Origin of the sequence: Streptomyces sp. WAC 06738 (assembly GCF_003945505.1) — a bacterium.
Taxonomy (GTDB): Bacteria; Actinomycetota; Actinomycetes; order Streptomycetales; family Streptomycetaceae; genus Streptomyces.
Genome location: NZ_CP029618.1, coordinates 4355001 through 4467494, shown reverse-complemented (window position 1 = coordinate 4467494; position 112494 = coordinate 4355001). Strand labels below are relative to the sequence as shown.

The 112494-nt window shown below is 70.8% G+C and carries 107 protein-coding genes, 4 tRNA genes, 2 rRNA genes and 2 pseudogenes (2 of these 115 running past the window's edge); 51 read left to right on the top strand and 64 right to left on the bottom strand.

Annotated elements, in window-relative coordinates; genetic code table 11:
• The 4 genes from DMB38_RS19465 to DMB38_RS19450 all read right to left on the bottom strand — a co-directional run.
• On the bottom strand, positions 1–1490 hold the 5' portion of the coding sequence (locus DMB38_RS19465; protein WP_125936250.1) for a cell division protein FtsK. It extends 595 nt beyond the left edge of the window; 1490 of the gene's 2085 nt are visible here — the first part of the coding sequence; its start codon is at positions 1488–1490; its stop codon lies beyond the left edge, outside the window.
• 93 nt (positions 1491–1583) lie between these two features.
• On the bottom strand, positions 1584–2753 hold the full coding sequence (locus DMB38_RS19460; RefSeq protein WP_240662373.1) for a hypothetical protein: 1170 nt from the start codon (positions 2751–2753) through the stop codon (positions 1584–1586).
• Entirely contained in the window at positions 2750–3067 is a 318-nt protein-coding gene (locus DMB38_RS19455; protein ID WP_125936249.1) for a hypothetical protein, read from the bottom strand. The genes DMB38_RS19460 and DMB38_RS19455 overlap by 4 nt, the downstream gene beginning before the upstream one ends.
• An 83-nt stretch (positions 3068–3150) precedes the next feature.
• A complete protein-coding gene (locus DMB38_RS19450) occupies positions 3151–3528 on the bottom strand; it encodes a hypothetical protein (protein WP_125936248.1) in 378 nt (125 codons plus the stop codon).
• Between the two features lie 317 nt (positions 3529–3845).
• Between DMB38_RS19450 and DMB38_RS19445 the strand changes: the two genes are divergently transcribed.
• The 4 genes from DMB38_RS19445 (at position 3846) to DMB38_RS36175 (ending at position 6699) form a co-directional block, all read left to right on the top strand.
• A complete protein-coding gene (locus DMB38_RS19445) occupies positions 3846–4634 on the top strand; it encodes a GntR family transcriptional regulator (RefSeq protein WP_125936247.1) in 789 nt (262 codons plus the stop codon).
• 5 nt (positions 4635–4639) lie between these two features.
• On the top strand, positions 4640–5398 hold the full coding sequence (locus DMB38_RS19440) for a glycosyltransferase (RefSeq protein ID WP_125939140.1): 759 nt from the start codon (positions 4640–4642) through the stop codon (positions 5396–5398).
• A gap of 322 nt (positions 5399–5720) precedes the next feature.
• Positions 5721–6530, top strand: coding sequence for a GntR family transcriptional regulator (locus tag DMB38_RS19435; RefSeq protein ID WP_164716041.1), 810 nt, complete (start codon positions 5721–5723; stop codon positions 6528–6530).
• On the top strand, positions 6523–6699 hold the full coding sequence (locus DMB38_RS36175) for a hypothetical protein (RefSeq protein WP_164716040.1): 177 nt from the start codon (positions 6523–6525) through the stop codon (positions 6697–6699). The genes DMB38_RS19435 and DMB38_RS36175 overlap by 8 nt, the downstream gene beginning before the upstream one ends.
• Positions 6700–7137: 438 nt before the next feature.
• On the opposite strand, the gene DMB38_RS19425 is transcribed toward DMB38_RS36175, so the two are convergent.
• Entirely contained in the window at positions 7138–8061 is a 924-nt protein-coding gene (locus DMB38_RS19425) for an FkbM family methyltransferase (protein WP_125936244.1), read from the bottom strand.
• Positions 8062–8214: 153 nt separating this feature from the next.
• Here DMB38_RS19425 and DMB38_RS19420 point away from each other — a divergent pair, with 153 nt between their 5' ends.
• Positions 8215–8784, top strand: a complete 570-nt coding sequence (locus DMB38_RS19420) for a hypothetical protein (RefSeq protein WP_125936243.1) — start codon at positions 8215–8217, stop codon at positions 8782–8784.
• 211 nt (positions 8785–8995) lie between these two features.
• Here DMB38_RS19420 and DMB38_RS19415 read toward each other — a convergent pair whose 3' ends face one another.
• The 3 genes from DMB38_RS19415 to DMB38_RS19405 all read right to left on the bottom strand — a co-directional run bounded on the left by DMB38_RS19415 (position 8996) and on the right by DMB38_RS19405 (position 13030).
• On the bottom strand, positions 8996–9511 hold the full coding sequence (locus DMB38_RS19415) for a phosphoribosyltransferase family protein (protein ID WP_240662372.1): 516 nt from the start codon (positions 9509–9511) through the stop codon (positions 8996–8998).
• 239 nt (positions 9512–9750) lie between these two features.
• The gene (locus DMB38_RS19410) at positions 9751–10710 is read right to left on the bottom strand and encodes a DNA-processing protein DprA (protein ID WP_125936242.1); all 960 of its coding nucleotides are present in this window, start codon (positions 10708–10710) and stop codon (positions 9751–9753) included.
• Positions 10711–11305: 595 nt separating this feature from the next.
• A complete protein-coding gene (locus tag DMB38_RS19405; protein WP_125936241.1) occupies positions 11306–13030 on the bottom strand; it encodes a DUF262 domain-containing protein in 1725 nt (574 codons plus the stop codon).
• Positions 13031–13096: 66 nt separating this feature from the next.
• On the opposite strand from DMB38_RS19405, the gene DMB38_RS37495 reads away from it, so the two are divergent.
• The 4 genes from DMB38_RS37495 (at position 13097) to DMB38_RS19390 (ending at position 16107) form a co-directional block, all read left to right on the top strand.
• A complete protein-coding gene (locus DMB38_RS37495; RefSeq protein WP_276314961.1) occupies positions 13097–13228 on the top strand; it encodes a hypothetical protein in 132 nt (43 codons plus the stop codon).
• Positions 13229–13956: 728 nt separating this feature from the next.
• Positions 13957–14790, top strand: a complete 834-nt coding sequence (locus tag DMB38_RS19400; protein WP_125936240.1) for a hypothetical protein — start codon at positions 13957–13959, stop codon at positions 14788–14790.
• Positions 14790–15377 (top strand): hypothetical protein, encoded by a 588-nt coding sequence (locus DMB38_RS19395; RefSeq protein ID WP_125936239.1) that lies wholly within the window; start codon positions 14790–14792, stop codon positions 15375–15377. Before DMB38_RS19400 ends, DMB38_RS19395 begins: the two co-directional genes overlap by 1 nt.
• A 10-nt stretch (positions 15378–15387) precedes the next feature.
• Positions 15388–16107: an ATP-binding cassette domain-containing protein gene (locus tag DMB38_RS19390; RefSeq protein WP_125936238.1), complete on the top strand. Its 720-nt coding sequence runs from the start codon at positions 15388–15390 to the stop codon at positions 16105–16107.
• On the opposite strand, the gene DMB38_RS19385 is transcribed toward DMB38_RS19390, so the two are convergent.
• Positions 16097–16855, bottom strand: a complete 759-nt coding sequence (locus tag DMB38_RS19385) for a GNAT family N-acetyltransferase (protein ID WP_125936237.1) — start codon at positions 16853–16855, stop codon at positions 16097–16099. The genes DMB38_RS19390 and DMB38_RS19385 overlap by 11 nt on opposite strands.
• 348 nt (positions 16856–17203) lie before the next feature.
• Between DMB38_RS19385 and hrpA the strand changes: the two genes are divergently transcribed.
• The 3 genes from hrpA (at position 17204) to DMB38_RS19365 (ending at position 21720) form a co-directional block, all read left to right on the top strand.
• Positions 17204–21205 carry an ATP-dependent RNA helicase HrpA gene (gene hrpA, locus DMB38_RS19375; protein WP_125936236.1) on the top strand — a complete coding sequence of 1334 codons (4002 nt, stop codon included), beginning with the start codon at positions 17204–17206 and terminating at the stop codon, positions 21203–21205.
• A gap of 71 nt (positions 21206–21276) precedes the next feature.
• Positions 21277–21351, top strand: a tRNA-Asp gene (locus tag DMB38_RS19370).
• Between the two features lie 144 nt (positions 21352–21495).
• Complete coding sequence (locus tag DMB38_RS19365) at positions 21496–21720, top strand: DUF6274 family protein (RefSeq protein WP_125936235.1); 225 nt, start codon at positions 21496–21498, stop codon at positions 21718–21720.
• Positions 21721–22074: 354 nt separating this feature from the next.
• Here DMB38_RS19365 and bldC read toward each other — a convergent pair whose 3' ends face one another.
• On the bottom strand, positions 22075–22281 hold the full coding sequence (gene bldC / locus DMB38_RS19360; protein WP_003949541.1) for a developmental transcriptional regulator BldC: 207 nt from the start codon (positions 22279–22281) through the stop codon (positions 22075–22077).
• A gap of 615 nt (positions 22282–22896) precedes the next feature.
• A complete protein-coding gene (locus tag DMB38_RS19355; RefSeq protein ID WP_047017160.1) occupies positions 22897–23730 on the bottom strand; it encodes a hypothetical protein in 834 nt (277 codons plus the stop codon).
• 195 nt (positions 23731–23925) lie between these two features.
• On the opposite strand from DMB38_RS19355, the gene DMB38_RS19350 reads away from it, so the two are divergent.
• Positions 23926–25008 (top strand): Glu/Leu/Phe/Val dehydrogenase dimerization domain-containing protein, encoded by a 1083-nt coding sequence (locus DMB38_RS19350; RefSeq protein WP_125936234.1) that lies wholly within the window; start codon positions 23926–23928, stop codon positions 25006–25008.
• Positions 25009–25356: 348 nt separating this feature from the next.
• The gene (locus DMB38_RS19345; protein WP_125936233.1) at positions 25357–25635 is read left to right on the top strand and encodes a DUF3073 domain-containing protein; all 279 of its coding nucleotides are present in this window, start codon (positions 25357–25359) and stop codon (positions 25633–25635) included.
• 179 nt (positions 25636–25814) lie between these two features.
• Here the strand turns inward: DMB38_RS19345 and purM are convergent, their stop codons facing one another.
• The 4 genes from purM to DMB38_RS19325 form a co-directional block, all read right to left on the bottom strand.
• Positions 25815–26903 carry a phosphoribosylformylglycinamidine cyclo-ligase gene (gene purM / locus DMB38_RS19340; RefSeq protein WP_125936232.1) on the bottom strand — a complete coding sequence of 363 codons (1089 nt, stop codon included), beginning with the start codon at positions 26901–26903 and terminating at the stop codon, positions 25815–25817.
• A gap of 57 nt (positions 26904–26960) precedes the next feature.
• Positions 26961–28481: an amidophosphoribosyltransferase gene (gene purF / locus DMB38_RS19335; protein ID WP_125936231.1), complete on the bottom strand. Its 1521-nt coding sequence runs from the start codon at positions 28479–28481 to the stop codon at positions 26961–26963.
• A gap of 137 nt (positions 28482–28618) precedes the next feature.
• Positions 28619–29800 carry a hypothetical protein gene (locus tag DMB38_RS19330; RefSeq protein WP_206337714.1) on the bottom strand — a complete coding sequence of 394 codons (1182 nt, stop codon included), beginning with the start codon at positions 29798–29800 and terminating at the stop codon, positions 28619–28621.
• A gap of 34 nt (positions 29801–29834) precedes the next feature.
• Positions 29835–30194, bottom strand: coding sequence for a MerR family transcriptional regulator (locus DMB38_RS19325; protein WP_125936230.1), 360 nt, complete (start codon positions 30192–30194; stop codon positions 29835–29837).
• Positions 30195–30304: 110 nt separating this feature from the next.
• Between DMB38_RS19325 and DMB38_RS19320 the strand changes: the two genes are divergently transcribed.
• Together DMB38_RS19320 and DMB38_RS19315 are read left to right on the top strand one after the other, a co-directional pair.
• On the top strand, positions 30305–30625 hold the full coding sequence (locus tag DMB38_RS19320; protein WP_125936229.1) for a multidrug efflux SMR transporter: 321 nt from the start codon (positions 30305–30307) through the stop codon (positions 30623–30625).
• On the top strand, positions 30622–31047 hold the full coding sequence (locus tag DMB38_RS19315; RefSeq protein WP_206337713.1) for a multidrug efflux SMR transporter: 426 nt from the start codon (positions 30622–30624) through the stop codon (positions 31045–31047). The genes DMB38_RS19320 and DMB38_RS19315 overlap by 4 nt, the downstream gene beginning before the upstream one ends.
• 31 nt (positions 31048–31078) lie before the next feature.
• Here DMB38_RS19315 and DMB38_RS19310 read toward each other — a convergent pair whose 3' ends face one another.
• Positions 31079–31630, bottom strand: coding sequence for a YciI family protein (locus DMB38_RS19310; RefSeq protein WP_125936228.1), 552 nt, complete (start codon positions 31628–31630; stop codon positions 31079–31081).
• 29 nt (positions 31631–31659) lie between these two features.
• Positions 31660–32253 (bottom strand): TetR/AcrR family transcriptional regulator, encoded by a 594-nt coding sequence (locus DMB38_RS19305; protein ID WP_125936227.1) that lies wholly within the window; start codon positions 32251–32253, stop codon positions 31660–31662.
• A 95-nt stretch (positions 32254–32348) separates the two neighbouring features.
• Between DMB38_RS19305 and DMB38_RS19300 the strand changes: the two genes are divergently transcribed.
• Positions 32349–33542 (top strand): MFS transporter, encoded by a 1194-nt coding sequence (locus tag DMB38_RS19300; RefSeq protein WP_240662369.1) that lies wholly within the window; start codon positions 32349–32351, stop codon positions 33540–33542.
• A gap of 28 nt (positions 33543–33570) precedes the next feature.
• On the opposite strand, the gene DMB38_RS19295 is transcribed toward DMB38_RS19300, so the two are convergent.
• Positions 33571–34410, bottom strand: coding sequence for a sterol carrier family protein (locus DMB38_RS19295; RefSeq protein ID WP_125936225.1), 840 nt, complete (start codon positions 34408–34410; stop codon positions 33571–33573).
• Positions 34411–34464: 54 nt separating this feature from the next.
• On the opposite strand from DMB38_RS19295, the gene DMB38_RS19290 reads away from it, so the two are divergent.
• Positions 34465–34977: a PH domain-containing protein gene (locus tag DMB38_RS19290; RefSeq protein ID WP_047020192.1), complete on the top strand. Its 513-nt coding sequence runs from the start codon at positions 34465–34467 to the stop codon at positions 34975–34977.
• Between the two features lie 28 nt (positions 34978–35005).
• Here DMB38_RS19290 and purL read toward each other — a convergent pair whose 3' ends face one another.
• The 3 genes from purL to purS are packed head-to-tail and all read right to left on the bottom strand — an operon-like array spanning position 35006 to position 38207.
• On the bottom strand, positions 35006–37264 hold the full coding sequence (gene purL / locus DMB38_RS19285; RefSeq protein ID WP_125936224.1) for a phosphoribosylformylglycinamidine synthase subunit PurL: 2259 nt from the start codon (positions 37262–37264) through the stop codon (positions 35006–35008).
• Positions 37261–37941, bottom strand: coding sequence for a phosphoribosylformylglycinamidine synthase subunit PurQ (gene purQ, locus DMB38_RS19280; protein ID WP_047017144.1), 681 nt, complete (start codon positions 37939–37941; stop codon positions 37261–37263). Before purQ ends, purL begins: the two co-directional genes overlap by 4 nt.
• Positions 37938–38207: a phosphoribosylformylglycinamidine synthase subunit PurS gene (gene purS, locus DMB38_RS19275; protein ID WP_047017143.1), complete on the bottom strand. Its 270-nt coding sequence runs from the start codon at positions 38205–38207 to the stop codon at positions 37938–37940. Before purS ends, purQ begins: the two co-directional genes overlap by 4 nt.
• 323 nt (positions 38208–38530) lie before the next feature.
• On the opposite strand from purS, the gene DMB38_RS19270 reads away from it, so the two are divergent.
• From DMB38_RS19270 to DMB38_RS19230, 9 genes are all read left to right on the top strand, one after another.
• Positions 38531–38848, top strand: coding sequence for an Lsr2 family protein (locus tag DMB38_RS19270; RefSeq protein WP_027745315.1), 318 nt, complete (start codon positions 38531–38533; stop codon positions 38846–38848).
• A 208-nt stretch (positions 38849–39056) separates the two neighbouring features.
• A tRNA-Gly gene (locus DMB38_RS19265) sits at positions 39057–39128 on the top strand.
• Between the two features lie 74 nt (positions 39129–39202).
• A tRNA-Gly gene (locus DMB38_RS19260) sits at positions 39203–39275 on the top strand.
• Between the two features lie 126 nt (positions 39276–39401).
• Positions 39402–40406, top strand: coding sequence for an ABC transporter ATP-binding protein (locus tag DMB38_RS19255; RefSeq protein WP_125936223.1), 1005 nt, complete (start codon positions 39402–39404; stop codon positions 40404–40406).
• Positions 40403–41224: an ABC transporter permease gene (locus tag DMB38_RS19250; protein WP_125936222.1), complete on the top strand. Its 822-nt coding sequence runs from the start codon at positions 40403–40405 to the stop codon at positions 41222–41224. The genes DMB38_RS19255 and DMB38_RS19250 overlap by 4 nt, the downstream gene beginning before the upstream one ends.
• Positions 41164–42654, top strand: coding sequence for a histidine kinase (locus DMB38_RS19245; RefSeq protein ID WP_125936221.1), 1491 nt, complete (start codon positions 41164–41166; stop codon positions 42652–42654). Before DMB38_RS19250 ends, DMB38_RS19245 begins: the two co-directional genes overlap by 61 nt.
• On the top strand, positions 42651–43256 hold the full coding sequence (locus DMB38_RS19240; protein ID WP_125936220.1) for a response regulator transcription factor: 606 nt from the start codon (positions 42651–42653) through the stop codon (positions 43254–43256). Before DMB38_RS19245 ends, DMB38_RS19240 begins: the two co-directional genes overlap by 4 nt.
• Positions 43257–43336: 80 nt before the next feature.
• A tRNA-Gly gene (locus DMB38_RS19235) sits at positions 43337–43412 on the top strand.
• 105 nt (positions 43413–43517) lie between these two features.
• A complete protein-coding gene (locus tag DMB38_RS19230) occupies positions 43518–44462 on the top strand; it encodes an A/G-specific adenine glycosylase (RefSeq protein ID WP_047017138.1) in 945 nt (314 codons plus the stop codon).
• Between the two features lie 259 nt (positions 44463–44721).
• Here the strand turns inward: DMB38_RS19230 and DMB38_RS19225 are convergent, their stop codons facing one another.
• From DMB38_RS19225 to DMB38_RS19215, 3 genes are all read right to left on the bottom strand, one after another.
• The gene (locus DMB38_RS19225; protein WP_125936219.1) at positions 44722–45162 is read right to left on the bottom strand and encodes a VOC family protein; all 441 of its coding nucleotides are present in this window, start codon (positions 45160–45162) and stop codon (positions 44722–44724) included.
• Between the two features lie 59 nt (positions 45163–45221).
• Positions 45222–45653, bottom strand: a complete 432-nt coding sequence (locus DMB38_RS19220) for a helix-turn-helix transcriptional regulator (protein WP_324841951.1) — start codon at positions 45651–45653, stop codon at positions 45222–45224.
• A 163-nt stretch (positions 45654–45816) separates the two neighbouring features.
• Positions 45817–47409: an MDR family MFS transporter gene (locus DMB38_RS19215; protein WP_125936218.1), complete on the bottom strand. Its 1593-nt coding sequence runs from the start codon at positions 47407–47409 to the stop codon at positions 45817–45819.
• Positions 47410–47511: 102 nt separating this feature from the next.
• Between DMB38_RS19215 and DMB38_RS19210 the strand changes: the two genes are divergently transcribed.
• Positions 47512–48072, top strand: coding sequence for a TetR/AcrR family transcriptional regulator (locus DMB38_RS19210; RefSeq protein WP_125936217.1), 561 nt, complete (start codon positions 47512–47514; stop codon positions 48070–48072).
• 83 nt (positions 48073–48155) lie between these two features.
• On the opposite strand, the gene DMB38_RS19205 is transcribed toward DMB38_RS19210, so the two are convergent.
• Positions 48156–50684, bottom strand: a complete 2529-nt coding sequence (locus tag DMB38_RS19205; protein ID WP_018839279.1) for an ATP-dependent Clp protease ATP-binding subunit — start codon at positions 50682–50684, stop codon at positions 48156–48158.
• A gap of 604 nt (positions 50685–51288) precedes the next feature.
• Here DMB38_RS19205 and DMB38_RS36450 point away from each other — a divergent pair.
• Entirely contained in the window at positions 51289–51873 is a 585-nt protein-coding gene (locus DMB38_RS36450; RefSeq protein ID WP_206337712.1) for a hypothetical protein, read from the top strand.
• On the opposite strand, the gene DMB38_RS19190 is transcribed toward DMB38_RS36450, so the two are convergent.
• The 10 genes from DMB38_RS19190 to DMB38_RS19150 form a co-directional block, all read right to left on the bottom strand.
• The gene (locus tag DMB38_RS19190; protein WP_027754213.1) at positions 51812–52138 is read right to left on the bottom strand and encodes an Lsr2 family protein; all 327 of its coding nucleotides are present in this window, start codon (positions 52136–52138) and stop codon (positions 51812–51814) included. The two genes, DMB38_RS36450 and DMB38_RS19190, sit on opposite strands and share 62 nt — an antisense overlap.
• A gap of 120 nt (positions 52139–52258) precedes the next feature.
• Positions 52259–52777, bottom strand: coding sequence for an amino-acid N-acetyltransferase (locus DMB38_RS19185; protein ID WP_047017129.1), 519 nt, complete (start codon positions 52775–52777; stop codon positions 52259–52261).
• A 15-nt stretch (positions 52778–52792) separates the two neighbouring features.
• Positions 52793–53197 carry a BlaI/MecI/CopY family transcriptional regulator gene (locus tag DMB38_RS19180; RefSeq protein ID WP_125936216.1) on the bottom strand — a complete coding sequence of 135 codons (405 nt, stop codon included), beginning with the start codon at positions 53195–53197 and terminating at the stop codon, positions 52793–52795.
• Positions 53198–53321: 124 nt separating this feature from the next.
• A complete protein-coding gene (locus tag DMB38_RS36170) occupies positions 53322–53492 on the bottom strand; it encodes a hypothetical protein (RefSeq protein ID WP_164716039.1) in 171 nt (56 codons plus the stop codon).
• 150 nt (positions 53493–53642) lie between these two features.
• Positions 53643–54449 carry a hypothetical protein gene (locus DMB38_RS19175; protein WP_125939137.1) on the bottom strand — a complete coding sequence of 269 codons (807 nt, stop codon included), beginning with the start codon at positions 54447–54449 and terminating at the stop codon, positions 53643–53645.
• Between the two features lie 118 nt (positions 54450–54567).
• The gene (locus DMB38_RS19170) at positions 54568–55365 is read right to left on the bottom strand and encodes a type III pantothenate kinase (RefSeq protein WP_101422945.1); all 798 of its coding nucleotides are present in this window, start codon (positions 55363–55365) and stop codon (positions 54568–54570) included.
• Entirely contained in the window at positions 55366–56382 is a 1017-nt protein-coding gene (gene nadC, locus DMB38_RS19165; protein ID WP_125939136.1) for a carboxylating nicotinate-nucleotide diphosphorylase, read from the bottom strand.
• A gap of 32 nt (positions 56383–56414) precedes the next feature.
• A complete protein-coding gene (locus DMB38_RS19160; protein ID WP_125936215.1) occupies positions 56415–58118 on the bottom strand; it encodes an L-aspartate oxidase in 1704 nt (567 codons plus the stop codon).
• Positions 58115–59074, bottom strand: a complete 960-nt coding sequence (panC, locus tag DMB38_RS19155) for a pantoate--beta-alanine ligase (RefSeq protein WP_125936214.1) — start codon at positions 59072–59074, stop codon at positions 58115–58117. The genes DMB38_RS19160 and panC overlap by 4 nt, the downstream gene beginning before the upstream one ends.
• Before the next feature lie 12 nt (positions 59075–59086).
• Positions 59087–59995 (bottom strand): DUF2520 domain-containing protein, encoded by a 909-nt coding sequence (locus DMB38_RS19150; protein ID WP_125936213.1) that lies wholly within the window; start codon positions 59993–59995, stop codon positions 59087–59089.
• Positions 59996–60233: 238 nt separating this feature from the next.
• Between DMB38_RS19150 and DMB38_RS19145 the strand changes: the two genes are divergently transcribed.
• Complete coding sequence (locus DMB38_RS19145) at positions 60234–61412, top strand: beta-eliminating lyase-related protein (protein WP_125936212.1); 1179 nt, start codon at positions 60234–60236, stop codon at positions 61410–61412.
• The gene (locus tag DMB38_RS19140; protein WP_125936211.1) at positions 61409–62497 is read left to right on the top strand and encodes a DUF5937 family protein; all 1089 of its coding nucleotides are present in this window, start codon (positions 61409–61411) and stop codon (positions 62495–62497) included. Before DMB38_RS19145 ends, DMB38_RS19140 begins: the two co-directional genes overlap by 4 nt.
• Before the next feature lie 122 nt (positions 62498–62619).
• Here DMB38_RS19140 and DMB38_RS19135 read toward each other — a convergent pair whose 3' ends face one another.
• Both DMB38_RS19135 and DMB38_RS19130 read right to left on the bottom strand, forming a co-directional pair.
• Positions 62620–63294, bottom strand: coding sequence for a response regulator transcription factor (locus DMB38_RS19135; RefSeq protein WP_125936210.1), 675 nt, complete (start codon positions 63292–63294; stop codon positions 62620–62622).
• A 57-nt stretch (positions 63295–63351) separates the two neighbouring features.
• Entirely contained in the window at positions 63352–64578 is a 1227-nt protein-coding gene (locus DMB38_RS19130) for a sensor histidine kinase (protein WP_125936209.1), read from the bottom strand.
• Between the two features lie 94 nt (positions 64579–64672).
• Between DMB38_RS19130 and DMB38_RS19125 the strand changes: the two genes are divergently transcribed.
• Complete coding sequence (locus tag DMB38_RS19125; protein ID WP_125936208.1) at positions 64673–65791, top strand: SAM-dependent methyltransferase; 1119 nt, start codon at positions 64673–64675, stop codon at positions 65789–65791.
• A 104-nt stretch (positions 65792–65895) separates the two neighbouring features.
• Here the strand turns inward: DMB38_RS19125 and DMB38_RS19120 are convergent, their stop codons facing one another.
• Entirely contained in the window at positions 65896–67059 is a 1164-nt protein-coding gene (locus DMB38_RS19120) for a betaine/proline/choline family ABC transporter ATP-binding protein (protein WP_125936207.1), read from the bottom strand.
• Between the two features lie 84 nt (positions 67060–67143).
• On the opposite strand from DMB38_RS19120, the gene DMB38_RS19115 reads away from it, so the two are divergent.
• From DMB38_RS19115 to DMB38_RS19100, 4 genes are all read left to right on the top strand, one after another.
• Positions 67144–67875: an ABC transporter permease gene (locus DMB38_RS19115; protein ID WP_047017116.1), complete on the top strand. Its 732-nt coding sequence runs from the start codon at positions 67144–67146 to the stop codon at positions 67873–67875.
• Positions 67875–68654 carry an ABC transporter permease gene (locus tag DMB38_RS19110; RefSeq protein WP_125936206.1) on the top strand — a complete coding sequence of 260 codons (780 nt, stop codon included), beginning with the start codon at positions 67875–67877 and terminating at the stop codon, positions 68652–68654. Before DMB38_RS19115 ends, DMB38_RS19110 begins: the two co-directional genes overlap by 1 nt.
• Positions 68655–68858: 204 nt before the next feature.
• On the top strand, positions 68859–69797 hold the full coding sequence (locus DMB38_RS19105; protein WP_125939135.1) for an ABC transporter substrate-binding protein: 939 nt from the start codon (positions 68859–68861) through the stop codon (positions 69795–69797).
• A 184-nt stretch (positions 69798–69981) separates the two neighbouring features.
• Positions 69982–71193, top strand: coding sequence for a right-handed parallel beta-helix repeat-containing protein (locus tag DMB38_RS19100; RefSeq protein WP_125936205.1), 1212 nt, complete (start codon positions 69982–69984; stop codon positions 71191–71193).
• 9 nt (positions 71194–71202) lie between these two features.
• Here DMB38_RS19100 and DMB38_RS19095 read toward each other — a convergent pair whose 3' ends face one another.
• The 6 genes from DMB38_RS19095 to DMB38_RS19070 form a co-directional block, all read right to left on the bottom strand.
• Complete coding sequence (locus DMB38_RS19095; protein ID WP_125936204.1) at positions 71203–71832, bottom strand: hypothetical protein; 630 nt, start codon at positions 71830–71832, stop codon at positions 71203–71205.
• Between the two features lie 11 nt (positions 71833–71843).
• Complete coding sequence (locus DMB38_RS19090) at positions 71844–72767, bottom strand: hypothetical protein (protein WP_125936203.1); 924 nt, start codon at positions 72765–72767, stop codon at positions 71844–71846.
• Positions 72768–72781: 14 nt separating this feature from the next.
• The gene (locus DMB38_RS19085) at positions 72782–74128 is read right to left on the bottom strand and encodes an enoyl-CoA hydratase/isomerase family protein (RefSeq protein WP_206337710.1); all 1347 of its coding nucleotides are present in this window, start codon (positions 74126–74128) and stop codon (positions 72782–72784) included.
• A 1-nt stretch (position 74129) separates the two neighbouring features.
• Positions 74130–74423, bottom strand: a complete 294-nt coding sequence (locus DMB38_RS19080; protein WP_125936202.1) for a hypothetical protein — start codon at positions 74421–74423, stop codon at positions 74130–74132.
• Positions 74424–74509: 86 nt separating this feature from the next.
• Positions 74510–75517: a hypothetical protein gene (locus DMB38_RS19075; RefSeq protein WP_240662367.1), complete on the bottom strand. Its 1008-nt coding sequence runs from the start codon at positions 75515–75517 to the stop codon at positions 74510–74512.
• Between the two features lie 32 nt (positions 75518–75549).
• Entirely contained in the window at positions 75550–76194 is a 645-nt protein-coding gene (locus DMB38_RS19070; RefSeq protein WP_125936201.1) for a hypothetical protein, read from the bottom strand.
• Positions 76195–76641: 447 nt separating this feature from the next.
• On the opposite strand from DMB38_RS19070, the gene DMB38_RS19065 reads away from it, so the two are divergent.
• A complete protein-coding gene (locus DMB38_RS19065; RefSeq protein ID WP_240662366.1) occupies positions 76642–77571 on the top strand; it encodes a hypothetical protein in 930 nt (309 codons plus the stop codon).
• Positions 77572–77595: 24 nt separating this feature from the next.
• Here the strand turns inward: DMB38_RS19065 and DMB38_RS19060 are convergent, their stop codons facing one another.
• The 11 genes and pseudogenes from DMB38_RS19060 to DMB38_RS19010 all read right to left on the bottom strand — a co-directional run bounded on the left by DMB38_RS19060 (position 77596) and on the right by DMB38_RS19010 (position 89545).
• Complete coding sequence (locus DMB38_RS19060) at positions 77596–78780, bottom strand: NADH-quinone oxidoreductase subunit D (protein ID WP_125936200.1); 1185 nt, start codon at positions 78778–78780, stop codon at positions 77596–77598.
• A 108-nt stretch (positions 78781–78888) separates the two neighbouring features.
• Positions 78889–79377, bottom strand: a complete 489-nt coding sequence (locus DMB38_RS19055) for a DUF3180 domain-containing protein (protein WP_164716038.1) — start codon at positions 79375–79377, stop codon at positions 78889–78891.
• Positions 79378–79437: 60 nt separating this feature from the next.
• A complete protein-coding gene (folK, locus tag DMB38_RS19050) occupies positions 79438–80031 on the bottom strand; it encodes a 2-amino-4-hydroxy-6-hydroxymethyldihydropteridine diphosphokinase (RefSeq protein ID WP_125936199.1) in 594 nt (197 codons plus the stop codon).
• A 3-nt stretch (positions 80032–80034) separates the two neighbouring features.
• The gene (gene folB / locus DMB38_RS19045; RefSeq protein ID WP_125936198.1) at positions 80035–80403 is read right to left on the bottom strand and encodes a dihydroneopterin aldolase; all 369 of its coding nucleotides are present in this window, start codon (positions 80401–80403) and stop codon (positions 80035–80037) included.
• A 494-nt stretch (positions 80404–80897) separates the two neighbouring features.
• A complete protein-coding gene (folP, locus tag DMB38_RS19040; protein ID WP_125936197.1) occupies positions 80898–81755 on the bottom strand; it encodes a dihydropteroate synthase in 858 nt (285 codons plus the stop codon).
• Positions 81756–82233: 478 nt separating this feature from the next.
• Positions 82234–83219 (bottom strand): annotated as a pseudogene (locus tag DMB38_RS19035) (formylglycine-generating enzyme family protein).
• A complete protein-coding gene (folE, locus tag DMB38_RS19030; RefSeq protein WP_125936196.1) occupies positions 83219–83842 on the bottom strand; it encodes a GTP cyclohydrolase I FolE in 624 nt (207 codons plus the stop codon). The pseudogene DMB38_RS19035 and the gene folE overlap by 1 nt, the downstream one beginning before the upstream one ends.
• 84 nt (positions 83843–83926) lie before the next feature.
• Positions 83927–85993, bottom strand: coding sequence for an ATP-dependent zinc metalloprotease FtsH (ftsH, locus tag DMB38_RS19025; protein WP_125939132.1), 2067 nt, complete (start codon positions 85991–85993; stop codon positions 83927–83929).
• Between the two features lie 312 nt (positions 85994–86305).
• Positions 86306–86845, bottom strand: a complete 540-nt coding sequence (gene hpt / locus DMB38_RS19020; protein ID WP_047017100.1) for a hypoxanthine phosphoribosyltransferase — start codon at positions 86843–86845, stop codon at positions 86306–86308.
• Positions 86846–87035: 190 nt separating this feature from the next.
• Positions 87036–88198 (bottom strand): annotated as a pseudogene (gene tilS, locus DMB38_RS19015) (tRNA lysidine(34) synthetase TilS).
• 195 nt (positions 88199–88393) lie between these two features.
• Positions 88394–89545, bottom strand: a complete 1152-nt coding sequence (locus tag DMB38_RS19010; protein WP_125936195.1) for a zinc-dependent metalloprotease — start codon at positions 89543–89545, stop codon at positions 88394–88396.
• Between the two features lie 303 nt (positions 89546–89848).
• Between DMB38_RS19010 and pstS the strand changes: the two genes are divergently transcribed.
• From pstS to pstB, 4 genes are all read left to right on the top strand, one after another.
• Complete coding sequence (gene pstS / locus DMB38_RS19005; protein ID WP_125936194.1) at positions 89849–90982, top strand: phosphate ABC transporter substrate-binding protein PstS; 1134 nt, start codon at positions 89849–89851, stop codon at positions 90980–90982.
• Positions 90983–91155: 173 nt separating this feature from the next.
• Positions 91156–92139, top strand: a complete 984-nt coding sequence (gene pstC / locus DMB38_RS19000) for a phosphate ABC transporter permease subunit PstC (RefSeq protein ID WP_125939131.1) — start codon at positions 91156–91158, stop codon at positions 92137–92139.
• Entirely contained in the window at positions 92136–93200 is a 1065-nt protein-coding gene (gene pstA / locus DMB38_RS18995) for a phosphate ABC transporter permease PstA (protein ID WP_125936193.1), read from the top strand. The genes pstC and pstA overlap by 4 nt, the downstream gene beginning before the upstream one ends.
• Before the next feature lie 29 nt (positions 93201–93229).
• Entirely contained in the window at positions 93230–94006 is a 777-nt protein-coding gene (gene pstB, locus DMB38_RS18990; RefSeq protein WP_125936192.1) for a phosphate ABC transporter ATP-binding protein PstB, read from the top strand.
• Between the two features lie 40 nt (positions 94007–94046).
• Here pstB and DMB38_RS18985 read toward each other — a convergent pair whose 3' ends face one another.
• Both DMB38_RS18985 and DMB38_RS18980 read right to left on the bottom strand, forming a co-directional pair.
• Entirely contained in the window at positions 94047–95045 is a 999-nt protein-coding gene (locus DMB38_RS18985; RefSeq protein WP_125936191.1) for an inorganic phosphate transporter, read from the bottom strand.
• 5 nt (positions 95046–95050) lie between these two features.
• A complete protein-coding gene (locus DMB38_RS18980) occupies positions 95051–95671 on the bottom strand; it encodes a DUF47 family protein (RefSeq protein WP_026276740.1) in 621 nt (206 codons plus the stop codon).
• A gap of 226 nt (positions 95672–95897) precedes the next feature.
• Between DMB38_RS18980 and DMB38_RS18975 the strand changes: the two genes are divergently transcribed.
• On the top strand, positions 95898–96233 hold the full coding sequence (locus DMB38_RS18975; RefSeq protein ID WP_047017093.1) for a metal-sensitive transcriptional regulator: 336 nt from the start codon (positions 95898–95900) through the stop codon (positions 96231–96233).
• Between the two features lie 147 nt (positions 96234–96380).
• On the opposite strand, the gene DMB38_RS18970 is transcribed toward DMB38_RS18975, so the two are convergent.
• Both DMB38_RS18970 and DMB38_RS18965 read right to left on the bottom strand, forming a co-directional pair.
• A complete protein-coding gene (locus DMB38_RS18970; protein WP_101426403.1) occupies positions 96381–96578 on the bottom strand; it encodes a hypothetical protein in 198 nt (65 codons plus the stop codon).
• Between the two features lie 165 nt (positions 96579–96743).
• Positions 96744–97631: a hypothetical protein gene (locus DMB38_RS18965; RefSeq protein ID WP_125936190.1), complete on the bottom strand. Its 888-nt coding sequence runs from the start codon at positions 97629–97631 to the stop codon at positions 96744–96746.
• Between the two features lie 93 nt (positions 97632–97724).
• Here DMB38_RS18965 and DMB38_RS18960 point away from each other — a divergent pair, with 93 nt between their 5' ends.
• Both DMB38_RS18960 and DMB38_RS18955 read left to right on the top strand, forming a co-directional pair.
• Complete coding sequence (locus DMB38_RS18960) at positions 97725–97940, top strand: hypothetical protein (protein WP_125936189.1); 216 nt, start codon at positions 97725–97727, stop codon at positions 97938–97940.
• A gap of 69 nt (positions 97941–98009) precedes the next feature.
• Positions 98010–99578: an FAD-binding oxidoreductase gene (locus tag DMB38_RS18955; protein WP_240662365.1), complete on the top strand. Its 1569-nt coding sequence runs from the start codon at positions 98010–98012 to the stop codon at positions 99576–99578.
• A 165-nt stretch (positions 99579–99743) separates the two neighbouring features.
• On the opposite strand, the gene DMB38_RS18950 is transcribed toward DMB38_RS18955, so the two are convergent.
• The 3 genes from DMB38_RS18950 to DMB38_RS18940 form a co-directional block, all read right to left on the bottom strand.
• Positions 99744–100487: a phosphatase PAP2 family protein gene (locus DMB38_RS18950; RefSeq protein WP_125936188.1), complete on the bottom strand. Its 744-nt coding sequence runs from the start codon at positions 100485–100487 to the stop codon at positions 99744–99746.
• 194 nt (positions 100488–100681) lie between these two features.
• On the bottom strand, positions 100682–101668 hold the full coding sequence (locus tag DMB38_RS18945) for a bifunctional lytic transglycosylase/C40 family peptidase (protein WP_125936187.1): 987 nt from the start codon (positions 101666–101668) through the stop codon (positions 100682–100684).
• A 47-nt stretch (positions 101669–101715) separates the two neighbouring features.
• The gene (locus DMB38_RS18940; protein ID WP_125936186.1) at positions 101716–102864 is read right to left on the bottom strand and encodes a serine hydrolase domain-containing protein; all 1149 of its coding nucleotides are present in this window, start codon (positions 102862–102864) and stop codon (positions 101716–101718) included.
• 220 nt (positions 102865–103084) lie between these two features.
• Here DMB38_RS18940 and DMB38_RS18935 point away from each other — a divergent pair, with 220 nt between their 5' ends.
• The 7 genes from DMB38_RS18935 to DMB38_RS18905 all read left to right on the top strand — a co-directional run bounded on the left by DMB38_RS18935 (position 103085) and on the right by DMB38_RS18905 (position 111286).
• The gene (locus tag DMB38_RS18935; RefSeq protein WP_125936185.1) at positions 103085–103792 is read left to right on the top strand and encodes an SDR family NAD(P)-dependent oxidoreductase; all 708 of its coding nucleotides are present in this window, start codon (positions 103085–103087) and stop codon (positions 103790–103792) included.
• 363 nt (positions 103793–104155) lie between these two features.
• A complete protein-coding gene (locus DMB38_RS18930) occupies positions 104156–104464 on the top strand; it encodes a hypothetical protein (protein WP_018840935.1) in 309 nt (102 codons plus the stop codon).
• Positions 104465–104675: 211 nt separating this feature from the next.
• The gene (locus DMB38_RS18925) at positions 104676–105506 is read left to right on the top strand and encodes a hypothetical protein (protein WP_125936184.1); all 831 of its coding nucleotides are present in this window, start codon (positions 104676–104678) and stop codon (positions 105504–105506) included.
• Positions 105496–106827 carry a hypothetical protein gene (locus tag DMB38_RS18920; RefSeq protein WP_125936183.1) on the top strand — a complete coding sequence of 444 codons (1332 nt, stop codon included), beginning with the start codon at positions 105496–105498 and terminating at the stop codon, positions 106825–106827. The genes DMB38_RS18925 and DMB38_RS18920 overlap by 11 nt, the downstream gene beginning before the upstream one ends.
• Before the next feature lie 6 nt (positions 106828–106833).
• Positions 106834–108369, top strand: a complete 1536-nt coding sequence (locus DMB38_RS18915) for an SCO6880 family protein (protein ID WP_125936182.1) — start codon at positions 106834–106836, stop codon at positions 108367–108369.
• Positions 108370–108375: 6 nt separating this feature from the next.
• A complete protein-coding gene (locus DMB38_RS18910) occupies positions 108376–109749 on the top strand; it encodes an ATP-binding protein (RefSeq protein WP_047017082.1) in 1374 nt (457 codons plus the stop codon).
• Between the two features lies 1 nt (position 109750).
• Positions 109751–111286 (top strand): type VI secretion protein, encoded by a 1536-nt coding sequence (locus tag DMB38_RS18905; protein WP_125936181.1) that lies wholly within the window; start codon positions 109751–109753, stop codon positions 111284–111286.
• Positions 111287–111343: 57 nt separating this feature from the next.
• On the opposite strand, the gene rrf is transcribed toward DMB38_RS18905, so the two are convergent.
• Both rrf and DMB38_RS18895 read right to left on the bottom strand, forming a co-directional pair.
• Positions 111344–111460 (bottom strand): 5S ribosomal RNA (rrf, locus tag DMB38_RS18900).
• Between the two features lie 97 nt (positions 111461–111557).
• Positions 111558–112494: ribosomal RNA gene (locus DMB38_RS18895) — 23S ribosomal RNA — on the bottom strand (it continues 2194 nt past the right edge of the window).

Genomic DNA, 112494 nt, shown 5'->3' with positions numbered 1-112494 from the left:
TTGTCCGGCCGCTGCGTCGACAGCAGAAGCACGATCCCCAGAGCCGGGCCGCGCTTGACCAGGTCGGTACAGATCTCCTTGAACTCCGCACCGTGCTTGTGGTGCTCGAACCACACCTGGCACTCGTCGACGCCGACCACGATCGGGTGCAGCCCCAGGGAGCGCTTCGAGGCCAGGTCGGTCGTCACCTTCGACTCGGGACAGACGTCGCGCGGGAGTGAGCGAATAACCTTCGCGCGGCGGCGCAGTTCGCCCTGCAACTCGCGCATCGCGGCGATGCCGTACGCGATGTCCTCGGGCTCCTCGCCGGCCCGGTGGCGGTACGCCACGCGGCCGAGGGGGTCGAGGTCGCCGGTGCCCTTCAGGTCGTACGTGTGGAGTTCGGCACGCGGGTCCAGGGCGGCGATGAGGAGGAGCAGCCGGAGGAGGAAGGTCTTACCCATGCGTGGGATGGCGCCGATGACGCCCGCGATGAACATGAGCGTCACGCCGACCCACCGGCCGCGCTGGTCCGTACCCCAGGACACGGGACGGAAGAGGTCCACCGTGCCCGACTTGGCAAGCGGCCAGGACTCCTGCCGCGCCTGCGACATGTCCTGATCACCGACCCACAGCCGAAGACGGCCGGTGTGCTCGTCCGGCACCGGCTCCGGCCACACGGTGCCCAGCGGGCGGCGCAGACCGGAGGCGAGCTTGTCCCGGCGCTCGATGACGTCCGTGACGGTCACGCCGTACGGGAGATCACCCTCAGCGAGCCAACCGGGTCCGTCGCGGGTGATGGGTGCCGAGAAGGAGAAGCCGGGGCCGCCCTTCGCCTGCTCCTGGTTGATCGCCTGGATGCCCAGGGCGCCGAGGGCGCGAAGGACGATGTTCGACGTGAGCTTGGTGGTCTTGGGGATCTCGACGGCGCGGTGGATCACCGGTTCGTCGGCCGGCTGGCCGAGCCAGCCGAGGGCCGTGGTGACCACGTAGCCCGAGAGGGCCAGCAACCAGGTGGGTGCCAGAACGAATAAGGCCAGTGCGGCGGCCAGTCCCGTGACGGAGGCCATCAGGGCGACGACCGAGCGCCACCTGACTCGGCGGTCACGCTGCCGGGAGAGCTTCAGGTAGTAGTCGATGTCCTCCTTGCTGGCCGCCGCGCTGCGGAACGGCTGCCCCTCGGCGTCGGCCACCCACCGCAGTGCGCCTCCGATGAAACGGGCTGCGCCTCGCGGAAGTTGGAGGGTAAGTCGGAGCTGGTACCAGGGCGCACGCACGGCGTGGTACGCCACTACGTGCCAGCCGTACGCCGCGACGCCGGAGCCGGCCGCCTTGAACTCACGCCAGGAGCGGGCCCAGGGCGGGACGACCGGCCGCCGCTTCGAGTCCCTGACCCGGTCCATGAGCCGTACGGCGGAGGAGCCGCCGGGCCGGTCGACCAACGTGACCTCGTCGGGAGGAGGGCCGCCGGAATCTGCCGCTCTCTCCCCGTTCTCGTCGTCGTGCTTCACTGAATCTTCCTTCCGGTTCGGAGGGAAGCCGGGGCCCCGGCCCTACCCGCCAAAGCAGCGGCCGGGCCCCGGCGGTGAGCGATTCAAGGGGCGCTACGGCCGCCCGGCGGCGGTGGGCCGCGGGCCGCGTTCGGCGTCAAGCCGCACAAACACGCCGTGCACGTAACTCGGCGCGCGGGTCGCCCGCTTCGCGGTCTCGCGTACGGTCAGGCCCTCGGCCCAACCGTCCTCGATGACCCGCTGCGCCTCCGCGGTGCTGAGCTTGTCCGGCTCTGGCTCGGGGGCATGTTCAGGTGAACGGCCGCCCCCGTTCAGGGCGGCGCCGAGGGTGAACACGCCTGGCTGGCCTGCCTGCCGGATGCTGTCGGTCGCCCGCCGCATCTGCCCGCGAACCTCCTCGGCGAGTGCGGAGGCAACCGGATCACTGGCCGCGTCCGTCCACGGGGAGGTCAGGGGCACCGTCGCCAGATCGGCCGCGTGCCGCCGTGCCGCCAGCAGTTCGAGCAGCTTCCGCCGCTGCTCCCGGTCCGCGCCGACCGATGCCTTCGCCACCGCGGCCGACAACCGCCGCGCGATACGCCGGCCGCGCCGCCCGGCTCGCCGCTCCGGCGGCAGAGCCGCCAGGCGCGCCGCCAGCTCGACAGCGCGGAGCGTGGCGCGGTCCCGGCTGATCTGCGCCGCGTTCCGATCCCGCTCGGTGATCCCCAGCCGGGACAACAGCCGCTCCCGCAGCTCCCGCCCCGCCACGGCGACCACGCCGCGGGACTCCGCGCCGGGCCTGCGGTGCCGGAGTTCGATGCCCATGGCCAGATGCCAGAGCACGGCGGCCAGGAACGGCCCGACGAACGCGCGAACCGTACCGCCGAGCGGCCCGGACTCGGCGTACGCCGGAATGACCTGCACACCCGTGATCAGCCAGACGAGGAGCCCCGGGGCGCCGGGCGCCTTCAACGGGCCGTTGAGGTTCTGCCGCGCCATGAGCGCCGAGGCGAACAGCCCCAGCTCCGCGGCGGCGAACATCGCGGCTCGCTCGGCTGTGCTCCCCATGCCCAAGTAGTCCTCCGCGAACCGCCAGGACGTATCCGCGGTGTACGCCGTGCAGCTCGCGGCGGCGAGCGCCGCGACCCGCACGGCGGGGGTGTCGAGCTTCGCGTACCGGGCCAGCCGGCGCAGCGTGAGCCAGAGAAGCGCCAGCCCGAGGAGCACCGCCGTGGCGGCAACCACGGCGTTCGTCCCCCAGGGGATGAGAGCGACGGGCTTCATACCGCCCGCCTCAGCCGCGGCGTCCACCGCCGGCCCTTGGCGTACCGGCTGAGCCGCGCCGCGTAGCGGGCGTTCGACCGGGCGACCTCGTCACCAGCGGCTTGGTCCTGCAACTCGGCAAGAACATCGTCGGCAACGGCGAGCCGCGCCGCGCGGTCCTCCGCCGACTCGACCGGCCCGACCGGTTCGTCCGCCGAGGTTGGGCCGAGGAACAACCTGCGGAAGTCCTCGGCCCACGTGGTCTCGAAGCCGAGCGCTAACGCCTCGGACTCGAAGGCGTCCAGGCTCCCCCGGCCGCCGTCGTATGCACGCATGATCTCTCTGCCTCCTCGATGGGATGGGCGAGCCGGGGCGGCGGGCTTCGTGACCCGTCGGCCGCCACTCCGGCGCGGGTGGTTCAGACGCGAAAGCGACGCGGACCCGTGATCCGCTGCAACCCCCGATGCCCGGTCACCACGGCGGTGAAGGCTCCGTATCCGGACAGGAAGGTCAGCAGCCATCCGGCGCCCGCCTGTTGCGCGGCCTGGCAACTGACGTACGTCCCGACGACGGCCAGGACCAGGGCGGACAGCGCCACCAGCCCTCGGGCGGTCGACGCGGGGGCGGGCCTCCGGGCCGCGACCGTAAGTTCGTCGGGCGGAATCGGCCGGAGGCCGGAACCGGGGATGTCGACGAGGACGAAGCGGCCGGTGCCGTGGGCGGCGACGCCGACGACGGCGCCGAGGGCGTTGTTGCCGCCGCGCTCTTGAACGATGTCACCGATGGCGAGCCACATGGGAACCCTTCGCGTGCAGTAGCGGATGGGTTGCGTCGATCACTCGGCGGAGCGAGTGGTCATGACCTCCGACGCCGCTCGGCGGCGGCGCCAAAGATCAAAAACACTCGTTCGCTCGTCACGCTGTGGAGTTCTCAAGGTGCAGACCGTTCGAGGTAACTCCTTAAGAGATCAAGTCATCAAGTCCTCTTGAGGAGTAGCCACGACTATGACGTACGTCGCTCAACTCGTCAAGTCCTCTTTAGGAGCGCTAGGCTGGTGTCACGTGACAGCGCCCTCCACCTGGGGCTCCGAGGCGACGACAAGGGACACGAGCCGTGGCGAAGGAATACGAGCGCATCGCGAACGACCTCCGCAGGTCGATCCGCGACGGCGACCTCAAACCCGGCGACCGGCTCCCCTCCGAAGCAGAGTTGGTGGAGCGGTACGGGAAGAGCGGGCCGACCGTGCAGGCAGCCCTCCGGGTGCTGCAGTACGAAGGGTTGATCGACAAACAGCACGGCAGGGGCAGCTTCGTCCGCCGCCCGCGGAGCACGGTGCTGCGGACCAACGAACGCCACCAGTGGGAGAAGGACCGGGCGCGCGAGGCCGAAGAGCACCGGCTGAAGACCGGCGCGACCGAGTACGACACCGGCCTCAAGGTCGATGACCTGGTCTTCCACGCGTCGTACAAGGAGGCGGAGGCATCGAAGGACATCGCCGACGCCTTCGGCGTACCCGCGGGCACGGCGCTCGTCGAGCGCACCTACCGCACGCGCTACGCCGCGGAGCGGGCCCCCTTCGCGCTGGTCACGTCGTACCTCGTCCGCGACATGGTCGCGGAGAACCCGGACCTCCTGGACGAGACGAAGGAGCCGTGGCCGGGCGGGACTATGAATCAGCTCCACACGGTTGGCATTGAGCTGGCCCGCATAGAAGAACGCTTCACCACCCGGCCGCCGACGCCGGAGGAAGCAGAGGAGTTGGAGCTGCCGCCGGGGATGCCCGTCCTCCTGGCGCGCAAGATCTCGTACGACACGAACGACCGGCCGGTGGAGATCTCGGATATCACGCTGCCGGGTGACCGGACCCACGTGCACGTCGTCACGCACCTGGAGCGGTGGTGACCACGATGGCCCGCCGCATCTCGGTCGTGACCGCCGTCCACGCGCCGTCCGCCGCGTACCTTCAGGATGCGTACAAGTCCCTGGAGATGCAGGAGCTTCCGGCCGGCTGGGAGTGGCACTGGTCCATCCGGGAGGACGGCACGGGCGAGGAAGTGGCGCCGTACGTGCCGAACGACGTCCGCGTGACGTTCCGCCAGGGCCGCGGCGGCGGCCCCGGGGTGACGCGCACGATGGCGCTGGCCGAGGCGCACGGCGATTACGTGAAGGTGCTCGACGCCGACGACCAGCTCACCCCCGGCGCACTGGCCCGGGACATCGCCGTCCTGGACGCCAACCCGGACGTCGGCTGGACGACTTCGCGCGTCCTCGACCTCCTACCAGACGGCTCCACTGCCGGCTTCGACCAGGACCCGGACGACGGCCCCGTGGAACGCGGGGCGGTGCTGGAACACTGGGAAGCGAACAACTTCCGCGCCCAGGTCCACCCCGCAACCCTCTGCGTACGCCGTGACCTGCTGCTAGCCCTCGGCGGCTGGATGGCCCTGCCGGCCTCGGAGGACACGGGCCTACTCCTCGCCCTCAACGCGGTAAGCCGAGGCTGGTTCATCCGCGACTCAGGCTTGCTCTACCGCAAGTGGCCAGGCCAGATGACCAGCCAGGCGTCCCACAGCAACGCAGCGGAGCTGGAAGCCCGTATGTCCGTCATCGCGGCCAGGGCCCACACGCTGACGGACTTCGACTGGACCATTCCACTCCACGGCTGATCGGTGCCGTAGCTCGGCTCGACGCAACCAGACGCAGGGGGAGCGCCACGAAGGCGCTCCCCCTAGCTGCACACACGCGGCACCCTGCCGCCCTCCACCACAGGCTCGACCACCAGTGAAGACCGTGGCTTGACTCCGCATCGCAACTCCTTAAGATAACTTAAGGAGTTGCGATGGCTTCTCCTCCCGGACGCTCATGAGGGAGGAACCTCCTCATGCCCACTCACGGACCCAGCAGCGGCGCGCGCACTCGCCGGCGCCGCAAGAGGCGGTCCCGCTTCACTCCCGTTGCCGCACGAGCCAATTGGAGGTGATCACACGCATGGCGACTCAATACTGGGACGTCGCTGAGCAGTTGAGAACTCTGATCAGTCAGGGGAGCTACCCGAACGGCACACGGCTCCCTGCCGAGGACAAACTTGCAGTTCAGTACGGCGTCAGCCGCCCTACCCTCAGGCTCGCGCTCGAACAACTACAGAACGAAGGCTTGCTGGACAAGCGCCACGGCAGCGGCAACTTCGTGCGCTGGCCCGCAGACCGGCTGATCTACCCCGGCATTGCACGTATGACGGACGGGCACGACCTCAACACCTTCGTCAGTAGGACGGAGACGAAGGCAGACCCCTCCGTTGCTGCCCTCCTTGAGATAGAGCAGGGCGACACAGTGATCGCGTACACCTACCTCGCCCGCCGGGGCACTCGCCCCCGGAGCCTGACCCACGCTTACGTGCCGGCACGGCTGGCTGCGCTGATCTCGCCGAACCGCTCCTTGCACCCTTGGGGACACGACATCCGTCAGCAGTTTGCGGAGTCAGGCGTACGACTGGCCTCCAGCACAGAACGGCTCATTGCACGACTGCCCACGTCCACCGAGGCCCGCACGCTGCAGATCAGCCCGAGGGGGACGGTGCTTGTGGTCGGACGGACGCTCATTGATGTCGCCGGCCGAGTGGTCGAGGCATCGGTAGTCGTCATCCCAGGCCAGTGCGCGGAGGCGATTTTCACCACCCACTTCGCGCTCTCCAGCGAAGAGTGCGAGTCCTCGGCACCTACAGCCGCCCACCACGAAGCAAACCAGCTCGTCCACGGCCTGAACCCGGCGGAGAGCGACAAGGAGGTATCACGTGATTGATGACTGGAAGAATGAGGTCGCGGACGAGAATTGCGGCGAATGCCTTGACCTGGACAAGCAGTTGCGCGCTGCGCGAGGTAAGTACGACTGGAGCAGCGTAACCGACGTCCGGGTCCTGCGGAAGCGACACGTCAAGAGCGCTCACGCAGAGGCCGAGGTGCAGACGTGAACCCACAGGGACCCGAACTACGGCTTTTGCCCTGGGTGAACGACCATGGGCGCCCCTGCTATGTACGAGAGGGCGGGTGGCTCTCGGAGTACGCAGACCTTCTGGAGAGCCAGCAGCTCGACACCGGCGAGGACGTCCTGCGTATGTCCGAGGCACTGCTCAACGACAAGCCGAGCAAGACCGAACTGCGATTCGTGACGCAGCGGCTGAGCGAGGCACTGCGCGATGCTCTGCGAGTCGCCAAGTCTCGGGGAACCCGGCTGGACACGATTGGCGGTCACGGAGACGTGGCAAAGCGGCCTCTCACCGAGTGGTATCGGGCGTGGTGCCGCAAGGCCAGCAGAGCGCTCAAGGCTCGACGCCCGTAGCCGAAAAGCGCCACAGCGAGGGCCGGCCCCCGACACGTCGTGCGTCGGGGGCCGGCCCTTGCTCGTCAGCTCACGGCAGTTCGTCCGCGTCCACCCTCGAAAAAATGAGGTCGCTCTCGCCGTCGATCCGCCCTCGCAGTCGCGTCGGAACGGCCGCCGGTTGCCGAAGCGCCGGCGGATAGCTCCCCGGTGCATAGTCGTTGGCCAGGCGGTAGGCGTGGAAGCCAGCCCGCGTCATGGTCTCCATCAGCTCGTCTACGGAGTCGCCCAGTTGCGCCATTCGCTCCGGAGTCACTTCGATCGTGATCTCTGCGTCAGGGCGGAGCTGGTCCAGCAGGGGAGCCAGGCCCCGGGCCACCTTCCCCTCCGCACCTTCGACGTCCACCTTGATGACGCGCGCCTGTGCGACCTCGGCCGGCTCCAGCAGCTCCGGCAGCGGGCACGCCTCGGCCTCGAAGGACGACTCAATCGGGCCGTCATACGGGACGATGCTGTTCGCCCCCGTGTTGATCGAACTGGCCAGGATGAACGTCAGAGTCTCCCGACTGTCAGACACTGCGGCGTTGACCGCCCGCACGTTGCCCAAGCCGTTGAGGCCGACATGGTGCCGGAGCCGGCCGTAGAACTCCGGAGACGCTTCGATGGCCACCACGTGTCCGGCATCCCCCACCAACCGCGATGCAAGCACGCTGAAGTACCCGACGTGAGCGCCGACGTCCACGAACGTGTCCCCGGGGCGGAGCCTCCCCTGTAGCCAGCTCGTCATGTTCGGCTCCCAGATGCCGAACAGGTACACGTACCGCTGGATGAGGTCGCGTGTGTCGACGGCGAACCGCGCCCCGAAGAGTGCTTCCGTGACCCGCTGCCTAGGGTGATCGCGGAGATACGGGTTCAGGAAGCGCGCAGCCAGCGCCGCCTTCCCAACGGGCACCGGGGCGTCGCGCACGTACCGCCGGCCGAGGGTGAACAGCGTCTCTGCGATCGTGCTCCGCATTGCGTATGCCTCTCCGCCGGGGTTACCCCGAACGATAACGCCGCTGCCGTGGCGCCCTAGGACTGGCTCAGGATGCCCGTTCCCTGGGCGCCGCCCCGTTCCCTAGAATCCTCAAGACGTCTTGACGAGTCTGGCCGGGGAGGGCGGAACGACGTGGAGCTGGGCCAGCAACTCCTGACGATCTCCGCGGTGCTCGTCGGCGCAGCGATGACCTACGTCACCAACACACTCTCGGAACGCCGACGCCTCCGCCACGAGTTGCACACGCGGTGGGATGACAAGAAGCTCGACGCCTACGGCGACTACATCGACCGGGTGCGCGCCTGCGTGTTTCTAGCCGTGTCCCTCTACGAGCACCGGGAGGGCATCCTTGAGGCCGAGCGGAGCGAACAGGACCTCTCAACGGAGCTGGCCGAGGCCATCCGCTTACGCGGCCGAGCCTTCGAGCGCATCATGCTCCTCGGCAACGACCGAGTCGTAGAAGCCGGCCACGAGGTCAACGCCATAGCCCAGGAGATCGACTGGCAGGCCACCGGCCGCATCACAGGCACCCTCGCCGAGTGGCGCCAGCGCCACCGCACAGTGTTCCAGCGCATCAACGCCTTCCACGACTGCGCCCGCGAAGACCTCGGAGTCTTCGGCCGCGTAACGGGCCAAGATCACCCGCAACGCGACCTGCTGCTTCCTCCAGCACGACTGGGACAGGACGCCGACACTCCTTGAGCGCCCTCACGACTGTGCGGGAACGAGCGGCTGCAACGTCCCGGGTAGTCACGGCCGTCACAGCGTTACGACACGGGCCCCTCAAGATCACTTCGGTGGCTCAGCACAAAGCCCAGCGCCGTTCACTAGAACTTGCCGATAGCCAGGATCCAGCGAGACAGATGCAGTGACCGAGAAGGCGTGATTCCTCACTCGACACCCTCAATCGTATCTACCCCACAATACCGAATGGGACGCGAGCGAGTACCAATCCCCGAACTTCTGCAGCCCCCCATTCAACAGTCAATCGCTTTCCTACGGCATGGAACGTGGCACCCGTCGTGAAAATATCGTCCACGAGCAGAACGCGCTTCCCTTCAACACTTTGTCGTAATCGTAAGGCATCAGCGTGTTGGCGCGCCGCTTCCATTTTAATCGACCAACTCTTGCCTTTACCGGCCGACTTGTCAGTCTCGCGATCCTTCACCAACACGGGACTATCCGGGGCCACAATTGGCCAGCGCCCACGACCGTCCTCTAAGTATGCAGACTTCATCATTATCTCGATATGCCGCACAGGCGTACGGTCTAATGCAGTCGGGTTCCCCAATATGAGATCGACATCGTCGACATCGTCTTCATGAGCGTTAAGCCAACCCACTATAAGACGCCCGAAGATCAATCCCCAACCCACGTAACCTTCATACTTAAACCTCTTTATCGCCTCCTCAAGGGCACCAGCGAACATCGCAATGGCATCGACGCGAGTAAAGCATCTCTGACGCGCCCCCCATTGGCAAATTATGTTTCGACACTTCTCACCCGGGCCACTCAAATCTTGGCTGCATATCCCGCAGTGGTACTCAGCGAGAGGGCGAAAAGTTTGCATGGCGCATTCAGCGCAGACATCCGGTGAACCAATGCGCACGTATGCACATTTACGGCATTTCGGAAATCCCAACGGCTTTGGGAGGTCTGCGGCGTGAGTCACAGACCGGCCAACGTAAGTTGCAGCCGCTGCTGTCCAGCCTGATGTACGCGAGTCGCTTCACCCATTAATTTGAGAACATCATTCAATTCAGCTACCTCCACAGCTCTTCCCTCAGCGATCATTTGCGCTGCCCAAGGCTCTTGCGTAGCTAGGGAGCGAAGTAGAAAAACACGCTTCCCATGCTCGTTCGCAATCCTGGCCTGCATTTTAGCGCCGGAAGTCGATGACGCTTCGATCACGATACTTCCCATGGTTGATCCAGAGGTAACGACGTTCCTTCTAGGGAAAGTCCAAGTTGCAGCCGGCGAGGTCGGCCAGAACTGCGAGAGCAAGGCCCCCCCGGTGTCAACAATCCGCCTAGCGAGGTCCTTATTCTGCGCAGGATAAACCCTAGCTGCAATCCCGGTGCCTAGAACTGCAACCGTTCGCGCACCCATCTCGACAGTCGCCGTGTGCGCAGAAGTGTCGATTCCTTTTGCTAGTCCACTGACCACGACGACGTCGTGGTCCACAAGCCCTTGAGCCATGCGCGAAGCGCGTTGCAACCCATCGTTACTAGCCTTCCTGGTACCGACTACTGCGGCTGAGCGGGCGTCACGCTCTGCTAGATCGCCAAGGTAGAATAGGAAGGGAGGAAGGTTGGGGATTAAGCGCAAGTTCGCTGGATAATCTGGATCCAGAACCGTTACTAGGCGGGCACCCGCTTCTTCGGCTGCAGCGCACTCCTTTTCAACCCGCGCACGAGCGTCCTCCAGAAAGGCCAGAGCTCGACGCAAGCGGGCTTGGTTACGTCGGGCGACAGCAGATTCCTCGGGTAGATCCCCGCCGAGGACAACGTCCAATGCCTCACGCGACTGGCAAACGCGCGCGATGAGGCTCCAGTCGACGGACTTGGCATCCACACGAAGCGCGCACAATGTGAGGAGATCACGCTGCTCAGGCGATATCTTGATCATTCAAGTGTCCTTCTACTCGTCGGCCCTGGTGTTCGAAGGTCGTTTCAGCCGTACGCTGGGCCACTTCCATGATGGCGTACGTTGCGCCGCTTGTGCAGGGGGAACTCCCCGCGCGTTGGCGTGATTTACAGAGCACTTGAGCGATGGTGCGTCGTGATGCCCAGGTCATCCAGGGGTGCATCTGCCCTGTTCCGAGCCGGACACCGTACTGGCTCTCAAGGTCGCCACTGCGGCGTGGCCCTCAAGCAGCGCCCAGCGCAGAGCTGGCGACGGAGGTGATGCAGCAGCCGAGTTGGGGGAACACTTTCATGGTGTCTGCCCATCGTCCCCAGCGGAACGCAGGCGTCAGACGCCAGTGACGCCAAGCGAAGAACCGCTCACCCGCCCCCCGTTGGGGACCCAGCACCACCATCTGCCGGGTGCCCCTGAGTGATGGCGGGCACGATGCCTCGGTCACCGGCTCGGGGCGGGGCAAATTCTCCGGCGTGGGTGGATTCATCTACCCCTCTACAAGTGGCCTGATCATCCACCCTGACGCGAGATACCCAAGCCTGGCTACTGTTGAAAGGGCTTCTTTCCACACTCCTTGGCTTGCTCAATCAGCCTGCAGCCTTCTCCCGGTTACACTCTCGATTAGCTGCGCGATGGTTTTAAGGCGTTCGTCAAGGAAGGCGGCATAGGAGTCTCGCGCAATCCCACTGTCCGGTTCTAGCGTGATGGCGTGAGAAGCAAGAACCGAGCGGAGCTTGTCCTCACCAAATGCCTCCGCCATATCTGCAAGATATTTACTCGGCGCCTTATCCTTGATAATTCGATTCGTTTCAGCGTCTACCAAGCTACGGTTCAGGATTAGCTCTGCACTCTCAGCATTCTCTTCACGTGCCAAGTACGCCTTTGGGAAGATGTGGTGAGAGTCAATCTGCACCTCTTGCACGCGGTGCCGAGTCATTGCCTGACCGGTGTGGAAATCCTCTGCCCGACTTTTGATCAAAAGACACATGAAACCAGCGTAGAGCGCCTTTCGACGTACCGATGCAGACCTAAATGTCGATGAGCTGAGCGGCAACTCCTCAACGGCTTCCGGCGCCTTCCCCTCACCCGAGATCACCCAGCCTCTCAGACGTGAGAAGTCAGCTCCTACCTGGCTATTCGCACCTTGGTCATAGTTCGTAGTGAAGACACTGCACCAGAAGAACTTTTGTAGTCGCTCGTATGCCGGCCCCCGATCCAGGGGCTGAAGGTCCTGGATCTCACTCCATGTGGCGGCCATGGGAACAAGAATCATCCCATAGGGGAGCCATTTCGGCGAGACCACACCGCAATCGGACTGCAGCATATCGATGACTCCCGCGACACCTTGGATCACGGAGTTCCAGTGCTCGCGAATGTCGTTGGCCGTCAATTTCTTCAAGACGTCAGACCTTTGTGCAGAACCATAGGCCCTGAGACAAACCGCCTGGAGCACGTTGTAGGGATCAACCTTGAAGTCGCCTAGCGACTGATAGTCAGCCTGAGCTTCAAGCCAGTAATCGCGCAAGTTCACGCCCTGCGGATAATACCTCGCGGTGAGAAGTTCGAATGGCCCCAGCGGCTTCCCAGTCCTATTCAAGGTCTCGAAGATGGTGCAGACCGCTTCAATCGGAGTGGTCTCGGGGAGAGTGAGGACGGGGAGACCGTACGACCTCAGGGGGACAATAAACTTGTCACGCATCTTCCTATAGAGCGATTTGAGCGCTTTGGCGGAATGTGAAGAGTTCTGAGATGTCAGCACTTCTACATAGTCATCGAGCCAATCGTCAAAGGTGACGACATCAGCGACGGGGAAATGCGAAATGCCGAGAGTGTCGTTATTCTTCTTTGTTTGTGCTCTTCCACCTGAAGCAGGTAGGGAGATGATCGCTTTCTCGAAATCTACCTCATGGAATTCACGCACCTCGCCGTTCTGCAAATCGATAAACTCGTCAACCTTCAAGTAGAATCGCTCGTCCCCCGTTCCAGTTAGAGCCTGGTAGAGGGCAGTCAGTCGTTGCTGGCCATCCAGTACAAGCTCATTGGGGATTTTTTCACCCAACTCTGGGGCGCCTTCGAAATTCCTGCTGGCGAATTGCTCGTCTGCACCTTGCTTCCAGAACAGCAGCGTGCCGACAGGGAACTTGGAGATGATGGACTGAATCAACTCTTCGGTCTTGGTGGAATCCCATACAAAGTTCCGCTGAAAATCCGGCAAGGCGATCTCCCGCCCACGGATTCTCGTTACAAGATTTGACAACTGTCTCGGAACTGTTTCGAAGATAGGGTCCGACTCGTACGCGCTGGTCATGAGCTCTCCTACCTTGATGAGATGATCGTCTCGCCGCCAGGTGGACCGATACAAGACCGATCCTAGGTGCCACCACTGACAGTGGTGCTGGAATCAGACAAGGGCGCGCAGTTGCCTGGGCGGATGCTCTCCTCGCGGCGGCTGGTCGGTCCCGTCTGGAGGTTCTCCGGCATCGTCCCCCGCGACCCTGAACTGTGACATCCGCTCAGAACGACGGTTTGTGTCAACGCCTTGTCCAGTGCAACGGCGGACGTAGCAGTTCACGGTGGCACGCGAGCCTATCGGCCCGCCACTCCACGACTGCGCCCAGCAACCTCCCGGTCCGCATCTGCGAGAGCCCCGTCCGTTCTTCGAACTGCGTGTCGGCGGGGTGCACCTAGTCATCCAGCAGGTGCCGTACCGTCTGCTGGCACTGGCAAGCACCGTTGCCGGCGCGGCCGTGGCCTGGTTCACCGGCCGGTGAAGTCGAGGGTCCCACCTGTCCCCCCTGTCCCTCCAGCCGGTCTGAGCTGTGAGAGCTACAGGGCGCAGGGTGAGGACTGGGCGCCTGGCTCCGCCGCGCCTCCCCCAGAGTGTTCCAGCCCTTCGTGCTGGAGCGAGCGTTGATGTCTGACATCAACCCTGACATCAACGTCGCCGGACCGGGACAACTCGCGGCGGTCACCTACACGATCAGCACGGTGGCCACCATCGATGACGCATGCCCTCAGGACCGCCTGAAAAGCGGAAGGTCGCCGGTTCGACCCCGGCCCCAGCCACACGAAGCCCCCTCTTCGGAGGGGGCATTTTCATGCCCGCGCCCGTCCTGGGGCGGCGGGGGCCGTACGCCCCGTTATGGGGGGATATCTGAGTTCGCTTGATAAGTTCTGGCGGCAAGCTTTAGCTTCGCGTTCGCATCGCGCCCGAAGAGGAAGCGGAGTTACGTCGTGAAGCTTGGAACTCGCCTTCGGGTAAGCAGCGCAACCTGGGCCACCCCACTCTGCCTCGGTCTGACATATCTCTACTTCTTCAAGAGCTTCAAGGCGGACTTCAAGCCCCCTGCCGGGCAGCCCGCATATGCACCGTACGTTGTTTCGTCCGTGCTCTTATCGTTCTACGCCGTGTCTTATGCCGTCGCCTCGGGCCTTTCCGCATGGGAAGCGGGCCGGATCAAGCGGGATCAGGTCTGGAGACTCTCCCCGGTGCGCTTTCGCCACAGGATTGCCCTGGAGTCGCTTCTGCCCGTCGTGGCGGTCGCATGGTTTCTGATACTTGCACCCGTGGGCATGGCCCTGGCGCAAGAAGGAACCGCCCCTGACGCTGGGTCGATGATACTTGTGCTGATGGCGCTGGTCATCTCACTCGCGCACTGCGTGATCGGATTCTGCGTCGGCACCGTCACCCCGCCCCGCCTTGCACCGCCGGTTCTTTCCGTCGTGGTGTTCTATACGGTTTCCGCAGCTTGGTCGTACGAGCCGTTCTGGTTGCGGCACATCTCGGGGCGTTATGCGACGGATCTGCCCTTCGGCGAACTTCCCACCGCTTCATCGGTGATAGCCCCGGTCGCCTTCATCTGGGCAATTGCCGCCGCCGCAATCCTGTTGTGCACGCCGGCTCGGAACAGGAAGGCTCGCGCGTTGCTCTGGGCCGCGGCTGTTTCAGTTCTGGTGGCGGGCACGTATGGATCATACTCGACCGTGAAGGAATGGGGCCATACGCCACCGCTGTCCTATGAGGTACAGAGATCCTCCATCGATGAAGAGGAAAGACAAGCCCTCTGATGCGACTGTGGATGTTCGCCCGACGCGCTCACATCTATATGCCCGGCTCGCTCGCCTTGTTCGGGTTTCTGGCGTGGACACTGCGTGAAGAATATGCCGAGCTGCCGTCATTCTTGATGGGGGGTGGGGGGAGTGTTCCGCTGCTCTGCATCGCTCCGATTCCCGCCTGCGCGGCCCTGGCGATGATGCTGGATTCGCGCATGGAGTCCGCGGAAGCATCTGGAGTGCGGCCGATAGTTGCTTTGGACCTGGGGCTCATCGCGCTCACCGTCGCCCTCGCGGCATCGATCGGGGTCCTGTTTCATTCCCTCGACCACTCGGATACTTCTCTCGCCGCCGGCCGAAACACCGCCTTCCTTGTGGGGTTGATGCTGGTGGCACGCGCCTTCACCAAGGAAGGTGCGGCGATGGTTCCCGCCGCCTGGGTATTGCTGGTCGCGGTCGTTGGCTACGGCGACGGGCATCGTCCGCGCGTCTGGGCCGTCATCGCAAGGGATGGTCAGGATCCCTTCGCTTTCGCGATATCGGTGATGACGTTTGCTGTCGCCATCCTCTTCATGTCCGCCGGGCGATACAGAAAGCTATAGGAGGAGAGTCGTGAGGATAACGGGCTGCTCGTACAGGTACAGAAGGTGGTCCTCGTTCGTACTCGAAAGGCTGGATTACGAACTCAAGCCGGGAGTGACCATTCTCCTCGGTCCCAACGGGGCGGGTAAGTCCACCCTCCTGCGCCTCGCGGCCGGTGTCGCACTGCCGACGGAGGGATCCATCGCTCTCGATGGCGTATCGTCCAGCGATCGCTCTTACCGGCGTAGTGTTGCGTGGATGCCCCAGAACGTACCCGTGATGGCCGGCCTGACAGCCAGGGAGCAGGTCGCCTACGTCGGCTGGTTGAAGGGGATGAGCAAAAGTTCGGCGTGGCAGTCTGCTTCCGAAGCTCTCTCGCGGGTGGAACTCTCAGAGCAAGAGAATATGAAGATGAACCGGCTGAGCGGCGGACAGGTCCGGCGCATCGGAATTGCGTCGGCAATGGTCCACAGAGCCAGGGTGTTACTCCTCGATGAGCCGACCGCCGGCTTGGACCCGGCGCAGCGGCGTCAATTCAGGACTCATTTGACCGGCCTCCCGCCCGATGTGCGCGTGATGATGTCCACCCACGACGTGACGGATTTAGCGGAGGAGTCGGACTACGTTGCAGTTCTGAGCACGGGAAGGATCCTCTTCGAGGGCCCGACGAGTGCCTTCCTGGCCCACGCTCCGAGTGACGTGGCTCCCGGGCGCCGGGCAGAGGCCGCCTATTCGGTTCTCACGGGATAGATCGCCCAACGCCCTCCGAGTTGCCGACGTCTACGGCATGAGTCACCGTCCACAGCCGGCCCAGGGGTGTGAGGTTCAGGGTGCGGGCCACCGCTTGGGAGGCGTGGTTGTCGGTCGTCGTGCTGTAGAAGAGGGCTTCCGTACCTGCGCGTTGGAGGCTTGCCCACGCCGCGACCGTGTGCGGGGCCAGGCCCCGGCCGCGGTGTGCCGGGTGGGTCCAGGCGCCGGCTTCTGCTGAGGTCGGGGTCGATGCCGGGGTGTGGCAGATCGAGACCGGGGTGTCCTCGTGGACGGCCATCGCCCACGGGCCCAGCGTGCCCGTCGTCAACTCGGCCCACTCCCCCGGTTCCCAGTTGGCCGGCCGCCGCAGGCTCCGCGCGCGGCGCAGGCCCGGGGCGTCCGAGACCAGGAGCGGGAGCGGGGCCGGGGGCAGCACCGGGAGGGTCGGGGGAAAGACGTAGCTGGGGCCGCCCTCCAGGGCGCCGTCCAGAGTGCGGGCCAGGGCCGCCATCGCGCGCGGGGCCCTTTCCTCTTCGTACGGAGGCGAATCCGACGACAGGGCGCGCTCGTGCTCCGTACCCGCCAGGTCCTCCGCCACCGCCACCAGCCGCGCCCCCGGCGACCACGCCCACACCGCACGAACGCCGGCCGGCGCGCTGACCGTCGGCAGCCCCCCTGCACTCCCCCGCGCCAGCCCGTGCACCCCCGCCACCTGCAGCGCCAGCAAGCGCCCCTCGTCCCGTTCCATCCCGGCAACCCTACGGCGCGACCCGCTCCCGCCCGCCCGGGTGCCGGTGGCGCCAGGTCCGGAAGACCGCCGTCCCGGCGATCGCCCACACCGCCAGCACCAGCTACGGGAACGGGTGGCCCGGGAGCGGCGGGGCCGGGGTCGGGGGCGTACGCGCGCCGGCAGCGCCCGCCGGCGGGAGCGCGGCCACCGGACCGGGCGTGACCGCCCCGCACCGCCCCCCCTCGCCGACCCCCGTCCTCCGTCACAGACGGCCAGCTTAGTGTGATTTGCGGCTTTCACCCCATCCAAACCCCACACCGAAATAGTTCGCCCACGCCCCCGCCCGGGTGAGATCCTTGACTCTGTATGTCCACTTCCGCCACCCCCAGCCTCGCCGACCTCGGCGCCCGCCTGTCCGCTCTCACGCTCCGCGACGAGCAGCGGCTCGGCCGCCGCCTCGACGGCGCCCGCCGCGTCCGCAAGCCGGAGGCGCGGGCCGCCGTGCTCGCCGAGATCGCCGCCGCGGTCGACGCCGCGGAGCTGACCGCCGAGCGCCGCCGTGCCGCGGTGCCCCCCGTGTCGTATCCGCAGGAGCTGCCGGTCAGCCAGAAGAAGGACGACATCCTCGCGGCCATACGCGACCACCAGGTCGTGATCGTCGCGGGCGAGACCGGGTCCGGCAAGACGACCCAGATCCCCAAGATCTGCCTGGAGCTGGGCCGCGGCGTCCGCGGCCTCATCGGCCATACGCAGCCCCGCCGCATCGCCGCCCGCACGGTGGCCGAGCGCGTCGCCGAGGAGCTGCGCACCCCGCTCGGCGACGCCGTCGGGTGGAAGGTCCGCTTCACCGACCAGGTCGGCGGCGACACGCTCGTCAAGCTCATGACCGACGGCATCCTGCTCGCCGAGATCCAGACGGACCGCGAGCTGCGCCAGTACGACACGATCATCATCGACGAGGCGCACGAGCGGAGCCTGAACATCGACTTCCTGCTGGGCTACCTCGCCCGGCTCCTCCCCCGCCGCCCCGACCTCAAGGTCGTCATCACCTCCGCGACCATCGACCCGGAGCGCTTCTCCCGGCACTTCGGCGACGCCCCGATCGTCGAGGTCAGCGGCCGTACGTACCCGGTCGAGGTGCGCTACCGCCCGCTCCTCGACGAGGGTGCGGAAGACAGCGACCGGGACCAGATCAGCGCCATCTGCGACGCCGTCGACGAACTCCAGGCCGAGGGCGACGGCTCCGGCGACATCCTCGTCTTCCTCTCCGGCGAGCGCGAGATCCGCGACACCGCGGACGCGCTCGCGAAGCAGAAGCTCCGCAACACCGAGGTCCTCCCCCTCTACGCCCGCCTCTCGCACGCCGAGCAGCACCGCGTCTTCCAGAGACACGGCGGCAGACGCGTCGTGCTGGCCACGAACGTCGCCGAGACCTCGCTCACCGTCCCCGGCATCCGGTACGTGATCGACACCGGCTTCGCCCGCATCTCCCGCTACAGCCACCGCACCAAGGTCCAGCGCCTGCCCATCGAGCCCATCTCGCAGGCCAGCGCCAACCAGCGCAAGGGCCGCTGCGGCCGGCTCGCCGACGGCATCTGCATCCGGCTCTACGCGGAGGAGGACTTCCTCGCCCGCCCCGAGTTCACCGACGCCGAGATCCTCCGTACGAACCTGGCGTCCGTCATCCTCCAGATGACCGCGGCCGGCCTCGGGGACATCGAGAAGTTCCCCTTCATCGACCCGCCGGACAGCCGCAACATCAAGGCGGGCATCCAGCTCCTGGAAGAGCTGCACGCGCTCGACACCCAGGAGAAGGCCCCCGGAGGGAGCAAGGGGCAGCGGCTCACCCAGACCGGCCGCAAGCTCGCCCAGTTGCCCGTCGACCCGCGGCTCGCCCGCATGGTGCTGGAGGCCGAGCGCAACGGGTGCGTACGCGAGGTCATGGTCATCGCCTCCGCGCTCTCCATCCAGGACCCGCGCGAGCGCCCCGCGGACAAGCAGCAGCAGGCCGACCAGCACCACGCCCGCTTCCGCGACGAGTCCAGCGACTTCGTGACGTTCCTCAACCTGTGGACGTACGTGCGCGAGCAGCAGAAGGCGCTGTCCTCGTCCGCGTTCCGGCGCATGTGCAAGCGCGAGTTCCTCAACTACCTGCGTATACGCGAGTGGCAGGACATCTACTCCCAACTGCGCACGATCGCCCGCGGCATGGGCATCCACCCCGCCGACCAGGACGCCGCGCCCGACCTGGTCCACCAGTCGCTGCTGGCGGGGCTCCTCAGCCACGTCGGGCTGAAGGACACGGACGCGAAGAACGAGTACCTGGGCGCGCGCGGCGCCAAGTTCGCCGTCTTCCCCGGCTCCGCGCTCTTCAAGAAGCCGCCGCGCTGGGTCATGTCGGCCGAGTTGGTCGAGACCTCCCGGCTGTGGGCGCGGGTCAACGCGAAGGTCGAGCCCGACTGGATCGAGCCGCTGGCGCAGCACCTGGTCAAGCGGACGTACAGCGAGCCGCACTGGGAGAAGGACCAGGCCGCGGTGATGGCGTACGAGCGCGTCACCCTGTACGGCGTGCCGCTGGTGGCCCGCCGCTCGGTCAACTACGGCCGTATCGACCCCGAGACCTGCCGCGACCTCTTCATCCGGCACGCACTGGTCGAGGGCGACTGGCGGACGCACCACAAGTTCTTCGCCGCCAACCGCCGCCTGCTCACCGAGGTCGAGGAGCTGGAGCACCGGGCCCGCCGCCGCGACATCCTCGTGGACGACGAGACGCTCTTCGACTTCTACGACCGGCGCGTCCCCGCGGACGTCGTGTCGGGGGCGCACTTCGACTCCTGGTGGAAGAAGAAGCAGCGCGAAGAGCCGGAACTGCTCAACTTCGAGAAGTCGATGCTCATCAACGAGCAGGCGGAGGACGTCACCAAGGACGACTACCCCGACTCCTGGCGGCAGGGCAAGCTGAAGCTGCGGGTGACGTACCAGTTCGAGCCGGGCACGGACGCGGACGGCGTCACCGTGCACGTACCGCTGCAGATCCTCAACCAGGTGGCCCCGGAGGGCTTCGACTGGCAGATCCCGGGGCTGCGCGAGGACGTGGTCACCGAGCTGATCCGCTCGCTCCCGAAGCCGATCCGGCGCAACTACGTGCCGGCGCCGAACTACGCCAAGGCGTTCCTGGAGCGGGCCGTGCCCGTCCAGGAGCCGCTGACGACGGCGCTGGCGCGGGAGCTGCAGCGGATGGTGGGAGTGCCGGTCGCGGCGGAGGACTTCGACTGGGGCAAGGTGCCGGACCATCTGAAGGTCACGTTCCGCGTGACCGACGAACGGCGGCGGCAACTCGCGGAGTCGAAGGACCTGGAGGAGCTGCGGCTGAAGCTGAAGCCCAAGACGCAAGCGGCGATCACCCGGGCCTTCGACGAGGCGGCGGGGGGCGGGAAGGGCGCGCGCGGCGCGGAGGCGGAGAGCGGCGCCGGCGCCCCCGCGCCGGTCCGGCGCACCGGCCTCACCTCCTGGACCGTCGGCGCCCTCCCCCGCACCTTCGAGACCCGCCGCCAGGGCCACACCGTCAAGGCGTACCCGGCGCTGGTGGACGAGGGCGAGACGGTCGCGGTGCGGCTGTACGACACGGAGGCGGAGCAGGCCGCCGCCATGTGGACCGGCACCCGCCGGCTGATCCTGCTCCAACTCCCCTCCAATCCCGCGAAGTTCGCCAACAGCACGCTCTCCAACCAGGCGAAGCTCGCCCTCTCCCGCACCCCGCACGGCGGCGTACAGGCCCTCTTCGAGGACTGCGTGACGGCCTCCGCGGACCGGCTCATCGCGGCCCACGGCGGGCCCGCGTGGGACGAGGAGGGCTTCCGCAAGCTCTTCGACTCCGTACGGGCCGACATCGTCGACGCGACGATGCGGACCATCCGGCAGGTGCAGGAGGTGCTGGCGGCCTGGCACGCCTGCGAGGGGCGGCTACGGGCCGTCAAGAGCCCCGTGCTGGCCGAGTCCGCGGCGGACGTGCGCGAGCAGTTGGCGTGGCTGGTCAAGCCGGGCTTCGTCACCGAGCACGGCGCGGGCCGGCTGCCGGACCTGCTGCGCTACCTCGTCGCGGCGGACCGCCGGCTGCAGCAGCTCCCGACGCACGCGGAGCGGGACCGGGCGCGGATGGCGAAGGTCAAGGAGATGCAGGACGAGTACGCGTGGCTCCTGGAGCAGCAGCCACGGGGGCGGCCGGTGCCGAAGGCGGTGCGGGACGTGCGGTGGATGATCGAGGAGCTGCGGGTCAGCTACTTCGCGCACGCGCTGGGGACGGCGTATCCGATCTCCGACAAGCGGATCGTGAAGGCGGTCGACGCGCTGGTGCCGCCGACGAGGTGAGCCCCCCGGGAACCGGTTCGACCGGCGGCCTGAGCTGCTGTAGAGTCAGGCACGCGCGTTCGCGCAAGCAAGGTCCTGTGGAGCAGTTTGGAGTGCTCGCCACCCTGTCAAGGTGGAGGCCGCGGGTTCAAATCCCGTCAGGACCGCACAGCAACTAGTCAGAACTCAGCAGCCTCCGTCGTCACGGCGGGGGCTTTCCGTTTCTCCCGTGGCGCGTTCACCCTGGTACGCGGTCTAGACCGGCTGCCCGTTTTCTTGACGGGCGTACGGCCACCGGGTAGTCAACGGCTATGACGACGACGGTGCGGCACGAGACCAAGGCCCTGCTGCGCGCCCATCTCTCCGCCGCCTCGTCCTACGGGCACCTCACCCCCCACTGCGCCGTCTGCAGCCGTCTGCTGCGGCTGGCGATGGAGTCCGGGCAGCCGCCGGAGATCGCGGACGCGAACGACGCCGCGAGGGCGAACGGCGCCGCGGAGACGGCCGCGCGGGACGGGGCAACGTTCCCGGCGTAGGGCAGGAGTTGACGGGGGGTCACTATCGCAGCGGCGACCAAGGCCGCAAGCCGCCACGACTGTGACGGGGATCACTCATTCGGTTTCGAAACATGCGGATTTACGCCCCGCTTAGGTCAGGTCAATTTTGTATATGCCATTGCACCCATGCCCGGACGGGCACCGACACTTCCGGACGTCGCGTACGCGAACGGCCCCCGGCGGCCGCCCGGGGAGGGCGGCCACTGGGGGCCGGTCGGCAAATCGCGCTGGACCCGGCGGAGTCCAGCGCGATCGATGACGCTGCGTCGCGTGTGGTGCGAAGGGCGTGAGCCGGGCTAGGGGGTCCCGGCCGGCCCCGGCGACGCGGGTGGGTCAGGCCTCGCTGCGCTGCTGCGGAATGCCCGCCAGCAGTGCACGGACCTCCGCCTCGCGGTAGCGGCGATGCCCGCCGAGCGTGCGGATAGACGTGAGCTTGCCGGCCTTCGCCCAGCGCGTGACCGTCTTCGGGTCAACGCGGAACATCGTGGCTACCTCGGCGGGGGTCAGCAGCGGCTCGGCGTCAGGGGTGCGAGCGGTCATGAGCGGCCTCCTCGGGAGAACCGAACCTTCTCGGTTCTTTCCTCTAAATTCTGCACCTTGACCCTCGTTGACCGATATGGCCAACGGGGGTCGAGTCGGTAATAGGACGAACGTCTTGTCCTCGGCACTACAACTACACCATCTGTCCAGCGGCGTCGGCCAAACCGATGGAATTGCCCTCTGAGGTGTTCAACCTCGACGGATCCCGCTGGACCGTGCCATAGCGGACAGTCACACCTTCGTGACGATCAGTCACAGCACCACCAGGGGCCACAAGGTCTCCCACGAGAGGATCAATGCTCGGCATTCCACCCTAAGTTGGACGGAACATACCCCATCTGGACTCCTTGCCCTATATCGTCACCCAGGCTACGCGGTGACGGCAAGACCCAGGTACGTGCTTTCCATCACGCTTGACCAAATAGCCTGGTTCGGGACCTTCGTCCGGGACCAAAGTCCCCAGGGGCAGGGACCGAACGGCCCCTTCCGTACCGAGGCATGGCGGGACACTAGTCCGGATTTGTTCGTCGCACTAGTGAGCGCCTGTCCGACCCCTTGCCAGAACCCCCGCCGGCGTCCCCGTCCGGCCGCCGCCCAGCGCCCCGCCCGGGCGCCCTAGCTGGCGAACTGCCGCTCGCGCACCACGCCCCAGCGGTCCGTCAGCCGCTGGTACGCCCGCCCGGCCCGCTCCTCGTCCCCGGCCGCCAGCGCCGCGATGCCCTCCGCGACCTCCGCCGCGGACCGGTCCTCCGCCAGGTGCTCCTTCGGCAGGACGTGCACGAGGCCGCCGTAGTCCAGCTCCACCAGCGACCGCGGATGGAACTCTTCCAGCCACTTTCCGACGTCCACCAGACCCTCGACCAGCGGCGCCTGCCCCACCGCGTCGCGCAGCGCCTTCAGCCCGCGCGCCACCCGGCGCCTGGCCTGCACCATGGGCGTGCGGTAGCGCAGCAGGGTGCGCTCGCCGGTCTCGTACTCCCGCTCCTCGTCGGAGAAGAGCACGAACCAGCGCATCGGCACCGTCCACACCGCGGACCTGATCCAGGGGCGGGCGTCCGGGTTCTCCACCCGCCAGCGCGCGTGATCGGCGAGCGCCTGTTCCCGTACGACCTCGGGGAGCGCCGCCTCGAGCACCGGCTTGGGCAGCTCCTCGACCAGCTCGTCCAGCGCCAGCCAGCTCCGCAGCCGGGTGCGCCAGGGGCACACGCACGTCACGCCGTCCACGTCGGCGACGAAGGCGTCGCCGCTCTCGTGCGCGGGGGCCGCCGTCGGCGGGGTGCCGGCCAGCCCGGCGAGCGCCCGCAGCAGCTCGTCCTGACTGGTGGGGGCGGCCTCGCGGGCGGCGTAGCGGTACCAGTGGGTGCGTTCGGGTTCCGGGAAGGCGGCCAGCGGCTCGTACACGCGCAGATACGTCGCGTACGGGATCACCAGTGACGACATCACGGCCACACCCTCTCCCCTCGCCCACGTACGTATCCGAGTCTCCCGCAGACTATGGTGCTGAGTCCTCCGGGGGGACGCCTCCTGGGGACCCGAGACCCCGCCGGGGGGTCCCGGAGGGCGGCGCCGCTCTACGCTTGAGCCACTACCTGCCCTCCCCACCCCTGGAGGGCAGCAGCCCGCGACCAAACCGGAGTCACCACCGTGACCGACGTTCTCTCCACACTCTTCCGCTCCGATCAGGGCGGACATGAACAGGTTGTCCTCTGCCAGGACCGCGAGACCGGCCTCAAGGCGGTCATCGCCCTGCACTCCACCGCCCTGGGCCCGGCCCTCGGCGGCACCCGCTTCCACGACTACGCCTCGTCGGACGACCCCGAGCAGGCCGCGGTCCTGGACGCGCTCAACCTCTCCCGCGGCATGTCCTACAAGAACGCGATGGCCGGCCTCGACCACGGCGGCGGCAAGGCCGTGATCATCGGCGACCCCGACCGGGCGAAGACCGAGGACCTGCTGCTGGCCTACGGCCGCTTCGTCGCCTCGCTCGGCGGGCGCTACGTCACGGCCTGCGACGTCGGCACGTACGTCGAGGACATGGACGTGGTCGCCCGTACGAACAGGTGGACCACCGGCCGCTCGCCCGAGAACGGCGGCTGCGGCGACTCCTCCGTCCTGACGGCGTTCGGCGTCTTCCAGGGCATGCGCGCGGTGGCCGAGCACCTGTGGGGCACGCCGTCGCTGCGCGGCCGGCGGGTCGGCATCGCCGGGGTCGGCAAGGTGGGGCACATCCTGGTGGACCACCTGGTGGCGGACGGCGCGGAGGTCGTGGTCACCGACGTACGGGAGGAGTCGGTGGCGCGGGTACGGGCCGCGCACCCCGGCGTGGCCGTGGTGGCGGACACGGACGCCCTGATCCGCGAGCCGCTGGACGTGTACGCGCCGTGTGCGCTGGGCGGGGCGCTCAGCGACGAGACGGTGCCCGTGCTCGCCGCGAAGGCCGTCTGCGGCGCCGCGAACAACCAGCTCGCGCACCCGGGCGTGGAGAAGGACCTGGCCGACCGCGGGATCCTCTACGCCCCGGACTACGTGGTCAACGCGGGCGGCGTGATCCAGGTCGCCGACGAGCTGCACGGCTTCGACATGGACCGGGCGCGGGCGAAGGCCGCGCGGATCTTCGACACGACGGTGGAGATATTCCACCGGGCGGCGTCCGACGGCGTACCCCCGGCGGTGGCGGCGGACCGGATCGCGGAGCAGCGCATGGCGGAGGCCAGGCGCCGCGGCTGAGCGCCGTACGCCCCCGGGCGCCCTTCGGCCCGCCCCGCGCACGGCGGGGCGGGCGAGGGGATGTGCACATTCGCCAAGGCAAAGCAGCGACGTCACGTAACGCATCTCACCACCGCGCGGCGGGTCGCTCCTCGTCAGACGATAGAATCGGGTCTTGACCAGCGGGGACGCGGGCTCCACCGGGATCGGCGGCGGGGCCCGTGCTGCCAGCGACGTACCGTCACGGTGCAGAAACAGGTACCGTTGAACCCCGATGGACGGTCTCTCTTAACGGAGAGTCCGCTTCCGATCATGAACGCGTGTCAGACTCTGGGGCCACCGAGCCCCGTCGTTTGAGGGGGTCGACCCATGGGGCGCGGCCGGGCCAAGGCCAAGCAGACGAAGGTCGCCCGCCAGCTGAAGTACAGCAGCGGTGGGACTGACCTCTCACGCCTTGCCGAAGAGCTGGGCGCATCGACGACGAAGCCGCCGTCGAACGGTCAACAGCAACAGCAGCAGCAAGTCGAGGAAGAGTCTCCCGACGACGACCTGTACGCACGCTACGCGGAGCTGTACGAGGACGAGGACGAGGACGACGACGACGGCGAGGACTCGGCCGGCTCGTCGGAGCAGCGTCGCGGGGCCTGAACGGCAGACAGCAAATCGGAGCTCGGCTCGGGGGAACCCCCGGACGGGCCCTTTTTGCTGCCGTGAATCGGGCGCAGCCGTCCGCGCACTCAGGGCGTACGGGCCCGTAGGCACACTCCGCGCACGCGACGCGGGCGCCGTACGCCCGGTACGCGTCGTACGCGCCGCCGGCGGCCGTCTCAGCGGGCATAGTCCCCCGTAAGCTCGACACCACCCGCCCCCGTCTCCTCCTGCCCGCGCACCTCGCCGGCGACCCAGGCGTCGACCCCGCGGTCGGCGAGCAGCGCGAGCGTCACGTCCACCGACGTCTGCGGCACGACGGCGACCATGCCGACGCCCATGTTCAGCGTCCGCTCCAGCTCCGCCCGCTCGACCCGGCCCGCCTCCCCGACCACGTCGAAGACGGCGCCCGGCGCCCAGGTCCCGCGGTCGATGACGACCCGCAGTCCTTCGGGCACCACCCGGGCCAGGTTGCTGGCGAGCCCGCCGCCCGTGACGTGGGAGAAGGCGTGCACCTCGGTGGCGCGCAGCAGCGCGAGGCAGTCCAGCGAGTAGATCTTCGTCGGCTCCAGCAGTTCCTCGCCGAGCGTGCGGCCGAACTCCGGCACCGCCCGGTCCAGCGCCCAGCCCGCGCGGTCCAGCAGGACGTGGCGCACCAGCGAGTACCCGTTGGAGTGAAGGCCCGAGGAGGCCATCGCGACGACCGCGTCGCCCGTACGGATGCGATCGGCGCCCAAGACCGCGTCCGCCTCGACGACGCCGGTGCCGGCGCCCGCCACGTCGTACTCGTCGGGGCCCAGCAGCCCGGGGTGCTCCGCCGTCTCACCGCCGACCAGCGCGCAGCCGGCCAGCACGCAGCCCTCGGCGATGCCCTTGACGATCGCCGCGACCCGCTCCGGCACGACCTTGCCGACGCAGATGTAGTCCGTCATGAAGAGCGGCTCGGCGCCGGTGACCACCAGGTCGTCGACGACCATGGCGACCAGGTCGTGCCCGATCGTGTCGTGCACGTCCATGCGCTGCGCGACCGCGACCTTCGTGCCCACGCCGTCCGTCGCGGAGGCGAGCAGGGGGCGCTCGTAGCGCTTGAGCGCGGAGGCGTCGAAGAGGCCGGCGAAGCCGCCGAGCGCGCCGACCGACTCCGGCCGCCGGGTCTTCTTCACCCACTCCTTCATCAGCTCGACGGCGCGGTCACCGGCCTCGATGTCGACGCCCGCCGCCGCGTAGGAGCCGGCGGCGGGGGCGGGGGGCTGGCTGGCACCAGACATGGCGTTGGGGTCCTCCGGGTCGTTCACCTGGGATCGGATGGGGCCTGGGCGCCGGCGCTACGGACGGCGCAGGGCGTCGGCGGCGTCGCGCCCGCCGGCGACCTCGGTCTCCAGCAGGTGCTTGCCCAGCAGCTCCGGGTCGGGCAGGTCCATCGGGTACTCGCCGTCGAAGCAGGCGCGGCAGAGGTCGTTCTTGGGGATGCCGGTGGCCTCGATCATGCGGTCGGTGGAGATGTACGCGAGCGAGTCCGCGCCCAGCGACTGGCAGATCTCCTCCACCGACATGCCGTTGGCGATCAGCTCGGCGCGGGTGGCGAAGTCGATGCCGAAGAAGCACGGCCACTTGATGGGCGGCGACGAGATGCGCACGTGCACCTCGGCGGCGCCCGCCTCGCGGAGCATCCGCACCAGCGCGCGCTGCGTGTTGCCGCGGACGATGGAGTCGTCCACGACGACGAGGCGCTTGCCGCCGATGACCTCCTTGAGCGGGTTCAGCTTCAGCCGGATGCCGAGCTGCCGGATGGTCTGGGAGGGCTGGATGAAGGTCCGGCCCACGTAGCTGTTCTTGACCAGCCCGGCCCCGTACGGGATGCCGCTGGCCTCCGCGTATCCGATGGCGGCGGGGGTGCCGGACTCGGGCGTCGGTATCACCAGATCGGCGTCGGCGGGGGCCTCCGCGGCGAGCTGGCGGCCCATCTCGACGCGGGAGAGGTAGACGTTCCGGCCGGCGATCTCGGTGTCGGGCCGGGCGAGGTACACGTACTCGAAGACACACCCCTTGGGCTTTGCCTCGGCAAAGCGGCTGGCGCGCAGCCCGTTCTCGTCGATCGCGATGAGCTCGCCCGGCTCCACCTCGCGGATGAAGCTGGCCCCGACGATGTCGAGCCCGGCGCTCTCCGACGCCACCACCCAGCCGCGGTCGAGGCGCCCCAGCACGAGCGGCCTGATGCCCTGGGGGTCGCGGGCGGCGTAGAGCGTCTGCTCGTCCATGAAGACGAGGCTGAACGCGCCCTTGGCCCGCCGCAGCACCAGCGGCGCGGCCTCCTCCACGGTGAGCGGCTTGCCGTCGTCGTCGACCTGCCCGGCGAGGAGCGCGGTCACGAGGTCGGTGTCGTTGGTCGCCGCCGCCCTGCCGCTGCGCGAACCGCCGTCCGGGGGCAGCGCGGCGACCATCTCGGACAGCTCGGCGGTGTTGACGAGGTTGCCGTTGTGGCCGAGCGCGAGCGAGCCGTGGGGGGTGGCCCGGAAGGTGGGCTGCGCGTTCTCCCACACGGAGGCACCCGTGGTCGAGTAGCGCGCGTGACCCACGGCGATGTGGCCCTGGAGGGAGCCGAGGGATGTCTCGTCGAAGACCTGCGAGACCAGGCCCATGTCCTTGAAGACGAGGATCTGTGAACCGTTGCTCACCGCGATACCCGCGGACTCCTGTCCCCGGTGCTGGAGTGCGTACAGTCCGAAGTAGGTGAGCTTGGCGACCTCCTCACCCGGGGCCCAGACGCCGAAGACGCCGCAGGCGTCCTGGGGGCCCTTCTCGCCGGGAAGCAGGTCGTGGCTGAGTCGTCCGTCACCACGTGGCACGCATTCGAGTCTAAGGCAGGTTGCCCCGACACCCGCACGGCCCGAGCGTGGCCCGGATCACGTCCCGGCCTCCGGCGGGGCGGCGGGGCCGCGGCGCCGGCGGCGAGCCCGCGCCGCGCGAGCCGGCCGGCCGGCTGTCAGGCCACGTCGGACGGCAGGACCGGCTCGGTGAGGAGCCGGCGTACGCGGAGTCGCCGGTCGGGGTGGTCGAGCCACGATCGCAGCAGCCGCCAGCCGTGGAAGTAGCCGAGCACGTACGTGCCCATGGCCGGTGTGCGCAGCGAGCCGAGCGCCCAGGCGGTCTCGGCTTCGGAGAGCAGGGCCCAGCGGGTCAGGTAGGCCGCCAGCTCGTCGTCGGGCCGCCCGCGGGCGGCGAGGTGGGCGGCGTTGCCCCAGGCTCCCCACAGGACGTTGCGGGCGTCGTGGATGGCGGCGAAGTCGCTGCCGTCCGACGGGATCCCGAGCGGGGCGAGCACCCGGTCCGTCAGCCATCGCTGTGCTTCGTCGCCCGGGAAGGCGAGTTGCTGGGCATGGAGCCCGAGGCCCTCGCTGACCACGAACGGCGGCGAGATCATGAAGCGGATCGCGTGCTCCGGCCGGTCGGCGAGGTGGGTGGCCTTCAGCAGCGATTCGGCGATGTGCCCGGGGAACCCCTCGTGGGCCACGACGTAGAGCAGGTCGGCTCCGTTGAAGGGCAGGCTGTCGCTGAGGTATATCGTTCCGCGGTTGCCGCCCGCGTAGTGCCCTCGGTGCGGGCCGGGGTCCAGCCGGACGCCGACGTCGATCCCGTCGGGCAGGTCGACGAGCGTGCGGGTACGGGCCAGGGTCTCGGCGACGGCGCTGCGGGCCAGCTCCGGGACCCGGTCCGCGGGGACGGTGTGGGCCCGCTGCCAGGCAGACAGCCGCTCGGCCAGGGGGCCGGGACCCGGGGGCAGCGCCGCGGCGAGCTGGGCGTGGGCGGCCTCGAACCGGTCCTCGGGCTGCCAGTCGACCGCCACCCCCAGACACTGGCGGGCGTGCTCGGGGAAGGGGACGCCGGCGCCGTCCAGATGCAGGGCCATGGCACGCATGGCGGTCAGTTGCGCGGCCAGGAAGGCGGCCCGGTGGCCGTCGGCCGGGATGTCGCGGAGGAGGGCGTCGCACTCCTCGGCCAGGTGCGCGGGCGGCACGGGCTCTTCTGCGGCGACCGCCTCCCGCCAGGCGTCAGGACCGCCGTAGATGAGCGCGGTGCCACCGCCCGACGCGGCCAGCCGCCGGTCGATGCGCAGGGCGAGTTCGGCGTAGGAGCGCAGCCAGTCGTCCCAGACCTGAGTCGTCATGACTCAAGTCTGGCACCCGCCGGGGAAGGCGTGGTCAGGGGGCTTCGCCGACCAGGGCCGTCTCGGCGCGGAGCGCCCGCAGGGTGTCGAGTTCGCGGTCGATGTCCCGTCGCTTGGCCTCCAGCCGCTCGACTTCCCGGGCGAGCAACCGCTCCATCACGCCCGTACGCTCCTCGGGCGGGGCCTCCAGGCACGGCAGCACCTCGTGGATCGTGGCGCTGGACAGGCCGGCGGCGAACAGGTGCTGGATCATGACCACCCGCTCGACCATGGAGCCGTCGAAGTCCCGCCACCCGCCGGGGGTACGCCGGGAGCGGATGAGGCCCTGCTCCTCGTAATACCGCAGGGAACGGGTGCTGACGCCGCTCGCGGCGGCCAGCTCGCCGATGCGCATGAGTCCTCCCCTGGCCGTTCGCCGGGCTTCCATTCTTGCACTTGACACCGGTGTGAAGTCCGACGATCGGGTGCCGGCTCCGTCACCCGCCGCCAGGAAGGACAACCGCCATGCACTGGCTCCATCTCGGCCTCGCCGTCGTCTTCGAAATCGCCGTCGCGCTGTCAGCGGGCAAGGCCCGGGGCTTCACCCGGCCCGCCTGGACCGCCGCCACGCTCCTCAGCGGCGGCGTCGCCACCTACCTCCTCAGCCGGGCGCTGCTCACCTTCGACGTCGGCGCCGGCTACGCGATCTGGACCTCCGTCGCCGGCGTCGGGATCGTCGTCCTCGGCGTCCTGCTCTTCGGCCAGCGCCTCGGCTGGCGCAAGCTCCTCGGCATCGCCGCCGTCATCGCCGGAGTCGTCGGCCTCCAGCTCAGCGGTGCGGCATGAGCGCCCGCGCGCGAGCGTGGCTCGTACTCCTGCTCGCCGGCGTCTTCGAGGTCGGCTACGCCCTGTCCGTGGGCGGCAGCGAGGGCTTCACGGTGCTCTCGTGGTCGCTCGTCGCCGTGGTCTTCTTCCTGCTGACGCTCTACGCCCTGAGCGTCGCCCTGCGCACCGTCGACGTCGGCATCGGCTACGCGGTGTGGGCGGGGATCGGAGCCGTGGGGGCCGCCCTGCTCAGTCCGGTCTTCTTCGACGAGTCCCTCACCCCCGCCAAGGCCCTCTGGCTCACGGTGATCATCGCGGGGGTCGTCTGGCTCAAGCTGGCGGACGGCCCCGGGAAGACCGAACGCCCCGGGGAGTCCCGGCAACCGGCGACGAACCAGCGGCCCGAGACGACCGCGCTGCCCGAGCGGCCCGCCCCCGCGTGACGGCCGCGGTGCGCTCGGCGGCCGGCCGGCCTCACTCCGGCCGGCCGCCGAAGTGCCAGTCGTGCACCTCGACCGCGGCGTACGCGTCCGCCGTGAGGACCGCCCGCGCCGCGGCCGCGTCCGGGGCCCGCAGCAGCGCGGCGGTGCCCAGCCACCTGTCGCCGTCGTCCGACAGCAGCGGCCCGTACGCGATCAACTCGTCCCGCTCCCGCGGCAGGTCCAGGTCGGCCGCCTCACCGGCGCCGAGTCCGAGCACGAGGTAGCGGTCGCCGCCCGTGCGCCCGCCGGGGAAGTCCCACATCGTGCGGCCCAGGGCGTTGCGCCAGCGGCGCAGCATCACGTCGCGGTACGCGCCCGCCTGCCAGCCGGGCTCGCCGAAGGCGAACGCGCGGGCGGCGGCCGGATCCGGCAGGTCGAGGATGTGCACGCTGCCGGTCGGCACCTCACCGTCGCCGGCCGTGGTCGGGCCGCGCGCGATCATCTCCGCCGCGTACCGGTCCATGTAGGACCAGTGCTCCTCGAGCAGTTCATACCGCAGCTCCAGCGAGCCGGGCCGGTCCCGGTGGTAGCAGAAGAAGTCCATGGGTTCAGTCTGACCACCGGCGACGGCCGTCAGGGCGGCGGGCCCAGGGTCCCGACCGCCGCGTCGATCGCCGTGGTCAGGTTTGCGGCGTCGTGGCCCGCCCGTTCACGTACCCGCAGCCCCAGGACCGTGGTGAACAGCAGCTCCGCCGTCGCGTCCACGTCGAAGTCCGGCGGCAGTTCGTCCCTGGCCCGGCCGCGGCGCAGCAGTGCGCGCAGCACCTGCCGGGTGACCTCGAAGGCGGCCTCGGTACGGTCGCTGACCTGGTCGTCCGTCGTGCCCAGCTCGGTCGCGGTGTTGACCACGAAGCAGCCGCGGGCCGGTTGGCCGTCGGGCGGGCAGGTGACCAGCCACCGCAGCCAGTCCCTCAGCACCTCGCGGACCGGCCGGTCATCGTCGTCCATCAGCCGCTCGGCCTGGGCGGAGTCCGTGGCGCGGTAGTGGTCGAGCGCGCGCAGGAACAGCGTGTGCTTGTCGGTGAAGGTGCGGTACAGGCTGCTGGGGGTGAGCTTCAGCTCCTCGCCCAGATCGCGGACCGAGGTGGCGTGATAGCCGCGGCGCCAGAACAGCTCCGTCGCCCTGACCACCGCGTCCTGCTCGTCGAACTGCCGCGGGCGTGCCATACCCCAAGCCTACCCGACTTGTGGAGCGATCGTTCCCATATTAGGGTCCCCGACGTATGGGAACGATCGCTCCCATACGTCGAGAGGAGACTTCCGTGACCACCGCCGAGCAGTGCGCCGACCCCGCTCCCGTCCCGCAGAAAGACCACTGGCTCGCGGTCACCGCCGTGGCCTTCGGCACGTTCCTGCTGGTGACCGCCGAGCAGTTGCCGATCGGCCTGCTGACCTCCGTACGGTCCGCGCTCTCGGTCTCCGAAGGGACCGCCGGGCTGATGGTCACCGTGCCCAGCCTCGTCGCCGCGGTCTCCGCACCACTGGTGCCCGTGCTCGTCAGGGGGCTCGACCGGCGCGTCCTGCTCCTGGCGCTGATGGCGCTGATGACCCTAGCCAACGTGGCCACCGCAGCGGCACCGGACTTCGCCGTCCTGGTGGCCTCCCGGGTGCTCGTCGGGGTGGCCATCGGCGGCTTCTGGGCCGTCGCCAGCGGTCTTGCCGTACGCCTCGTGGCCACCGGCAACGTGCCGCGCGCGACCGCCGTCATCTTCGGCGGCGTCGGTGCCGCGAACGTCTTCGGCGTCCCCCTCGGCACCCTCCTCGGCGAACTCACCGGCTGGCGCGTCGCCTTCGCCTCCATGAGCGCCCTGGCGCTCGTCGTGCTCGCCGCCCTGCTCGCCGTGCTGCCACCGCTGGCCGCCTCGCAGGCCGTCCGGCCGCGGCTGCTGGCCGCCCAACTGCGCAACCCGGGCGTGCGCGCCGGCATCGCCGCCACGGCCCTCGTCGTCTTCGGGCACTTCTCCGCGTACACCTACGTGAGCCCGGCCCTGCAACAGCTCTCCGGCATCGACGAGCGCTACGTCGCCCCGTTGCTGTTCGGCTTCGGCGCGGCGGGCCTGATCGGCAACTTCGTGGCCGGCGCCGCCCTCTCGCGCCACGTGCACCGCAGCGTGCTCGTCATCACCCTCTCCCTCGCTGCCGCGATGCCCCTCTTCCTGCTCCTCGGCCGAATGGCGGCCGGCGGTGCCGTCCTGCTGATCGTCTGGGGTCTCGCCTACGGGGGCGTGTCGGTCGGCCTGCAGACGTGGATGATCAAGGCCGCCCCGCAGGCGGTGGAGGCGGCCTCGGCGCTGTGGGTGGCGGTGTTCAACCTGTCCATCGGCCTCGGCGCGCTGGCCGGCGGCGTCATGGTCGATGCGCTGTCCCTCCGGGGCGTGCTGTGGCTCGGCGGCGCCTGCGCCCTGGCGGCGGGGCTGGCCGTCTGGAGTGACCGCGCCAACGCCGGGCTGCGCTGACGTCCCGGCCCCAAGCGGTCCACGTGGCTCAGGCGAGCACGGGGAGCACCCCGCTCAGGTCCGCCCGTTCGCCGCTCGCCGTGACCGCGCCCCCTTCCAGCGCCGCCGCCCACTCCGTGCGCCCCGTCGCCAGCCGGATCCACGTCAGGGGGTCCGTCTCCACCACGTTCGGCGGCGTGCCCCGGGTGTGGCGGGGGCCCTCGATGCACTGGATCGCCGCGTACGGCGGGATGCGGACCTCCACCGCCGCGCCCGGGGACTTCGCCGCCAGGGCGTCCGCCAGGACGCGGACCGCGGCGGCGACCGCGCCCCGGTCCAGCGGGACGTCGGCGCCGGTGGCGCGGGTCAGGTCGTCGCTGTGCACGACGAGCTCGACGAGGCGGGTGACCGTCACGTCGAGCGCGGTCATCGGGCCGAAGCGGTGCGGCAGCAGCCTGTCGCTCCGTACCGCCTCCGGCGCGGCCGCCGCCAGCCGCTCCGCCGCCGCGTCCAGCGCCGCGGCGAGGGCCGCCGGCCCGTCCCCGTACGCGGCGGAGATGTGCTCCGCGTCCCGTACGACGCCCGCCGCCAGGTCGTCCGCCGCGCCCGCCGTCGACACCGCCCACCGCGGCAGGTCGACCGCCGCCCGCACCGCCGCCGGCGGCGGCTCGGCGAGCAGCCGCGGCACCGTCTCGATCTCACCGGCGACGTGCGCCAGCAGCAGCCGTACGTCCCAGCCCGGCAGGCCCGACGGCAGCGCGAGCCGGCGCTCGTCCAGCGCGTGCGCCGCGGCGCTGAGCGCGCGCACCTGCGCCGTGAGCGCCGTCCACGTCTTGTCCGGGTCGTACGTACGTGCCCTGCGGGCGCCGCTGCGCTTGGCGGTCGTCATGACAGGAGCGTACGGCCGATGTGTGACAACCCGGTCGTGTGCCACCATGCGCGCATGCCTATCGCCGACCGCTACCTCGCAGAAGACGAGTCGCTGGTGTACGTGACCCGCCAGCACTGGACCACGCTGGTCAACGAGTTCCTCGCGCTCTGCGTCATCGCGGTGGCCGCCGGGGCGCTCGTCTGGTGGCTGCCGACGGACGAGGACTGGGGGACGTACACGAGCTTCGGGGTGCTGGCGGTGGCGGCGATCTTCGCCTGCTACTTCTGGCTCGTGCCGCTGCTGCAGTGGCGCAGCACGATGTACATCCTGACCACCAAGCGCCTCCACAAGCGCAGCGGCTTCCTCTCCAAGTCCGGCCGCAGCATCCCGCTGTCGCGCGTGAACGACGTGTCGTTCCGGGCCAACCTCTGGGAACGGATCATGCGCTACGGCACCCTCAACGTGCAGTCCGCGTCCGAACAGGGCGTGATGACGCTCCGGCACGTACCGGACCCGGAGGGGCTGAAGGCCGAGATCTACCGCGCCGTGGACGCCCTCGGGGGCGGGTCGGAGCCCGTGCGCTGACCCGCCCCCGCGGCGGACGGCCCCGGGCTCAGGCGAAGAGCTCCGGGATCGTCCGCTCGTACGTCTCCCGCAGCTCCGCCAGCGGCAGCGTGAACTGCCCCTGCAGCTCCACCGCGTCCCCGTCGACCACGCCGATCCGGGTCGCGGGCAGCCCGCGTGCGCCGCACATGTCGGTGAACCGCATCTCCTCGCTCCGCGGCACCGCCACCACCGCGCGGCCCTGCGACTCCGAGAAGAGGAACACCGCGGGATCCAGCCCCTCGGGCACCACCAGGCGCGCGCCGTGGCCGCCCTTCAGGCAGGACTCGATCACCGCCTGCACCAGCCCGCCGTCCGACAGGTCGTGCGCGGCGTCGATCATGCCGTCGCGCGACGCGGAGATGAGGATCTCGGCGAGCAGCCGCTCCCGCTCCAGGTCGACCGCCGGCGGCAGCCCGCCGAGGTGGTCGTGGACCACCTGCGACCAGGCCGAGCCGCCCAGCTCCTCCTTCGTCTCGCCGAGGAGGTACAGCAGTTGGCCCTCCTGGGCGAACGCCATCGGGGTGCGCCGCGCCACGTCGTCGATCACGCCGAGGACGCCGACGACCGGCGTCGGGTGGATCGGCTGGTCGCCGGTCTGGTTGTAGAGGGAGACGTTGCCGCCGGTGACCGGGGTGCCCAGGGTGCGGCAGGCGTCGGCCAGGCCGCGGCACGCCTCGGCGAACTGCCACATGCCCGCCGGGTCCTCCGGCGAGGGGAAGTTGAGGCAGTCGGTGACGGCGAGCGGGCGGGCGCCGGTGGCGGCGACGTTGCGGTACGACTCCGCCAGCGCCAGTTGCGCGCCCGCGTACGGGTCGAGCTTGGCGTACCGGCCGTTGCCGTCGGTGGCCAGCGCGACGCCGAGGCCGGTCTCCTCGTCGATCCGGATCATGCCGGAGTCCTCGGGCTGCGCCAGGACGGTGTTGCCGAGGACGAAGCGGTCGTACTGCGAGGTGATCCACGACTTGTCGGCCTGGTTCGGCGAGCCGAGGAGCCGCAGCACCTGCGCGCGCAGCTCAGCGCCGTCCGCCGGGCGCGGGAGCTTCGCCGCGTCGTCGGCCTGGAGGGCGTCGAGCCAGCCGGGGCGGGCCATCGGCCGCTCGTAGACCGGGCCGTCGTGGGCGACGGTGCGCGGCGGCACGTCGACGATCTGCTCGCCGTGCCAGTAGATCTCCAGCCGGTCGCCGTCGGTGACCTCGCCGATGACGGTGGCGGTGACGTCCCACTTCTCGCAGATGGCGAGGAAGCGGTCGACCTTCGCGGGCTCGACCACCGCGCACATCCGCTCCTGCGACTCGCTCATGAGGATCTCCTCGGGCGAGAGCGTCGCGTCGCGCAGGGGTACGACGTCGAGTTCGACGCGCATGCCGCCGGTGCCGTTGGAGGCCAGCTCGGACGTCGCGCAGGAGAGCCCGGCCGCGCCGAGGTCCTGGATGCCGACGACGAGGTCCTCGTGGAACGCCTCCAGGGTGCACTCGATGAGCAGCTTCTCCTGGAAGGGGTCGCCGACCTGCACGCTGGGGCGCTTGCTGGGCTTGGCGTCGTCGAAGGTCTCGGAGGCCAGGATGGAGGCGCCGCCGATGCCGTCGCCGCCGGTGCGGGCGCCGTAGAGGATCACCTTGTTGCCGACGCCCGCGGCCTTGGCGAGGTGGATGTCCTCGTGCCGCATGACACCGACGCAGAGGGCGTTGACGAGCGGGTTGCCCTGGTAGCAGGGGTCGAAGACGACCTCGCCGCCGATGTTGGGCAGGCCGAGGCAGTTGCCGTAGCCGCCGATGCCGGCGACGACGCCGGGGAGCACGCGCTTGGTGTCGGGGTGGTCGGCGGCGCCGAAGCGCAGCGGGTCCATCACGGCGACGGGGCGGGCGCCCATGGCGATGATGTCGCGGACGATGCCGCCGATGCCGGTGGCGGCGCCCTGGTAAGGCTCCACGTACGAGGGGTGGTTGTGCGACTCGACCTTGAACGTGACGGCGTAGCCCTGGCCGACGTCCACGACGCCCGCCTGCTCGCCGATGCCGACGAGGAGGGCGTCGGAGGGCGGGGCCTTGTCGCCGAACTGCTTGAGGTGCACCTTGCTCGATTTGTACGAGCAGTGCTCCGACCACATGACGGAGTACATGGCCAGTTCCGCACCGGTCGGGCGGCGGCCGAGGATCTCGCGGATCTGCTCGTACTCGTTCCGCTTCAGGCCGAGTTCGGCCCAGGGCTGCTCGGTGCCGGGACTGCCGGAGGCGTGCTTGACGGTATCGAGCGGAGTGCGCGTCATGCGTGGACCAGCCTCTTGAGGATCGAGGTGAAGAAGCCGAGGCCGTCGGTGCGGCCGGTGCCGACGAGGGGTTCGACGGCGTGCTCGGGGTGGGGCATGAGGCCGACGACGTTGCCCGCCTCGTTGGCGATGCCGGCGATGTCGCGCAGCGAGCCGTTGGGGTTGCCGTCGAGGTAGCGGAAGACGACGCGGCCGGTGGCCTCCAGCTCGTCGAGCGTGCGTTCGTCCGCGGTGTAACGGCCGTCGATGTTCTTCAACGGAATGTGGATGTCCTGGCCCGCGGCGTAGTCGGCGGTCCAGGCGGTGCCGGCGTTCTCCACCCGCAGCTTCTGGTCCCTGCAGATGAAGTGCAGGTGGTTGTTGCGCAACATCGCGCCGGGCAGAAGATGGGTTTCCGTCAGCACCTGGAAGCCGTTGCAGATGCCGAGGACCGGCATACCGGACCTGGCCTGCGCGACGACCGTATCCATCACGGGCGCAAAGCGCGAAATGGCACCCGCGCGCAGATAGTCGCCGTAACTGAAACCGCCGGGGAGCACGACCGCGTCGACCTGCCGCAGATCCCGGTCCCGGTGCCAGAGCGAGACCGGCTCCGCGCCCGCCAGCCGAACCGCCCGCAGCGCGTCGCGGTCGTCGAGAGATCCCGGAAAGGTGACGACGCCGATACGAGCGGTCACTTCGCCTCTCCCCCGTGCGCGACTTCCTCGACACGTACGGTGAAGTCCTCGATCACGGTGTTCGCAAGGAACGTCTCGGCCATCGTGTTGATCTGCGCGAGGGCGGCGTCGTCGACCGGCCCCTCCACTTCGAGCTCGAAGCGCTTGCCCTGGCGGACATCGGCGATCCCGGCGAAGCCGAGGCGCGGCAGCGCGCGCTGCACCGCCTGCCCCTGGGGGTCGAGGATCTCCGGCTTGAGCATGACGTCGACTACGACGCGGGCCACTGGCTACTCCCGGTAAGGGTCTTGAAGAAGCGGTGACGACAGCGTACCTTGCGGACAAATCTACCCGGGTAGATATGGGTCGGGCCGGTTACGGTTCCGCATCGCCCGTGATATCCACTTGGGTAAAGGGCCCAATAAAAGTAGGGTCCGCATTGCGACGTGACACGCGGGCCCATTTGCTCGACTTCCGCAACAGAATCCGTCGCGATACAAAGGGAAAGCACTGATCAAATGAGCCGGCGCTCCCGCAGCCCCGGTCTTCCGCGCAGGTCGCGCGGCGGGCGAGGAAAGCGGCAGGCGCGACCGACGGAAGGACCGGTTTCGTGGCGCAGCGCGTAGTGGTCAGCCTCTTCGACGACATCGACGGCGGAGAAGCGACCGAGACGGTCAACTTCGGACTCGACGGGAAGTCGTACGAGATCGATCTCAATGCCTCGAACGCCAAGAAACTGCGCAGCACGCTGGCGCCCTTCCTGCGGGCCGGGCGGAAGCAGGCCGCGTCCGGGCGGGCGTTCACCCGCACCGACATCGCGCCCAACCCCGCCACCGTGCGCGCCTGGGCCGGGTCGCAGGGCATGGAGGTGCCGGCCAGGGGCCGTATCCCGAAGAAGGTCTACGAGGCGTTCGAAGCCGCGCACTGACGCCGCGGCCCTCCCGGACCCCTCTTCCGGCTCACTTCCGGCTCTCTTCCGGTCCACCCGGCGGCTCCCGCGTCCGCCGTCCGGCGGATCCCTCATCCGGCCGTCCGCCGGGCCGTCTTGACGCCCGTTCACCGGCCCGGCTTGCCATCTGCCCCCCGGGATCGGATAGAGTCTGGACACGCGCCAAGGGGAGACCCCCCGAGGCCACGCGGGTGTAGCTCAGTAGTAGAGCGCCCTCTTTCCAAGAGGGAGGCGCAGTGTGCGATTCCTGTCACCCGCTCCGCCACAGAAGCCCTGTGAGTTCGTGGGGTAGAGTGGAGCACGCGCCGGACGGTGAGAGCCGTTCGGATGCACGCGGACGTGGCTCAGTTGGTAGAGCATCACCTTGCCAAGGTGAGGGTCGCGAGTTCGAATCTCGTCGTCCGCTCAGTGAGAGCCCCGGCTTCGGCCGGGGCTCTTTTCGTGTTCCCCGAAGTCGCCCCATGACATCTGTCATCGCGTCCGATGACAGCGTGCACTGCACCGGCGCCCGCGGCGGCGGAAGTCTGAAGACATGGTCAGTGCAGAGGAAGACGTGATCAGCGCCGCGGGGCTGCGGCGCACGTACGGAGACTTCGAGGCGGTGCGCGGCGTCGACTTCGCCGTCCGGCGGGGCGAGTTGTTCGCCCTGCTGGGTACCAACGGCGCCGGCAAGACCTCCACCGTGGAGCTGCTGGAGGGGCTGGCGGAGCCCAGCGGGGGCCGGGTGCGGGTGCTGGGGCGTGACCCGTACCGCGAGCGCGGGCGGGTGCGCCCGTACACCGGCGTGATGCTCCAGGAAGGCGGGATGCCCTCGCAGCTCACGGTCGCCGAGACGGTACGGATGTGGGCCGGCTGCACGGCGCGGCCGCGGCCCACCGCGGAGGCGCTGGAACTGGTCGGGCTCGCCGGCCGCCGGGACGTCCGGGTGGCGCAGCTCTCCGGCGGCGAGAAGCGCCGCCTCGACCTGGCGCTCGCGCTCCTCGGCCGGCCCGAAGTGCTCTTCCTCGACGAACCGACCACCGGGCTCGACGCCGAGGGGCGGCACGCGACGTGGGAGCTGGTACGCGAACTGCGCGCCGGCGGGACGACGGTGCTGCTCACCACGCACTACCTGGAAGAGGCCGAGGAGCTGGCGGACCGGCTGGCGATCATGGCGAGCGGGCGGATCGCCGCGGCCGGCACCGTGGAGGAGATCGTGGGCGCGCACCCGGCGACCGTGTCGTTCCGGCTGCCCACCGGCTGGCTGCCGGGCGACCTGCCGCCGCTGCCGGCGCTGGGCGTGACGGGCCACGAGCTGGCGGGGACGAGCGTACGGCTGCGTACGAGCGCGCTGCAGCGGACGCTGACGGGGCTGCTGCTGTGGGCCCAGGACAACGGCGTGGAGCTGGCCGGTCTCGACGCCAGGTCGGCGTCGCTGGAGGAGGCGTTCCTGAAGATCGCGGACGCCGCCATGGACGACCGGGGGCGCGGCAGGAGCGCCCCGTCCGCGAAGCGCACCGCCGACGCGGTCCGTACCGACGAGAGGAACGCCCGATGACCGCCACCACCGCCGCCACCCCGGCGGCGCACCTCGACGACCGCGCCGCCGACGTCCCGGGGCCGCTCGCCCGGCTGGCGGCGATCGGCCGCGCCGAGCTGACGCTGATGTGGCGCAGCAAGCTCGTCCTCTTCGGCGCCCTGGTCACCCCGGCGGGCTTCGCCTTCGCCACCCGGTCCGCCGTCGAGGAGATGGACCTCTCCGACACCGGCCTCACCGCGGCCACCGTCGTGCTGCCGAGCGCCGTCGTCTTCGCGCTGATCTTCGTCGTCTACGCGAACCTCGTCATCGTCTACGTCGCCCGCCGCGAGGAACTCGTGCTCAAGCGGCTGCGCACCGGCCTGCTCACCGACCGCGAACTGCTCGCCGGTGCCGCGCTGCCCGCCCTGTGCGTCGCGCTGGGGCAGTGCCTGGTGCTGGCCGTCGCCGTGAGCCTGGCGATGGACTCACCGGCGCCCGAGGCGCCGCATCTGGCGGTGCTGGGGGTGCTCCTGGGGATGGCGATGCTGACGGTGCTGGCCGCGGCGACCGCGGCGGTGACGAAGTCGGCGGAGAGCGCGCAGTTGACGAGCATGCCGCTGCTGCTGGCGTCGATGTTCGGCTCGGGGCTGTTCGTGCCGTTCGAGGTGCTGCCGGACTCGGTCGCGGAGGTGGCGCAGCGGCTGCCGCTGTCGCCGGTGGTGGAGCTGGTGCGGGGCGGCTGGACCGGGGAGCTGGGCGGCGGCGCGGTCGTCCAGGCGCTCGCGGTGGCGGCGGCGTGGATCGCCGCGGGCGCGTGGGCCGTGCGGCGGTGGTTCCGGTGGGAGCCGCGCGGGTGAGGGGGGTGCGGGCGGCCGCGCGGCCACCGGGGGGCGGTGGGCGTACGGTACGGCCGTACGCGGCGATCACGCCGAGCGGGAACGCCGGGGCGGCCGGAGCACGCGGAGCGGAGGGGACGTACGAGATGACCGAGCCGGACGCGGGCGCGGGCGCCGGCCGGGATCCGGTCCCGGATCGGATCCCGGCACCGGGGCGCGGTGGGGGCGCGCTCCGCTGGCTCCGGCGCGCCCGCCGCATGAGCGGGCCCGAGCGCTGGCGGAGCTACACCCTCTCCACGATCTACTTCCTCGCCCTCGTCGAGGCCGCGCTGCTCGGCGTGTGGCTGAACAACACCCGCGACGACATGGGCGCGGTGCCGTTCGCCGTCGTCGTCGTGCTGCTGTTGGCGCACCTCACGATGCAGGTCAAGCTCTCGCTCAGCGCCCCGTTCCTCGGCGCCGCGGGACCGACCCGCCGACTGCTGGTGGTCTACCTCGTCGCCGTCTCGGCACTGCTGACCGCGGCCCTCGCGCTGCGCGCGGCGGAAAGGCTGGACCCGTCGGAGCTGGGGCCGTTCCTGGTATGGGTGCTGATGTTCGCGGCCGGGCCCCTGGTGCTGGCGCTGCCGCTGCGTCGCGGCGCGTTGGCCGTCGCCGCGCTGTGCGCCGCCACGCTGCTGGCCGCGCTGGCGATCGGGCCGCGCGGGGCACCACTGGCGATCACCGCGGTCACCACGGCGGTGTGCGCGCCCTTCATGGGGTTCACCTTCCGCGTCTCCGCGTGGGGCCTGCAGCTCGTCGACGAACTGGTCGCCGCCCGCGCCGTGCAGGCCCGGCTGGCCGTCGCCGAGGAGCGGCTGCGCTTCGGCCGCGACCTGCACGACGTGCTGGGGCGCAACCTCGCCGTCATGGCGCTCAAGAGCGAGCTGGCCGTCCAACTGGCGCAGCGCGGCCGGCCCGAGGCCGCGGACCAGATGGCGGAGGTGCAGCGGGTCGCGCAGGAGTCGCAGCGCGAGATCCGCGCGGTCGTACGGGGCTACCGCGCCGCCGACCTGCACGCCGAGCTGGCCGGCGCCCGCGCGGTGCTCCGCGCGGCCGGGGTCGACTGCGAGGTGGACGACGCGGACCTGACGGCTCCGGGCCGCCGCGGGGAGGTGCCGGAGCGGGTGCAGTCGGCGCTGGCGTGGGTGGTCCGCGAGGGGACGACGAACGTGCTGCGGCACGCGGACGCCCGCATGTGCACGGTGTCGATGCGGGTCGCGGACGGCGGCGCGGAACTCGTCATGGACAACGACGGCGCCCCCGACGCCGAACCCGGCACCCCCGCCGACGGCGCCGGGCTCACCGGGCTGCGCGAGCGGCTGGCGGCCGTCGGCGGCACGCTGAGCGCACAGCGCAGGACCGGCGGACGGTTCCGGCTGGCCGCGCGTATCGACCTGGAGGCGTCGTGATCCGAGTCCTGCTCGCCGACGACGAGCACCTGATCCGCGGCGCGCTGGCCGCGCTGCTGGCGCTGGAGGACGACCTGACCGTCGTCGCCGAGGCGGCGGGCGGCGACGAGGCGCTGGCCATGGCCCGCGCCCACCGGCCGGACGTCGCCGTACTGGACCTGCAGATGCCGGGGCTCGACGGCGTCGCCGTGGCGGCCTCGCTGCGTACGGCGGCACCCGGCTGCGCGGCGATGATCGTCACCAGCCACGGCCGCCCGGGCGCGCTGAAGCAGGCGCTCTCCGCGGGGGTGCGGGGCTTCGTGCCCAAGACCGTCTCGGCGCAGCGGCTGGCGGAGGTGATCCGCACGGTGCACGCGGGCGGCCGGTACGTCGACCCGGAGCTGGCGGCGGACGCCATCGCGGCGGGCGACTCCCCGCTGACGCCGCGGGAAGCGGAGGTGCTGGAGCTGGCGGCTGACGGCGCCCCGGTCTCGGACATCGCCCGCCGCGCGTCGCTGACCCCGGGGACGGTACGGAACTACCTGTCGTCGGCGATGACGAAACTCGACGCGGAGAACCGCCACGCGGCGGCCCGCATCGCGCGGGAGCGCGGCTGGCTGTGAGGGGCCGGGGGCGGGCGGTCGGATCCGGCCGGTCCGCGGCGTGCGTGCGCGGGTATAGTGGGCTGCCGGCCCATAGGCGCGCGGACGTAGCTCAGTTGGTAGAGCACCACCTTGCCAAGGTGGGGGTCGCGAGTTCGAGTCTCGTCGTCCGCTCCACGCGCATCGCGCACCGGCCGCTCCGCGCCTTCCCGCGGCACAACACGCAAGACCCCCGGCGCTGCCCGGGGCGCCGCCCCTTTCTGTGCCAGGATCAGGGGTGCCATGACTGCGACCACAGCAAGTACCGCATCCGCGCCCGCCTCTGCCGGCGCCGCGCCCGCGTCTGCGCCCGAGCCCGCGGCGCTGCACGGGCCAGTCCTCCAGTGGTTCCACGAGCACGCCCGCGACCTGCCGTGGCGCCGGCCGGAAGCCGGCCCCTGGGGCGTCATGGTCAGCGAGTTCATGCTGCAGCAGACGCCGGTGAGCCGCGTGCTCCCCGTCTACACGCAGTGGCTGAAGCGCTGGCCCCGCCCCGCCGACCTGGCCGCCGAGGCGCCCGGCGAGGCCGTCCGCGCCTGGGGCCGGCTCGGCTACCCGCGCCGCGCGCTGCGGCTGCACGCCGCCGCCACCGCGATAAAGGAGCGGCACAACGGCGACGTGCCCAAGCGGCACGCGCAGCTCCTCGCGCTGCCCGGCATCGGCGAGTACACGGCCGCCGCCGTCGCCTCCTTCGCGTACGGGCAGCGGCACGCCGTGCTCGACACCAACGTCCGCCGGGTCTACGCCCGGCTGGTCGGCGGCACCGAGTTCCCGCCCGGCGCGACGACCGCCGTGGAGCGCCGCGTCGCGCGCGAGCTGCTGCCGGAGAAGGACGCCGAGGCGGCCCGCTGGGGCGCCGCGACGATGGAGCTGGGCGCGCTCGTCTGTACGGCGCGCAAGCCCGAGTGCGGCAAGTGCCCGGTGGCGACGCTCTGCGCCTGGCGGCTCGCCGGCCACCCGGCCCACGCGGGCCCGCCGCGCCGCACGCAGACGTACGCCGGCACGGACCGGCAGGTGCGCGGCCGGCTGCTGGCCGTGCTGCGGGACGCGGACGGGCCGGTGCCGCAGCAGCGGCTGGACGCCGTGTGGCACGAGCCGGTGCAGCGGGCGCGGGCGCTGGACAGCCTGGTGTCGGACGGGCTGGTGGAGCCGCTGGCGGACGGGCTCTACCGGCTGCCGCAGGGCTGACGCGCGGGGCGCCGGGCGCCCGTCGCCCACCGGGCAGCGGGCAGCCACCCGGCCACCCGGCCACCCGGCCACCCGGCCACCCGGCCACCCGGCCACCCGGCCACCCGGCCACCCGGCCACCCGGCCAGGATGCCCGGTTGCCCCCGGCGCCGCGGCCCGGCCCGCACCACGCGGGACGGGCCGCCGGCCCCGTGGTGCGCCGGCCCGTACCGTCCCGCCGGCCGGTGCCACCCGCCGCCCGCGCCGGAGGCGACCCGCGTCAGGCCCAGGACTTGCTGTGGTCGAGCCCGCCCTCCCGCCGCTGCGTCAGCGAGTACCAGTTGCCGCTGTCGTCACGGAAGATCGCCTCGATCCCATACGGCCGCTCCTGCGGCTCCTGGACGAAGTCCACGCCCCGGGCGCGCAGCTTCTCGTACGTCGCCCGGCAGTCGTCCGTGTGGAACGCGCCCGCGCCCAGCACGCCCTTGCTGACGAGGGTCGTCAGCGCCTCCGCCGACTCCGGGTCGAGGCCGGGTCCCGTGGTGCGCATGAGGGCCAGCATGACGTCCGGCTGGCCGGGGACCCCGACCGTGATCCAGCGCATGCCCTCGCCCATCTCGATGTCGTCGCGGATCTCGAAGCCGAGCTTGTCGGCGAAGAAGTCGCGGCTGCGCTCCTGGTCGGTGGTCCAGACGGTGGTGATGGCCAGGTTCGTGATCATGGCGTTCTCCCTGGTGGCGTGGTGCTTCCGTACTGCGGCCACCGTAGGCAGGGGCGGCCTCAGCCCGCTTCCTCAGAGTTGCGCTCCCGGATCCGCGGGTCGAACCCGCCGGCCCAGAGCAGCGCGAAGCAGCCGGGTATGAGCGCGGTCCCGCGGCCCACGTGGGCGTCGCGGTACGCGGTCGGGGAGAGCCCCGTACGCCGCTTGAAACTGGCGGAGAACGTGCCGAGGGCGGAGAAGCCGACCAGGTGGCAGACCTCGGTGACGGACAGGTTGCACGTCCGCAGCAGGTGCTCGGCGCGTTCCAGGCGGCGGCGGGTCAGATACTGCCCGGGGGTCTCGCCGTAGGCGGCCTTGAAGGCGCGGATGAAGTGGAACCGGGAGTAACCGGCGTGCCTCGCCACCGCGTCCAGGTCGAGGGCCGGGTCGGCCCAGTCGCGGTCCATGGCGTCCTTGGCGCTGCGAAGAGCGCGCAGATCGGGGCGGAGCACTCTTCGAGCATGGCACGCCCCACTGACACCGGCCCGCCGCGCGAGCCGCCGCCCCGTCCCCGTACGACGCCGGCCTCCGGGCCCGTACGCGCACAGAAGGGCCGCGCGCCCCCGGCCCGCTACTGCGGGAGGCGCGCGGCCCGTCGTCGGGGCCCCGGTCCGCTCAGACCTTCGCCGGGGCCTCCGCCTCCGCTTGCGCGGAGCCCGGACCGGCGTCCCCTGCCGATCCGGCGTCATCGCTCGCCGGGCCCGCCCCGCGCAGCGGGACCTCCTTGACGAACCACGAGGCGAGGAACGCGAGTGCCGCGATCGCGGCTCCCCAGAGGAAGACCTGGTGGGTGCCGTGGGAGACGGCGTTCAGGTATGCCTCTTTGATCTGTGCCGGCAGTTGCTCGATCCGCTCCGGGGTCAACTGCCCGCCGCTGCCCGCCGCCTTCTCGCCCGCGGGACCCGCCTCCTCGGCCATCGTGTCGGCGACCCGGCTGCTGAAGATGGCGCCCATCAGCGCGACGCCGAAGGAGCCGCCGATGGTGCGGGTGAGGGTGATGGTGGAGCTGCCCGCGCCCATGTCGCGCATCTCCAGGCTGTTCTGCCCGACGAGCATCGACATCTGGATCATGAAGCCCAGGCCGGCGCCCATCACGGCCATGTAGATCCCGGAGGTCAGCCGGGAGGTGCCGGTGTCCATCGTGGAGAGCAGGTACATCCCGGCGATCAGGGCGGCGCCGCCGATGATCGGGTAGATCTTGTAGCGCCCGGTCCTGGTCGTGGCCCGGCCGACGAAGAGCGAGACGACCATGACGGGCAGCATCATCGGCAGCAGCAGCAGTCCGGAGTTGGTGGCCGAGGCCCCCTGGACGCTCTGCTGGAAGAGCGGCAGGAAGGTCACGCCGCCGAACATCACGAAGCCGACGATGAAGCCGATCACGTTCATGAGCGTGAAGTTGGCGTTGCGGAAGATGCGGAGCGGGATGATCGGCTCGACGGCGCGGGTCTCGGCCCAGCCGAAGGCGGCCAGCGCGGCGGCGCCGAGCACGGCCAGGCCGATGATCTGCGCGGAGCCCCAGTCGTACTCCGTACCGCCCCAGGAGGTCACCAGCACCAGCGCCGTCAGCCCGACCGAGAGCAGGGCGGCGCCCGTGTAGTCCACGCGCGCCTTGATGCGCTTCTTCGGCAGGTGCAGCACGGCGGAGATGACGAAGAGGGAGACGGCGCCGAGCGGCAGGTTGATGTAGAACGCCCAGCGCCAGCCGAGGTGGTCGGTGATCGTCCCGCCGACCAGCGGGCCGCCGATCGTGGCGATGCCCATGACGGCGGCCATCATGCCCTGGTACCGGCCGCGTTCGCGGGGCGGCACGAGGTCGCCGATGATCGCCATCACGCCGACGATGAGACCGCCGCCGCCCAGGCCCTGGACCGCGCGGAAGGCGATGAGCTGGCCCATGTCCTGGGCCATGCCGGAGAGGGCGGAGCCGATCAGGAAGAGGACTATCGAGGACATGAAGATGCCCTTGCGGCCATAGAGGTCGCCGAACTTGCCCCACAGCGGGGTGGAGACGGCGATGGCCAGGGTGTACGCGGTGACCACCCAGGCGAGGTGGTTCAGGCCGCCGAGTTCGCCGACGATCGTGGGCATCGCGGTGCCGACGATCAGGTTGTCGAGCATCGCGAGCATCATGGTGATCATCAGGCCGAGCATGATCACCCTGACGTTCCGCGGCGGTGCTGGGACCGCCTCCTGATCCTTGTCCGCCATGACCCCTCTCCCTACTTACTTGCCGCCCGGCTAGTGGGTACTATGTGAACGTACGCCGCTACTTGCCGGGCGTCAAGTAAGTATCTGACGGAAGCAGGGATCATGGGCACGACCAGGAGCGACACCCGCCAGCGCATTCAGGACGTGGCGCTGGAGCTCTTCGCCGACAAGGGCTATGAGAAGACTTCCCTGCGCGAGATCGCCGAACGGCTCGACGTCACCAAGGCCGCGCTGTACTACCACTTCAAGACCAAGGAAGACATCCTCGTCAGCCTGGTCGAGGACCACTTCGGGCGGGTCGACGAGCTGATCGCCTGGGGGCGGGCACAGCCGGCCACGCTGGAGACCCGGCTGGAGCTGCTGGCGCGCTACAGCGCGCTGCTCGCCGGCGGCGACACGCTCTTCCGGTTCATGCAGGAGAACCAGGCGAGCATCCGCGAGCTGAGCCTCGGCGAGACCTTCAAGGCCCGGATGGCCGACATCATCGGGATGCTGCGCGACAAGGACGCCGACCTGAGGGACCAGGCCCGCAGCATCGCCGCGATCTTCACGATGCACGCCGGGATGTTCGCCCTGGACGACGCCAAGGGCGACCCGGAGGAGAAGCGCCTCGCCTGCCTGGAGGTCGCGCAGGAGCTGGTGACGTCCGCGTACAAGGGCTGACCGCCGGCACACGCAGAGCCGCCCCGGACCGTGTGGTCCGGGGCGGCTCTGTGTCGTGCGCCGGAAGCCGAGCCGCTACGGGCTCACGCCTCCTTGCTCAGGTTCGGGCCCGCGCCGCCCGCGGCGGCGTCGACCGGCGGGGCGTCGGGCAGCGCCGACTTCTCCTCGCCGCGGAAGGTGAACGTCGCGTCGTCACCCTCGCCCTCGGTGTCGACCACCACGATGTGGCCCGGGCGCAGCTCGCCGAAGAGGATCTTCTCCGAGAGCACGTCCTCGATCTCCCGCTGGATCGCGCGGCGCAGCGGCCGGGCGCCCAGCACCGGGTCGAAGCCCCGCTTGGAGAGCAGGTCCTTGGCCTCGGTGGAGAGCTCGATGGCCATGTCGCGGTCCTTGAGCCGGTTGTCCAGCTCGGCCAGCCGCAGGTCGACGATCTCGATGATGTCGTCCCTGGTGAGCTGGTGGAAGACCACGATGTCGTCCACACGGTTGAGGAACTCGGGCCGGAAGTGCTGCTTGAGCTCCTCGCTGACCTTGGACTTCATCCGCTCGTAGCCGGTCTTGACGTCGCCCCCGGCGGCGAACCCCAGGCCGAAGCCCTTGGAGATGTCCTTGGTGCCGAGGTTGGTCGTCATGATGATGATCGTGTTCTTGAAGTCCACGACCCGGCCCTGGGAGTCGGTCAGGCGACCGTCCTCCAGGATCTGCAGCAGCGAGTTGAAGATGTCCGGGTGGGCCTTCTCGACCTCGTCGAAGAGGACCACGGAGAACGGCTTCCGGCGCACCTTCTCGGTGAGCTGACCGCCCTCCTCGTACCCGACGTAGCCGGGCGGGGAGCCGAACAGCCGCGAGACGGTGTGCTTCTCGCTGAACTCCGACATGTCGAGCTGGATGAGCGCGTCCTCGTCACCGAAGAGGAACTCCGCCAGCGTCTTCGACAGCTCCGTCTTACCGACGCCGGACGGGCCGGCGAAGATGAACGAACCGCCGGGGCGCTTCGGGTCCTTCAGGCCCGCCCGCGTACGCCGGATGGCCTGGGAGAGCGCCTTGATGGCGTCCTCCTGCCCGATGACGCGCTTGTGCAGCTCGTCCTCCATGCGCAGCAGCCGCGAGGACTCCTCCTCGGTCAGCTTGAAGACCGGGATGCCGGTGGCGGTGGCCAGGACCTCGGCGATGAGCTCCTCGTCCACCTCGGCGACGACGTCCATGTCGCCGGCCTTCCACTCCTTCTCCCGCTGCGCCTTCTGCGCCAGGAGCTGCTTCTCCTTGTCGCGCAGCCCTGCGGCCAGCTCGAAGTCCTGCGAGTCGATCGCGGACTCCTTCTCGCGCCGCACGTCGGCGATCTTCTCGTCGAACTCCCGCAGGTCCGGCGGTGCGGTCATCCGGCGGATGCGCATCCGCGAGCCCGCCTCGTCGATCAGGTCGATCGCCTTGTCCGGCAGGAAGCGGTCGGAGATGTACCGGTCGGCGAGCTGGGCCGCGGCGACCAGCGCGGCGTCCGTGATGGACACCCGGTGGTGCGCCTCGTACCGGTCGCGCAGGCCCTTGAGGATCTCGATGGTGTGCTGCAGCGACGGCTCCGCGACCTGGATCGGCTGGAAGCGGCGCTCCAGGGCCGCGTCCTTCTCCAGGTGCTTGCGGTACTCGTCGAGCGTGGTGGCGCCGATGGTCTGCAGCTCGCCGCGGGCCAGCATCGGCTTGAGGATGCTCGCCGCGTCGATCGCGCCCTCGGCGGCCCCCGCGCCCACCAGGGTGTGCAGCTCGTCGATGAAGAGGATGATGTCGCCGCGGGTGCGGATCTCCTTGAGCACCTTCTTCAGGCGCTCCTCGAAGTCACCGCGGTAGCGGGAGCCCGCGACCAGGGCGCCGAGGTCCAGGGTGTAGAGGTGCTTGTCCTTCAGCGTCTCGGGCACCTCGCCCTTGACGATGGCCTGCGCCAGGCCCTCGACGACGGCGGTCTTGCCGACGCCGGGCTCGCCGATGAGGACGGGGTTGTTCTTCGTCCGGCGGGACAGCACCTGCATGACCCGCTCGATCTCCTTCTCGCGCCCGATGACCGGGTCGAGCTTGGACTCGCGGGCGGCCTGCGTGAGGTTCCGGCCGAACTGGTCGAGCACCAGGGACGTCGACGGCGTGCCCTCGGCGGGGCCGCCGGCCGTGGCGGTCTCCTTGCCGCCCTGGTAGCCGGAGAGCAGCTGGATGACCTGCTGCCGCACCCGGTTCAGGTCGGCGCCCAGCTTCACGAGGACCTGGGCGGCGACGCCCTCGCCCTCGCGGATGAGGCCGAGCAGGATGTGCTCCGTGCCGATGTAGTTGTGGCCGAGCTGGAGGGCCTCGCGGAGCGACAGCTCCAGGACCTTCTTCGCCCGGGGCGTGAAGGGGATGTGGCCGGACGGGGCCTGCTGGCCCTGGCCGATGATCTCCTCCACCTGCTGGCGGACCGCCTCGAGCGAGATCCCGAGGCTCTCCAGGGCCTTTGCGGCGACACCCTCACCCTCGTGGATCAGGCCCAGGAGGATGTGCTCGGTGCCGATGTAGTTGTGGTTGAGCATCCGGGCTTCTTCCTGAGCCAGGACGACAACCCGCCGCGCGCGGTCGGTGAACCTCTCGAACATCGTTAATCGCTCCTCAGAGCGGTCAGGCAGATCGGGGACGTTCCCCTCCCTGTCCTTCCGCAGCTTAGTCCCGCAAGCGGGGACCGCTCATTCCAACTGCCGACACCCGGATGCTGACTCCCTCAGTCTCCTGCACCGGGTACCCGACTACTGCTCCAACCCGATGGTGCGAGACGATGTTCCCGCAGGCCAGGCGAATACTCTCAATGCCGCTACGCCCATGGCGAACGCCGCCGCCGGACCCTGCCGAAGCCACCGCTCTCACCAGCACCACTAGCCAAGTCTTACCCGCGCCATGGGCCCTGCCATCAGATTTTCCGGCCTCTTCACTGCGCTGACGGCGAACACGGTGGAACGTCTGTGGACGCTGGTGCGGGGAAGGAGTAGCGCGCTATGCGACCGGGATGACACATGTCGTAACCAACGCGGGTGCGACCCCGTTGCTCACGGTGTGACCGGCCCCGTGATCCCGCGCCAGACCGGCCCGCAGGGCAGGCCCGCCCCGGCGGGCGGAAGCGGCGCGCGCGGCCGGAAAGGACCGGGTGCGGACGGAGGCGGAGAGCCGGCCGGAGAGACGGCCGGGCGGGCTCCTTCAGCCGGTGTGATGCCGGCCGGGGCGCTCCGCTGCGACGTGCTGGAGATGCCCTCGGAGGCCGGCTGGGCGGTGCTGCGCCGGCGGCCGGCCACAGGGCCGGTGGGGCTGGCCGGCGGCCGGATGCGCTTCCTGATCGCCGAGGGCGGCGCCGCGGAGCTGCCGGGCCTGCTGGACTGGCTGGAGTGGGGCGGTATCCCACTGGATCTGAGCGCGGCGCCGGCGGCGGTACGGAGCTGGCCGCCGACGCTCTGGCTGCGCCCGCCCGGCCGGGCGGCGCTGGCGCGGCTCCCCGCGGTGCGGCTGCCCGTGGGCACGGGCGCCGGCCGCGGGGGCGGAGTCGTGGATGGGGAGGACGTAGGAGAGGACGCCGACGGCGTCGGAGACGCCGGCCGCGATGCTGTCGAATCGGATGGGGACAGCGGTGACGCGGACGGCGGTGCCGTGCCGGCGCGGAACCGGGTTGCGGACCGGCCGGATCTGGTACGGCTGGTGAGCGCGGCGGCGACGGCCTGCCACCGCCTCGCCCTGAACGTCAGCCGTTCGCCTTTTCGTATGCCTCGCGGATGTTCGCCGGAACACGGCCACGCTCGCTGACCTCGTAACCCTGCTCCTTCGCCCACGCGCGGATCTTCGCCGTGTCCTGGCTGCCGGACGCCCCGCCGCGAGAACGCTTCGTGGCGCGGCCACCGGTCCTGCGGCCGCTCTTCACGTACTGCTCCAGAGCGGATCGCAGCTTTTCCGCGTTGGCAGTCGTGAGGTCGATCTCGTAGGACTTGCCATCAAGAGCGAACGTCACGGTCTCGTCGGCCTCACCGCCATCGAGATCATCGACGAGAAGGACCTGTACCTTCTGAGCCACCGGGCTTCCCTTTCATCGGAACAATGTGTGCTGGCGAAAGCAAACCGCTTTTCAGCGAAAAACTCAAACCCTGCCGGAGAACTCGCTCAACAATATCTGCGCGATTCGGACATAGCGCCGTCACAGATGCAGCAGCATCCTGCTGTTGCCGAGGGTGTTGGGCTTCACCCGCTCCAGGTCCAGGAACTCGGCAACGCCCTCGTCATACGAGCGCAGTAGCTCACTGTAGACGTCCTGGTCCACCGGAGTCTCGCCGATCTCGACGAAGCCGTGCTTGGCGAAGAAGTCGACTTCGAACGTGAGGCAGAAAATGCGGCTGACACCGAGCCAGCGGGCGGTGTGCAGCAACTTGTCAAGGAGTTGGTGCCCGATGCCCGTGCCCTTGCGGGCCGGATCCACGGCCAGCGTACGCACCTCGGCGAGGTCCTCCCACATCACGTGCAGCGCCCCGCAGCCGACCACGGCGGCGTCCGTGTCGCGCTCGGCGACCCAGAACTCCTGGATGTCCTCGTAAAGCGTCACGGTGGCTTTGTCGAGAAGGATGTCGCGGTGCACGTAGGGGTCGAGCAGCCGCCGGATGGCCCGGACATCCGAGGTGCGGGCACGGCGGATCGTGACCCCGTAAGAATCGCTGGGCATGGCATGACGCTATCGTCACGCGCTTCCTTCGCCGTCACCGGCTTCGGTGTCACCGGGTGAGTCCAGCGACACGACGCGTAGCGCATCGCGCAGGGCCTCGACCTGGCCCGGCGACATCATGCCGAAGAACGCGACAAGGGCGGCCGCCGGATTGTCGCTGGCGGCCCACGCCTCGTTCATGAGTGCGGCGGAGTAGGCGGCCCGGGTGGAGACCGCTTCATATCGATAGGCGCGGCCTTCGGGGGCGCGCCGCAGCCAGCCCTTCTGGTGGAGGTTGTCCATTACGGTCATGACGGTGGTGTACGCGAGAGAGCGTTCCTGCTGGAGGTCTTCCAGCACTTCCCTCACCGTGACCGGGCGGTTCCACTCCCACACCCGGGTCATGACCGCGTCTTCGAGCTCTCCCAATGGCCGGACCACGCCAGCACAATACCCGTAGGAGCGTGAACAATGGGGCGATTGGGACGGGGAAGGGAGCGGCGGGCGTGGCGATTCGGGCGGCGGAGGCGCGCCCGCCGCCGGGGTGAGAGGGCCTTGCTCCGCGTTACTCGGCGGACTTCTGCTTCGCCGCTTCCGCCTGCGCGAATGCGGCGTCGACGGCGGCGTCTTCCTTGGCCTTGTTGGGGCCGCCCTGGTTCTTGACGATCGTCACGATCATCACGGTGAAGGCGATGGCCATGACGGTCGACGGAAGCAGCGCGGAGAGGTAATCCATGAGAGCCATCCATCGTTGCGGGCTACTGGGCGCGGGCGCCGCGGAGGTGCCGCGGCCTCCAGCGTAGCCCGGCGGGGTGGGCGGGCTCGCGGGAGGGTGGAGGTGCGCCGGAGGCCGGGCCGTACGGGGATCGGGCCGTACGGGTGGAGGTCAGGCCGTACGGGCCGCGTGGGGGCGCAGCAGGTGCTCCGGGGGCCGGGCCGGGCGGCGGCGGGGCGGAAAGACCTCGGCGGGGGTGGGCACCGGGCGGTGCGGGGACGCGGGCTGCCGGTCCGGGGGGTTCTCGCGGGGCGGCCGCTGCGGCTGCTCACCGGGCTTGCCCGGCTGCCGGTCCGGCGCGGGCTCCGACTCCTCCGAGCCCCGAGCCGCCCGGCGGGCCCTGCCGCCGGGCAGAGCGCGCAGCGCGGGGCGCGGGAGGCCCGGGGACGCCACGGGCGGCGATTGCGGCGCCGAGGTGGCCGCCGGAGCCGTCGCGGCCGCAGCCGCCGGCACCTGCGGGGCCGGCTCCTCCGGGCGGCGGCGGGGCGGCACCTGGGCGGCCGCCAGCGCCTCGCAGCGCCGCAGCAGCCGCCGCCGGCGCTCCGCCACGCCCGAGTCCGCCGGCTCGTCGCACAGGACGCGCAGCGCGGCGATGTCCGCCTGCCCGGGTGCGTAGCCGGTGGCCAGCGCGTCGTGCAGCAGTTCCGCGTAGCCGGAGGCGCTTCCGGGGAGCGCGGCGCGGTAGCGGGCGAGGTCGGCGTTACGGAACAGGCGCATCCGGTCCGCCTCGGCCGCCGCCTCGTCCAACGCCGCGGCCAGCTCCGTGCAGTCCCGTACGACGGCGCCGCGCGGGACCGCGGGCGCGGCGGCAGGCTCCGTTCCGTCACCCCTGGCGGGCCTGGGCAGGCCCCAACTCGACTCGATGGCGATGGCCAGCGCGTCACGCACGACGCGGAGCTCGTCGGCGCTGAGCGCCACACCGCCTCGGGAACCGTATGGCGTAGGCATAATCCGACTTTAGGCCCTGAATGGGGCTCATGCCGCGAAGGCGCGCGGAACGGGCTATCGCCGCGGCGCCGGCCGCTGCGTGTACCGGTCAGGTGGTCGAGACGTTCCGCTCGTAGACCAGGCGGAGGCCGATCAGCGTCAGCCACGGCTCGTGCTCGTCGATCACCGAGGAGTCGGCGAGCATCATCGGCGCCAGCCCGCCGGTCGCGATGACGGTCACCTCGTCCGGGTCGTCGGCCAGCTCCGCCGCCATGCGGTTGACCACGCCGTCGACCTGTCCCGCGAACCCGTAGAGGATGCCGGACTGCATCGCCTCGACGGTGTTCTTGCCGATCACGGACCGCGGCCGGGCCAGTTCGATCTTGCGCAACTGCGCGCCGCGTACGCCCAGCGCCTCCGTCGAGATCTCGATGCCCGGCGCGATGACCCCGCCGACGTACTCGCCGCGCTCGCTCACCGCGTCGAACGTCGTCGCCGTGCCGAAGTCGACGACGATGGCCGGGCCGCCGTACAGCTCGGCCGCCGCCAGGGCGTTGATGATGCGGTCGGCGCCGACTTCCTTGGGGTTGTCCATGAGGACGGGGACGCCGGTCTTCACGCCCGGCTCGACGAGCACGGAGGGGACGTCGCCGTAGTAGCGGCGGGTGACCTCGCGCAGTTCGTGCAGCACCGAGGGGACGGTCGAGCAGATGGCGATCCCGTGGATGCCGTCGCCCAGCTCCTCGCCGAGCAGCGGGTGCATCCCCATCAGGCCCTGGAGCAGCACCGCGAGTTCGTCGGCGGTGCGGCGCGCGTCGGTGGAGATGCGCCAGTGCTCGACGATCTCCTCGCCGTCGAAGAGGCCGAGGACGGTGTGGGTGTTCCCGACGTCGATGGTGAGGAGCATCTAGCCGTCGCCCCCCTCGCGCAGGTCGAGGCCGATGTCGAGGATGGGGGTGGAGTGGGTGAGCGCCCCGACGGCCAGGTAGTCGACGCCCGTCTCCGCGTACGCGCGCGCGTTGTCGAGCGTCAGCCGCCCGGAGGACTCCAGCCGGGCGCGGCCGGCGACCAGCGCGACGGCCTCCTCGGTCTCCACGGGCGTGAAGTTGTCCAGCAGGATGAGGTCGGCGCCCGCGTCGACGGCCTCGCGCACCTGGTGCAGGGTGTCCGCCTCCACCTCCACGTCCAGGTCGGGGAACTCGGCCCGTACGAGCCGGAACGCCTCGGCCAGGCCGCCCGCCGCGACCACGTGGTTGTCCTTCACCAGCGCCGCGTCCGACAGCGACATGCGGTGGTTGACGCCGCCGCCGCAGCGCACCGCGTACTTCTCCAGCGCGCGCAGTCCCGGCGTCGTCTTGCGGGTGTCGCGGACCTTCGCGGCGGTGCCCTCCAGCGCGTCGGCCCAGGCGCGGGTGGAGGTGGCGATTCCGGACATGCGGCAAAGGAGGTTGAGCGCGCTGCGTTCGGCGGTGAGGAGGTCGCGGGCGCGGGTACGGACCGTCAGCAGCCGCTGTCCGGGCGCGACCAGGTCGCCGTCCTCCGCGTGCCGTTCGACCTCCATGTCGTCGGTGCAGACGACGGAGAGGACCGCTTCGGCGACGCGCAGGCCGGCGACCACGCCGGCCTCGCGGGCGGTGAAGTCGCCGGTGGCCACGGCGTCTTCGGGGACGGTGGCGACGGTCGTCACGTCCACGCCGTGGTCGAGGTCCTCCTCGACGGCGAGGTGGGCGACGTCCTCGACGTAGACGGGGTCGAGGCCCGCGTCGACGAGGAGCCGGGCCAGACCGGGGTCGAGGCCGCACTCCAGGGGGTCGTGGCCGTACGCCCCGTCGGCAGCACCGTCGCCTGCCCCGCAGCCGCAGTCGTCGCCGCAGCCCCCCGCGCCGGTGTCCGGGCCGCCGAGGGGCAGGAGCGTCAGCTCCACGGGCTGGGGTCGGTGGGGCTCTGGGGTGCTGCTCACGGGGTCTCCCGGTGGAAGGCGGTGCCGGCCGTGGTCCGGACGGCGAGTGCGGGGTGTGCGGGGTCTGCGGGACTCTCGGGGCGTACGGGCTCGGAGGTGAGGGTGACGAGGAAGTGGCGGGCCCAGCGGGCGTCGTCGCGGTCGGCGTGGTCCTCGCGCCAGTGCGAGCCGCGGGTCTCGGCGCGGCGCCCGGCGCACTCGACGAGGACCTCCGCGACGAGCAGCAGGTTGGTCGCCTCCCAGGTCTCCACGCACGGCGCCGCGGGCGCGGGGCGCGCGGTGTCGCGTATCGCGCCCAGCGCGGACGCGGCCCCGTCCAGGCTGGCGGCGGAGCGCAGGACGCCGGCGCCCGCGGTCATGACGCGCTGGATGTCCGCCCGCGCCTCCTGCGGCAGGAGAGGGATCTCCAGGGGCGGACTCTTCTCTTCCGGCGCGGCCGGTTCCGCCCGTACGGGCGCGGCCGCGACGTCCGCCGCGATGCGCTCGGCGAAGACCAGGCCCTCCAGGAGGGAGTTGGACGCCAGCCTGTTCGCGCCGTGCACGCCCGTACAGGCCACCTCACCGCAGGCGTACAGGCCCGGGACGCTCGTGCGGCCGCGCAGGTCCGTGACGACCCCGCCGGAGGCGTAGTGGGCAGCGGGGGCGACCGGGACGAGGTCGTGGACCGGGTCGAAGCCGTGGGCGCGGCAGGCGGCGAAGATCGTCGGGAAGCGCTGCTTCCACATCTCCGCGCCGAAGTGCCGCCCGTCGAGGTACATGTGGTCGGCGCCCTGCTCGCGCATGCGCCGCGTGATGCCCTTGGCCACGATGTCGCGCGGCGCCAGCTCCGCCAGCTCGTGCTGCCCCACCATGAACCGCACGCCGCCGGCGTCGACGAGGTGGGCGCCCTCGCCCCGTACCGCCTCGGAGACCAGGGGCTGCTGGCCCTCGGCGTCCGGGCCCAGGAACATCACCGTCGGGTGGAACTGCACGAACTCCAGGTCCGACACCTCCGCGCCGGCGCGGAGCGCGAGCGCGACGCCGTCGCCGGTGGAGACCGCCGGGTTGGTGGTCGCGGAGAAGACCTGGCCCATGCCGCCGGTGGCGAGCACCACCGCGGGGGCGTGCACGGCGCCCACGCCGTCGCGCGCGCCCTCGCCCATGACGTGCAACGTGACGCCGGCGGCGCGCCCTTCCGCGTCCTTGATCAGATCGAGTACGAGCGCGTGCTCGACGGTCTCGATGCCCGCCTCGCGCACCGCCTGCACCAGCGCGCGGGAGACCTCCGCGCCGGTCGCGTCGCCGCCCGCGTGGGCGATGCGGCGGCGGTGGTGGCCGCCTTCGCGGGTCAGCTCGATGGCGCCGGTGGCGGGGTCGGTGTCGAAGGCGGCGCCGGTGGCGATGAGGCGGCGCACGGCGGCGGGGCCCTCGGTGACGAGGGTGCGTACGGCGTCCTCGTCGCACAGCCCGGCGCCCGCGACGAGGGTGTCGGCGAGGTGCTGCTCGGGGCTGTCGCCGTCGCCGAGGGCGGCGGCGATGCCGCCCTGGGCCCAGCGGGTGGAGCCGTCGTCGAAGTTGGCCTTGGTGACGACGGTGACCCGCAGGCCCGCCTCGGCGCAGCGCAGCGCGGCGGTGAGGCCGGCGACGCCGGAGCCGACCACGACGACGTCGGTGTCCAGCACCCAGCCGGGGGCGGGGGCGCCGAGCCGTATCGCGGTCATCTGGCACCCCCGAAGGTGAGGCGGATGTTGTCGATGAGGCGGGTGGTGCCGACCTTGGCGGCGACGGCGAGGACGGCCTCGCGGGCGGCGCCGTCCTGCCGTGGCGTGCCGTCCGGGCCCTGTGGCGGCCGTGGCACGGCGTCCGTGACCGGGGTGAAGTCCGCGGGGTCCACCAGCGCGGCGTAGTCCAGCTCCAGCGGGGGCGTCAGCGCGCCCGCGTCGTGCAGCACGGACTCCGCCGCGGCCAGCGCTTCCCGCGGGGTGCCCGCGGCGCCCGCCGCTTCGCGCGCCGCGAAGAGCGCGCGGGACAGCGCGAGCGCGGTGCGGCGCTCCGGCGCGGAGAGGTACACGTTGCGGCTGGACAGGGCGAGCCCGTCCGGCTCGCGTACAGTCGGCACGCCGAGGATCCGTACCGGGAAGTTCAGGTCGCGCACCATCCGCGTGATCAGGGCGAGTTGCTGGGCGTCCTTCTGCCCGTACAGCGCCACGTCCGGCCGGGTGAGATGGAGCAGTTTGGCGACGACGGTCAGCATGCCGTCGAAGTGCCCCGGGCGGAACGCGCCCTCCAGCCGCTCCCCCATCGGCCCGGCGCTGACGCGCACGTGCGGCTCGCCGCCCGGATAGACCTCGTCGGCGGACGGTGCGTAGACGACGTCCGCGCCCTCCTTGCCCGCGAGCAGGACGTCGGCGTCGAGGGTGCGGGGGTAGCGGTCCAGGTCCTCGCCGGGGCCGAACTGCAGCGGGTTGACGAAGACGGTGACCACGACCTGCCCGTGCGGGCCGACTTCCGCGCGGGCGGCGCGGACGAGGGCCGCGTGGCCCTCGTGCAGCGCGCCCATGGTCATCACCACGGCGCGCGCCGGGCGTTCGGGCGCGGCACCGGGCGCTTCCGGCGGCTCATGCGCCCCCGGCGGCTCCGGCAGTTCCGCGGCCTGGTGTACGAGTAGAGCGGTCATCGTCGCCGTCCCTCAGCGTCCTCCGTCGGAGAGGACCCCGAGCAGGTCCTCGGCCAGCTCCGGCTTGAGCAGCCCGCCCGCCAGCGCGCGGTCCGCCGTCGCCCGGGCCATCGCGACGTACGCCGGCACGGCCTGCGGGGCGTGCACGCGCAACTCCGCGATGTGCGCCGCCACGGTGCCCGCGTCGCCGCGCGCGACCGGCCCGGTGAGCGCGGCGTCGCCGCTGCGCAGCGCGTTGTCGAGGGCGGCGCCGAGCAGCGGGCCCAGCATCCGGTCGGGGGCCCCGACGCCGGCCTTGGCCAGCAGCTCCATCGACTGCGCGACCAGCGTGACGAGATGGTTGGCGCCGATGGCGAGCGCCGCGTGGTACAGCGGCCTGGCCGCCTCCTCCACCCACTCCGGCTCCCCGCCCATCTCCACGACCAGGGCCTCCGCCGCCGTACGCAGCTCGCCCGGCGCGGTGACGCCGAAGGAGCAGCCGGCGAGGCGCTGGACGTCGACGGCGGTGCCGGTGAACGTCATCGCGGGGTGCAGCGCGAGCGGCAGCCCGCCCGCGCGGGTGGCGGGCTCCAGCACCGCGGCACCGTACCGTCCCGAGGTGTGCACGAGCAGTTGCCCGGGCCGTACGGCGCCGGTGCTCGCCAGGCCCTCGACGAGGCCGGGCAGCACGTCGTCGGGCACCGTGAGCAGCACGAGGTCGGCGCGGGCCAGCACCTCGGCGGGCTCGGTGACGGGCACGTCGGGCAGCAGTTCGTCGGCCCGCCTGCGGGCGCCGTCGGAGACGGCGTGCACGGCGACGGGGCGGTGGCCCGCCAGCGCGAGCGCGGCGGCGAGCGGCGGGCCGACCCGGCCGGCGCCGACCACGCCGACGGCGAGCCGGGCGGGCTTCTCCTGCGGCTCGGGGGTGGGGCTGGGGTTCACGTCGCCTTCCGTTCCAGTCCGCTTCGGGTACCGGACGTACGGGTTCATGGTACTTGCGGCCGGGGCGGCTGCCGGTGTGTGTCTGAGCACGCTGTACGGGCACGAGTGCGTCCTGCGCGCGTACGCGCGTAGGTGGGGCGGCCCGTGTCCCTACGCGCGCGTGCCGCCCCGCGCGGAGGGGCGGCCGGTGCGTAAACCCGGTGTGGCGGGGGCACGGCGGCGGGCATGATCTGGGCCCATGACGGACGCGGACGACCTCATGACCCGCAGGCGCGCGACGTGGGCGGCGGCCGAGCACACCCTCTCGGCCTCCCTCCCCACCATCTCCGCACGCCTGGCCCGCCTCGCCACCGCCAGGCCCGGCGGCGTCGACCTCGGCCAGCAGGTCGACGTCTACGCCGGCGGGATCGTCGGCGAGCTGGAGGAGCGCACGGCGGAGCTGCTCGGCTGCGAGGACGCGGCGTTCTTCCCCACCGGCACCATGGCGCAGCAGGTCGCGCTCCGCTGCTGGGCGGAGCGCACCGGCAGCCGCGTCGTCGCCTCGCACCCGCTGGCCCACCTGGAGGTGCACGAGCGGTCGGCGTACGCGGTGGTCACCGGGCTGCGCACCGTGCACCCCACGCGTGCGCCGCGGGCCGCGACGGCGGCGGAGGTACGGGCGCTGGGCGAGCCCTTCGGCACGCTCATGCTGGAGCTGCCGATGCGCGAGCCGGGGTTCGTGCTCCCGGAGTGGGAGGAGCTGGAGGAGGTCGTCGCGGCGGCGCGGGAGCGGGAGGCGGTCGTCCACTTCGACGGCGCCCGGCTGTGGGAGTGCACGACGCACCTCGGGCGCGGGCTGGCGGAGATCGCGGGGCTCGCGGACAGCGTGTACGTCTCGTACTACAAGTCGCTGGGCGGGCTGTCAGGCGCGGCGCTGGCGGGCCCCGCGGGGTTCGTGGAGGAGGCGCGGGCGTGGCGGCACCGGTACGGCGGCCAGGTGTTCCAGCAGTGGCCGGCGGCGCTGGCCGCACTGGAGGGGCTGCAGCGGGAGCTGCCGCGGCTGCCGTCGTACGTGACGCACGCGCGGGTCGTCGCGGAGGCGCTGCGGGAGGGGTTCGCCAGGGCCGGGGTGCCGTTCTTCCGCGTGCATCCCGGGGTGCCGCACACGCACCAGTTCCAGGTCTGGCTGCCGTACGGGGCGGAGGCGCTGATGGACGCGGGGACGGCGCTGGCGGCGGAGACCGGGACGTGCCTGTTCCGGGTGTGGACGGAGCCGGGGGACCCGCCGGGGATCTCCGTGACGGAAGTCACGGTGACGGAGCCGGGGCTGGCGTGGTCGGCGGAGGACGTCGCGCGGGAGGCGGGGGCGCTGGTGGAGCGGGTACGGGGCCCGCGGCCCCCGGCGCTGTCAGTCCCGTACCCGACCATGGATTCATGAGCGTCACCCTCGACATCACCGGCCTGGCCGTCGAGCGCATCGGCTTCACGCCCTCCCCGCTCGCCGAGCTGGGCGCCGCCCTGCACGCGCTCGCCGCGCCCGGGCACCACCCGGGGGCGGCCGAATGGACGACCGCGACCGCCGCGGCGCTCGACCCCGGGCTCGCGGACCGGCTGAGCGAGGGGGAGTTCCTGTGGAGCGCCGGGCGGGCCGACATCCTGCTGCCCGCCGCGCCGGGAGCCACCCTCGCCGAGGAGTTGGACGCGCTCGACCGGATACCGGACGACATGTTCGTGACCGCCGCGTTCGAGATCGTCTGCAACCCGGCGTACCAGCACGGCAGCCCCTCGCCGCACACCGACCCGGTGGTCCGCCGGATCGCCATCGAGCGCGCGGCCGCCCGGGGCCCGCGGCAGGCGGCGTTCGTGGAGCGGATGCTCGCCGACCCCGACGGGCTGCGGTTGTGGCTGCGGCGGCTCTTCGAGGACTGCGCGGAGGCGTTCTTCGACGAGACGTGGGAGCAGGTGCGCCACTCGCTGGCCGCGGACGCCCGGCACAAGACGGACCTGCTGCGGCGCAAGGGCCTGGCGGCGACGCTGGCGGACGTGTCGAGCGCGCTCCGGCTCGACGAGGGCGAGGACGGCTCGGTCCGGATCGTCGCGGACAAGCTGAGCAACGGCGGCGCGGTCGCGAGCGAGAGCGTGACCTTCCTGCCGACGGCGTTCGGCTGGCCGCACGTGCTCGTGGTGTACGCGCCGGGCTGGCAGCCGGTGATCCAGTACCCCATACCGTCGCCGGACCTGCCCCGGGCGCCGACGCTGGAGACGCTGCAACTGCGGCTCGAAGCGCTGGCGCACCCGGTGCGGCTCCGGCTCTGCCGCACCATCTCGCGGACGCCGACGACGACGGGCGAGCTGGCCGCCGTGCATCAGTTGACGGCGCCGGAGGTCTCCCGGCACCTGGCGGTGCTGAAGAGGGCCGGGCTGGTCGTCACGCGGCGCCGCGGGCGGTACGTGCAGTACGAACTGTCGCTGCCGGCGGTCGCCCGCCTGGGCGGGTCGCTGCTGGAGGGCCTGCTGCGCTGAGACGGGGCGGCGCCGCGTCGCGCACGGCCTTCCGCACGCCGGACGGCTCGGGGCCGCTGGTCCCGGCGGGCCGGCGGTTCCTGCGGCGTGCCCGTACGCCCGCGGCGGGCTTCCGTCCGCCGTCAGCCTCCGGCCCGTACCAGACCCGTCTCGTAGGCCAGGACCACCGCCTGCACCCTGTCCCGCAGCTCCAGCTTCGTGAGGATCCGCCCCACATGTGTCTTCACCGTCGCCTCCGACAGCACCAGTTGCGCCGCGATCTCCCCGTTCGACAGCCCCTGTGCGATCAGGAGCAGCACCTCGCGCTCCCGGTCCGTCAGCCGCCTCAGCTCCGGGTGCGCCCGCTCCCCCGCCGGGGCGGGCATCACGGCCGTGAACCGGTCGATGAGCCGCCGCGTCGTGCTCGGCGCGACGACCGCGTCGCCGCTGTGCACGGCCCGGATCGCGCTCAGCAGGTCACCGGGCGGCACGTCCTTGAGCATGAAGCCCGACGCCCCGGCCTGCAGCGCGGAGAAGGCGTACTCGTCCAGGTCGAAGGTGGTCAGGATCAGCACCTTCGGCGGCGCCTCCGCCGGCTTGTCCGCGCAGATGCGCCGCGTCGCCTCGACACCGTCGAGGCGCGGCATGCGTACGTCCATGAGCACGACGTCCACCTTCGTGACGGCGAGGAGCTGCACCGCCTCGTCGCCGTCCCCGGCCTCCGCGACGACGTCCATGTCGGGCTGGGCGGCCAGCACCATCCGGAAGCCGGTGCGCAGCAGCGCCTGGTCGTCCACGAGCATGACCCGGATCGTCACGTGAGTCCCTTCTCTCTCCTCGGGGCGGCGTGGGCCGCCCCGGGTTCCCGCGGCCGGTCAGGCGGCCGTCTTCAGCGGCAGCACCGCGCGTACCCGGAAGCCGCCGCCGGGCCGCGGCCCCGCGTCCAGCTCGCCGCCTGTCATCCCCACGCGCTCGCGCATGCCGATGAGGCCGTGGCCCTGGCCGTCGGCGCCGCCCTCCTCGTACAACTCGGGCAGCGAGCCGCGGCCGTCGTCCTCGACGAGCACCTGCAGTTCGCCGTCCGCGTACGTCAGCCGCACCGCGGCGCCCGCCTCGGGGCCGCCGTGCTTGCGGGTGTTGGTGAGCGCCTCCTGCACGATGCGGTACGCCGCAAGCTCGATGCTGCTCGGCAGCTCCCGCGGCGAGCCGGCCACCTCGAACGAGACCGTGAGCCCCGCGCCGCGTACCTGCTCGACCAGCTCCGCCAGTTGCTCCACGCCGGGCTGCGGCACGTACTCGCTGCCCGCGCCCGGGTCACCGGTGCGCAGCACGCCGAGCAGCCGGCGCATCTCCGCCAGCGCCTGCCGGCCGGTGCCGGAGATCGTCGTGAGCGCCTCCTTGGCCTGCTGCGGCGCGCTGTCCAGCACGTACGCGGCGCCGTCGGCCTGCACGACCATGACGGAGACGTTGTGCGCCACCACGTCGTGCAGCTCGCGGGCTATCCGCGCGCGCTCGGCCGCGACCGCGATCCGCGACTGCGTCTCCCGCTCCCGCTCCAGGCGGGCGGCCCGTTCCTCGAGCTGCGCGTAGTAGGCGCGGCGGGTGCGCAGCGAGTCGCCGAGCACCCAGGCGAGCAGGAACGGGACCGTCAGAAAGGCGAGGCCGACGGTCTGCTGGACGAAGTTCTCGCTGGCGGAAGGCCACCGCAGTTGGTTGACCACGGGCGCGACGGCGGCGCCGATGAGCGCCAGCCGCGACGCCCAGGGCACGTCGCCCGCGGCGACGGTGAAGATGACGACGAGCATGGCGAAGTTCGCCGGGCCGGGACTCGAATCCACCACGACCTGCACGACGCCGAGCCCGCCGGCGACGAGCAGCATGCGCTCGGGATAACGGCGGCGCAGGGCGACGACGACGGCGTAGCCGATGCCGATGACGAGCGCGATCGTCTTCGCGACGTCGGTGAGAGGGGCGTGTTCGTTGTCCTCGGGGGCCGTGTCCACGGCGATCAGCCAGGCACCGGTCATCAGGACGAGGCAGACAGCCCAGAAGCTGTCGACCAGCGTCGGATGACGGCGGAGGAAATCGTAGACACGTTGCACGTCACCCAGCGTAGGCACGCGCGCGTAAGCGGGAGTCAGTCCGCGGGGCGATCCCTGGCTCATGCATCTACTCCGCAGGGTGGAGGATGCGCCTGTGGAGAACGGTGGGACGGGCGGACGGGACGCGGGCGCGGAGGCGGGGGCTGGGCCCGTGGCGGGCTCGCAGGCGGGTTCGGAGCCCGGCCCGGAGACGGCATCCGGCGGGGGCTCGGGCGCGAGTGGCGGGCTGCGCTGGCGGGAGGCCATGCGGCGGGCGCTGTACGGGCCGGAGGGCTTCTACCGCCGGGGCGGGCCCGGCACCGGGGCCGCGGCGCACTTCCGTACCTCGGTGCACGCCTCGCCGCTCTTCGCGGCGGCGGTGGCGGAGCTCGTGCGGCGGACGGCGGTCGCGCTGGGGCGGCCGGCGGAGCTGGACGTGGTGGACGTCGGAGCGGGGCGGGGAGAGCTGCTCACGGGGGTGCTGGCGGCGTACGAGGGACCCGGGCGGCTGCGGGCGTACGCGGTGGAGGTCGGCCCGCCGCCGGAGGAGCCGGACGAGCGGATCACGTGGCTGACGCGGCCGCCGGAGGGGGTGCGGGGGCTGCTGTTCGCCAACGAGTGGCTGGACAACGTGCCGGTGGAGGTCGCGGAGACGGACGGGGAGGGTGTGCCGCGGTACGTGGAGGTCGCGGCGGACGGCACGGAGCGGCTGGGCGCGGAGGTCGGGGGCGCGGACGCGGAGTGGCTGCGCCGCTGGTGGCCGCTGGCGGGTGCGCCGCCGGGCAGCCGCGCGGAGATCGGCGCCCCGCGCGACGCGGCGTGGTCGGCGGCGGTCACGACGCTCACCGCCGGCCTGGCGCTGACCGCGGACTACGCCCACACCCGGGCCGCCCGCCCCCCGTACGGCACGCTGACGGCGTTCCGCGACGGCCAGGAGGTGAGGCCGGTCCCGGACGGAAGCTGCGACGTGACGGCGCACGTGGCGCTGGACGCGGTGGCCGCCGCGGCGCCGGAGCGGGGCGGACCGGCGTTGCTCATGTCACAGCGGGAGGCGCTGCGGGGGCTCGGGCTCGACGGGAGCCGGCCGCCGCTGGCGCTCGCGTCGACCGACCCGGCCGGCTACCTGCGGCGGCTCGCCACCGCGGGGCAGGCGGCCGAGCTCCTCGACCCCGCGGGGCTCGGGGGCTTCACGTGGCTGGCCCACCACGTGGGCATCGCCCCGGTCCTCCCCTGACACCGCGGATCCCGTACGGGCCGCGCAGCGGCGTCGCACGGCCCGTACGGGACCCGCGGCGCCCGCGCCCGTACCGCCGCTCCCCTCGCCCCCGCCGTCGCGCCTCAGAGCTGGGGCAGCGAGTCCAGTTCCACCTCCGCCCGCGCGACCGCGCGCGCGTCCGCGTCGATCGACCGCCGCAGCGCCTCGTGCAGGCTCGCCGGCGTCAGGACGCCCGCGAAACGGCCCGTCCGCTCGTCGTCCACCACCGCGATCCACCCGGCGTCGTACTGCAGCATCGTCGCGAACGCCTTCTTCAGGCTCGCCCCCAGCGGCAGCCAGGCGTCCATCCGCCGGGCGTAGTCGGAGACCGCGCCGCCCTTGGCGATCTCGTCGGCCGCGACCCACCCGTGCAGCTCGCCCTCGCCGTCCAGCACGACCGCCCAGCGCGCGCCCCCGTCCCGTAGCGCCGCCGCGGCACCGCGCGCGTCATCGTCGAGCCGGACCACGGGCGGCTGCTCCAGGTCGCCGAGCTCTATCTCGGTGACCGACAGCCGTTTCAGGCCCCGGTCGGCGCCGACGAAGTCGGCCACGTACGGGGTCGCGGGCGCGCCCAGGACGGCCGCCGGCGAGTCGAGCTGCTCGATCTTCCCGTTCCCGAAGACCGCGATGCGGTCACCGAGGCGTACCGCCTCCTCGATGTCGTGTGTGACGAAAAGCACGGTCTTCCGCATGCGCGCCTGCAGCTTGAGGAACTCGTTCTGCAGGTGCTCGCGCACCACCGGGTCCACCGCCCCGAACGGCTCGTCCATCAGCAGCACCGGCGGGTCCGCCGCCAGCGCCCGCGCCACGCCGACGCGCTGGCGCTGGCCGCCGGAGAGCTGGTCGGGATAGCGGCGGCCGTGCTCGTGCGGGTCGAGGCCGACCAGCTCCAGCAGCTCGGCGGCCCGCTTCAGCCGTTTGTCGCGCGGCGTGCCCAGCAAATGGGGCACGGTGGCCGTGTTGTCGAGGACGTTCTTGTGCGGAAAAAGGCCGACGTTCTGGATGCAGTAGCCGATGTGGCGGCGCAGCTCGACCGGGTCGGTGGCCATGACGTCCTGCCCGTCGACCTCGATACGGCCGCTGGTGGGCTCGATGAGCCGGTTGACCATCTTCAGAGTGGTGGTTTTGCCGCAGCCGGACGGGCCGACAAGCGTCACCAGCTCGCCCTCGGCGACGTCGAACGACAAGTCGTCCACCGCGGTAATCCCATCGGGGTACCGCTTGGTCACGTGCTCGAATCGGATCATGTTTCCTCATTCTGCCCCGCCCTCCCGCTTCCGGTGTCAGTGGCGGGGGGTCTAATAGAGCTGCCTACGGGAAGGAGCGGTGGCGTGAAAGCCTCCGGCTGCCTGGCAGCGAACGAGTGGATCTGCGGTGAATACGTCCGCAGCCGCAGCGACGAGCTCGTCGACGCCACGGTCCAGCACGTCTGGATCACGCTGGCGTCGGTCGGCATCGGCCTGCTGGTTTCCTTCCCGCTGGCCCTGATCGCCCGCCGATGGCGGGTGCTCACGGGCCCCGTGCTCGGCCTGACGACGGTGCTGTACACGATTCCGTCGCTCGCGATGTTCTCCCTGCTGGTCCCGATCATGGGCATCTCGGCGTCCGTGGTCGTCACGGGCCTCGTGCTCTATTCGCTGACGATCCTCATCCGCAATCTCCTGGCCGGCCTCGATTCCGTGCCGGCGGAGACACGGGAGGCGGCCCGCGGGATGGGGTACGGGCAGACGCGCCTGCTCTTCGCCGTCGAGCTGCCGCTCGCGCTGCCCGCCGTCATGGCCGGGCTGCGGATGGCGACGGTGTCGACGATCGCGATGACGACGGTCGGCGGCATCATCGGCTACGGCGGCCTGGGCAACCTGATCGTCGACGGCATGCGCACCCTCTTCAAGGCACAGGTGCTGACGGCATCGGTGCTGTGCGTGCTGCTCGCCGTGCTGGCGGACCTGCTGATCCTGGGCCTGCAGCGGCTGCTGACGCCGTGGACGCGGGCGCAGCGGCGCGGCGGGGGCGGCGGCAGATTCCGCGCGAGGACCGCAGGGCGGCAGAAGGAGACGGCCTGATGGGCACCATCGCGGACGCGTGGACGTGGCTGACCACGGGGTCGAACTGGTCGGGCCCGACCGGCATCGGCGTGCGGCTGGGCGAGCATCTGTACCTGACGGGCATGTCGCTGGCCATCGCCTGCGCCATCGCGCTGCCGATCGCGTTCTGGCTGGGCCACATCGGCAAGGGCGGCACCCTCGCGATCAACATCTCGAACGTCGGCCGTGCCGTGCCCACGCTCGCGGTGCTCGGCCTGCTCATGCTCACCCCGCTGCGGATGCACGGCGACTGGCCGACGGTCATCGCCCTGGTGCTCTTCGCGGTGCCGCCGCTGCTGACGAACGCCTACGTGGGCATCCGCGAGGCCGACCGGGACGTGGTGGAGGCGGCGCGGGGCATGGGCATGTCCGGGCCGCAGTTGCTGGGCCGGGTCGAGCTGCCGCTGGGCTATCCGCTGGTGATGACCGGCCTGCGGTCGGCGACGGTGCAGGTCGTCGCGACCGCCACGCTGGCGGCCATCGCGGGCGGCGGCGGCCTCGGCCGGATCATCACCGCGGGCTTCCGGACGTACAACACCCCGATGGTGGTCGCCGGCGCCTTCCTGGTGGCGGTGCTGGCCCTGGTCCTGGAGGTCGTGCTCGCCGTCGCCGGGCGGCTCCTCGATCCGATGCGCGGCCGCCACGACGGCCGCCGCGGCCGCGGGCGGCGGACGCCGGGGGACGACCTGGCAGCGCCGGGGACGGAAGGGGCGGACGTACCGCCGGGGGAACAGAAGCCCGCGCCGGCGTCGCTGTAAAGTTCGGCGTCATGTCGTGCGCAGCGCAGCGCCGTCTCACGTGACGCCGGCGTGCGGATAACACCGGCATTCTCCTCCGGAAAGAATCAACCGAATCACACGAAATCCCACACCCTCTGGCAGAGCGATGCCACGAATATCGACTCCCAACGGATGGAGAATCCCTTGATCACCAATCGCGTTCGCGCCCGCGCCGCCGCCTCGGTGCTGGCCGCCGCCGCCCTCACCGCGGGGCTCGCGGCCTGCGGCGGCGACAGCCTGGAGGAAAAGGGCGGCACGGACTCCCCGGACGACGACAAGTCATCCCTGGTGGTGGGCCAGGCCGGGTTCACGGTCTCGACGGTGACGGCCGAGCTGTACGCGGCGATGCTGAAGGACGCCGGCTACGACGTCACGATAAAGAAGCTGGAGAACCGCGAGCTCTACGAGCCGGAGCTGGAGAAGGGCAGCATCGACGTCTTCCCGGAGTACGCCGCGACCCTCGCCGAGTTCCTGAACGCGAAGGAGAACGGCGTAGAGGCTCCGGAGAAGAACCCCGTCGCGTCGAACGACGCCGGCGAAACGGTGACCGCCCTGCGCGAGCTCGCCGAGCCCCGCGGCCTCAAGGTGCTCGAAGCCGGCGACGCCCTCGACCAGAACGCCTTCGCCGTCTCCAAGGACTTCGCCGCGGAGAACGACCTCAAGACCCTCAGCGACCTCGGCAAGACCGGCGACGGCATTCGCCTCGCGGCGGGCGACGAGTGCCCGGAGCGCCCGTTCTGCGAGCCGGGCCTGGAGAACACGTACGACATCGACATCACCAAGATCGACCCCCTGGGCGTCGGCACCCCGGCGGCCAAGCAGTCGGTCCAGGACGGCACGAACCAGCTCGTCCTGACGACCACCACGGACGCCACGCTGGACGACTTCGACCTGGTGCTCCTGGAGGACGACAAGGGCCTGCAGAACGCGGACAACATCCTCCCGGTCGTCAACGCCAAGGAGGCGGGCACGAAGGAGATCGCCGCCACGCTGGACAAGCTCACGCAGGTGCTCACGACGGAGGACCTGATCGAGCTGAACCGCAAGGTGGACGCGGAGCGGATGAAGCCAGCCGACGCGGCACAGGAGTACCTGGAGGCCAAGAACCTCATCGGCTCGTAAGGCTCGTCAGGCTCGTCAGGCAACGCGTAGACGGCTCGCCAGGCGAGCACTCCCGCCGGGCCGGGGCAGACCGGCCCGGCGGGACCCACGGATATGTCTGCGGAACGGGCAACCGATCCGGCTCGGGCGGCAACCAACTCACGTGCGCAGCACGCACTGCCCACCACCCGGGAGTTGGTCGACCATGGCGCCAGGCAAGCCCCGCAGCACCCACGGTCCCTCGCACACCCGCCGCAGGCGCGGGGCCGCGCTCACCGCCGCCTGCCTGACGGCACTCGGCGCGGTGGCCGCCGCGCTGACGGTCCCGAGCAGCGCGCATGGCGAGGAGCCCGCGCCCGCGCCGCTGGCCTGCGGGGACGGTTCGTACCACGCGGAAGCGGTGAAGAGCGGCAGCACGTGGACCGCCCGCCGCGGCAGTTCCGTCGTCTACACCGGCGACGACATGCTGTCGGCCATGAGCGCCGCCGTCGGCAGCCTCACCCCGGGTCGTACGTCCAAGGAGCGGGTCGTCGTCCGCGGCTCCGGCACGATGAGCGCCAACGCCCGCCTCTCCCTCCCCAGCCACACCGCCCTCGACGTCTGCGGCACCATCGACGTCACGGGCTCCGGCTCCGGCGACCGCGCGCCCGTCTACGCCCGCGGCGTCACGGACGTCGAGGTCCAGCACCTCAACGTCACGGGCGCCCCGCTCTACGGCATCTTCATGCGCAGCGTCACGGACGTCACCCTCGGCCAGATCGACATGCGCCTGTCCGCGGGCCTCGGCATCCGCATCGACAACCACGGCGACACCAGCGTCCCCGCGCGCAACATCGACATCGGCAACGTCTACGTCTCCGGCACGAGCACCCACGCCGTCGAGACATACGGCGTCGACGACCTCACCGTCGGCACGGTCACCGCCCGCGATGTCGGCGGGTCCGGCCTGCTGCTCAACGACACCACCAACGCAACGATCGGCACCGTCGACGCCGTCGACGCGGGCACGGGCACCGGTTACGCCGCCTTCCGCATGGCCAACCGCAACGGCCGCATCGGCGACAGCTACGGCACCAACATCCGCGTCGGCCAGGTCATCGCCCGCGGCGGGGGCCGCGGCGTCTTCTGCGTCTCGGAGAGCGGCGGCGCGGTCATCGACCGCGTCGACATCGCGGACACGGGCAACAACGCGATCCTGCTGGAGAACTGCTACAACGTCACCATCGCCGGCCAGAGCGGTTCCGTAGCCGGCCCCGGGGACATCCGTATCGCGGCCCGCTCGGAGTTCGCGAACTCCCGGGACATCACGCTCCAGAACCTGACGGTGACGAACTCCGCCATCAACGAGAGCCCGTGCGCCGACAACCTGACCGTGCGCAACGTCCAGTTGGTCAACTCCCGCCAGAACACCTGCTGACGCCGACGCCTACTCCTGGGGCGGGGAGAAGCTGACGGTCTGCATGACGACGGCGGTCATCTCGCAGAATTCGCCCCAGTAGTCCATGGAGGCGGTGTCGAGCGTGAACACGCCGATGTACGGCCCGGTGGGAAACGGAACGTGGATCTGGATCTGCCCGGCGCGGAGCTTGGTCTCCTCACCGTCGGCCGCGAGCTCCGCGGGCACGGTGAACTCCCGTAGCGTCACAGAGGAAACGGCGGGCCCGCAGGGCAGGTCGAGCCACCGCACGTCGTTCGTCGAATCCCGTACGAGCACTTCCCGCACCCCGGTGGCGGCGGCCTCGGCGGACGGATGCCGACTCTCCACCGCACCCACGTTGAACGCACAATGCGCGACCCCGCCCTCGTCCCGGGCGAACAGCCCCAACGCCGAGTACTCATGCCCGCAACTCCCCATCAGTTCCCCCATCCCGGCGTAGTACGGCGCGGTGGAGGCCCAGAGGGCGTCGTCACCATTGGGGAAGAGCTCCCGTACGAACCCGTCGGCCAGGGCGGCGCGTTCCTCCGGGGTGGCGGCGATGGGCAGGGAGTGGAACCCGTCGGGGACGGAGAACCAGACAGGGGGTATGGCATCGGGTTCGGGGGGAGTCGTAGGCATATGTCACCGATTCAGTCGAGGTCACCGGGCTGCAATGTGGGGTGTCCACCTTCTGGGCTCATCAAGTGCATAGTGGCCCCGGCGATACCGTTGACCGGATCCGCAGAGTCGGACCAGGCTTCGAAGAGGAGGTTACCGCTGGGCCGTCTGGTGACGATGCCGTAGGGATACACGGTTCCTGATCCGCCGGATTTTCGATCGGATTGCGCACGCTCCGCCAGATAGGCGTCGATGGCCTTCTGCTGGGCCGAAGTGAGCTGATCGGCCGGGAGCAAGTCGGACGAGAGGTGCCGAAGGATACGGTTCACCGCATTCTCGCTGTATGAATGGAGTCGGCACCACGAGCCGTCGGTGAACGTGATCGTGAAGTTCCGACGCCCCTCACTGAACTTCTTGCGCTCGACCTGGGCGACGGACGACCGCTGCGCCTCCCAGAGGGGTTCGTCACGGGACGTCTGGTTATCGGGAAAGCCCACCATCACCAGGCGGGCATCGGTGATGATCAGGTGTGTCCGGTAGTTTGCCGGGCGGCGCGCGGGATCGGCCTGCCACGGAAGAGTTCTGGCGATCCCGCCCTCTTGTGCCCACAGGACAGGGAAGTCGTCGACCTCGTTCCCCGGATCCTCGCTCTTACCGCGAACCCTGGGCTCGCCGAACGGAGATCCCACGGCCCCCAAGATGCCCGCAGTCAGGGCGACGAACGTATGGCCCACGACGCCTGCCTTCCTGGCCGTATTCCGTACGTTCCGGTCCGCCCGGCTGCGCACGGCGTAAGTCGGCCCCTCGGGCCACCCCGGCAACTCGTGCTGGATATCACGACGCTCGGTGTCCCGGAACCACCGCATACCGGAAACCGGTGCCGCCATCCCCGTAGCGAACTCAACCGGCCCGCGGCTGAGTAACGTCTCCCCCCTGCGCGGCTCCCAGGCTGCCATGATCCACCCTCTCCTCATCCGCCGAAGGCGGCTTCAAAACGATCACCGATGTTCACATCAACACCAATGTGTTGAGGGATGGTCACCAGCTTCGGCGCCATCTTCAACCCAGAGTCCAGCATGCGCCCGCCGACGGAGAACGGATCGATGGTGACATGGCTGAAACTCACAGCGCTGAGCCCTTTGGTGCCGATCAACTGACCGCTCCCGTAGCCCTGCTGTGCAATCCCGAGAATCCGGCTGTGCAGATCGCTTCCCTTGGATGTCACGAGGCCGACCTCCTTTCGTCCCCAAAGTGCCACGCCCTTGAATGGTTTGAAGCCATCCTCGACCTTTCCGGCAGCTGCACCCCACGAGACGAAGTTGCGCGCAATGTGCGCATCGGCGGCGTAGTTCGTACCGAGCTGCACTACACGTGCTTGTGCCGCCTCAAGGCTGGCCAGCTTCGCGCCCTTCGTGAACGCCCCCGCGACAGGAATGACTCCGAGGGCATCCAGGCCAATGGTCGTCCAGCTCACGTCCGCGCCCGCCGCCTTGGCGATTCCGTGCGTGGCCAGCGTGAGCCCGCCCGTGATCAGCGCGGCCGTCGCGAAGGCCGCGCCGATCCCGAAGGGAGCGGTGACGATGGCGAGCACTGCGAGTGCGGCGGTGACGTAGCTGAGAACGTCGCCGATCGCCTTGATCAGGTCCGCGTGGTCCTGGACCCAGTCGAGGGTGTCGCCCAGCACGTCCGATACACCGCTGGCTATCCGGTCGAACAACCCCGGCTCGTCGGGGGCTATGTCCGCCGCGGTGTCCAACTGCCGGCAGATCGCATCGGCCGCCGTGTAGTAGCGCTCGCGCAGGTCCTCCGCCCGCTTCCGTACGTCGTCGAGCGCTTCTCCCGCAGCCTCGGCGGCGGCCTCCCGCTTCTTCTGCCGCTTCTCCTGCTGATCCACCTCGCGATCGTCCGAACCACCGCCCACCGGCTGCGCATCAAGATGCTGCATCCCCGCGCCGGCGGCCACCAGGCGATTCGCTTCGGCGAAGGCATCCTGCTTGCGCCCGGCCTCACGCTCCAGGCTCAGCGCCTCGTCCTGGAAGCGTTCCAGGTCTACGGCCCAGCGGCGCAGTGCGGTGGCCGCCTTGTCGAACGAGGTGTGCGCCCGCTTGATGTCGGGCGCCACGTCCTCGGCCACGTGATCGGTGAACGCGGTCGCCGCCTTGCCCTTCCACTGGCCGCCGTCGATACGCTCCAACTCCGTCACGGTGGTGCCCAGTTCATCGGCGAGCACGCCGAGAGTCCGGGATAATTGCCGCGTGTCGTGGACGTTGCCGGGCGCCGGGTCGAACCCGAGGTGGGGGAAGTCCTTGTCGCCCACTTCAGCTCCCCTTGGGCTGAAGGGCCGCCTCTAGCTCGCGTTCCAGCCCGTCGAAGTCCTTGGCGATCTTCCGCAGCATCTGCGCCGCTCCATCGGCATGCTTCCCCAACTGCTCGATGCCGTAATCCCACTCGTCGGCGAAGTCCTGCACCTTCCGTATCAGCATCCAGGCCCCGACGGACTCGCTGTCCGCACCCTTCATCGACCGGCCGGCGCGGGCCATGCGCTTGGCGATGGTGGTGAATGTGTGATGCAGTTCGTCAAGAGCCTCACCCTTGATCTTTAAGTCAGCCATCTCGTTCCTTTCCGCCGGATTCGATGCAGCCGGCTCCGAGAAGCCCTTCGGTCCCTCTTTGGTCCGCGGGCCGGGCACGCGAACAATCAGCGGACGACGGACTGGATTTCCTTCACGGTCACGTCCTGCGCGGTGCCGAACGTCCCGGAGGGAAGTTCGGTGGGCTCAGGGTTGTTGGTCCCGGTCCAGGTCACGTCCCACGTGACGGTGCCTTCGAAGGCGTACGGCCCCGTTGCCTCGGTGGACCGGAGATACCGCACACCACACGGCGGCGAACCCTCGGCTTCGGCCGGTCGCTTCTGGCCGACGCTGCCGTCGTCGTTGAGGGGGCATTCACCGGACTCGGGGTACGTAAGGGCGTCGTCGGTGCCGGGATCGATGCGCAGACGGCCAGGTGTGGCGGTGGTGGTGGCGGAGATACCGAGCACGTCGACGGACGCGGTGACAGACACCGGGCGGAAGGAGGCGTCATCCAGGGACACCCAGGTGGGGAGGTTCACCACCTGCCGGTCATTGTCGGGTTGGAGAGTCGGCGTGGCTTCAGGAATGCGGATCTGCTCGTAGGCGAGCTGAGCGAGGATCTCAGGGTTGATGGTGTTCTCGACCTCAGCGGGCGGGTCATCCCCGTCATCAACCCAGAACGGCGTCACGGCGCAGTCGAGGGCGTCAGGGCTGTCCGACTGGTTCGGGTCCTTATACACACCCCACCAGTAGCCTTGGTCATTCTTCTCGACGTTGAAAGGGCCATGTTTTCCGTCGATGTACTTGCCCTTCATCGCCTTCGCAGTGTCCGGGTCATGCTGGGGGCTCAAATCGACCATCCCGTCGAAGCGGGTTTGCGCCGCCTCTTCCGCGGTCCACTTCGGCGCGTACCAACAGGCCGGGGGAGACCAGTCTCCGACAGGCGTCAGCGCTCCGCCGCCATCACCAGCATTTCCCTTGCTGGGAGAGTAGGAGACTTTGGCTCCTGCCTGCGCGGAGATCTTACCGTCATTTGAACCGCCCTTCTCAGCGGGAGGCGCGAGGAAGTTCCCTCCGTTCCCCCTTCCGCCGCCTTGAGCTTGGGCCGGAGTCACGCCCAAAAATGCGGCCATCACCAGCGAACCTAAGAGTGCCGGTAAGCACTTCACGACTCGCACTGTTCGGCACCTCGTTCAGAGATTCCGTCGGTCATCTGCCAGACGCCGAGTTTGTTCTTTTCGTAACGAGTGTTATAGAGAACGTAGGCGCTGGACCCACCAGAAGAATCCTTGATGGGCTTGCCTGTCTTGGCATCGGTGATGTAGGAGTCGCTCTCATCCGAGCAGTAGATGACCACCGTTGCGCCGTCGTCACGTTTGCTCACTTCCCTGACGGTGAAACGCGTCGTTCCAGCCCAGGCATGGCTCTCGTTCAGATAACCCTTGATGTAATCAGTCGCGTTCTGGCGAGCAGCACCAACCAAGTAGAAGTCCAACGCCTCCGTCTCCGTAGTGCCCTTGAAGATGGCGTCGTCGATGGAGTCGATCATCTGCGCGCTGTCGCGTAGGACGGCGTCCTTCTCGGGGTCGCTGCTTCCCCAGTCCTCGAAGACGTTCTTCGCCTCGTCCGGCAGCTTGATCTCCGGTCTCCCCGAGGCCGGTTCGCTCGGTGACGAGGTCGGGGTGGCCGAATCGGCGCCCTTGATCTTGTCGTCCGCGTTCGAATCGTCGTCGCTTCCACCGCAGGCGGCGAGGAACAGGCTCAGCACGGCAACGGCCGCTGCGGAGGTGGGGAGGTGGCGGCGCTTCACGTCGGCTCCGGGGGGATCGGGATCTCTGTGGGAGGGACGCTACCGGAGGTTGATTCAGTCACACCACCGTCGACTTTCCGTCAGGCATTGCCTCTTCCGGCAATGAATGGAATTTCAATGGCTGCTCGCTCCAAACAAGCCAACGCCCCCTGCCCGGCCGGCCCCCGTCACTCCGCGAGTCGAGCACGCGGTCGGTCTCGGATGAGTCTGCCCCGACGGTTCCGTTCTCTCCGTCGGATTCGTCTCTCAGGGGCATTCACCAGATTTGGGGAACGGGTGGAATTCCATTGGCACTCTCGCCCGATCGTGGTGCCCGTGATCGCCGGGGCGCCGGTGCTCCCGCCAACGGCCGGGGTGGGGGTGGTGGGGTGGCTGGGACGTAACCGGGGGGAAACGATTGGTTGGGGGCTGCTCCATTTGGGACATCTCCGCGGTAAGTTGCGGACTATGCCACGTGGACGCCACCGCTTCTCCTCGCCGATGCGCGGGCTCCTGCCGCCCGTGTCGTTCGCCGCGGTCGCGCTGGGTTGCGCGGCCGGGGCCTGGTTGGTTTCCGGGGACGGGGGCGCCGTGCGGTGGCTGGCCGTGGGGGCGGCCGGGGCCGCGGTGGGGGCCTCGGCGCTCATGCGGTTGCGGGACCGGATGGCCGCCCTCCAGGTGACCGAGGCGACCGGGGCGCGGGCGCGGGCCGAGCGGGAGCATGAGGAGAAGCTCGCCGAGTTCAAGCGCGACCTCGAGGAGGCGCGGCGCATACGCGGGGAACTGGAGAAGCGGCTCGGGGCGCGCCACGGCGACCTCGCCCGGTTGCGTACGGACCACGCCGCGCTGCTCGCCCGGTACGCCAACGCCGAGTCCGAGCGCGCCGCCGCGCTCGAAGGGCGGCGGCAGTTGGCCATCGAGGCGGCGACGCCCGTCAAGCAGTTGCCGCCCGCCGGGTCGCGGCCGCAGATCGGGCCGCCCTCCCTCAGCCAGTACCTGCGCGCCTCCCACGCTCTCGACAACCTCGCCGGCAACGCCGCCCGGCAGGGCCACGGGCAGACCCACGAGCAGGCGCCCTCCGGCGACGCCGCGGGCTTCAGCTACTTCTCCCGGCCGCAGCGGTCGCAGCCCCGGGAGATCCCTCCCCCGGCGTCCGGCCGCCGGGCCGGCGGCGGCCACCGCTCCGGGCCCGACGAGCCCGGGGACGCCGGCACCGACCTCGCCGACGTCGTCGGTCCCGAAGTCCTCGCCGAAGCCCAGGCCGAGGCGGAGGCCGGGGCCGAGAAGGGGGCGGAGGCCGGCTCCGACGCCGTTCCGGCGTCCTCCGAGGCCGACGACCCCGACGACGACCCCCACGGGCCCGTCGGCCGCGTCATCGACCTGGAGCAGGCGAGCTGAACGGGGATTCGCCCCCTTTCTTCCTCACTTGTCGATGTCCCCGACCACGAAGAACATCGACCCCAGGATCGCCACCATGTCCGCCACCAGCGTCCCCGGCAGCAGCTCGGTGAGCACCTGGATGTTGTTGTACGACGCGGAGCGCAGCTTCAGCCGGTACGGCGTCTTCTCGCCCTTCGACACCAGGTAGTAGCCGTTGAGCCCCAGCGGGTTCTCCGTCCAGGCGTACGTCTCCCCCTCCGGCGCCTTCAGCACCTTCGGCAGCCGCTGGTTCACCGGCCCGGGCGGCAGCTCCGCCAGCCGGTCGAGGCAGGCGTCGGCCAGATCGAGGGAGTTGTGCGTCTGCTCCAGCAGCACCTCGAAGCGGGCCAGGCAGTCGCCCTCCTCGCGGGTCACGACGCGCAGCGTGCCGCCCAGTTCCCCGTACGCCAGATACGGCTCGTCGCGCCGCAGGTCGAAGTCGACCCCCGAGCCGCGCCCTATGGGACCGCTCACGCCGTACGCGTGCACCGTCCCCTGCGGCAGCACGCCGACGCCGCGCGTGCGGCCGCGGAAGATCTCGTTGCCGAGGACGAGGCGGTCGAAGACGTCCATCCGCGCGCGCGTCGCGCGCAGGGCCGCGCGCGCCCGGTCCGTCCAGCCGGCGGGCAGTTCCTCCTTGAGGCCGCCGACGCGGTTGAACATGTAGTGCATCCGCCCGCCGGAGACCTCCTCCATGACGGCCTGCAGATCCTCGCGTTCGCGGAACGCGTAGAAGATCGGGGTGATGCCGCCGAGTTCGAGGGGATACGAGCCGAGGAACATCAGATGGTTGAGCACCCGGTTCATCTCGGCGAGGAGCGTACGCAGCCACACCGCCCGCTCCGGCACCTCCATGCCGAGCATGCGCTCGACGGCCAGGACGACGCCCAGTTCGTTGGAGAAGGCCGACAGCCAGTCGTGGCGGTTGGCGAGCACGATGATCTGGCGGTAGTCGCGGGCTTCGAAGAGCTTCTCCGCGCCGCGGTGCATGTAGCCGATGACCGGCTCCGCCGAGACGATGCGCTCGCCGTCCAGGACCATGCGCAGCCGCAGCACGCCGTGGGTCGAGGGGTGCTGCGGGCCGATGTTGAGCACCATGTCGGTCTGCTCGGCCGCGCCCCCGATGCCGACCGTCAGCGGGGCGGTGCGTGCGGCGGGCGCGGCGTCTCCGGTGGGCGCGGCAGTCATGCCATCGAGCCTAGCGGCCGTACGGAACGACCCCTAGGGCCGCGGCAGGGTGCGCCCGTTCCGTACGACCACGACCGTGACCGTGGTCGTGGTCGTACGGAACGGGCGCTAGCGGCGCGGTGGGGTGCGGTCGTCCTCGTCCTCGTCGTCCGGCAGCTTCAGGACCCGCTCCAGGAAGAACGCCGCCCCGACCACGAGCGCCGCCGCGACCACCGACAGCGCCGCATACACCACCTGGGAGCGGCGCGTACCGTAGTCCAGCCCGTCCAGGATCAGGAAGAGCCCCAGCCCCCCGTACGCCCCCGCCACCAGCGCCGAGACCAGCGCGCTCGCCTGGCCCAGCACCACCGCGCGCGCGGCCATCAGCGGGTCGACGCCCTTCGCGTGCGGTACGCGCCCGCGCTGGGCGGCGAGGCGGGAGCGGATGGACAGCGCGGTCGCCGTCAGGATGGTGGCGATCAGGGCGAGGACGACCGGGGCGGCGACGGGGACGCTCGGCAGCGTCCCCACCGAGTTCCACAGCCGGGACCCCGCCCAGGACAGCACCCCCGCCACCACGAAGATGCCGGCCAACATCCCGACGTGCAGTTGCCTCACCGAACGCGCTCCTCCCAGAACCCCCGGAAATCGTAGCCCCGCAGGGCCGGCACGATGCGCTCAGTCCGGGAGCCGCAGTTCGAGGTCCGTACGCGGACGCACGCCCTGCGCGCCGACCTGCGCCAGCAGCTCGGCCACCGGCCCGCGCCCCGGCAGCTCGGCCGCGGGGTCCACGTCGTGCCACGGGACGAGGACGAAGGCGCGCTCGTGCGCGCGGGGGTGCGGGAGGGTGAGGGCGGGGTCGTCGGAGACGACGCCCTGGTACGCCACGATGTCGACGTCCAGCGTGCGCGGACCCCACTGCTCGTCCCGTACGCGCGCGAACGCCTCCTCCACGGCGTGCGCCCGCTCCATCAGCGAGGCGGGCGGGAGGGTGGTCCGTACGATCAGGACGGCGTTGAAGAACGTCGGCTGGCTGCCCGGCTCGACGCCCCAGGGGTCGGTCTCGTAGACGGGTGAGACGGCTTTGACGCGGAGACCGGGGGTGTCCTCCAGGGCGTCGACGGAGCCCTGGAGGGTCTCCAGGCGATTGCCGAGGTTGCTGCCGATGGAGAGCACGGCGAGCTTGGGGTTCTGCAGGGTCGAGTCGGCCGCGTCGACCTGCTCGACCACGGAATGCGGCACTGGCTGCACGGTCGGGTCGCTGCGATTCAATGGTCAACCTCTGCTTCGGGTGATGGTGATGGTCACGTCGTCGAACGGAACGGTGATCGGCGCGTCCGGCTTGTGCACCGTCACCTCCACCTGCTGCACGGGCGCGTGGGCCAGGCATTGCGCGGCGATCCGCTCGGCGAGCGTCTCGATCAGGTCCACCGGCTCGCCCTCGACGATGGCCACGGTCTCCTCCGCCACGACGCCGTAGTGCACGGTCCGCGCCAGGTCGTCGGTGGCAGCGGCGGGGCGGGTGTCGAGGTGGAGGACGAGGTCGACGACGAAGGGCTGGCCCTCGGCGCGCTCGTGCGCGAAGACGCCGTGGTGGCCGCGGGCCCTGAGGCCGCGCAGCGCGACTCGGTCGGCCTGGGTCATGGCTCGCTCGCCTCACCTTCTGCGTCTTGGCGCCGTTCTGTGCTGATGCCCTTGAACCTTGTTCCTGTGCCTTGTTCCTGTGCCTGGTTCGTGCGCCTTGCGTCGGTTGCTTGTGCGCTTGTGTCTTCGGCTGCTCGTTTCGGTCGATGTCCGGTGCCGGTGGGCTCGCTGAGGTCGAAGCGGTGGTGGTCTGATGCTCGGCCCTGCCCCTGGACCCTCGATCGAATGTACCCGCGCCTGCTGACACGCCGGACGACCGGGGCTGCTCACGGCCGTGGTGTGGGGTGGGGCCGCGTCTACGGGGAGGGTCGACGGGACAGCGGTATGGGGGGTGACAGCGACTCGAACGGGCTATGAACGCGACACAGGTCTTGTGCGACGTCGCCCGTCCCCCGCACTCCCGCCCTAGGGTAGGCCGCTGCTCTGACAAAGATCGCCGACCGCACGGCCGGGCTCTCACCATACGGATTCGGGTACGCGGCCCGTAAGCCCCGCTACGCCCCTTCCAGCGCCGACGCGACCCGCACCGCGTCCGCCGTCGGCCGGACCTCGTGGACCCGTACCGCCCACGCGCCCTCGCGTGCCACTATCGCCGACACCGCCGCCGTCGCGGCGTCCCGCTCGCGGGCCGGCGGCGGCGAACCGTCGGGGCCGGCCAGGATGCGCCCCAGGAACCGCTTGCGCGACGCCGCGACCAGCAGCGGACGTTCCAAACCCGCGCGGAGCCGGGCGAGGCTGTTCAGCAGCACCAGGTCGTGCGGCGCCGCCTTCGCGAAGCCGAGGCCCGGGTCGGCGATGATCCGCTCGAAATCGATACCGCCCGCCACGGCCCGGTCCAGGCTGCGGCGGAGTTCGTCGACGACCTCGGTGACGGTGTCCTCGTAGACCGCGCGGTTGTTCATGTCGATGGACTGCCCGCGCCAGTGCATGACGACGAACGGCACCCCGGTCGCGGCGACCGCCGGGACCATCGCGGGGTCGGCCTGGCCGCCGCTGACGTCGTTGACGAGGCGGGCGCCGGCGGCGACCGCCTGTTCGGCGACCGTGGCGCGCATGGTGTCGACGGAGACGAGGACGCCTTCGGCCGCGAGGCCCCGTACGACGGGGAGGACGCGGCGCAGTTCCTCGTCCTCGTCCACGCGGGGCGCGCCGGGGCGGGTGGACTCGCCGCCGACGTCGACGATGTCCGCGCCGGTGGCGACGAGGTCGATGCCGTGCTTGATCGCGGCCGCGGAGTCGAACCAGAGGCCGCCGTCGGAGAAGGAGTCGGGGGTGACGTTGACGACGCCCATGACGGCGCAGCGGCCGAAGTCCGGCAGCCCCGCCACCTGCCCCCTGCGCGCATCCGTCATAGCTCCAGCGTATGCGCCATCGGCCCACCCGGTCCCGGCGGGGCGCCGGAGCGCTTACGCGGGAGGGTGGGGCGCGGCCTGAGCGGCGGGGAGGGGGCGCGTAGAGCGGACTGCGGCGGTGCGAGCGCGCCGGGGCGATGTCAGAGGGCGCGCCTACCCTTGGGCGGGCGTGCGGGGGACGTGGGACGTGTGGGTGCGAGGGTACGGGGTCGAGGTCGGGTCGGTGTCCGGGGCACGGAGGCACCGGTCCGGGGGCACGGGGTTCGAGGACCCCGGGTCGGCGGGTGCCCAGGTCGACGGGTCGGAGAGCCCGGATCGGCGGGTCTCCAGGTCGACGGGTCGGAGAGCCCGGATCGGCGGGTGCCCAGGTCGGCGGGCCCCCGGGCTGACGGACCCCCGGGCTGGCGGGACCCCGGGTCCGAGGTGCCCGGGTCGGCGGCCCCCCGCCTTCCGCGGGCGGGACGGTCCCCGGGGCGCCTCACAGGCTCCGGATCACCCTGAAGCCCGTGTTGCCGCTCGAGCTGTCCGGGGTGTTCCCCATCCTCGCCGAGGTCCGGTACCGCAAGCAGTACGACTCATGGCACAGGTGCGACCCCCCTTCAGCACCCGCGACTGCCCCAGCCGCGGTCCCCGCGGGTTGTCGCGCGGGGCCTTCCGGTGGTGCCGGGCGTGGAACCAGTCCGCGCACCACTCCCACACGTTCCCCGTCGCGTTGTACAGCCCGTAGTCGTTCGGCTCGAAGGCGTCCACCGGGCACGTCCCCCGGTAGCCGTCCGCAGCCGTGTTGCGGTCGGGGAAGCTGCCGCGCCAGATGTTCATCCGGTACGCGCCCTCCGGATCCCGCTCCGCCCCCCAGGGGTACGGCTCCCCCTCCAGCCCGCCGCGTGCCGCGTATTCCCACTCCGCCTCCGTCGGCAGCCGTGCGCCCGCCCACTCGCAGAAGGCCAGGGCGTCCGTGTGCGACACGTGCACCACCGGGTGGTCCCACCGGCCGCGCAGGCCCGAGCCGGGGCCCTCAGGGTGCCGCCAGTCCGCCTGGTGGACCTGCCGCCACCACGGCGTCTGCGGCGGCGAGGCGGTGGGCGGGAAGTTCTTGGGCAAAAAGCCTGCGAAAACGAAGGACCAGCCGAAGCGCTCGGCGTCCGTGACGTACGACGTCGCGTCGGTGAAGGCCGCGAACTCCTCGTTCGTCACGGCCGTCGCCGCGACCGCGAAGCCGTCGACCGTCACCTCGCGCGCCGGGCCCTCCCCGTCCGCCGGGTACGGGCCGTCGTCGTAGCCCATCAGGAACGCCCCGCCGGGCAGCTTCCGCCATCCTCCGCGCGGCTCGTACGCGGCCGGTCCCGACGCGGCCACGGCCTTCCCGGGCCCGGCGACGACCCCGCCGCCCTCCGGTACCGCCGCGCCCTCCGCACCGCGTCCCGGCGCGCAGCACGCTCCCGGTTCCATACCCCCGCCCCCCATCAGCGCGACCTGATCAAGCTCATTGCCTCGGCCCGCGTCGCCGGGTGCCGGAGCTGTCCGCGCACCGCCGACGTCAGCGTCTTCGCCCCCGGCTTCCGCACACCCCGCATCGTCATGCACAAGTGCTCGCACTCGATGACGACGATCACGCCCCGCGGCTCGAGTATCTCCATCAGCGAGTCCGCGATCTGCGTGGTCAACCGTTCCTGCACCTGCGGCCTGCGCGCATACACGTCCACCAGCCGCGCCAGCTTCGACAGCCCCGTGATCTTCCCGTCGTGCGACGGGATGTACCCCACGTGCGCGGAGCCGACGAACGGCACCAAGTGGTGCTCGCACGTGCTCAGCACCTCGATGTCCTTGACCAGCACCATCTCGTCGTGGCCCAGGTCGAACGTCGTCGTCAGCACGTCCTCCGGGCGCTGCCGCAGGCCGGCGAAGATCTCCTTGTACGCGCGCGCCACCCGCGCCGGCGTGTCCAGCAGACCTTCGCGGTCGGGGTCCTCGCCGACGGCGATGAGCAGTTCACGCACGGCGTCCTCGGCGCGCTTCTCGTCGAAGTCGCCGTACGCCCCGTCGCCGCGCTCCGGGCCGTGTTCCGTCCTGACAGCCGCATCCGTCATCGTGGTGCCTCTCGTACCTGCGCCAATGGCCGCGCCCCCAAGGCTAGAACCTCGGGGGCGCTGCACACATTCCAGCGGTATCCGCTACGGCTGACCGCCTTCGCTCGGCGACGGCTGGTGCTGCGGGCCCTCGCCCGGCAGCGTGCCGCCCTGGAGGCCGCCCGGCAGGCCGCCGCCGGCGGGCGGCGTCTCGGCCTTGTCGAGCATCCGCGGGCCCGAGCCGTTGGTCTCCCGCGGGGAGGTCACCGGCGGCCGGGTGGAGGGCGTACGCCGCGAGGAGCCGGTCCACGCCGGCCGCAGCGGGCGCTTGACCAGGGGGCGGAAGATCTCGGCGATCTCCTCCTTGCCCAGGGTCTCCTTCTCCAGCAGCTCCAGCACCAGGTTGTCGAGCACGTCGCGGTTCTCGACGAGCATCTCCCACGCCTCGTTGTGCGCGGTCTCGATCAGCTTCTTGACCTCCTCGTCGACCAGCGCGGCGACCTCCTCGGAGTAGTCGCGCTGGTGCGAGAGCTCCCGGCCCAGGAAGGGCTCGGACTGGTCGGAGCCGAACTTGATCGCACCCAGCCGCTCGGTCATGCCGTACTGCGTGACCATCTTGCGGGCGAGCCCGGTGGCCTTCTCGATGTCGTTGGCGGCACCGGTCGTCGGGTCGTGGAAGACCAGCTCCTCGGCCGCGCGGCCGCCCATCATGTACGCGAGCTGGTCCAGCATCTCGTTGCGCGTGGTGGAGTACTTGTCCTCGTCGGGCAGCACCATCGTGTAGCCGAGGGCGCGGCCGCGGGAGAGGATCGTCACCTTGTGCACCGGGTCGCCGCTGGGAGAGGCCGCCGCGACCAGGGCGTGCCCGCCCTCGTGGTACGCGGTGATCTTCTTCTCCTTCTCCGACATGATGCGGGAGCGCTTCTGCGGACCGGCGACCACGCGGTCGATGGCCTCGTCCAGCATCTCGTTGTCGATCAGCTTCCGGTTGCTCCGCGCGGTGAGCAGCGCGGCCTCGTTCAGCACGTTGCTGAGGTCGGCGCCGGTGAAGCCGGGGGTGCGCCGGGCGACGGCGGACAGGTCCACGTCCGGGGCGACGGGCTTGCCCTTCTGGTGGACCTTGAGGATCTCCAGCCGGCCCTGCATGTCGGGGCTCTCCACGCCGATCTGCCGGTCGAACCGGCCGGGGCGCAGCAGCGCGGGGTCGAGGATGTCGGGCCGGTTGGTGGCCGCGATGAGGATGACGCCGCCCTTGACGTCGAAGCCGTCCATCTCGACGAGGAGCTGGTTCAGCGTCTGCTCGCGCTCGTCGTGGCCGCCGCCCATGCCGGCGCCGCGGTGGCGGCCGACCGCGTCGATCTCGTCGACGAAGACGATCGCGGGTGCGTTCGCCTTGGCCTGCTCGAAGAGGTCGCGGACGCGGGAGGCGCCGACACCGACGAACATCTCGACGAAGTCGGAGCCGGAGATGGAGTAGAACGGCACGCCCGCCTCGCCGGCGACGGCGCGGGCCAGCAGGGTCTTGCCGGTGCCGGGCGGGCCGTAGAGCAGCACGCCCTTGGGGATCTTGGCGCCGACGGCCTGGAACTTCGCGGGCTCCTGGAGGAACTCCTTGATCTCGTGGAGCTCCTCAACGGCCTCGTCGGCCCCGGCCACGTCGGAGAAGGTCGTCTTCGGGGTGTCCTTCGTGATGAGCTTGGCCTTGGACTTCCCGAAGTTCATGACCCGGGAGCCGCCGCCCTGCATCTGGTTCATCAGGAAGAGGAAGACGAGCACGATCAGGACGAACGGCAGCAGCGAGAGCAGGATGCTGACGAACGGGTTGTCCTTCGTCGGCTTGACCGAGTAGCCGTCGGGGATCTCGCCCTTGTCGAACCTGTTCTGCAGCTTGTCGGCAAGGTCGGCGCCCTGGTTGTCGATGTAGTTCGCCTGGACCTTGTCGCTGCCGTCGATCTTGTTGTCGCCCTTGAGCTGGACCTTGATGGTCTCGCTGTTACCGGTGGTCAGCTCCGCGGAGCTGACCTTCTTGTCGTTGATCGCGGCGACGACCTTGGCGGTGTCAACGGACTTGTAGCCCTCGGAGGAGCCGACCAGTTGCATCAACAGGACCACGGCGAGGACGGCCAGCACGATCCACATGACCGGCCCACGGAAGTAGCGCTTCACGTCCATCCACACGGGGCGGCGTACGCCCCGTCCCTCCTGCCCAGTGAGGCACGGCTGGCTCCTGACCGAGCCCGTGGCCGTGCGTATGCCTGTTATGGGTCCAAACTGAAACGACTGTCGTTCGGACGGTACCCCAGAATTGTCACCCGTCCCCGCCGGGGACGGCTAACAAACCGGCTTTCCCATGCTCCAACGGCGGGAAACCCCCCGGTGTTCCCAGGGCAGGGACCCGCCGGCCCGCGTCCGGCCACCCGGGGGGCGGCGGCGGGAAGTCCCCCCAGTCCCCTTCAGCCCGCGCACGCGGAGCCGCGGACTGCGTCAGCCACCGTACACGTGCGGTGCGAGGGTGCCCACGAAGGGCAGGTTCCGGTACTTCTCCGCGTAGTCGAGGCCGTAGCCGACGACGAACTCGTTGGGAATGTCGAAGCCGACCCAGTCCACGTCGATGGGCACCTTCGCCGCCTCCGGCTTGCGCAGCAGGGTGAAGACCCGCAGCGAGGCCGGCTGCCGGGAGCCGAGGTTGGAGAGCAGCCAGGAGAGCGTGAGGCCGGAGTCGATGATGTCCTCGACGATCATCACGTGCCGGTCCTGGATATCGGTGTCCAGATCCTTGAGGATCCGCACGACACCGGAGGACTGGGTGCCCGCGCCGTACGAGGACACGGCCATCCAGTCCATCGTGACCGGCGTGGAGAGCGTGCGGGCGAGGTCCGCCATGACCATCACGGCGCCCTTGAGCACCCCGACGATCAGGAGGTCCTTGCCGGCGTACTCCGCGTCGATCTTCGCGGCCATCTCGGCGAGCTTGGCGTCGATCTCTTCCTTGGTGATGAGCACTTTCTCAAGGTCCGCGCCCATGTCCTTCACATCCACCCGGGGTCACTCTCGTTCGTTCGACGACCACTGCCGAACGAACAGTCTGCCATCCGTTCTCCGGGCGGTCAGGAGCGCGTAGGACACGTTTTCCGCACGTCCCGACCCCTGGCCATGGCCTGTGCGGTCCCGCCGGCCGGCCTGCGCACCGGCGGGATCCGCGGCGTACGGGCCGTCAGTCCTCCCGGAGGTCTTCCCTGCGGTCCTCCCGCCGGACGACGAGCCGGCCCTGTTCGCGGCGGGCGGACACCCGCCCGGGGAGGTTGAGGGCGCTCTGCCCGCGCCAGCCGGTGATGAGCTTGTCCATCTCCTCGATGTGCCGGCTGAAGAGGGACCCGGCCGGGGAGCCGGCCGCCAGGGCGGCGCGGCGCAGGACACGGCGCCGCACGGCGGGCGGCAGCGCGTACAGCCCGGGGACGTCGAGGCCGCCGTCCGCGTCCCGTACGCCGCGCTCGGCGTCGGCGGCCCAGGCGTCGAGGGCGTCGGCGTCGTCCCGGGAGAGCCGGGCGGTACGGGCCAGGGAGGCGACGACGCCGCGGCCCAGCGCCTTCTCCAGCACCGGCAGCGCCTCGTGGCGGACGCGGGAGCGGGTGTAGGCGGGATCGACGTTGTGCGGGTCGTCCCAGACGGGCAGCGACTGGACCATGCACGCCTTGCGGGCGACCTGGCGGTCGATCTGCAGGAACGGGCGGCGGTAGCGGCCGCCGGGCCCCGAGGTCGCGGCCATGCCGGACAGGGAGCGCACGCCGGAGCCGCGGGCGAGGGCCAGCAGCACGGTCTCGGCCTGGTCGTCGCGGGTGTGGCCGAGGAGTACGGCGGCGGCGCCGAGGCGCTGCGCGGCCTCGTCCAGCGCCGCGTAGCGGGCCTCGCGGGCGGCGGCCTCGGGGCCGCCGCCGCGGCCGACGTCGACGCGCACGGACTCGACGGGGTCCAGGCCGAGGGCGCGCATGCGGCCGACGACCTCCTGCGCGCGCAGGTCGGAGCCGGCCTGGAGGCCGTGGTCGATGGTGATGCCGCCGGCGCGGGCGCCCTGGCGGGGGGCTTCGAAGGCGAGCGCGGAGGCCAGCGCCATGGAGTCGGCGCCGCCCGAGCAGGCGACGAGGATCAGCGGGGCGGCTGCGGGGGCGGCCGGGCGGGATGTGCCCGCGAAGGGGGCGCGCGGGGCCGGTGGGGGGACCGCGGCCGTGGAGGCCGTGGGGGCGGCGGGGGATGCCTGGGGGCGGCGGGGAAGGCCGCGGGGGTGGGGGGTACGTGCGCCGTCGCATGCTCGGTGAGCACGTCGTGCAGAACGTGGCGTACGGCCAGACGTATCGCGGCGACCGCTGGATGGGGACCCATGGCTTTCACTTCACTTTCGCTGGCGGCGGAAGAGCTCGCTCGGGCTCACCTCCGCGACCGTCACTGTAAGTATGTCGATGGTGACAGAGGAGAGCGGCCAACTGAGCATTGCACGCGGGCAACGCCGGGTTCGCTCCCTCGGACGGGTGAAAGTCGCGCGAATATCGCCGCCATGGGAACCGCCGGGAGCAGTCGTCAGCTCTCGGCGCGGCTGTGCACCCGCGCGATCCAGTCCGCCGGTTTGGCGATCTCCGACTTGGTGGGCAGCGTGTTCGGCGAGGTCCACACCCGGTTGAAGCCGTCCATGCCGACCTGGTCGACGACGTGCCGCACGAAGCGCTCGCCGTCGCGGTACTGGCGGAGCTTGGCGTCCAGGCCCAGCAGCTTGCGCAGCGCCTGGTCCAGCCGGCCCGCGCCGGCCTGGCGGCGCTTGGTGAACTTCTCCCGGATCTCCGAGACCGACGGCACGACCTGCGGTCCCACACCGTCCATCACGTAGTCCGCGTGCCCCTCCAGCAGGGACATCACCGCGGTGAGCCGGCCCAGGATCTCCCGCTGCGCCGGGGTCTGGACGACCTCGACGATGCTGCGCTCCTCGGCGCCCTCCTCCCGGCTGCCGCTGAGGCTCTGCAGCGCCTCCCGTACGCGGTCCAGGAGGGTGGCCGGGTCGATCTCGGTCTCGCCCAGGAACGACTGGATCTCACCCTGGAGGTGGTCGCGCAGCCAGGGCACGGCGGTGAACTGCGTGCGGTGGGTCTCCTCGTGGATGCAGACCCACAGCCGGAAGTCGTGCGGGGCGACCTCCAGCTCACGCTCGACGTGGACGATGTTCGGCGCGATGAGCAGCAGCCGGCCCTGTCCCGCGCCGCCGCCGGAGCCGGTGTGGGCGGCGGGGCCGCCGGGCAGGTCGCGGGTGGCGGGGGCGAAGGTCTCGTACTGGCCGAGGACGCGGGAGGAGAGGAACGACAGCAGCATCCCCAGCTCGACGCCGGTGATCTTGCCGCCCACCGCGCCCAGGACGGCCCCGCCGGGGAGGCCGGAGCGGCGCTTGTCCATCTTCTCCAGCAGCGGCGCGAGGACGGCGCGGAAGCCCGCGACGTTCGCCTTGATCCAGCCAGGGCGGTCGACCACGAGGATCGGGGTGTCGTGCCGCGGGTCGGCGCCCTCGGGATACATCCGGGAGAACTCGCGTACGTGCTCCTCGGCCGACCGGGCGTGCGCCCGCAGCTCGCCGACGATGGCGCGCGCCTCGTCCCGGCTCACCTCGGGGCCCGGCCGTACGAGCCGGGTCGCGGTCGCAACCGCGAGATTCCAGTCGACCATCTCCGCACCACCGATGCTCGTCATCTCTTCACCGTACGTGCCCACGCGGCCGAGCGGGAGCGCGCAGCCCCCGGAACCGGCTGCGGGAGGGCCCGTAGGGGACGCGCCGGGCCGGGCGGGGAGCGGGGCGCGGGCGGCAGGGGCGGGGCGGTCGCCCGAACGAGGGAGGAGGTTCACTTCTCGTTCACTTCGGACAGGGGATCGATTCACCTGTTTTGCCTAAATTCGGCAACGAAAGGTGAAGAGCGCAGGCGAGACGGACGCGAACGCGCATAGCTGAGGGAGAGGTCTGTCTCCAGTCCGCCAGAACCGCAAAGGACCCCCACCGTGAAGCTTCCCCGCACCACCCGGCTGCGCGCCGCGGCCGCCGGCTCCCTCGCCCTCGCCGGCGCCCTCGTCCTCGGCGCCTGCGGGTCGGACGACAACACCGGCGGCTCCGGCTCGGCCGGTGGCGGCGCCCAGGCCGCGGCCGACGACGTGAAGTGCGCCGGCTCCGGCGAGCTGCTGGCGTCGGGCTCCTCGGCGCAGAAGAACGCCATGGACCAGTGGGTCAGCGACTTCCAGGGCGTCTGCCCGGACATCACCGTCAACTACAAGGCCACCGGCTCGGGCGCCGGCATCCAGGAGTTCCTCCAGGGCAAGACCGGCTTCGCCGGTTCCGACTCGGTGCTGAAGCCCGAGGAGGTGCAGGCGTCGAAGAAGGTCTGCAGGAACGGCGAGGCCATCAACATCCCGATGCTCGGCGGCCCCATCGCCATCGGGTACAACGTCGAGGGCGTGGACGACCTCGTGCTGAATGCGGACGTCGTCGGCCGGATCTTCTCCGGCGCGATCACCACCTGGAACGACCCGGCCATCGCCGACCTCAATCCCGACGCGGACCTGCCGGACACCAAGATCCAGCCGGTGCACCGCTCGGACGAGTCCGGCACCACCGACAACTTCACGCAGTACCTCGCCGCCGCGGCCGAGAACACCTGGCCGCACCAGCCGGGCAAGAAGTGGCCCGTCCAGGGCGGCCAGGCCGCGGACGGCTCCTCCGGGGTCTCCGCGCAGGTGAAGCAGACCGACGGCGCCATCTCGTACTTCGAGCTCTCCTTCGCCACCGCGAGCGACATCAACACCGTCAAGCTCGACACCGGCGCCAAGGAGCCCGTCGAGGCCACCAGCCAGAACGCCTCCAAGGCCATCGCCGCCGCGAAGGTCACCGGCTCCGGCAAGGACCTCGCGATGCAGCTCGACTTCACCACCGACACCGAGGGCGCCTACCCCCTCACCCTCCTGACCTACGAGATCGCCTGCGACCAGGGCAACCACAAGGACAACCTCGACAAGGTGAAGTCCTTCCTGGGCTACACCGCGAGCGAGGCCGGCCAGTCGAAGCTGAGCCAGCTCGGCTACGCCCCGCTGCCCGCGGAGGTCGTCGGGAAGGTCCGTACGACAGTGGAGTCACTCTCCTGACCGCCGGCCCCGACCCCCGCAGCCCCCGCGCCGACCTGCGCGGGGGCACGGAGGGCGCGGGTCCCGCAGCCGGTGCACCACCGCCGCCGGGACGGACGGCGCCCACCCCCGCGCCGCCGCCCCACCCCGACGGGAGGCCGCCCGTGAGTACCGACACCGACACCGAGACCGAGATACGCACCACCGCCCCGCCACCGCCGGAGGCGCCGCGGAAGAAGGGCCGCCGCAGGAGCGCGACCCGCCTCGGCGACCGCGTCTTCGCCGGCCTGTCGAAGGGCTCCGGCATCACCCTGCTGGTGATCATGGGCGCGATCGCGGCCTTCCTCGCGTACCGCGCCTCGCTCGCCCTCGCCAAGAACGAGGGCAACTTCCTCACCACCTTCCAGTGGGACGCCAACGCCGATCCGCCGGTCTTCGGCATCGCGGTGCTGGCCTTCGGCACGATCGTCTCGTCGGTCATCGCCATGGTCATCGCGGTGCCGATCGCGGTGGGCATCGCGCTCTTCATCACCCACTACGCGCCCCGCAGGGTGGCGGCGCCCCTCGCGTACGTCATCGACCTGCTGGCCGCCGTCCCCTCGATCGTCTACGGCCTGTGGGGCGCCCTGTTCCTGGTGCCGCACCTGGTCGGCCCGTACGAGTGGCTGGACGACCTCCTGGGCTGGACCGTCGTCTTCTCCTTCGACGGCAGCGCCCCGCGCTCCCTGATGACCGCCGGCATCCTGCTGGCGATCATGATCCTGCCGATCATCACCAACGTCAGCCGCGAGGTCTTCCGGCAGTCGCCGCAGACGCACCAGGAGGCGGCGCTGGCGCTGGGCGCCACGCGCTGGGAGCTGATCCGGATGTCGGTGCTCCCCTTCGGGCGCTCCGGCGTCATCTCGGCCTCGATGCTGGGCCTCGGGCGGGCGCTGGGCGAGACGATGGCGGTCGCCACGGTGCTGTCCCCGTCGGCGATCCTGTCGGCGAAGCTCTTGGAGCCCGGGGGCGGGACGTTCGCGCAGAACATCGCCTCGGCGTTCAAGGAGGCCGGGGAGTTCGGGCGGGACGCGCTGATCGCCTCCGGCCTGGTGCTGTTCGTCATCACGCTGCTGGTCAACGGCGCCGCCCGGCTGATCATCGCGCGCCGCAAGGAGTACTCGGGAGCGAACGCATGAGCGCGCCCGGGAGCGTGGTGGACCGGACCGACGCCTTCGCCATCCACCAGCCGCGCCTGCCCCGCTGGGCGCCGGTGGCCCTCGCGGTCGCCGCCGTGGCGGCCGGGGTGGCGGTCGGGCTGGGGGCGGGGCTGGACAGCCGGGTGCAGTGGGGGCTGATCGCCGCGCTGCTCTTCGTGGCCGGGCTGTACGCCGTCTCGGCGCGTACGGAGGGCGTCCGCAAGGCGAAGGACCGGCTGGCCACGTCGCTCGTGTGGGGCGCCTTCCTGCTGGCCGTCGTCCCGCTGGCGTCGCTGGTCTGGGAGACCGTACGGCAGGGCGTCAAGGTCCTCGACGGCTACTTCCTGACGCACTCCATGAACGGCGTCGTCGCCATCGCGCCCGGCGGGGGCATCTACCACGCCCTTCTCGGCACCATCCAGCAGGTCGCGCTGGCCACCGTGATCGCCACCCCGATCGGGCTGCTGACGGCCGTGTACCTCGTGGAGTACGGGGGCGGGCGGCTGGCGAAGGCCGTCACCTTCTTCGTCGACGTCATGACCGGCATCCCGTCGATCGTCGCCGGTCTCTTCATCCTCAGCGTCTGGATCATGGGGCTGGGCTTCGGCTACTCCGGACTCGCCGGCTCCTTCGCACTCGCCATCCTGATGATGCCGATCGTCGTCCGCTCCACCGAAGAGATGCTGAAGCTCGTCCCGAACGAGCTGCGCGAGGCGTCGTACGCCCTGGGCGTACCGAAATGGAAGACGATCCTCAAGGTCGTCCTCCCCACCTCCCTCGGCGGCATCACCACCGGCGTGATGCTCGCCGTGGCCCGTATCACCGGCGAGACGGCTCCTCTTCTGCTGCTCGTCTTCGGCAACCCCGCCATCAACTCCGACCCCTTCGAGGGCGCCCAGGCGTCGCTGCCGCTCTACATCTACGAGCAGTGGGCCAACGGCAACAACGCCTCCTACGACCGCGCCTGGGCCGCCGCCCTGGTGCTCATCGTCTTCGTCATGCTCCTCAACCTGTTCGCCCGCCTCATCGCCCGTTTCAAGGCTCCGAAGACCGGCCGCTGACGGCCACGTACGAAAGAGATCCCAGTCCCATGGCCAAGCGCATCGACATCGGCGACCTGACCGCCTACTACGGCGACTTCAAGGCGATCGACGGCATCTCGATGTCCGTCGAGCCCAAGTCCGTGACGGCCTTCATCGGCCCGTCCGGCTGCGGCAAGTCCACCTTCCTGCGCACGATCAACCGCATGCACGAGGTCACCCCGGGCGCGCGCGTCGAGGGCGAGGTGCGCCTCGACGGCGACGACCTGTACGGACCGGGCGTCGACCCGGTCGGGGTGCGCCGGGTGGTCGGCATGGTCTTCCAGCGGCCCAACCCGTTCCCGACGATGAGCGTGTACGAGAACGTGGCCGCCGGCCTCCGGCTCAACGGCTCGTACAAGAAGCACGAACTCGATGACGTGGTGGAGAAGTCGCTGCGCGGCGCGAACCTGTGGAACGAGGTCAAGGACCGCCTGAGCCGCCCCGGCTCCGGCCTCTCCGGCGGCCAGCAGCAGCGCCTCTGCATCGCCCGCGCCATCGCCGTCGAACCCCAGGTGCTCCTCATGGACGAGCCCTGCTCGGCCCTCGACCCGATCTCCACCCTGGCGATCGAGGACCTGATGGCCGACCTGAAGGAGCGGTTCACGATCGTGATCGTCACGCACAACATGCAGCAGGCGGCGCGGGTGTCGGACCGTACGGCGTTCTTCAACCTGTCGGCGGTCGGGGAGCCGGGCCGGCTCATCGAGGTCGGCGACACCGACAAGATCTTCTCCAACCCCGAGGAGAAGGCGACGGAGGACTACATCTCGGGCCGCTTCGGCTGAGGGCCGGCCCGGGCCCAGGCCGCGCAGAAACGCTTCAGCGCTACTCGAAGGCCAGGTGCACCAGCCAGTACACCGCCGCCGCCACCCCCGCCGCGGCCGGCATCGTGACGAACCACCCCATCACGATGTTCTTCGCCACCCCCCACCGCACGGCCTTCACCCGCTTCGTCGCGCCGACGCCCATGATCGCCGAAGTGATCACGTGCGTCGTGGAGATCGGCGCGTGGAACATGAACGACGCCGAGTACATGATCCCCGCCGCCGTCGTCTCGGCGGCGAACCCCTGCGGCGGCTGGAGGTCGATGATCCGCCGCCCCAGCGTCCGCATGATGCGCCAGCCGCCCGCGTACGTACCGAGCGAGAGCATCAGTGCGCACATCACCTTCACCCACCACGGGATGGCGTCGCCCTCGTCCTCCACGTCCGCGATGACCAGCGCCAGCACCACGATGCCCATCGTCTTCTGCGCGTCCTGGAGCCCGTGCCCCAGCGCCATCGCCGCCGCCGAGACGGTCTGCGCCACCCGGAAGCCGCGCTGCGCGCGGCGCGGGGTGGAGCGGCGGAACATCCACATGATCGCGCACATCACCAGATAGCCGACGCACAGGCCGACGATCGGCGAGACGAACATCGGGATGACGATCTTCTCCAGCACCCCGGACCAGAACACCTTCGACGACGCCGCCAGCGCCGCGCCGACCATGCCGCCGAAGAGCGCGTGCGAGGACGACGACGGCAGCCCGAAGTACCACGTGACCATGTTCCACGTGATCGCCCCGACCAGGGCGGCGAAGAGGATCCACATCCCGTGCGACCCGTGCGGGGTCTCGATCAGCCCTTCGCTCACCGTCTTGGCGACGCCGCTGCCGAGGAAGGCGCCCGCGAAGTTCATCACCGCGGCCATGAGCAGCGCGGCGCGCGGCGTCAGGGCGCGGGTGGAGACGGAGGTCGCGATCGCGTTGGCGGAGTCGTGGAAGCCGTTGGTGTACGTGAAGAAGAGCGCAACCCCGATCGTGACGACAAGCGCGAAGGTGTCCACCGGGCTCAGGACTCCTTGACCGCGATCGTTTCCACGGTGTTCGCGACCTTCTCGAAGGCGTCGGCGGCCTCTTCCAGGACGTCGACGATCTGCTTGAGCTTGAGCACCTCGATGGCGTCGTACTTGCCGTTGAAGAGGTGCGCGAGAAGCTTGCGGTGGATCTGGTCGGCCTGGTTCTCCAGCCGGTTGACCTCGATCCAGAACTCCGGCAGGTGGTTGAGCGTACGGAGGTTGGGCATCGCCTCCGCGGTCAGCTCCGCGGCCCGCGCGAGCACCTCGATCTGCTGCTCCACGCCCCGCGGCAGCTCCTCGATCTGGTAGAGGACGACGAGGTCGACGGCCTCCTCCATGAAGTCCATGACGTCGTCGAGCGAGCTGGCGAGACGGTAGATGTCCTCGCGGTCGAAGGGCGTGATGAACGAGGCGTTGAGCTGGTGCAGGATGGCGTGGGTGGCGTCGTCGCCGGCGTGCTCCGCAGCGCGCATCCGCTCGGCGATCTCGGCCCGGGCGGAGGAATCCGCCCCGAGCAGTTCCATCAGGAGCTTCGAGCCCGTCACGATGTTGTCGGCCGAGGCGGCGAACATATCGTAGAAGCTCGTCTCCCTGGGGGTCAGACGAAATCGCACGTGATGATCCTCAGTGCTGCGAATATCGGCGAATAGGTCCTGATGATGCTAGGCGAGCCGCACCTGCGGAGCGAACCGGCTGTGCGGAACAGCCGCAGGACAGAATGCCACGAAGGCGGTATCATATACCCCCTGAGGGTATATCGCGCACGGTTCGCATACGGTGGTACGCACACAGCGATACGCGCCGGGCGGATCGAGGGATGGGAAACGGAAGGACGGGCACGTGACCGACACCACGGCAACGACGGCCGCCGCCGGGACGGCGCCGGGCTCCGGCCCGCACGGGTACAGCAAGGACAAAGAGGCCCACCTCAAGAGACTCCGCCGGATCGAGGGCCAGGTCCGCGGGCTGCAGCGGATGGTCGAGGAAGACGTCTACTGCATCGACATACTCACGCAGGTCTCCGCGAGCACGAAGGCGCTCCAGTCCTTCGCGCTCCAGCTTCTGGAGGAGCACCTGCGGCACTGCGTCGCCGACGCGGCCGCCCGGGGCGGCGACGAGATCGACGCGAAGGTCGAGGAGGCCACCGCCGCGATCGCCCGGATGCTGCGCGCGTAGCGGGCGGGCGGACGGCCGCTGCTGCGCGCGTACGAGCCGCGCGCAGCGCCGGGCTCCGCGGCACACGCCTGCGCTCCGTGCCCTGCGCTCCGTGTCCCGGACGCCGTCCCGCCGCGCTGTGTACCCTCTGCGCCGCGTGCCCCGTCGCTACGGCGTGATCTCCTGCCGGCCGCGCCTGCGCTCCAGCTCGGAGCCGCGCCGCTCGGCTTCCACCCTCAGCACTTCGTCGATGCGGTCGTCGCTCAGCCGCTCTTCCGGTGCGCTCGTCGCCGCGATGATCAATTCACCGCACAACTCGATTTCGGCGAGAGCCACATGGTCCTGGACAGCCGACCCCCGACCCACGTGCAATCACCCCACTTCCCCATGCACACCCGCCGGCAGCCGGGCTCACCGCTCAGAGTAGGTAGGGCGGCACAGTCCGCGCATGACACGTCTGGACCATTTACGGCCCCGCCTTTCCCGGGCGAATCCCGACGCCCCCGCGCAAACGACCGGAATCAACTCCCGCTAGGACGCGGGCTGTTGGCCACCCTGGCGAACCGTTCCGGCATAGATGTCGCGATCCGCGGGCAACGCCACCTCGGCCGGGGCGCCGAAGTCGTAGGTTTCGACGGTCGACGCCACCCGCACCGGTGAGTCGCCGGAGAGCGCGAACTCGTGCCGCACCCGGCGCGGCCGGCCGTCCTCGTCCAGATACGCGTCGAAGGCCACCGCGTCCTGGACGAAGCCCTCGGCCGCGGCCGCCAGCGCCCCGCGCGCGTACGGGGACGCCGCGCGGGCGGCGCGGCCGAGGTCGGCCGTGCCCTCGTAGTGCCGCACGACGCTGTCGCCGACGCGCTCCTCGCCCACGTACCGCACCTCGCTGGCGCCGCGCAGCAGTTCCGCGGCGGTGAGCGGGTCGGTGGCGCCGTTGGTGACGAGGTTGCCGTCGGAGAGCCGGGTCGTGTCGAGCCGGAGCCACTTGTCGTCGGGGACGCCGGCGCCGCGGTTCTTCATGTACAGCTCACCGACCGCGTAAAGCTCCGTGATCGGCTCCTCCTCGCCCTGCGGCATCACCACGCGCAGCAGGCCGCGGCGGCCCGCGTAGTCGAAGGCGCCGTCGCCGCTGACGGTGACACGGGTACCGCCGCTGATCATCTCCATCGCGGTGCGCGCCCGGGAACTGCCCGCGCCGGCCAGCGCGTCGGCGGCGCGCTGCACGGCGGTCAGCGGGTCGCCGCCCGGGTGCTCGTCGGCCGCGGCGCCGCGCTCGGAGCAGCCGGCGGTGGCGGACAGGGCCGCGGCGGCGAGGGCGCCGAGGAGCGCGAGCACGGCCGTGGGCCGGGCCGCGGCCGCGGCGCCGGGGCGCGCGGGCGTGGTGCCGGTACCTACGGTCCGCCGCTGCTCCGCCGCCATCTCTCGCTACCCCCGGCCGGTGTTTTCTCCGGTTCGCTTAACGAGGTGGAGGGGGCGCCGTCACGGTCTTTCCCACCGCGGTACCGTGACCGCGTGCTCAGCGACGGACCCGGCGACGGGCCGGGTGACCCCCAGGGCGGCGCGGGTTCCGACGGCCCGTACGGCGGCGGCGCGCACCGCACGTCGACCGCCGAGCGGGGCGCGTTCGCCTTCGCCCGCTGCACCTGCGGCTGGACGGGCCCTGCCCGCCGGGCCCGCTCCCGGGCCCGTACGGACGCCGCGGACCACCTCCCGGACGCCCCCGGCTGAGCGTCCCGGGCGCCAGGCTTTGCTACTTGGGGGTAGCGAAGGGGGGACACGATGCGCTGTGCTGTCCCGATGGACAGGCGCACAGTGCTCCGTACCGCCCTCGCGACCGCCGCGGGCGTGGGTGCCGCCGGCGTCGCCGGCTGCTCGGGCGACGACGACGGCGGCAAGCCCGACCCCAAGCCCGGCGGCTCCCGCTCCGGTTCCGGCAGCGGCCCGGCCACGGGACCGCCGGACTGGCCCGCGCTCGGTCAGTCCCTCGCCGGCCGCCTCGTCCTCCCCGGGCACGACGACTACCGCGTCGCCGCCCAGCAGTACAACACCCGCTTCGACGACCTGCGCCCCGCCGCCGTCGCGTACGTCGACCACGCCGACGACGCCGCCGAGTGCCTGCGCTTCGCCCGCGCCGCCGGCGTCCCCGTCGCCGTACGCAGCGGCGGCCACTCCTACGCCGGCTTCTCCAGCGGCAACGGCCGCCTCGTCGTCGACGTCTCCGCCCTCTCCGGCATCGACGCCGACTCCGACACCGCCACCGTCGGCGCCGGTGCGCGCACCATCGACGTCTACGAGGCGCTCGCCGTCCGCGGCCGGACCATACCCGCCGGCTCCTGCGCGACGGTCGGCATGGCGGGACTCACCCTCGGCGGCGGCCACGGCGTCGTCTCGCGCGCGTACGGGCTCACCTGCGACCACCTCCGCGGCGCGACCGTCGTCACCGCCGACGGCAAGACCGTCGAGTGCTCGGCGGAGGAGAACGAGGACCTGTTCTGGGCGCTGCGCGGCGCCGGCGGCGGCAACTTCGGGATCGTCACCGAGCTGCGCTATGACACCCGCGAAGCCTCGGACGTCGTCGCCGCGAACATGGTGTGGCCCTGGTCGAAGGCCGAGGCGCTGCTCACCACCTGGCAGGGGTGGGGCCCGGACCAGCCCGACGAACTGTGGTCCGCCGTCCACTTCGGCAACACCCGCGGCGGCGAGCCGACGATCTCCGTGGCCGCGATGTCGCTGGGCACCGAGGACGACATGCACACCGCCGTCGACTTCCTCGCCGACCAGGCCGGCGGCCCCGGTCCCGCCGAGGACGTCTCCATCGGCCCGCAGTCGTACATCCACGCCATGCGAACGTACGCGGGCTGCGCCCAGGCCGACCGCGAGCAGTGCCGGCTCCAGGGCAGCGTCCCGGGCCGCAACGCGCGCGGCATCCTGCAGCGCGACACGTTCGCGGCGCGCTCCGACTTCTACGACGAGCCGCTGGGCGCCGGGGGCATCGGCACGCTGCTGGACCGGGCGGAGAAGGCGTCGCGGTCGGCGGACGCGCTGTTCATCCTCACCGCGCTGGGCGGGGCGGTGAACCGGGTGCCGGTGGCGGACACGGCGTTCGTGCACCGCGGGTCGCGGGTGCTGGCGCAGTACATCTCGTCGTGGGACGAGGGCGAGGACGGCGGTCCGGGCGAGCGGTGGCTGGCGGACACGCACGCGGCGATGCGGGAGCACGCCTCGGGGGCGGCGTACCAGAACTACACGGATCCGGAGTTGCGGAAGTGGCGCGGCGCGTACTACGGGCCGGCGGCGGAGCGGCTGGCGAAGGTGAAGAAGCGGTACGACCCGGAGCGGCTGTTCGACTTCGACCAGGCGGTGTAGGCGCCGGGCTTCGCGGGCGCCCCGGGGGCACGGGCGTCACGCGGTGTAGCGTCCGGGCGCGGAAAACTTCGGGGGGCGCATTGGCGCGCGCACCCGGCGGGCATTGCTTCCGTACGCCCCGGGCCCCGGCCTCCGCGGCCGCCGGGGAGCCCGCGCCCGTACCCGCTACGCCGCCAACTCGTCGCCGTCCCGGCCGCCTCCGCCGCGCTCCAGCGGCTCCGTCCGCGGCGCGGGGACCGCGCCGGGACCCGTCGCCGGCTCCCGCTCCCGGTCGGCGTCCGCCGCCTCCGGGTCCCCGACGAGCCACTCGGGCGCCCGTCTCACCAGCGGCATCAACCCGGCCGTCGCCGCCGGCGCGAGCAGCAGCGCCACCGACGTGCCGAGCGCGATGCCGCCGACGACGTCCGAGGGGTAGTGCACGCCCAGGTAGACCCGGCTCAGCGCCTCCAGCAGCGCCAGCGCCAGCGCGGCGAGCCCGTACCGCCTGCTCGCCATGAAGATGCCGACCGCCAGCGCCATGGCGACCGACGTGTGGTCGCTGACGAACGAATAGCCGGTGGTGCCGGGCAGCAGGACCTCCAGGCCCTCGTGCTCCCGGAACGGCCGCGGGCGCTCCACGATCGCGCGGATCGGCATATTCGCGAGCAGCGCGAGCGCCGCGGCCAGCGGGCCCCAGAGCAGCGCGGTCACGACCGGCACCGCGCCCGTACGCCGGCGCGCACGCCACCAGCACACGACCAGCAGCACGCCGAGCATCCCGATCAGCCCGTACTCGCCCAGGAACGCCGCCCCGCGGTCGAACCAGGGCGGCGTGGAGTCCGCGACGCCGTTGATGTCGAACAGCACGGAAACGTCGGCGTTCGACCCGCTCGGGGGTGCCCCCGCCAGGTGCAGCGAACGCATGTCCACTCGGCTCCTCTCCCCACCCGTTTCCCGCTGATCGGCGACTGCCGTCTTCCCTATTGCAACGGTGCCGCTCGCCCTTTGCAACGGCGCCGCGACGGTCGGCGTTCCGTCTGCGACCGAAAGATCACCGGGAGGTTATCGAAGAGTGACCGTCCGTGCTGCCCGTACGAGGCCCGCGCGCGGCGGCCCGTCGCACGTCAGCGCTTCGGCAGCGCCTCCGCGCCCGCCTCCGTGACCCGGGTCGCGCCGAAGTAGTCCGGCGAGTCGATCGGATCGAAGCGGATCACGGCGCCGGTGTAAGGGGCGTCGATCATGTAGCCGCCCCCTACATACAGGCCGACGTGGTGGATGGAGCGCGAGTCGTTCATGTCGTACGCGAAGAACACCAGGTCCCCGGGGAGCAGTTCGTCCCTGCTCGGGTGCGGCCCGGCGTTCCACTGGTCGTTCGCCACCCGCGGCAGCTCGATGTCCACGGAGGCGTACGCCGCCTTCGTCAGCCCCGAGCAGTCGAACCGGCCGCCCTCCTCCGGCGTGCCGTCACCGCCCCACAGATAGGGCGTGCCGAGCTTGTCCTGCGCGTAGTGGATGGCGCCCGCGGCCTGCTTCGACGGCGACAGGCGGGAGGTGGGGGCGGCGAAGCTCTCCTCCAGGGCCTGGATGATCTGCACGTAGTTCTGCGTCTCGCGGTACGGGGGCACGCCGTTGTACTTGATGACGGCGTACGGTCCCGCGTTGTACGCGGCGAGCATGTTCTCGGTCGGGTCGCCGGGCACGTCCTCGACGTAGCCGGCGAGCTTGCAGTCGTACGTCGCCGCCGACGGGATGGCGTCCTCGGGGTCGTTGATGTCGCGCTCGCCGTCGCCGTTGGCGTCGATGCCGTGGGTGGCCCAGGTGCCGGGCATGAACTGCGCGATGCCGCGCGCGTCCGCGGGGCTGACGGCGTTGGGGTCCCAGCCGCTCTCCTGGTACAACTGCGCGGCGAGCAGGGCGGGGTTGAGGGCCGGGCAGAGGTTGCCCCACTCCTGCACCAGCGACTGGTACGTGGCGGGCACGGCGCCCTTCGCCAGGCCGACGCCGCGGCCGGCGAGACCGGACGCGGCGGTGTACGTGCCGACGACGAGCAGGGCCAGGAACGACAGGACCATCCCCGACCCCAGCGCCACGATCAGCCAGAGCTTGCGCACCCCTCAACCATCCCTCATCGGGCCCCGGCTGTCTGCCCGTTCCCTGCTCAACGTCCCTTGCCCGTACGGTCCTTCGCGCACAGCGCCGCGTCGGCCGCCCCCTGGAGGTCCGCCAGCCGGTCGCCCTCGGCGGCCCACGTGGTCGTGTAGACGGTGACCGTCCCGCGCCCCCGGCCGGCCCGCCCGCCGGCGACGGAGTCGCCCGGCAGGTCGCCGCCGTGGCCCCAGTACACGCCGCCGCAGCTCAGCGGGAAGGACGCGACGCCGTAGCCGTACCGGCTGCCCTCGGGGTAGGTGTCCTGGCCGCCGACGTCGGTGGTGTCGTGGGTCATCGCCCGCAGCGCCCAGCCGGGCAGCAGCCTGCCGCCGAAGAGGGCGTCCCAGAAGGCGTTCTGGTCCTTCGGCGTGGTCACGAGGCCGCCGGAGGCGCCGAACTCGTAGCCGGGCAGCTCGGTCACGTCGGTGACGCCGGCCCCGGGGTCGACCGGATGGACGCCGTAGTTGCGGGCGTGCGGGCCGCGTAGCGTCAGCTCGCCCTTCGCGGGCCAGTACGTGTCCTTCAGGTGCAGCGGCTCGATGAGGGTGCGTTCGATGTACGTGCGGTAGTCCTCGCCGGTGACGTGCTTGATGAGCAGGCCGAGCGCGAGGTAGTTGGTGTTCGAGTAGCCCCAGCGGGCGCCCGGTTCGAAGTCGGCGGGGTGGCCGAGGGCGAGCGCGAGGTACTCCTCCTCGGTGGCGGCGCGGCTCCAGTCGACGAAGCGCAGGTACTCCGGCAGCCCGCTGGTCTGCTTGAGCAGGTGCCGCACGGTGACGCCGGTCCCGGCGAGCTGCGGCACGTACCGCGCGGCGGGTGCGTCCAGCGGCACCTCGCCCGCGGCGACCAGCCGCATGACGGCGGTGGCGGTGAACGCCTTGGTGTTGCTGGCCATCCGGTAGCGGCCCTCGGCGCCGACCATGGGCCGGCCGGTGGCGGTGTCGGCGACGCCCGCGGTACGGGTCGTGCGGCCGTCGTACGCGAGGGCGCCGGGGACGCCGTCGCGCTCGACGAGGGCGTCGAGGCGGCGCTGTACGGGGTCGGCGGCGCCCCCGGCGCCGTGGGCCGCGGCGACGGGCGCGGCGGCACCGGCGACGACGGCGGCGAGGAGGGCGGCGGCCCCGGCGCGGCGGGCGGCGGTGCGGGTGCGGTTGCGGTTCACGGCTGTCTCCCTGGGTCGTGGTGTGGCGGGCTCCACCCTCGTAGCCGTACGCCCTGTGATCACTGGTGCCGACCGCCGGACCCATGGTGGTGCCGGCACCACCCCCGCCCGCGCCGTACGGCCACCTCCGCCCGCCCTCACCAGGGGTGTTGACATAGAGAACACTCCAAGTGGTGCACTCGCCGCGTCCGACAAGACCGGCACCGGAGGCCCGTACCCCATGACCCACGACTCGCCCGTCACCCTCGTCACCGGCGGCGGCAGCGGCATCGGCGCCGCCGCCGCCCGCCGACTCCTCGCCCGCGGCGGCCGCGTCGCCGTCACCGGCCGCGGCGCCGAGCGGCTGCGCCGGTTCGCCGAGGACGCCGGCGACCCGCCGGAGCTGCTGACCCTGCCGGGCGACGCCTCCGACCACGAGGCGGTGGCCGAGGCGGTGCAGGCGACGCTCACGGCGTTCGGCCGGCTCGACGCCGTCGTCGCCAACGCCGGCTTCGCCAGCCACGACGACCTGGCCACCGGCGACCCGGCCGGCTGGCGCGACATGGTGCTCACCAACGTCCTGGGCCCGGCGCTGCTCATCCGCAGCTCGCTGGAGGCGCTGCGCGAGACCCGCGGGCGGATCGTCATCGTCGGCAGCGTCGCGGGCTTCGTCCACACCCCGGGCAACATCTACGGCATCACCAAGTGGGCGATGACGGGGCTGGCGGAGAACACCCGCCGCATGGTGACCGGCGACGGCATCGGCGTCACGCTCGTCGCCCCGGGCCGCACCGACACGCTCTTCTGGGACGGCATGGGCGGGGCGCCGGAGGGCATGGAGATGATGACGTCCGACCAGGTCGCCGAGTCCATCGTCTGGGCGCTGAACCAGCCGGCGGGCGTCGACGTCAACACGGTCGTCATGCGCCCCATCGGCCAGCCCGTGTAAGGCGCTTGGACCCGCCGCCCCCATACGACCCGCCGGCCGCCTTCCCAAGGGTCTGTTTGAGTCAAATCCACCGACGGGGCCCGCCCTGCGGACGTCACCGCGCCACCCACTCTTCACATACTCCGATTCGCCACAGGTCGGACAAGCCGATCGCCTCCCCGACCCCGTGAGCACGCAGCGTTGCCAATAGTCACCTAACGTGATACACACAGGAAAGTCGGCGGCGAGCGCCGAACACCCTTGTGAAATCCCCGCGGTTGACGCCAAATCGACTCTCACGAGGGCATCATCAGGGAGGATGGACAATGACTCCTGCCGTCCAGCCCGGACGGCAACACAGCGCATGGGGCGGTGAGTTACGACATGTTCCTGGCAGCCGACAAGGGCGACATCAACACCATCATCGGCGGTATCGCCCCTGACTGGGGCCCCTTCGGAAGCCTGGGCCAAGAAGCGCGCGTGATGATCGAAGTGGTCATGGCGGTCGCGATCCTGCTGTGCCTGGGCATCGCGATCTGGGGCGCGGCCAAGCAGCGCATCGGCGCGACGGCGCTGCGCGACACGTTCAGTGCGGAGCAGGGCAAGGGGCTGATCGTGGCGGGTCTGACGGGAGTGTTCATCATCGGCTCCCTCGGCACCGTGTTCACGATCGTGTACGGAATGGCGGTGTAGGCCGGGCCGTGACTTCAGGGCCAGGCGTACGGCGAACGGCGGTGCGGCACACGGCGGCGGGACGTCGCCCGAGCCCGCGGCCCGGGAGGCGACCACCCCCCGGGCGCGGCGCGGGGACCCCCGTGGGACGTCAGACGGCGCACCGCTACCTTCTTGTGCCTACGGCACGCCGGTGCAACGCGGCACCGGCGCACGGAGGGGGTGACCCGGCATGAGCCACGACGACGACTACGTCGACTACGCCTCCCCCGAACCCGGCACCCGCACACGCTTCGCCGAAGGCGACAACGACGGCCGCTACGACGCCCGCCGCGGCGGCCGCGTCTCGCCGTCCCGCGCGATGGTCACGGTCGTGGGCGTCGTGGTCCTCCTCATCGCCGCGATCGCCTTCGCGAACCGCGGCGGCAACACCGAAGACGACCCCGAATCCCCCGCCAACCCCGACACCAAGGCCCAGCCCACCGCCCCCACAGGCGACACCCCGGTCAACACCCCCGCCAACGGCATCCCCACAGGCTTCCCCCACTCCGCAGAGGGCGCCCAGTCGGCGGCGGCGAACTTCGCCGTCGCGCTCGGCGGCGACCGGATGTTCACGCCCGAAGGGCGACACGAGCTGGTCGATGCCCTGTACACACCGGAACTGGCGGAGAAGACCAAGACCGGCATGGACGCCGCGTACGACGAAGACTTCCTCGCCAACCTCGGCCTCGACGCCGAGGGCGAGCCCCCCTCCGGGATGACCTTCATCTCCCGGACGGTCCCGATCGGCACGACCGTCAAGGAGTACGAGGACGGCAGGGCCACCATCGCCGTCTGGTACACCGGCCTGATCGGCCTGGCGGGCCCCGACTCGGACGTGCCCGTACGCACCACCTGGCACACCTGGACCTTCGAACTCCAGTGGTCGGACGGCGACTGGAAGATCGCCGCCGACTCCCAGAAGCGGGGCCCCGCCCCCGTCCCCGGTGACGTACCGGCGGCGACCGACGAGCAGATCGAGGACGCCGTCGAGCAGTTCGGAGGCTTCACCTATGCCCGGTAGCCCGCGGCGCCGCGTCGCCTCAGCCCTGACCCTCTTCGCCGGCGCGCAGGCCACGCTCCTGCTCGCCGCCCCCCGCGCCCTCGGCGCCGTACCCGCGCAGGACGACGGCGGCGCCTGCGACAGCCTCATCGGGCCCGCCAGGGACTACTGCGAGAAGGAAGACGACGGGGGGCGCTCCGCGCCCAACTCACCCGGTGACGTCACCGAATCCGTCGATCCGCTGTCCTCGTTGGCGAAGGGGTGTGCCGAAGCCGCCGCCTGGACCATCGACAAGCTCTCCGACGCCGTCAACTCCACCACCACCGTCGACTTCACCAACGCCACCTTCCTGCGGCAGTACGCCGTCGTCTTCGCCGCCTCCACCATCCTCACGCTCACCCTCTGGCTCCTCGCCGTCGCCAAGCGCGCCATCCGCGGCGTCCCCCTCGGCGAAGCCCTCGGCGAGGCCATCGGCTTCCTCTGGCTCACCGTCCTGGCCTCCGCCTTCACCCCCCTCGTCCTCTACACCCTCGTCACCGCCACCGACTCCGTCACCGAAGCCATCGCTTCCGGTACGTCGTCCAACACAGACACCTTCTTCGGCGGCTTCTCAGAGGCCCTCAAGAAGGGCGAGGACATCGGCGGCGGCCCGATCATGCTCATCGTCGTCTCCCTCGTGTCCGTGCTCGCCGCAGGCGTGCTCTGGCTGGAGCTCGTCATCCGCGCCGCCCTCCTCTACGTCGGCGCCCTCCTCGGCACCGCCGTCTACGCCGGGCTCGTCGACAAGAACATGTGGCACCACGTCCGCCGCTGGGCCGGGATCATGATCGCCGTGATCCTCGTCAAGCCGGTCATCGTCATCGTCCTGGGCCTCGCCGGCGCCCTCTCCGCCGAGGAGGGACCCGACGCCTTCTCCGCCGTCGTCTCCGGCCTCGCGATCATCCTGCTCGCCATCTTCGCCAGTGCGATGATCTACCGCTTCGTGCCCGGCTTCGGCGACGAGATCATGACCGCCAAGCAGGGCCGCCGCGCCACCTCCGCCAACCCGGCCTCCGCCGTCATGGCCACCCCCGCCGCCCTCGTCACCGCCGGCATGAAGACCCACGGCTCCCGCACCTCGTCCTCGGGACCCGCCGGCGGCGCCACCGGCGAGTCCCGTTCCGCGGCCAAGCCCGCCAACCCCGTCGCCGGCGGCGTCTCCGCCCACAGCACCCGCCCGCAGCAGTCCGCCCCGCCCAAGCCGAGCACCGCCAACCACAGCACCGGCGGCTCCGGTTCCGGCTCGCAGGGCGGCCGCAGCGTGCCCCCGCAGTCCGCCCAGCAGCCCGGAAACAGGAGGTGACCTGCGGTGACCACGCACGACACACCACCGATCACCCCCCGTCGTACGTACCTCATCGGCAAGGCCCGCCCGAACGCCATCGTCGGCCGCAACCGCGAGACCGGCGAGATCGGCATGATCATCGGCGGCGCCTTCCTCGGCATGATGTGCGGCCTCCTCGTCCCCGTGCTGACGCTGCGCATCGTGCTGCTGATGGGCTTCCCGCTGCTCGCGCTCGCCGCCGTCTACGTTCCGTACCGGGGCCGCACCTTCTACCGCTGGTTCGAGATCAGCCGCAGCCACCGCCGCCTCCTGCGCAGCGGCGCGGCCGTCTACCGTTCCGGCGTCCAGGAGGCCGGCACCCGTCTCAACGGCGAGGAGGTCGCCGTCGGCACCCCGCCCGGCATCGGCCGCATCAGCTGGATGGTCGCCCCCTTCGGCCCCGACGAGATCGCCGTCCTGCTGCACGCGGACCGCCGCACCGTCACCGCCGTGATAGAGATCGAGGGCCCCGGCGTCGGCCTGCGCGACAGCGAGGACCAGGAAGCCCTCGTCGACCGCTTCGGCACGCTGCTCAAGCACGCCGCCAACGGCGACGGCTTCGTACGCCGCCTGCAGATGCTCGCCCGTACGCTGCCCGCCGACCCCGACGCGCACGCCAAGGACGTCTCGCTGCGCGGCGACCCGCGCGCACCGCAGTGGATAAAGGGCTCGTACGACCAGCTCCAGTCCATGGTCTCCACCTCCTCCGAGCAGCACCGCGCGTACCTCGTCGCCTGCATGCCCTACACCCGCGACCTCGGCCAGGAGGCCACGGTCATGGGACGGGCGACCAAGCAGAGCCGCGACGAGTGCATCGCCGTCATCATGGCCCGCGAGCTGGGCGACATCTGCGCCCGTCTCGCCGAGGCCGACATCCGGGTACGGCAGCCGCTGGGCATCGCGCGGCTCTCGGCCCTCGTGCACTCCATGTACGACCCGGACCACCCCATCGACCACATCCAGGCCATGACGCAGCGCAACGCCTGGCCGGCCGAACTGGACGCCGTCAACCCGCAGTACCTGCGCGCCAAGACCCGCGAGTCGGCGACCCGCGACCCCTGGTGCCACTCCACGGCGTGGGTGAAGGAATGGCCGATGACCCCGGTCGGCGTCAACTTCCTCGCCCCGCTCCTCGTCCACACCCCGGACGTCATCCGCACGGTCGCCGTATGCATGGACCTGGAGCCCACAGAAGTGGCCATCGAGCGGATGCTGACGGAGAAGACGAACGACGACGCGGAGGCGTCCCGGCAGGCGAAGATGAACCGCGTCGTCGACCCCCGGGACGTCGCCCACCACGAGCGCATCGACCAGCGCGGCGAGGACCTCGCCTCCGGCGCCGCCGGCGTCAACATCGTCGGCTACCTCACGGTCTCCGCCCGCTCCCCCGAGGCTCTCGCCCGCGACAAGCGCACGATCCGCGCCTCGGCGGGGAAGTCATACCTGAAACTGGAATGGTGCGACAGAGAGCACCACCGCGCCTTCGTGAACACCCTGCCATTCGCGACCGGGATCAGGTGACCCCCCATGGCCGACCTTCTCGATCTGGCGACGCGCGCCTTCGCGGGCTTCGTCTTCGGCAAGACGGAGACCCAGCGGCTGCCCGTGCGCACCTCCTCCGCGCAGGCGCAGGCCGTCTACCTCCCCACCGCCGCGCCCGGCCTGGGCGACTCCGGCGTGATCATCGGCCGCGAGGTCTACAGCGGCAAGGGCTACATCTACGACCCCTTCCAGCTCTACGGCCAGCAGCTCCCCGCGCCGCACTGGCTGGTGCTCGGCGAGTCGGGCAACGGCAAGTCCGCGCTGGAGAAGACCTACGTCCTGCGCCAACTGCGCTTCCGTGACCGCCAGGTCGTCGTGCTCGACGCCCAGGGCGAGGACGGCGTCGGCGAATGGGCGCTCATCGCGCAGGAACTCGGCATCACCCCGATCCGCCTCGACCCCCTCGCGGCCCTCGACAGCGGCATCCGCCTCAACCCGCTCGACCCGGCGATCACCACCACGGGCCAGCTCGCCCTGCTCCGTACGATCATCGAAGTCGCCACCGGCAGCGGCCTGGACGAGCGCTCCGGCTTCGCCCTCAAGGTCGCCCACGGTCACGTCACCGCGACCGTCACCGACCGGCAGCCGGTGCTCACCGACATCGTCGAGCAGCTCCGGCACCCGGCGCCGACCGCCGCCGAGGCCATGAACGTCGACGTCGAGGACGTCCGCAACTGGGGCCTCGACGTCGCCCTCGTCCTCGACCGCCTGGTCGACGGCGACCTGCGCGGCATGTTCGACGGCCCGACGACCGTCGGCATCGACCTCGACTCGCCGCTCATCATCTTCGACCTCTCCCACATCGACCGGAACTCGATCGCCATGCCGATCCTCATGGCGATCGTCGGCGTGTGGCTGGAGCACACCTGGATCCGCCCCGACCGCAAGAAGCGCATCTTCCTGGTCGAAGAGGCGTGGCACATCATCAACTCCCCTTTCGTCGCCCAGCTCTTCCAGCGGCTGCTGAAGTTCGGCCGCCGGCTCGGCCTCTCCTTCGTCGCGGTCGTGCACCACTTGTCCGATGTCGTGGACGGAGCCGCGGCGCGGGAGGCGGCGGCGATCCTGAAGATGGCGTCGACACGGACGATCTACGCCCAGAAAGCCGACGAGGCCCGCGCGACGGGGAAGGTCCTCGGACTGCCGCGCTGGGCCGTCGAGATCATCCCGACCCTGACGCCCGGCATCGCCGTCTGGGACGTCAACGGCAACGTGCAGGTCGTCAAGCACCTGGTGACCGAGGCCGAACGGCCGCTGGTCTTCACCGACCGGGCGATGACGGAGTCCGCCCCGGTACCGGCTCTGGAGGCGGCGGACGACACCGGCCCGGTGGTGATGGCGAAGGAATCGACGGTGGCCTGAGATGGCGCAGGGTCGCGGTGGACGGAACCGGGGCGGCGGGCAGCAGGGCGGCCCGGAGCGGGGCATCCCCGACGCCCTGCTCCTCGGCGTTCTGGCGTTCCTGCTCGGGCTGACGATCCTGGCGTGGACGGCGACGGGCCTGTCCGGGCTGCTGGCGCACGGCGCGTGGCCGGACGGCGTCACCTTCACCCGCACCCCGCTGGCGATGCGCGAGCTGGTCTCCGAGCCGCACGACCTGCCGGCCGCCTGGCCGGACACGCCGCGCGAGTCCCTGTCGGGGTGGGGACTGTTCTGGGGCGTGTTCATCAGCCAGTTGATGGTGCTCGGCACGTTCACGCTCGCGGGGATGACGACGATGGCGAGCTGGCGGGCGCGCCGGGCGGCGGCACGGAAGGCGGCCGCGGGAGACGAGGCGCTGGCCGGCGGCCTGGAGCACCGGTACGAGGACCAGGACCGGTACGAGGACACCGAGTCCGCGGCGCAGCCCATGCCCCGGCGCCGCCCGCCCGTACGGCCCGCGCACGACCCGCACCCGCAGCCCACGCAGCCCCTCCCCACCGTCCCGCGGCAGCGCCCGGCCCAGCCCTCGGCCGGACTGCCGCCGGCACACGCGGGCCCGCTGGTGTTCCGCAAGGGCAGCCCGACGGCGATGGCGGTCACCCGGGAGACGCTGCTGGGAGCGGAGGGCCCCGCGCTCGTCATCACCTCGGACGCCACCCTGTGGGCGGACACCAAGGACGCCCGCGGCAAGCTCGGACCCGTCCTCCTCTACGACCCGGGCCAGCTCTGCGACACCCCGGACCGCCTCCGCTGGTCCCCGGCCGCCGGCTGCGCGGACCGCGAGACGGCGTCCGAGCGAGCGGCGGCCCTCCTCCGCCCGGTACGCCCCCAGCACCGTACGGACACCACGGTGGCGGACACCGCGGAGACGATGCTGGCGTGCTGGCTCCACGCCGCCGCCGTGGGGGACCGCCCCTTCGCCCAGGTCCACCGCTGGGCCCAGGGCACAGGCGCCCACGAACCGGTGGGCATCCTGCGGTCGGTGCCGGAGGCGGCGTCGGGCGCGGCCGGCGAGCTGGAGTCGGCGCTGACAGGGCATCCGGAGCGGCGGGACGCGGCGGCGGAGCTGGTGGCGACGGCGCTGGAGGGCATGTCGTCGATCCACATGCGCAACGCTTCCAAACCGACCCGAGCGGATTCGCTCGTATTGGAGTCATTCATCGACGAAGGGGGAACGCTTTATCTGGTGGGTGAAGCCATCGAGGGCCCCCGGTCCCGCCCGGGTGCGATGCCACTACTCACCGCCCTCGCCACAGACGTGGTCGAGCACGGCCGCCGCATGGCCGCAGGGTCATCCACCGGCCGGCTCGACCCACCACTTACCCTCGTCCTCGACGACGTAGCCGCAGTCGCCCCCCTCGCCGGCCTCCCCGCCCTCCTCACGGAAGGCGACCGCGAGGGACTGCCCACGCTGGCCACGATGCGCTCGCCGGAGCAGGCGCGCAGCCGCTGGCCGGGACTGTCGCTGGGGGTGTGAGGGGTGCAGAAATGACTCAACCCCCGGACGGTGTCCGGGGGTTGAGTACTAAAGATTGTTCGGCGGTGACCTACTCTCCCACACGGTCCCCCATGCAGTACCATCGGCGCGGTCGGGCTTAGCTTCCGGGTTCGGAATGAGACCGGGCGTTTCCCCAACGCTATGACCACCGAAACACTATGAAACTATCCCCCACACCCCGCACCAGACCGGTACAGGTTGTGTTGGGTGGGTTGTTGTTTCAGAACCCGCACAGTGGACGCAAGCAGCTATGGACAAGCCCTCGGCCTATTAGTACCGGTCACCTCCACCCCTCACAGGGCTTCCAGATCCGGCCTATCAACCCCGTCGTCTACAGGGGGCCTTAACCCCTCATGGGGGTGGGAGTCCTCATCTCGAAGCAGGCTTCCCGCTTAGATGCTTTCAGCGGTTATCCCTCCCGAACGTAGCCAACCAGCCATGCCCTTGGCAGAACAACTGGCACACCAGAGGTCCGTCCGTCCCGGTCCTCTCGTACTAGGGACAGCCCTTCTCAAGACTCCTACGCGCGCAGCGGATAGGGACCGAACTGTCTCACGACGTTCTAAACCCAGCTCGCGTGCCGCTTTAATGGGCGAACAGCCCAACCCTTGGGACCGACTCCAGCCCCAGGATGCGACGAGCCGACATCGAGGTGCCAAACCATCCCGTCGATATGGACTCTTGGGGAAGATCAGCCTGTTATCCCCGGGGTACCTTTTATCCGTTGAGCGACGGCGCTCCCACAAGCCACCGCCGGATCACTAGTCCCTGCTTTCGCACCTGCTCGACCCGTCAGTCTCGCAGTCAAGCTCCCTTGTGCACTTACACTCACCACCTGATGACCAACCAGGCTGAGGGAACCTTTGGGCGCCTCCGTTACCCTTTAGGAGGCAACCGCCCCAGTTAAACTACCCACCAGACACTGTCCCCGATCCGGATCACGGACCCAGGTTAGACATCCAACACGACCAGAGTGGTATTTCAACGACGACTCCACAACCACTGGCGTGGCCGCTTCACAGTCTCCCACCTATCCTACACAAGCCGAACCGAACACCAATATCAAGCTATAGTAAAGGTCCCGGGGTCTTTCCGTCCTGCTGCGCGAAACGAGCATCTTTACTCGTAATGCAATTTCACCGGGCCTATGGTTGAGACAGTCGAGAAGTCGTTACGCCATTCGTGCA

Bases quoted from the DNA above. Each gene is read 5' to 3' on its own strand.
- DMB38_RS19460 (WP_240662373.1), bottom strand. From the start codon at position 2,753: ATGAAGCCCGTCGCTCTCATCCCCTGGGGGACGAACGCCGTGGTTGCC.
- DMB38_RS19455 (WP_125936249.1), bottom strand. From the start codon at position 3,067: ATGCGTGCATACGACGGCGGCCGGGGGAGCCTGGACGCCTTCGAGTCC.
- DMB38_RS19450 (WP_125936248.1), bottom strand. From the start codon at position 3,528: ATGTGGCTCGCCATCGGTGACATCGTTCAAGAGCGCGGCGGCAACAAC.
- DMB38_RS19440 (WP_125939140.1), top strand. From the start codon at position 4,640: ATGGCCCGCCGCATCTCGGTCGTGACCGCCGTCCACGCGCCGTCCGCC.
- DMB38_RS19435 (WP_164716041.1), top strand. From the start codon at position 5,721: ATGGCGACTCAATACTGGGACGTCGCTGAGCAGTTGAGAACTCTGATC.
- DMB38_RS19425 (WP_125936244.1), bottom strand. From the start codon at position 8,061: ATGCGGAGCACGATCGCAGAGACGCTGTTCACCCTCGGCCGGCGGTAC.
- DMB38_RS19415 (WP_240662372.1), bottom strand. From the start codon at position 9,511: ATGTTCGCTGGTGCCCTTGAGGAGGCGATAAAGAGGTTTAAGTATGAA.
- DMB38_RS19410 (WP_125936242.1), bottom strand. From the start codon at position 10,710: ATGATCAAGATATCGCCTGAGCAGCGTGATCTCCTCACATTGTGCGCG.
- DMB38_RS19405 (WP_125936241.1), bottom strand. From the start codon at position 13,030: ATGACCAGCGCGTACGAGTCGGACCCTATCTTCGAAACAGTTCCGAGA.
- DMB38_RS19395 (WP_125936239.1), top strand. From the start codon at position 14,790: ATGCGACTGTGGATGTTCGCCCGACGCGCTCACATCTATATGCCCGGC.
- DMB38_RS19385 (WP_125936237.1), bottom strand. From the start codon at position 16,855: ATGGAACGGGACGAGGGGCGCTTGCTGGCGCTGCAGGTGGCGGGGGTG.
- hrpA (WP_125936236.1), top strand. From the start codon at position 17,204: ATGTCCACTTCCGCCACCCCCAGCCTCGCCGACCTCGGCGCCCGCCTG.
- DMB38_RS19365 (WP_125936235.1), top strand. From the start codon at position 21,496: ATGACGACGACGGTGCGGCACGAGACCAAGGCCCTGCTGCGCGCCCAT.
- bldC (WP_003949541.1), bottom strand. From the start codon at position 22,281: ATGACCGCTCGCACCCCTGACGCCGAGCCGCTGCTGACCCCCGCCGAG.
- DMB38_RS19345 (WP_125936233.1), top strand. From the start codon at position 25,357: ATGGGGCGCGGCCGGGCCAAGGCCAAGCAGACGAAGGTCGCCCGCCAG.
- purM (WP_125936232.1), bottom strand. From the start codon at position 26,903: ATGTCTGGTGCCAGCCAGCCCCCCGCCCCCGCCGCCGGCTCCTACGCG.
- DMB38_RS19330 (WP_206337714.1), bottom strand. From the start codon at position 29,800: ATGACGACTCAGGTCTGGGACGACTGGCTGCGCTCCTACGCCGAACTC.
- DMB38_RS19325 (WP_125936230.1), bottom strand. From the start codon at position 30,194: ATGCGCATCGGCGAGCTGGCCGCCGCGAGCGGCGTCAGCACCCGTTCC.
- DMB38_RS19320 (WP_125936229.1), top strand. From the start codon at position 30,305: ATGCACTGGCTCCATCTCGGCCTCGCCGTCGTCTTCGAAATCGCCGTC.
- DMB38_RS19315 (WP_206337713.1), top strand. From the start codon at position 30,622: ATGAGCGCCCGCGCGCGAGCGTGGCTCGTACTCCTGCTCGCCGGCGTC.
- DMB38_RS19310 (WP_125936228.1), bottom strand. From the start codon at position 31,630: ATGGACTTCTTCTGCTACCACCGGGACCGGCCCGGCTCGCTGGAGCTG.
- DMB38_RS19305 (WP_125936227.1), bottom strand. From the start codon at position 32,253: ATGGCACGCCCGCGGCAGTTCGACGAGCAGGACGCGGTGGTCAGGGCG.
- DMB38_RS19295 (WP_125936225.1), bottom strand. From the start codon at position 34,410: ATGACGACCGCCAAGCGCAGCGGCGCCCGCAGGGCACGTACGTACGAC.
- DMB38_RS19290 (WP_047020192.1), top strand. From the start codon at position 34,465: ATGCCTATCGCCGACCGCTACCTCGCAGAAGACGAGTCGCTGGTGTAC.
- purL (WP_125936224.1), bottom strand. From the start codon at position 37,264: ATGACGCGCACTCCGCTCGATACCGTCAAGCACGCCTCCGGCAGTCCC.
- DMB38_RS19255 (WP_125936223.1), top strand. From the start codon at position 39,402: ATGGTCAGTGCAGAGGAAGACGTGATCAGCGCCGCGGGGCTGCGGCGC.
- DMB38_RS19250 (WP_125936222.1), top strand. From the start codon at position 40,403: ATGACCGCCACCACCGCCGCCACCCCGGCGGCGCACCTCGACGACCGC.
- DMB38_RS19230 (WP_047017138.1), top strand. From the start codon at position 43,518: ATGACTGCGACCACAGCAAGTACCGCATCCGCGCCCGCCTCTGCCGGC.
- DMB38_RS19225 (WP_125936219.1), bottom strand. From the start codon at position 45,162: ATGATCACGAACCTGGCCATCACCACCGTCTGGACCACCGACCAGGAG.
- DMB38_RS19215 (WP_125936218.1), bottom strand. From the start codon at position 47,409: ATGGCGGACAAGGATCAGGAGGCGGTCCCAGCACCGCCGCGGAACGTC.
- DMB38_RS19210 (WP_125936217.1), top strand. From the start codon at position 47,512: ATGGGCACGACCAGGAGCGACACCCGCCAGCGCATTCAGGACGTGGCG.
- DMB38_RS19205 (WP_018839279.1), bottom strand. From the start codon at position 50,684: ATGTTCGAGAGGTTCACCGACCGCGCGCGGCGGGTTGTCGTCCTGGCT.
- DMB38_RS36450 (WP_206337712.1), top strand. From the start codon at position 51,289: ATGCCGGCCGGGGCGCTCCGCTGCGACGTGCTGGAGATGCCCTCGGAG.
- DMB38_RS19185 (WP_047017129.1), bottom strand. From the start codon at position 52,777: ATGCCCAGCGATTCTTACGGGGTCACGATCCGCCGTGCCCGCACCTCG.
- DMB38_RS36170 (WP_164716039.1), bottom strand. From the start codon at position 53,492: ATGGATTACCTCTCCGCGCTGCTTCCGTCGACCGTCATGGCCATCGCC.
- DMB38_RS19170 (WP_101422945.1), bottom strand. From the start codon at position 55,365: ATGCTCCTCACCATCGACGTCGGGAACACCCACACCGTCCTCGGCCTC.
- DMB38_RS19160 (WP_125936215.1), bottom strand. From the start codon at position 58,118: ATGACCGCGATACGGCTCGGCGCCCCCGCCCCCGGCTGGGTGCTGGAC.
- panC (WP_125936214.1), bottom strand. From the start codon at position 59,074: ATGACCGCTCTACTCGTACACCAGGCCGCGGAACTGCCGGAGCCGCCG.
- DMB38_RS19145 (WP_125936212.1), top strand. From the start codon at position 60,234: ATGACGGACGCGGACGACCTCATGACCCGCAGGCGCGCGACGTGGGCG.
- DMB38_RS19140 (WP_125936211.1), top strand. From the start codon at position 61,409: ATGAGCGTCACCCTCGACATCACCGGCCTGGCCGTCGAGCGCATCGGC.
- DMB38_RS19120 (WP_125936207.1), bottom strand. From the start codon at position 67,059: ATGATCCGATTCGAGCACGTGACCAAGCGGTACCCCGATGGGATTACC.
- DMB38_RS19110 (WP_125936206.1), top strand. From the start codon at position 67,875: ATGGGCACCATCGCGGACGCGTGGACGTGGCTGACCACGGGGTCGAAC.
- DMB38_RS19100 (WP_125936205.1), top strand. From the start codon at position 69,982: ATGGCGCCAGGCAAGCCCCGCAGCACCCACGGTCCCTCGCACACCCGC.
- DMB38_RS19095 (WP_125936204.1), bottom strand. From the start codon at position 71,832: ATGCCTACGACTCCCCCCGAACCCGATGCCATACCCCCTGTCTGGTTC.
- DMB38_RS19090 (WP_125936203.1), bottom strand. From the start codon at position 72,767: ATGGCAGCCTGGGAGCCGCGCAGGGGGGAGACGTTACTCAGCCGCGGG.
- DMB38_RS19080 (WP_125936202.1), bottom strand. From the start codon at position 74,423: ATGGCTGACTTAAAGATCAAGGGTGAGGCTCTTGACGAACTGCATCAC.
- DMB38_RS19075 (WP_240662367.1), bottom strand. From the start codon at position 75,517: ATGGCCGCATTTTTGGGCGTGACTCCGGCCCAAGCTCAAGGCGGCGGA.
- DMB38_RS19065 (WP_240662366.1), top strand. From the start codon at position 76,642: ATGCCACGTGGACGCCACCGCTTCTCCTCGCCGATGCGCGGGCTCCTG.
- DMB38_RS19060 (WP_125936200.1), bottom strand. From the start codon at position 78,780: ATGACTGCCGCGCCCACCGGAGACGCCGCGCCCGCCGCACGCACCGCC.
- folB (WP_125936198.1), bottom strand. From the start codon at position 80,403: ATGACCCAGGCCGACCGAGTCGCGCTGCGCGGCCTCAGGGCCCGCGGC.
- folP (WP_125936197.1), bottom strand. From the start codon at position 81,755: ATGACGGATGCGCGCAGGGGGCAGGTGGCGGGGCTGCCGGACTTCGGC.
- folE (WP_125936196.1), bottom strand. From the start codon at position 83,842: ATGACGGATGCGGCTGTCAGGACGGAACACGGCCCGGAGCGCGGCGAC.
- ftsH (WP_125939132.1), bottom strand. From the start codon at position 85,993: ATGGACGTGAAGCGCTACTTCCGTGGGCCGGTCATGTGGATCGTGCTG.
- hpt (WP_047017100.1), bottom strand. From the start codon at position 86,845: ATGGGCGCGGACCTTGAGAAAGTGCTCATCACCAAGGAAGAGATCGAC.
- DMB38_RS19010 (WP_125936195.1), bottom strand. From the start codon at position 89,545: ATGACGAGCATCGGTGGTGCGGAGATGGTCGACTGGAATCTCGCGGTT.
- pstA (WP_125936193.1), top strand. From the start codon at position 92,136: ATGAGCGCGCCCGGGAGCGTGGTGGACCGGACCGACGCCTTCGCCATC.
- pstB (WP_125936192.1), top strand. From the start codon at position 93,230: ATGGCCAAGCGCATCGACATCGGCGACCTGACCGCCTACTACGGCGAC.
- DMB38_RS18965 (WP_125936190.1), bottom strand. From the start codon at position 97,631: ATGGCGGCGGAGCAGCGGCGGACCGTAGGTACCGGCACCACGCCCGCG.
- DMB38_RS18955 (WP_240662365.1), top strand. From the start codon at position 98,010: ATGGACAGGCGCACAGTGCTCCGTACCGCCCTCGCGACCGCCGCGGGC.
- DMB38_RS18935 (WP_125936185.1), top strand. From the start codon at position 103,085: ATGACCCACGACTCGCCCGTCACCCTCGTCACCGGCGGCGGCAGCGGC.
- DMB38_RS18930 (WP_018840935.1), top strand. From the start codon at position 104,156: ATGTTCCTGGCAGCCGACAAGGGCGACATCAACACCATCATCGGCGGT.
- DMB38_RS18925 (WP_125936184.1), top strand. From the start codon at position 104,676: ATGAGCCACGACGACGACTACGTCGACTACGCCTCCCCCGAACCCGGC.
- DMB38_RS18920 (WP_125936183.1), top strand. From the start codon at position 105,496: ATGCCCGGTAGCCCGCGGCGCCGCGTCGCCTCAGCCCTGACCCTCTTC.
- DMB38_RS18910 (WP_047017082.1), top strand. From the start codon at position 108,376: ATGGCCGACCTTCTCGATCTGGCGACGCGCGCCTTCGCGGGCTTCGTC.
- DMB38_RS18905 (WP_125936181.1), top strand. From the start codon at position 109,751: ATGGCGCAGGGTCGCGGTGGACGGAACCGGGGCGGCGGGCAGCAGGGC.